The organism is Curtobacterium pomorum, from assembly GCF_044497295.1.
Taxonomy (GTDB): domain Bacteria; phylum Actinomycetota; class Actinomycetes; order Actinomycetales; family Microbacteriaceae; genus Curtobacterium.
This window is the reverse complement of record NZ_CP172409.1, coordinates 1077352-1192694: the sequence shown is the minus strand read 5'-3', so window position 1 is coordinate 1192694 and position 115343 is coordinate 1077352. Positions and strand designations below refer to the sequence as shown.

Here is a 115343-nt window from a genome sequence, read left to right as displayed (position 1 = left end):
CTTGATCCGCAGCGCCGTGCAGTCGACGGGCAACACCACGTCGGCAGCGGTCTGGCGCACGCTCGGCATCCTCGAGTCCGACGAGCCGCTCCGACTGGGTGAGCTCGCGGTCGCCTCGCGCGTGGCGCAGCCCACGATGACCCGGCTCGTCACCGGCATGCTCGCCGACGGCCTGGTCTCGCGCAGCGTCGACCCCGACGACTCCCGCGGGCAGCTCATCGAGGTCACCGACGCGGGCCGCGCACGACTCACCGCCTGGCGCGCCACGCTCACCGACACGGTCGGCCCGCTGTTCGCCGACCTCACCGACGACGACTGGGACGTCCTGCACCACGCGGCCGTCCTGATCGCACAGCGCACGAACACCACCACCCCCGCGACGTCGTCCACCGGGACGGCACCGACCAGAACGGAGACCACCGCGTGAACGCCCACGCACCTGCCGGCCAGTCCGGCTCCATCCTCAAGCAGTCGTCGGCGGTCTGGGCGATCGCGTTCGCCTGCGTCGTCGCGTTCATGGGCATCGGTCTCGTCGACCCGATCCTCCCCGCGATCGCTGCGTCGCTCAAGGCGACCCCGGCGCAGACCGAACTGCTGTTCACGAGCTACCTGGCGGTCACCGGCGTCGCGATGTTCTTCACCAGCTGGGTCTCGAGCCGCATCGGCGCGAAGCGCACCCTGCTCATCGGTCTGGCGCTCATCGTCGTGTTCTCGGTCCTCGCCGCCACGTCGAACAGCGTGTGGAGCATCATCGACTTCCGCGCCGGCTGGGGCCTCGGCAACGCGCTCTTCATCTCCACCGCGCTGGCCACCATCGTCGGTGCGGCATCGGGTGGCACCGCCTCGGCGATCATCCTCTACGAGGCAGCACTCGGTCTCGGCATCGCCGTCGGTCCGCTCGTCGGCGGCCTGCTCGGCTCGGTCAGCTGGCGCGGTCCGTTCTTCGGCGTCACCACCCTGATGGCCGTCGCGTTCATCGCCATCGTCGCCCTGCTGAAGACCGGCAGCCTCGAGAAGCCCACCCCGACGAAGCTCTCGGCACCGTTCCGCGCCCTCGGCCGTCCCGCGCTCGCCGCACTCGCCGCGACCGCGCTGTTCTACAACATCGGCTTCTTCGTCCTGCTCGCCTACACACCCTTCACGCTCGGCTTCGGCGCGCTCGGCATCGGCTTCACGTTCTTCGGGTGGGGGCTCGGTCTCGCGATCACGTCCGTATGGGTCGCGCCGATGCTCACCGCCCGTCTCCGCCGGACGACCGTGCTGAAGATCGCGTTGCCCCTGCTGGCGCTCGACCTGTTCGCCGCGGCCGTCGTCGTGGACTCGCAGGTCGGCCTCATCATCTGCGTCATCGTCGGCGGACTCGTCCTCGGTGTGCTGAACACGGTGCTCACCGAGTGCGTCATGGAGGCCACGGACCTGCCCCGCTCGGTCGCCTCGAGCGCGTACTCGGCCGTCCGCTTCATCGGCGGAGCCATCGCCCCGCCGGTCGCGACCCTGCTCGCCGACGAGTTCGCTCCCTCGGCCGCGTACGTGTTCGCCGGAGCGTCGGTCGCCGTCGCGTTCGTCGTCGTCCTCTGCACCACGAAGGTCCTGCGCCGCGTGGACGACGGTGCGGAGCTGGAGCGCGTCGAGGCCGAGGCCATCGGCGCCGGAGAGATGTCCTAGCCCCGAGCCTCGCCCCGGCGGTCCAGGTCCCGGTCCCGCTCCCGCTCCCAGTCCCGGTCCGGGTCCCGGTTCTCCGCGAACGGGCGAAACACCCGGGTGCCGCGCCACGCGACCGCGCCATTTCGCCCGCTCGCGGTGCGCAGCGGCCGTTCCGCTTGCCCGCCCTGCCGAGCGGGCGAAACACCCGCGTGCCACGCCACGACGACCGCGGCATTTCGCCCGCTCGCGGTGGGCGCACTGGTCGCGACCAGCCTGGAGGCCCGGCGCCCGCCCGGCGGACCGGCTCCGGGCCTCCAGGCAGTCACCGCAACCGCCCCGCGCGCCCTCGGCGCGTCCGGTGTGCGTCCGCGCACCACGCGCTCGTCGAGCGGGCGAAACACCCGGGTCGTCTCGCCACGCAACCGCGGCATTTCGCCCGCTCGCGGTCGCCGTGGGCTGGGTCCGCGCGCCCGCCCTGCCTTCTGGTCCCGCTTCCCCGCGAGCGGGCGAAACGCCCGGGTCGCCGCTCCACGCAAGCCTGGCATTTCGTCCGCTCGCGGTGGGCGCACTGGTCGCGACCAGCCTGGAGGCCCGGCGCCCGCCCGGCGGACCGGCTCCGGGCCTCCAGGCAGTCACCGCAACCGCCCCGCGCGCCCTCGGCGCGTCCGGTGTGCGTCCGCGCACCACGCGCTCGTCGAGCGGGCGGAACGCCCGGGTCGCCCCGCCACACGACCGCGGCATTTCGCCCGCTCGCGCGCTCGACGGACGCCGCTGCGCCGCTGCGCACGGGGCGCACGCGGGCCGGGAATAGGATCGTGCACATGGCAACCGCGAATGACCGCCTCGTCTGGATCGACTGCGAGATGACCGGCCTCGACCTCGAGGTCGACGAACTCGTCGAGGTGGCCGTGGTCATCACCGACTTCGACCTCGAGCCCGTGCACCCCGGCTTCGACATCGTGATCAAGCCCGACCAGTCCGCGCTCGACAACATGAACGAGTTCGTGACGAACATGCACGTCACGTCGGGGCTCATCGAGGAGATCCCGAACGGCGTCAGCCTGGCGGACGCCGAGTACCAGGTGCTCGAGTACATCCTCGAGCACGTCCCGGCGGAGGGCACCGCTCCCCTGGCCGGCAACACCATCGGCACCGACCGGGCGTTCCTGTCCAAGTACATGCCCCGCGTCGACGGCCACCTGCACTACCGGAGCGTCGACGTCTCGAGCATCAAGGAGCTCTGCCGCCGCTGGTTCCCGCGCGTGTACTTCAACTCGCCGGAGAAGCACGGCGGGCACCGCGCGCTCGCGGACATCCTCGAGTCGATCCGCGAGCTCGAGTACTACCGCCGCGCCGGCTTCGTCGCCGAACCCGGCCCGACCACCGAGGACGTCCGCGCCGTCCAGGCCGAGGTCGTCGAGAAGTGGGAACCGCGCCTGGCGCAGCCCGCAGCCGAGTGACGACACGGGTGGTCGGCACCACCCGCAGCATGTACTACTATTGAGTGGTCGCGCCGGTCCGCCGGTGTGTGCATGGTGGATATAGCTCAGTTGGTAGAGCGCCTGGTTGTGGTCTAGGAGGTCGCGGGTTCGAGACCCGTTATTCACCCCAGTCGAGGGAGAGTCCTGTTGCGTGTGACGCAACCGGGACTCTCCCTCAGTGTTTGTCTGGGCGCCTCCGGCGCCGTGCGGTTTCGCCGCGAGTGGTGAGCCACGAGTGGTCAGCGCGGTGTGGGACGATCCCTGCGTGATGGAGATGTCCGCCGACGACTTCGAGCAGCTCGTGACCGATGAACTCGACCTGCTCCCCGACGAGATGGTCGACGGCCTCGACAACGTGGTGTTCGTGGTCGAGGACGAACCGGAGAACGGCGAAGAGCTGTTCGGCGTGTACGACGGCATCGCGGCCACCGAGCGCGGGCAGTACGGCTTCGGCGAGCTGCCCGACCGGATCGTGGTGTTCCGCAAGCAGCACCTGGCCGAGTGCGACACCCTCGAGGAACTCAAGGACGAAGTGCACACCACGCTCGTCCACGAGATCGGGCACTTCTACGGCATCGACGACGAGCGCCTGCACGAACTCGGCTGGGCGTAGCGGGCGCCGCCCCTCAGAACCGCGTCGGCCCCACCTCGTGGTACTTCTCCCACGCACCCACCGGCCCCCGCCCGTGCAGCGCGTACTCGCCCACGAGCCGCTCCTTGTAGACCGCCGGGTTGTGCGACGCCACGACGCGGGCGTTCCGCCAGTGCCGGTCCAGCGCCCGGGTGCGGTCGGCCGCCGAGGCTCCGCCGACCTCGAACAGCTCGGACGCCGACCGCAGCACCCGCGGCCCGATCTCGACCTGTGCCTGGTACACGGCGTTCTCGGCCGCGTCGAGCAGCACGCGGTCCACGCCGACCCCGGGTTCGTTCGTCGCCACCACGGTGTCGAGCAGTCCCGCCGCGGCGGCGACCAGTGACCGGGCGGTGAACGCCCCGCTCGACAGCCGACCGAGGACCGCCAGGACCTGCGGGTCCTCCCCCGGCGTGGCCGCGTTCGCGTGGATGTACGTGCGGGTCCGTGGTCGGACGAACGCCACGGCGTCGTCGGACACCGCCTGCCCGATCCCGGCGAGGACCGCCAGCAGGTACAGCTGGTAGAAGGCCTGGATGTGCGAGAGCGGGGCGTCCCGGTACGCCGACACCACAGCGGGGTCGACCGACACCCCGTCGAACACGGTGGTGCCGGACGCGGTCAGCCGCTGCCCGAAGCCGTCCCAGTCGTCGATGCTCGTCACGCCGAGTGCGGTGGCGTCGACGGCGAACGTCACGCGTTCCCCGTCGCGGTCCGCCGCCAGGTAGATCCAGTCCGCGTAGAGCGTGCCGGTCGAGTAGAACTTCCGACCGTCGAGGCGGAGGGAGTCACCGGCCGGCGTCACCGTCGTCGAGATGTCGGCCAGGGTCGTCCCGGTCCGCTCCGAGGTCGCGTTCCCGATGATCGCTCCGTCGACGATCCGGTCGAGCCACTCGTCGCGCGATTCGGAGTTCGGCCGGAGCAGCACGAGCTCGGTGTACCCGAAGTGTCCCCGCCACAGGTGCGCGATGTTCGAGTCCGCCGCCGCCAGGTCCGCCACCAGGTGCGCGAGTTCGACCAGGGTCGCACCGAACCCGCCGCGGTCCTCCGGCACGCGCAACCGTCCGAACCCCGCGTCGGCCAGCGCGCGGACCTCGGCGTGCGGCAACGGCCGGTCGCCGGGAGCACCGGAGGCGAGCTCGCGCTCGACCGCGCCCTCGCGGATGGTCGCGAACACCGGTGCGAAGCGCGCCCGCAGCGTGGCCAGGCGGTCGGCCGGGAGGCCCGGCGTGTGCCCGTCGGTCGTCGTCGCGTCCGTCATGCGGGCACCTCCACGGCACGGGGTGCGTCGTCCGGGTGGGCAGCGGTCGCGCCGCTCGCGCCACCGGAGAACGCGCCGCGCCACTGCCGGGCGGGGTGCGAGTCCGGCAGCTGCGCGTGCCCGAAGAGCTTCTCGCGCAGGGTGCCCGCGCGGTACTCGGACTGCATCAGGCCACGCTCCTGCAGGGTCGGGGCGATGTGGTCGACGAACTCCTCGTACGAACCGGGCAGCGTCCAGTTGATGACGTTCACCCCGTCGACGCCGACCCGCTGCCAGTCGGCGAGCTCGTCGGCGATCTGCTCCGGCGTGCCGACGACCCGGGCGCGGAGCTTCGCGGACAGGCGTGCGAGGTCGGCGATCGTGGGTTCGCGGTCGCCGGCGGCCTCACGGAGCCACTGCAGGTGCGACTGCCCGGCGTGGGTGCGGACCTCGGACAGCGGGGTGTCCGGATCGAGGGCGTCGCCGGTGTCCGGGTCGAAGCCGAGGTTCGAGTGCACCAGGAAGCCGTCGGCCGCCAGGTACTCGTCGATCTCCGCTTCCTTGGCCTTCGCCTCGGCTTCGGTCGAGCCGGTGACGAACGTCAGGCCGAGGAAGAACGCAATGTCCTCCCGCCGGCGCCCGGCTGCCTGGGCGAGGTCGCGGGTCTCGCGGATGAGCTGCTCGGTGGCGTCGCGGTTCGAGGTCAGGATGAACTGGGCCTCGGCGTTCCGTGCCGCGAAGGCCCGACCGGCGGGTGAGGAGCCGGCCTGGAAGAGCACCGGCGTGCGCTGCGGGCTGGGCGCGCTCAGGTGCGGACCCTGCACGTCGTAGCGGGTGCCGTGGTGGTCGATGCGGTGCACCTTGTCGGGGTCGGCGTAGCCGCGGACCGGGTCCTTCAGCACGGCGCCGTCCTCCCACGAGCCCTCCCAGAGCTTCGCGCAGACCTCGAGGTACTCCTCGGCCCAGACGTAGCGCTCGTCGTGCTCCTCGAGCCGGTCGGCGCCGAAGTTGCGGGCGGCGCTGTCGAGCGCACTCGTGACGACGTTCCAGCCGATGCGGCCCCGCGTGATGTGGTCGAGCGTGGAGACCTTGCGGGCGAAGTCGAACGGGTGCGCCTGGATGACGCTCGACGTGAACGCCAGGCCGAGGTGCTCGGTCGACACGGCGAGCGCGGAGAGCAGCACCGAGGGGTCGTTCGAGGGGATCTGCAGTCCCTCGCGCAGGTTGGTCGAGTAGTCGCCGCGGCCGGGACCGTAGGTACCGACGACGTCGGCGAAGAACACGGCGTCGAACTTGCCGCGCTCGAGGGTCTTGGCCAGGTCGGTCCAGAGCGTCACGTCGTCGAAGTCGGCTTGGCGGGCGTCCGGGTGCCGCCACAGGCCGTGCTGGATGTGCGACGTCGTGTTCATGACGAAGGCCGCGAAGCGCAGCGGACGGTTCGGTGCATCGCTCATGCGTCCCATCGTGGTCGGCGGGCACCGCCCGACGACAGCGACGTGACCTTCCGTTACGCGCGGTGTTCCCCGCGGCCCCGGAGGCGACCATGCTCCTGAGGCATGCCGACCCCGAGTACCGTCACCGCGCCTCCCGGCCGTCCCGCCGCACCGTCGACCACCGCGACCCGCCGTCGCGTCGCCCTGGCCTCGTTCGTCGGCACGACGGTCGAGTACTACGACTTCTACCTGTACGCGACGGCATCCGCCCTGGTGTTCGCGCCGACGTTCTTCCCGTCGGTGACGCCCGCCGTCGGCGTGATCGCGTCGTTCGCGACCTACGGGGTCGGCTTCGTCGCGCGGCCGCTCGGCGGGGTGATCGCCGGACACCTGGGCGACCGCATCGGACGCAAGAAGCTGCTCGTCGCGTCCCTGGTGCTGATGGGCATCGCGTCGACGCTGATCGGTGTCGTGCCGTCGGCAGCGACCATCGGTGTCGGTGCCGTCGTCGCGCTGGTGTTCCTGCGGCTGCTGCAGGGCGTCGCGGCCGGCGCGGAGTGGGGCGGGTCGGCGCTCCTGTCCGTCGAGCACGCGCCCGAGCGGCACCGCGGGCTGTTCGGGGCGTTCACGCAGATGGGGTCGGCGGGCGGGATGCTGCTCGCGACCGGCGTGTTCACCCTGGTGCGCTCGCTGCTCGGCAACGAGGTGTTCCTCGCCTGGGGCTGGCGGCTGCCGTTCCTGTTCTCCGCCGTGATCGTGGCGGTCGGCCTGGTGATCCGGCTCGGCGTGCAGGACGCTCCGGTGTTCCAGGAGCTGCGGGCCTCCGGCGGGGTCGAGCGGTTCCCGGTCTGGCAGGCGATCCGGCACCACCCGCGCGCGATCCTGGTGACGGCCGGACTGCGCCTGGTGCAGCCCGCGCTGTACTCGATCCTGACGACGTACTCGCTGACCTACCTCGCGGCCGTGCGGGGACCGTCCGGCTCCGATGCGGGGTTGCAGGCCGTACTCGTGATCTCGGCGGTGTCGCTCGTGTCGACGCCGTTCTGGGGCTGGCTGTCCGACCGGGTGGGTCGCCGCGTGCTCACGATCTGGTCGGCAGTGGGCATCGCGGTGCTCATCTGGCCGTTCTTCGCGTTCCTCGACGCCGGGCCGCTCGTGCTGCTGCCGCTCGTGGCGCTCATCGGGATGTGCGTGTTCCACGACAGCATCTACGGGCCGCAGGCAGCCTGGTTCGCGGAGCAGTTCCCGACCGGACGGCGGTACTCGGGGATGTCGCTCGGGTACCAGATCGGGTCGATCTTCTCGGTGGGACTGACGCCGCTGCTGGCCGCGGTGTTCGTGGAGCTCGGTGGGGGCTCGCCGTGGATCCTGTGCGGGTACCTCGGGGTGTACGCGGTGCTGACCATCGTGGCGGCGGTGTTCGCGGTGGACCCCGCTGCGCGTGCGCGCGGCGGCGCGGGCGACAGCGCTACGTCCGCAGCACCACGTCGGCCAGGGACGCCGGGTCCTCGGCGACGATGAAGTCCTGCTCCTGCGCCGCCCACCGGTCCCACTCGCGCGCGAAGGTGTCGCCGTCGCGGCCGATCGCCCGGTCCCAGCGGACTGCGTCGTCGGCCTCGAGCCACACCGCCAGCGAGGCGAGCGCCACCGACGCCCGGGACACCGCCCCGCAGCCCTCGATCACGATCGGCAGGTCGGGGTCGACGGCGGTCCACTCCGCAGGACCGCCGGTCGCCCAGTCCCACCGGCGGTAGCCGCTGGGTGCGCCGAGCACGTCACGGACCACGGCGTCGGCCGCCGCGCGGAGTCCGTCCCACCCAGGGTAGACGTCGTCGAGGTGCACGACCTGCGCTCCCAGCAGCCGGGCGAGCTGGTCGCCGAGGGTCGTCTTGCCGGTGCCGGAGCGGCCGTCGACGAGCACCACGACGCGCCCTCCCGACGCCGCCGCGGCGCCGGCAGCGGCTGCGGCGACACCCGCGGCGAGACCGTCGCCACCCGCCGCCTCCGTCGCATCAGACACGCCAGGTCCCCGCTGCCACCGCGACCGCGATCGACACCACGCCGATCCCGACGAGCACCGCGACCATCGCCCACTCCGGCCCCGCGAACCGCGCGACCCGCGCCCACGTCCGTCGTCCGGGAGCCCCGAACCCACGCGACTCCATCGCCACCGCCAACGTCGTCGCCCGTCGCAGTGCCAGGACCAGCAGCGCGAACGCCATCGATGCCCCACGTCGCAGCCGCCCGGTGTCGGCCAGCCCCCGAGCGCGCCGCGCCATCGCGAGCTGCCGCCAGTCGTCCACGAGCAGCGTCATCATCCGGATGGCCGCGAGCGCTCCGAGCACGAACCGCGCGGGCAGTCGCAGCACCTGCGCGAGCCCGTCGGCCAGGTCGGTCGGGTCGACGCGCACGAACAAGGCGACCGCGGGCAGCCCCACCGCGAGCACGCGCAGTGCCGTCGCCAGCGCGAGCGTCAGCGACCCGTCGGTGACGTGGGCGAAGCCGAAGTCGAACCACTCCCGCCCGGAGGGTCGTCCGTACAGCGCGATGCTCACCGCCGTGAGCGGCACGGCCACCAGGACCGGGGACACCCGCAGCAGCAGGGTCCGCACCGGCAGCCGCAGGAGCGGCAGCAGGGCGATCTCGAGGGCGAGGGCGACGGCTGCGGACACGACGTCCAGGCTCAGCACGAGGCACACGCCGAGTGCGAGGACGCCGACGAGTGAGGCGACCGGTTGGACGGCGCGGACGCCGCGGTGGTGGTCGGGCGCGGGGGCGGTCGCGGTCGCGGGCGCGGTCGCGGGCGCGGTCGTTGCGTCTCTTCGGTCTGGAGGCGCGGTTCGGCCCGTCGTCGTCGGCCCCGTCTCCGGGATGGTCGCCGTCGCACCCCCCTGGTCGCGTTCCACGTGCCCTTGGTCGCCCTCCACGCGCCGGGCACCGTCCGCCGCGAGCACGACCTCGTCGGCGTCGAGTGCACGGATCAGGTCGCGGTCGTGCGTGACGGCGACGATGGTGGTGCCGGCGTCGGCGAGCACTCCGAGGTGCCGGACGACGGCGTCCCACGTGGCGCGGTCCTGCCCGGAGGTCGGTTCGTCGAGCACGACGACGGGCGGCCGTGCGGCGACCACCGCCGCGATGGCGAGCCGTCGCTGTTCGCCGCCGGACAGCGTGAAGGGGTTGGCGTCGGCGAGGTGGGCGAGGCCGAACTCGCCGAGGAGCGCGTCCGCCCGGTCCGCGGCGTCCGGTGTGCCGAGCGCTCTGGGGCCGGCCTCGACCTCGTCGCGGACGGAGCGGGCGACGAACTGGTGCTCGGGGTCCTGGAAGACGGTGCCGATGCGGGCGGACAGCTCGCGGCTCGACCAGGTGTGCGGTGCGGGGTCGAGGCCGGCGGCGAGTTCCGTCGTTGCCGAGAGCTCCCCCGCCGCCGGAGGCAGGAGCCCCGCGAGCGTGAGGCCGAGCGTCGACTTGCCGATGCCGTTCGGTCCCGTGACCGCCACGACCTGACCGGCTCGGAGCTCGAGGTCGATCCCGCTGCCCACCCGCTGCCGCTTGCCGCGGGCGGTCCCGAGGTCCCGGGCCTCGAGCAGCGCCGGGCCCGCCCCCGCGCCGGCGCTCACCCCCGCGCCCTCCCCCGCGCCGAGCGGGCGAAATGCCGCGGTGCCCTCGGCGGCCGACCCGGGTATTTCGCCCGCTCGCGCAGCCGCGCGAAGCCGCCCGCGGGCCGCACCACGTCCGGGCTCGGCGCCGGGCACCCACACCCCGGCCGCGGTGAGCGCGGCGCCGTGCCGTGCGAGGACCTCGGCCGGGGCGCCGTCCGCGACGACTCCGCCGCCGGGTGCGAGCAGCACGAGCCGGTCGACCAGGTCGAGCCAGGTGCCGATCCGGTGCTCCACCACGAGCAGGGTCGCCCCGGTCTCGTCGAGCAGCGCCCGGACGGCCTCGTGCACCTGGAGCACGCCGGCCGGGTCGAGGTTCGCGCAGGGTTCGTCGAGCACGAGGGCTCCCGGACGCATCGCGAGCACCCCGGCGAGCGCCAGCCGTTGCCGCTGGCCGCCGGACAGCATCGCAGTGGAACGGTCGAGGGGCAGGTCGAGCCCGACGACCTCGAGGGCCGACCGCACCCGCGCCCAGGTCTCGTCGCGCGGGACGCCGAGGTTCTCACAGCCGAACGCCACGTCGTCACCGATCCGCGACATCACGGTGTGCGCCTCGGGGTCCTGCATGACGAGGCCGACACGCCCGCGGACCGCGCGGGGGTCGGCACCGTCGACCAGGACCGAGCCCTGCGCGGAGGCAGCCGTGTCGTCGGTGGCGTCGGGTTCGTCGGGCAGGACGGCGGCGACCGCTCGGAGCAGCGTCGACTTGCCGGAGCCGGACGGTCCGACGATCGCGACCCGCTCTCCCGGCTCGACGCTCAGGTCGACGCCGCGGACGGCCCACTCGGCGCGTTCGGGGTAGCGCCATCCCCAGTCGCGGAACGCGATGCGTGCGGCGCGGACGCCGACGGCGTCCGGGGACGTCGACGACGGAGCGGACACCGTCACACCAGTTCGCGCGGCCGACGCCGACTGTGTTCGCGACCCGCCGCGAACGAGGACAGCACGCCGGTGCGGGCGAGTGCGCGGACGAGCAACCACGAACCGGCACCCGCGATCACCGCGCCCGAGATGACCGCGCAGACGACGTAGACGATCTTGAACGCGGCGTCGAGGCCGGGGTACCACAGCACGGTGTCGTTGATGCCGAGCGCGAGGCCGGCCGCGGCGCCCGCCAGGACGACGACCGGCAGCCGGTACACGCGGTACAGGAACAGGGCGAGGACGATCTCGGCTCCGAGGCCCTGGACGAGCCCGGCCTCGAGCGTCAGCCAGCCCCACTGGGTGCCGAATAGTGCCTCGACGGACGCGGCGACCATCTCACCGTAGAGTGCGGCGCCGGGCTTGCGGACGACGATGGCGACGAGTGGGCCGGCGAGCAGCCATACGCCGCCGAACAGCGCTTTCGTCCCCGGCAGGACGAGGTCCATGACGGCACTGATGGGCTCGTAGCCGAACTCCCAGAGCCGGAAGACGACGCCGAGTGCCACCGCGAGCACGCTCGCGACGACGATGTCGACGACCCGCCAGCGCAGCGATCGCCGCGGGGCGGTGTGGACGGTAGATGACGTGCCAGAAGACATGGTGCTGGACTCCTCCCTGCGCCGGCATGATCCGGATCAGGTTCGACGGTCGGAGCGCCACTCGCTCCCTCTCAGCCCGGCGGTCCCGGACTCCCGTGTGTGTCCCAGCAGTCTAGACGTGGTCGCGACCACATGACGGGTCGCGACCGCGGATCGGACGGGAGGCCCGTGGCGGGTCCGCCACGGGCCTCCCGTCCGATCGTCGCTACTTCTTCAGGACGCGCACCAGTTTCCGGAGCACGGTGCCGGTCACCCAGACGAGCGGGATGCTGACGGCGACGAGCGAGATGAGGTTCGGCTCGAACTCGAGGTCCTTGCCGGGGCGACGGACGTACGCGCCGACCGGGATCGACGCGCCGCCGCCACCGCCGCCGCCGTTCTCGTCGTCCCCGCCGCCCCCGAAGCCGAACCAGCCGAGGGACACCGGGATGAGGGTCTGGTCTCCGACCTCGACGGGGTCCCCGTAGTTCGTGGAGACGCCGATCGGGCGTACCTTGTCTGCGATCTGCGTGACGATGTTGGCCATGCGCGCGACGCTACTCGTCCGTTCCTCCACAGGGCGGGCCACGCGCGCAGGGGTGCACAGCTGGGGCTTGTCTGCGGACGCGGACGGGCGTCACCGATATGTTGGCGCGACCATCACCTGGAGGACCGTTTGCACACCTGGCCCGGCAACCCGTACCCGCTCGGGGCGACCTACGACGGAAGCGGCACGAACTTCGCGCTCTTCAGCGAGGTCGCCGAGCGCGTCGAACTCTGTCTGTTCGACACCGACGGCAACGAAGAGTGCATCCCCCTCGTCGAGGTCGACGCCTACGTCTGGCACGCCTACCTGCCGAACATCGGCCCCGGGCAGGAGTACGGCTTCCGTGTCCACGGCCCGTACGACCCCGACAACGGTGCACGCTGCAACCCGTCGAAGCTCCTGCTCGACCCCTACGCCAAGGCGACGAGCGGCGAGATCGACTGGGACCAGTCACTCTTCGCGTACACGTTCGGCGACCCGGACTCGACGAACGACGACGACTCTGCGGCGCACATGATGAAGGGCGTCGTGATCAACCCGTTCTTCGACTGGCAGGGCGACCGCGCACCGCGCACGCCCTACGGCGAGACGGTGATCTACGAAGCACACGTCAAGGGCCTCACCGAGACCCACCCCGACGTGCCGGAGGAGCAGCGCGGCACCTACGCCGGCGTCTCCCACCCGGCGGTCATCGAGCACCTGCAGCGACTCGGCATCACGACGCTCGAGCTCATGCCGGTGCACCAGTTCGTGAACGACTCCACCCTGCAGGACAAGGGGCTGTCGAACTACTGGGGCTACAACACCATCGGCTTCTTCGCGCCGCACTCCTCGTACTCGTCCTCGGGCGACCAGGGGCAGCAGGTGCAGGAGTTCAAGACCATGGTGCGGGAACTCCACCGCGCCGGCATCGAGGTCGTGCTCGACGTCGTCTACAACCACACCGCCGAGGGCAACCACCTCGGTCCGACACTGTCGTTCCGGGGCATCGACAACGCGGCGTACTACCGCCTGGTCGATGACGACAAGAAGTTCTACATGGACTACACGGGCACCGGGAACTCGCTCAACGTCGGGCACCCGCACTCGCTGCAGCTCATCCTCGACTCGCTGCGCTACTGGGTGACCGAGATGCACGTCGACGGCTTCCGCTTCGACCTCGCCTCGGCGCTCGCCCGCGAGTTCTACGAGGTCGACCGGCTGTCCGCGTTCTTCGAGCTCGTGCAGCAGGACCCGATCGTGTCGCAGGTCAAGCTCATCGCCGAGCCCTGGGACGTCGGCCCCGGCGGCTACCAGGTCGGCAACTTCCCGCCCCAGTGGTCGGAGTGGAACGGCAAGTACCGCGACACCGTGCGCGACTTCTGGCGCGGTGAGTCGTCCACGCTCGGCGAGTTCGCCTCCCGTATCTCCGGCTCGGCCGACCTGTACGAGCACGACGGCCGCACGCCCAAGGCGAGCATCAACTTCATCACCGCGCACGACGGCTTCACGCTGTACGACCTCGTCGCCTACAACGAGAAGCACAACGAGGCCAACGGCGAGGACAACAACGACGGCGAGAGCCACAACCGGTCCTGGAACTCCGGCGCCGAGGGTCCGACCGACGATGAGGCCGTGAACGCCCTGCGACTGCAGCGACGCCGGAACTTCCTGGCGACGCTGCTCCTCAGCCAGGGCGTGCCGATGATCGCCCACGGTGACGAGCTCGGCCGTTCGCAGTCCGGCAACAACAACGTCTACGCGCAGGACTCCGAGCTCAGCTGGATCGACTGGGAGACCGCGGACGACGACCTCGTCCAGTTCACGGCCGACGTCGTGAAGCTCCGCCACGACCACCCGACGTTCCGCCGCACCCGGTACTTCAACGGGCGCCCGGTGCGCCGCGGCCAGGACGAGCCGCTGCCCGACGTGGTCTGGCTCACCCCCGAGGGCGAGGCCATGTCGCCGGAGGACTGGGACTCCGGCTTCGGCAAGAGCGTCGGCATGTACCTGAACGGCGACGGGATCCGCGGGCGCGACTCCCGCGGTGAGCGTGTCACCGACGTGGCGTTCATCACGTACTTCAACGCCCACGACGACGTCGTGACCTTCACGCTGCCGCCCGAGGAGTACGCACCGGGGTGGACGGTCCGTATCGACACCGCCGAGCCCGGCGCCCGCGACGAGGTCATCGACGCGGGGACGCCGCTCGACGTCCCCGCCCGGTCGATGATCGTCCTCCGCGCCGAGCCGAACCACGAGGTCTCCGCCGCGCCGGTCGAGGTCCAGCACCACGAGGGCGATCCGGAGCTCCGGTCCCCGCAGGACGCCGTCACCCCGGCGAACCCCGCCGGCTCCACCGCGCCGAGCGGTACCGCACGATGAGCGCCGGCGCACCGGGAGCCGGGCGTCGCGTCCCGGTCTCGACGTACCGGCTGCAGGTCTCCGCAGACTTCGACCTGGCCGCAGCACGCGACCTCGTCGACTACGTGCACGACCTCGGCGCCGACTGGCTGTACCTGTCGCCCGTCCTGCAGTCGGAACCCGGCTCGAACCACGGCTACGACGTCGTCGACCACACGCACGTCGACTCCGACCGCGGCGGTGACGAGGCCCTCCGGGTCCTCGCCGAGGCCGCGCACGCCGTCGGCCTCGGCGTGCTGGTCGACGTCGTCCCGAACCACGTCGGGGTCGCCACCCCGGAGATCAACCCGTGGTGGTGGTCCCTGCTCGAACTCGGCCAGGGCTCCCCCGTCGCGTGGGCGTTCGACGTCGACTGGGACGCCGGCGACGGCAAGGTCCGGGTGCCGGTCCTCGACGACCGGCTGCTCGACGCGGTGTCGCTCGACACGTCCGACCCGGAACGCCCGGTGCTGCGGGTCGGTGAGACCGCGTACCCGACCGCGCCCGGTACCGCCCACCCGGGCGACTCGGTCGAGGCCGTGCACGAGCTGCAGCACTACGCGTTCGTGCACTGGAAGCGCGCCGACCACGAGCTCAACTACCGCCGGTTCTTCGCGGTGAACACGCTCGCGGCGATCCGGGTCGAGGAGCCCGAGGTCTTCGCGGCCTCGCACGGTGTCATCGGAGCCTGGTTCCGCGACGGCCTCGTCGACGGCCTGCGCATCGACCACCCAGACGGGCTCTACGACCCCGCCGGGTACCTGCAGGACCTCGCCGAGCTGACCGGCGGCGCGTACACCCTCGTCGAGAAGATCCTCGAGCCCGGCGAGGAACTGCCGAGCTCGTGGCCCGTCGACGGCACCACCGGGTACGACGCCCTGGGCATCTTGGACCGCGTGCTCGTCGACCCCGCGGGCGAACCGACGCTGACGGCCGCGTCCGGAGCGGAACCGGCCGACTGGCAGCAGCTCACGCACGACACCCGCCGCGGCATCGCCGACGGGATCCTCGGCAGCGAGGTCGAGCGGCTCGCCCGCCTCCTCGCTCCGGTCGCCGCCGGGGCGGACGCGATCACGCACGAACGACTCGTGGACGCCCTCGCCGAGGTCGTCGCGTCGTTCGACGTGTACCGCACCTACCTGCCCGAGGGCGCGCACCACCTCATCGCCGCGCTCGAACGCGCCGCCGAGGCCCGCCCGGACCTCGACGACGTCATCGACCGCATCGCCCCGGCGCTCGTCGACCCGGAGAACGCCGCCGCCGTCCGCCTGCAGCAGACGAGCGGCATGGTGATGGCCAAGGGCGTCGAGGACACGGCGTTCTACCGCACGTCCCGCCTGACGTCCCTGAGCGAGGTCGGGAGCGACCCGAGCGTGTTCGCGGTGTCCGTGGCCGACTTCCACCAGGCGCAGCGCGACCGGCTCGGCAGCTGGCCGCACACCATGACGGCGCTCACCACCCACGACACGAAGCGCAGCGAGGACACCCGGGCACGCATCGCAGTCCTGGCCGAGCTCGGCAGCGAGTGGGCTGACACCCTCGACCGGTTGCAGTCCCTCGTCCCGCTCGAGGACCGCGTGTTCGCGGACCTGCTCTGGCAGGCCATCGTCGGTGCCCGGCCAGCGAGTCGCGAGCGGCTGCACGCCTACGCCGAGAAGGCGTCGCGCGAAGCCGGCGACAGCACGACCTGGACCGAGCCGGACACGGCGTTCGAGGAGCGCATGCACGCGCTCGTCGACGCGGCGTTCGACGAGCCCGCGGTGGTGGCCGTGCTCGATGCCCTCGACGAGCGGATCGACGCGGCCGGGTGGGCGAACGGGCTCGCGCAGAAGCTCGTGCAGCTCACGGCGCCCGGCGTCCCCGACGTCTACCAGGGCACCGAGTTCTGGGACCGTTCCCTCGTCGACCCCGACAACCGCCGTGCGGTGGACTACGCCGAACGGCGCCACGTCCTCGCCGAGATCGACGGCCCGGACGACGACGGCCCCGAGGACCTGCCCGCGATCGGGATCGACGGCGCTGCGAAGCTCCTCGTGACCGCGCGTGCGCTCCGTCTCCGCCGCGACCACCCCGAGCTCTTCACGCGGTACCTCGCGCTCGAGGCGACGGGCAGCGCGGCGGACCACGTCGTCGCGTTCGACCGCGGTGGTGCCGTGACGGTCGCCACGCGCCTGCCGATCGGCCTCGAACGGGTCGGCGGCTGGGGCGACACCCTCGTGCACGCCGTCCCCGTCGATCGGGTCGACCTGCTCACCGGCAGGTCGTTCCCGGCCAGCCGGGGCATCGCGCTCGCGGACCTGCTCACCACGTACCCGGTCGCGCTGCTCGTCCCGGCCGCCGCGGTCGGGGAGCCCGGCCACGCCGACACGGTGACCGACGCGTCCGACGCGGAACGGGCCTCCCGGTCGACCGCCGGAACCGCCCCGGCGACCACCGAGTCCGACGCACAAGCCGAGATCGACATCCTGGAGGGTCACGCATGACCGCACCCGACCGCTACGCCGTCTGGGCGCCCGAGCCGGACCGTGTCCGGCTGGTCGTCGACGACGTCGAGTACCCGCTGACCCGGGGCGACGACGACTGGTGGTCGACCGACGCGATCATGCCGGTCGTCGGTGCCCGCTACGGGTTCCGCCTCGGCGACGACGACGCGGTCCGACCCGATCCCCGCAGTCGCTTCCAACCGGACGGCGTGCACGGCACCTCGGCAGTGGTCGACCCGGCGCGCTTCGCGTGGACCGACGAGTCGTGGACCGGACGCCCGGCCCGCGGTGCCGTCATCTACGAGATGCACGTCGGCACGTACACGCCGGAGGGCACCCTCGACGCAGCCGCGCAGAAGCTCGACCACCTGGTCGAGCTCGGAGTCGAGTTCGTCGAACTGCTGCCCGTCAACGGTGTGAACGGCGAGTGGAACTGGGGTTACGACGGCGTCGCGTGGTTCGCGGTGCACGCGCCGTACGGCGGCCCGGACGCGTACGACCGCTTCGTCGACACCGCGCACTCGCTCGGTCTCGGCGTCATCCAGGACGTCGTCTACAACCACCTCGGTCCGAGCGGCAACTACCTGCCGCTGTACGGGCCGTACCTGGTGCAGGGCCTCGCGAACACGTGGGGCGACTCGGTGAACGTGGAGCACCCCGAGGTCCGCCGGTACGTCCTCGACAATGTGCGCATGTGGTTCCGCGACCACCACGTCGACGGGCTCCGGCTCGACGCCGTGCACGCGATCCGCGACACCACCCGACCGCACGTGCTGGCCGAGATGGCCGACGAGACGGACGCGTACGGCGCCTTCGTCGGTCGTCCGCTGTCCCTGATCGCCGAGTCGGACCTCAACGACCCCGTGATGTTCCGCCCGCGTGAAGCCGCCGGGTACGGACTCTCGGGGCAGTGGTCCGACGACTTCCACCACGCCGTGCACGTCGCGCTGACGGGTGAGACGAACGGCTACTACGCCGACTTCGCACCGCTGTCGGCGCTCGCGAAGGTGCTCGACCACGGGTTCTTCCACGACGGCACGTGGTCGTCGTTCCGTGGCCGGCGGCACGGGCAGCCGATCGACCGCGGCACCTCGCCGGCGACGGCCCTGGTCGTCACGAACCAGAACCACGACCAGATCGGCAACCGCGCGGCGGGCGACCGGCTGGCGGCGACGCTCGACGACGAGGGCCTCGTCATCGCGGCGGCGCTGACCCTGCTCGGGCCCTTCACGCCCATGCTGTTCATGGGCGAGGAGTTCGCCGCGACGACACCGTGGCAGTTCTTCACCTCGCACCCGGAGCCCGAGCTGGGCACGGCCACCGCCGAGGGGCGCATCGCCGAGTTCGCCGAGCACGGGTGGGACGAGTCCGCCGTGCCGGACCCGCAGGACCCGACGACGTTCACGAACTCCAAGCTCGACTGGGCCGACGTCAGTTCCGAGCGGGGCGCGGCGATCCTGCGTGCCTACCGGGTGCTGGTCGCCCTGCGGCGCACCGACCAGGCCTTCGTCGACCACCGGTACGAGGCGAACGCCGTGCGGTTCAGTGAGGACCGGCGGTGGCTGGTGCTCACACGCGGGCTGCTCGGGCCCGACGTCGCTCCGGTGCACGTCGTGGTGAACTTCCTCGACGACGCTGCCGAGGTGCCGGTCCCCGGTGCCACCGGCGAGGAGCTCTACCGCTTCGGTGCGGCCGAGGTCGCGACGGACTGCGTGCGGTTCCGTGGGCGGGGCGTGGTGGTGCTGCGCTAGTCGCTGCGCTGTCGTCCGGGCTGCCCACGGGCGTCCGATCCGCGAAAGCGACAGTGTCCCGCGAACGGTTCGCGGGACACTGTCGCTTTCGCGGTACCAACGCCGACGCCGAGCGCCGCTGCCGCGGGTCAGGCGGCGTGGTCGGCGACCGCGTGTGCGTTCTTCCGCACGGACGGCAGCTTCCGGTGGTCCTTGACCAGGGAACGGGTCTCGCGGATGCGGCGGTCGATGCCCCACTTCGTCACGAGGGCCAGGCTCTCGCGCACGATGTTGCCGCTCATCTTCGAGACGCCGAACTCCCGCTCGGTGAACGTGATCGGGGTCTCGACGACGCGCAGACCCGCCTCGAGGGCACGCCAGCACAAGTCGACCTGGAAGCAGTAGCCCTTCGACGCCACACCCGCCAGGTCGATCCGCTCGAACGCCCGCGAGGTGAAGACCCGGAACCCGCCGGTGGCGTCGCGGACCGCGATGCCGAGGGCCAGGCGCGTGTAGAGGTTGCCGCCGCGGGACAGCAGTTCGCGGTACCAGGGCCAGTTCTCCACCTTCCCGCCCTTGATCCAGCGGGACCCGAGCACGAGGTCGTTCGTGTCGGCGAGCTTGAGCATCCACGGCAGGTACTCGGGGTGGTGCGAGCCGTCGGCGTCCATCTCGACGAGCTTGGCGTACCCGTGCTCGAGGCCCCACGCGAAGCCGGACAGGTACGCGCCGCCGAGACCGTCCTTCACCGTGCGGTGCATCACGTGCACCCGGTCGCTCTCGCTCGCGATCGCGTCGGCGATGTCACCGGTGCCGTCGGGCGAGTTGTCGTCGACGACGAGCACGTGGACGCTGTCGTCGGTGGCCGCGAGCGTGCGCTCGACGATGGGACGGACGTTCTCCGCCTCGTCGTAGGTCGGGATGATGACCAGGGTCTCGCTCATGGTGCTCCTCGTGCTCCACATCGAATGTATCGGTCGGTCGTGGGTCAGTCCGACGAGAGGTCTGCGAACACGATCAGATTGTCCGTGTAGTGCCCGGTGGCGGTGTCGAACACGCCGTCGCAGGTGATCAGTCGGAGTTGGGCTGTCGGGGTGGTGCCGTAGACGTCGCTCGTCGGGAACGCCGACTTGGCGGCGCGTTCCGAGCGGTCGACGGTGAAGGTGCGGGTGGTGCCGTCGGACATCGCGACGTGGATCTCGTCACCGGCGACCAGTTCGTCGAGGCGGAAGAACACCGCGGCGCTCGTCGGGCTGTCCACGTGGCCGGCGATCACGGCCGGGCCGACCTCACCGGGGACGATGCCGTCGCTGAACCAGCCCGCACTGTCCCAGTCGACGGGCGGGTCGAGCTCACCGGCGGAGCCGCGGTGCAGGTCCTCGAGGTCCGACTGCACGCCGATCGCGGGGATCGAGACGCTGACGGGGGTCGCCGAGGAACGGGCAGCGGGCGCTGCCGGGTCCTGGAACCCCTCGGTGCCCGAGCCGGACGACCCGGCCCCGGCAGCACCCGACCCGGCAGCAGCCGACGCAGGACTCGACGGCGCCGAGCCGGCACGCCCACCCGACCCGTCGCTGCCGACGGTCGACGCGAGGGCCACACCCGTGACGCCGCCGCCCAGGACGACCGCGGCCAGGACGGCCCCGATCACCACACCACGGCGCCGGACCGCCGGACCGCGCCCGGCGGACCGCCGGCCGGTCACGATGCACCTCCGGCCGTCGTCGCACAGCCGCCGAGCACGTCCGAGGTGAGCATGGTCGCACCGAGGGCGGCCCAGGCGTCCCCGTAGTAGGTCGGCGTGGTGGCCGCCGTGCGGTCGGCCCGCTCCAGGTCGTCGGCAGCCGCACCGGAGGACCCGGCTGCGTGCTCCGCCGCGGCCCTGGCGGTGTACGCCAGCGCGTTCGTGTCCTCGGTCACGGCGGTCCCGCCGAGGTCGAGCTGGGCCGCGAGCTGCGTCGTCCGACGCAGGGTCGGGGCGAGCGAACCGGCGAGGGCGCGGTCGTCGGCGGAGCAGGCCTCCGCGTAGCGGACGGGCGTCCGCATCGCGTCGTAGCCGTAGAGCACGCGCTGGTCCCCGCCGGTCGCGGGCATCGGGTCGACGGTGCCGTCGGCGTGCACCTGCGACCAGTCGCTCGGCAGCTGTGACTCGTCGAGCCCGGCCGTCGTCACCGCTCGGGAACCGCGGTTCAGCGCGGTCCACCGGTCGTCGCCCGTGGCCTTCGCCAGCACCGCGAAGGCTGCCGGCGACGCGTACGAGGCGTTGTAGCGGTAGGGCTCGGAGTCCGCCCACGGCCCGGGCAGCAGGATCGTGCCGAGTTCCGTGGTCGCGGTCTCGTGCTCCAGGATCGCCGACGCGATGCGCGTGCCGGCTGCCGTGTAGCGGTCCTCGCCCCAGGCGTCGCCAGCGAGCACCAGGGCCCGCGCGGCGTCGAGGTCGGCGTCGCTCGCCGGCTGCTCGTCGGCGACACCGTCGTCCGGCGTCCAACGCCAGGCGAGCAGGTCGTCGTCGGTCAGCATGTGCGTCTTCGTCCACTTCCAGATGTCGTCGAACCGGTCGCGGTCGCCGTTCGCGAACGCGATGAGCAGCCCGTAGGCCTGCCCTTCGCTGACGGTGTCGTCGCCCTGGTCGGTGCGGACGACGCGGCCGTCCTGCACGTAGCGGTCCAGGAACTCGGTGCGGAGCTGCTCCGGGGAACGGGCCGCGTCGGGCGCGCTGGTCGAGGTCGGGGTGGCGGCCGAGCCGTTCTCGGCTGCGGTGTCCTGCCCCCACGGCCGCACTGCGATGAGCGCGACGCCGACGGCGACGACCACCGCCGCCGCGGCGGTGACGGGTATCCAGGTCCTGCGGGTCATGCTGGCCTGCCTTTCCGTGGATGGTGACGAAGGATCTAGACGGTGGGCCCACGACGCCGGTTCCGGGCCGACGCGCCAGCGGCGGACCGGCCGTGCCGGTGGGGAGGCCCGGATCACGTGAGCGTGTCGGCGCACGTGATCCGGGCCTCCCGGCCAGGGCGTCAGCGGTACAGCGAGCGGAGCGCTGCGACGGCCGCGTGGACGGCCTCCGTCATCGGGCGGTCGGCGGCTGCGCCGCCGCCACCCGTCTGCACGCCGCCGGTCGGGGTCGCGGCGGTGGCCGCGGCGTCCGTCACCGGCACGACCGTCAGGTCACCCTTGCTGTCGTCGAGGACGAACAGGGTGGAGACGGTGTTGCCGGCGAGGTCGACGCTGGCGGTGCCCTGCTGGCCGCTGCCGGAGACGTCGAGCGTCCACTTGCCGGAGTCGACCGTGGCGTACTGGGTGGCGGTGCCGAACTCCGCGCCCTCGGCGATGGCGGTGCCCTCGGAGGTGCTCACGTCGACCTGCTTCGCCGTGGTGGCGGCCTGGACCAGCCGGAGCTTCGCCTTGCCGTCGCCCGGCTGCTGCAGGTCGTCGGTGAACGCCGTCGTCTTGAGGTCGGTGTTCTTGCCGTAGGCGACGACCGTGCTCGCGTCGCCCTTGTCGACCTGCACGTCGGTGGAGATCACCGGCGTGGAGTCCGGAGCGTCGGAGGCCCGCATCGACAGGACGTAGGTGCCGACCGGGAGTTCCTGGTACTTGCTGACCTGGCCGTAGGTGACGTCGTCGAGTTCGAAGACCGTCTTGCCGCCGGACAGGCTGGACAGCTCGACGTCGACGCTCTTGGTGTCGGGCGAGAGGTGGCCGACGCGGAGCCAGCCCTCGTCGGCCGTGGTGGCGGCGGTGGCGGTCTGGGGTGCTGCGAGTCCGACGGTCGCGGCGACGAGGGTTGCTGCGAGTGCGCCGACGACGACGGTGCGGCGTCGCTGGGTGTGTGCGGTCATGGTCGTGCTCCTTCGGGTCGTGGTGCTGGTCGTGTTCGGTTCCGGGGTGGCGCGGGCGGCGCGGGTGTCGCGAGTGGCCACCCCGCGAGCGGGCGAAATACCGGGGTCCGCGCGCGGCGCACCCGGGTGTTTCGCCCGCTCGGCGAACCGCTGCGCGGCCCGGGCGTCGGCCGCGCGCGTCACGAGGCGCTCGTCGCGGTCGTCGTCGGGTCCGCCGGGGTGTAGGTGACGGTGAGCCGCTCGCCCTCACGCTCGACCGACGCCGGCCGGAACGACTCGGACATCGCGTCGAGGGTCGCGGCCACACGCTCGGCCGAGGCGACGTCACTGGTGTGCAGGACGGCGGTGCGGAACGGCTGGCCGGTCTCGCCCGTGAGCGGCGTGAACCGGTCGACGCGGACGTCCTGGTCGGCGAGCACCTGGCCGAGCGCGATCATCGCCCGCGAGTCGACCTGACCCGCGCGGAACTGCGACTTGGTGCCGTCGTCGGCCCGGAGCGCCGGGTTCGACGCCAGCTCGGTACCCATGGTCTTCCGCAGGTCGCTGGCCCGGGTGATCGCGGTCTGCGCGGCGGTCCGCCCCTCGGCGTGGATGCGTCGGACCTCGACCTGCTGGTCGCCGGAGCCGAAGGTCGCGACGGCCGTCGAGTTCTCGATCGCCTGGCGGACGTCGGACGACGAGTTGCCGCCGGTCCGCATGGAGTCCGTCGTGATGACGTAGTCCGAGTCCTTCCACCCGTTGGGCGACTGGCGCTCCACGGCTCCGTCGGTGTCGAGCTTGTAGTACCAGACCACGTTGTTCCGGGCGAAGCCGTCCTCGACGAGGTCGACCCACATGGCGTCGTCCACCAGCAGTCGGGAGGACTTCGAGACGTTGTCCCCGACCCACTGCTCGGCCTGCTGCATCGGCAGGTCGAGGTTGCCCAGGACGAAGCCGCGCAGCTGTGTTCCCCAGAGCGGCACCGCCACGACGAGTGCGACCGCGGTGGTGACGGCCCAGGTGATGCCGAGACCACGACGGGTCCCGGTGCCGAGGCGGGTACGGGTACGGACCCGACCGGCGATCGACAGGACGGCACGCTCGGCCGTGTACGCGACCAGCAGGGCGGCGAACGGGATGAGCATGATGACGTACGGCACCGGCAGGTACCCGTTCGGGCGGAACATCATCGCGAGCAGGAAGACGAGCATCGCGGCGATCGGACGGACCCGGCGCAGGAAGAGTCCCACGACCGCGGAGGCCGAGCCGAGCACGATGAACACCGGGTCGAGCGCCCACCACTGCGACGCGGCGGCGTTGGCCAGGCTGCCCGGGTCGAACAGCGAACCCGATGCCGAGCGCGAGCCGAGCTGGTAGGTGATGCCCTCGAACAGGCTGACCCGACCGCTGCCCGGCAACAGCTCGCCCTTGACCGCGGCGAGCAGCAGGTACCCGCCGCCGATGATGACGAGGACGGCCCCGGCGACGCTGAGCGTGTACCGGCGGGTGCTCCGGTCGGCACGGCGGACCGCCATCCAGATGAGGAACGGCAGGGCGAGCAGGTACGTCTCCTTGGAGAGCACCGCGATGCCGAGGCACGCAGCTGCTCCGGCGAACCCGGCGAGCTGCTGGCGACGGCTGAGCACGAGGACGAACGCGGCGAGCAGCCACGGCGTCGCGACGTTGTCGATGTAGACCGTGCGGTGGTACTGCAGGGCGAGCGGCGACAGCGCGAAGACGAGGCCGGCTGCGGATGCGGTGATCCGGCCGGCACCGAGGCGGCGGGCCAGGACGAACAGCAGGATGCTCGAGACGGCGGAGAAGAAGACCATCGCCTCGCGGCCGGCCTCGACGGCGAACGGGTAGCGCGCGAACGCCCCGGTCAGACCGGTGTAGCCGGCGATCTGGATCCAGCCGAGCGGCGGGTGGTCGTACCAGTAGGTGTAGTGCGTGATCTCGCCGAGGTGCATGATCGCCCAGGCCTGCGCGGTGTACGTGCCCTCGTCGTCGATCCGCTGCGGGGTGCCGGACATGTTCCAGGCCTGCACGATGACGGTGATCGCGACGACCGGCAGCAGCCAGGTCAGGCTCGCAGCGTGTCGGCGGAACCAGGCGCTGATGCCGGTGTGGTCCCCGGCGACGGCACCGCGGATCGGGATGCCGGTGGTGTTGGTGATGCTGGCGCTCATCGGGTCCCTCCGGTGGTCGTGCCGGCGAGCTCACGCTCGGAAGCGGAGCCAGCGGAGCCAGCGGAACCGGCGGATGCGGAACCGGCGGACGCGGAACCAGCGGCAGAGCCCGCCGCGGCCGACGAACCGTCCGTGACGCCGGCGTTGCTCAGGTCCGACGCGAAGCCGACGACCTCGGCCGGCTGCTCGGCGTTCCGGTGCTGGCCCGTGTGCTCCGTCTTCTCCCAGCCGTTCTGCCCCTTGGCGTGGCGGACGACGGCCCGGACGGCCGCTGCGGCGAGGAAGACCTGGTACGGCACGAGACCGAGCACGAGCTTCACGTAGTCCCGGAAGCGGACCTTCTCCTTGTAGATGCGACCGAACTCGTTGAGGCCCACGACCTCGACGGCCAGCAGCATGAGCGTCGGTGCCACCGGGATGAACGACACCAGGGCGATCGCCGTCGGCACCTTGACGAACAGGATCATCAGGACGCTCAGCGGGATGAGCAGACCGGTGGCCGCCTGGATGAACGGCATGGTCAGCATGTAGCGCGCGAAGAAGCGCTGGCGGAACGAGGGCAGCTTCTTCCACTCCCCCTTGCCGAGCACCTGCAGGAAGCCCTGGTTCCAGCGCGTCCGCTGCTTGAGCAGGGAGGCGAAGGTCGGCGGGGTCTCCTCGCGGGTGACGGCCTCGGGGCTGTAGGCGACGACGACCTTCGCGCCGTCGGCGGACAGGCGGACACCGAGCTCGCAGTCCTCGGCGAGGCAGTGCGCGTCCCAGCCGTTCGACCAGTCGAGGCGTTCCTTCGTCACGAAGACGGTGTTCCCGCCGAGCGGGATGAACTTCGAGCCGGCGTGGAAGTGCAGGCGCGAACGGAACCAGAAGTAGTACTCCAGGACGTTCCGGAGGGACCACCAGCTGGACTTGAAGTTCATCAGCTGCACGCCGCCCTGCACCACGTCGGCGCCGGTCTCCTGGAACCGCGAGTCCACCAGGGTCAGCAGGTGCGGGTAGACCTCGTCCTCGGCGTCGAACACGCCGACGACGTCACCGGTCGCGTACTGGAGCGCCAGGTTCATCGCCTTCGGCTTGTTCTTCGGCAGCGTGTCGTCGACGACCACGCGGATCAGCTCGGGGTGGCGCGCGGCGGCGGCGCGCACGACGGCGTCCGTCTCCGGGTCGTCCTCGCCGACGATCGCGATGATCTCGAAGTCCGGGTGGTCCTGCTTCGCGAGCATGTCGAGCGTCTGGCCCATGACCTCCTGCTCGTGCCGCCCGGGCACCAGCAGGGTGAAGCGGTGCGCGGCCGGGCGCGGGGTCTGGCTGAAGCTCGTCGACTTCAGTGCGTCCCGCGAGCGCCAGGCGTGCAGCATCCACCACAACGTGGTGAGCGCGACGATCGTCAGGAGCACGGAGATGGCGATGAGGGCGGAGTAGCCGATCCACTCGCCCAGCGACCATGCGGCCTGCTGGACGGCGCCGGAGCCTCCGGTCGGGACGTCGGTGGTCCCACGGTTCGGGACGCTCGACGGAGCGGTTCCCTCGTTCGGCTGGAGCAGCGGCCCTGCGGCCGTCAGCAGCGTGGCGGAGATGGTCATGCGGCGAACCCCTTCGTGCGACGAGCATCGGTGGAACGGAAGACGAGGGCTTTGTACGCGGCGAACCGGAAGGCGGTTCCGAGCACGAGGCCGACGCCGTTGCCGGCGACGTTGTCGGCGAGGGTCGAGGTGAACCCGAGGACGTAGTGCGAGACGAACAGGCAGGCCGCGGCGATGCCGAGCCCGATCAGGTTCGTGGCAGCGAAGAGCAGCCCCTCGCGCACGGTCTCGCGGCGGCCGGTCTGGCGCTCGGCGCGGAACGTGATGAAGCGGTTGCCGATCCACGCCACGGCGGTCGACACGACGGCCGACACGATCTTCGCGGCGATGGGACCGTCGGGCATGACGGTGGCGCGCAGCAGGTTGTAGAGCCCCAGGTCGATGACGAAGCAGACGGCACCGATCGTGCCGAACGACGCGAGTTGCCTCGCGGTGGCGAGCAGGCGCCGGACCGTGCCGGGTCGCACGGTCGGCACCGTACCGGTGTCGGGTGACACCAGAACGGGGGTATCAGTTCGGGTCATGCCCCCGATTCGGGGGTAACGGGACTGCGGTTTGGGTGGGGTACGGGCTTACCCAGGCCTCTGCCAGTTCCACGACACGTGCTGTTCACACGGGACACGCAGATGCGTCGTCAGACGCGTTCCGCGGACTGGGACCGGCAGGATCACCGTCCGTCGTGTAGTGGGCTGGGTCCACGACGGACGGGAGGCCCGTGGCGGCGTCGCCACGGGCCTCCCGTCCGATGGTGGGTCGCGTCTCAGGCGGGACGCTGCGCCGGGGACACGGTCTTGGCCGCGTCGCGCTCCGGGAGGTCACCCAGGGCCTCGTCGATGGCTGCGAGCGCGTCGGCGTCGAGCGTGACGCCCGCTGCCTTGACGTTGTCCGTGACCTGCTCCGGACGCGAGGCTCCGACGATGGCGCTGGCGACGTTGTCGTTCTGCAGCGTCCACGCGATCGCGAGCTGCGCGAGGGTGAGGCCGGCCTGGTCGGCGACGGGCTGCAGGCGCTGCACGGCCTCGAGGACCTCGTCGCGCATGAACCGCTTGATCATGTCCGCACCGCCCTTCTCGTCCGTGGCACGCGAGCCCTCGGGCAGCGGCTGACCCGGCTTGTACTTGCCGGTCAGCACGCCCTGCGCGATGGGCGACCACACGATCTGCGACAGGCCGAGCTGCTTCGAGGCGGGGACGACCTCACCCTCGATGACCCGCCACAGCATCGAGTACTGCGGCTGGTTCGAGATGAGCTGGAACCCCAGCTCCTTCGCGAGGGCAGCGCCGGCGCGGATCTGCTCGGCGTTCCACTCGCTGACCCCGATGTAGAGCGCCTTGCCCTGGCGGACGACGTCCGCAAAGGCCTGCATGGTCTCTTCGAGCGGCGTCTCGTGGTCGTACCGGTGCGCCTGGTAGAGGTCGACGTAGTCGGTCTGCAGGCGGGTCAGCGAGCCGTCGATCGACTCGAAGATGTGCTTGCGGGAGAGTCCGACGTCGTTGTGCTGCTTGGGGCCGGTGGGCCAGTACACCTTGGTGAAGACCTCGAGACCCGCACGCCGCTCGCCCTTGAGTGCTTCGCCGAGGACGGTCTCGGCTGCGGTGTTGGCGTACGTGTCCGCGGTGTCGAAGGTGGTGATGCCGGCGTCGAGCGCTGCCCGCACGCACTGGGAGGCGACGTCGTTCTCGACCTGCGAGCCGTGCGTCAGCCAGTTGCCGTAGGTGATCTCGGAGATCTTGAGTCCGGAGTTGCCCAGGTACCTGAATTCCATGGCTCCGACGCTACTGGAGGCCGCCGACACCTGAGGGGCCCCGCGAGTGCCTGCCGGGCGCGGCCGCGCGGTGCGGGGCGGCGAGCGGGGCGGGCGAGGCGTGCGGCGTGCGGCGTGCGGCCATCTCCGCGAGCGGGCGAAATGCCGGGGTGCCCGGCCGCGACACCCTGGCAAACCGCCCGCTCGCGTCATCGCCGATCTGGTGGCCGCCGTACCCTCCTCCAGGGCCGACATCGTGACGCCGCCCTCCCGGTCACGACCGCTCCGCCGACTTTCGGCGGGCAGCGCGGCGGTTCGCGCCGGTGGTCGCCCCCGCGAGCGGGCGAAATGCCGCGGTCGCGAGCAGCAGGACCCTGGTGTTCCGCCCGCTCGGGCAGCGGCGCGACTCCTCCACAAGGGCAACAGCACCGCGGGCCGTCCACACAGGAGGCACGACACACCTCCGCCGCGCCCGCTCGGCTGCACGATGTGGAGATGACCGCCAGACGCCGACTCCCGTTGGCGCTGCGGGACGCCTCGTTCCGCGTCCGTGACGCACTGCACCGAGGGGTGTCCCGCGGCCGCCTCGATGCGCGTGACCTCGTTCGCCCGTTCCACGGCATCCGCTCAGCGGTTCCGCCGCGAACGGTCGACGAACGCGCCCGAGCACTGGCTCCCCGACTACGCCCCGACCAGGTGTTCAGCCACGTCACTGCCGCCGCGATCCTCGGTATCCCGCTCCCCCGCCGGTTCGAGGGCACGCCACGACTCCACGTCACGACGATCGGGGCCGATCAGGCGCTTCGTGTCCGAGGTGCCGTTGGACACCGCGCCCACCACGGCAGAGTCCGTGCGACCCGGAGCCGGGGTGTGCGGCTGACCGCCCCCGCGGACACCTTCGTCGCCCTCGGCACGATGTTGACGCTCGACGAACTGATCATCGCCGGTGACGCCCTCGTCGGGTGGCTCGGATGGGCGACGGCCGACGAACTCGTCCGGGCAGTCAGTCGGCGGCGCGGACTCCGGGGCGTCGTCAAGCTCCGCCGCGCGCTCGCCGAGATCAGGCCCGGCTCACGTTCGCCGGGCGAGACCAGGGCCCGCCTGGCGCTCGTGCGCCGCGGACTCCCGGAGCCCGCCCTGAACCACGACGTGGTCGTGGACGGCAGATGGATCGCATGCGTCGACCTCGCCTACCCCGCTGCTCGGGTGGCGATCGAGTACGAGAGCGATCTGCACCGCACCGATCCGGCCACCTTCCGGAAGGACCTCACCCGTGGCGAGCGCTTGAAGGACGTCGATTGGTGGTTGGTCCGCGCCACCGCGGACGACGTCGGCCGCGGGATCGACCGCTTCGTGCAGCGCGTACGCCGCCTTCTGGACGTCGGGTACCGGGCACCGCACGACCGCCGCCTTGCGACACTTCGGTGAACAATGGTTGACGCTTCAACCAAAAGGGTGCACACTGGCGTAGTATCAGGTTGATGCAGGCGCATGGATCGCGTCGCACCACAGACTCTCGTTCGGAAGAAGGACCACCATGACGCTCACCGCCACGACCATCCCCGGCTACCAGACCGGCACCTGGAAGATCGACCCCACCCACTCCGAGGTCACCTTCTCGGTCCGCCACCTCGCCATCAGCAAGGTCAAGGGCAAGTTCGAGACCTTCGACGCCACCGTCGTCACCGCCGAGAACCCCCTCGAGTCGACCGTCGAGGCGAACATCGACGTCGCGTCGATCAACACCGGCCAGGAGCAGCGCGACCAGCACCTCAAGACGAGCGACTTCTTCCTCACCGAAGAGCACCCGCAGCTCACCTTCCGCTCGACGGGCATCGAGACCAAGGGCGACGACCTGCACATCGCTGGCGACCTGACCCTGCGTGGCGTCACCAAGCCGGTCGTCCTCAAGGCCGAGCTCGGTGGCTTCACGACCGATGGCTACGGCCAGGTCAAGTTCGGCGCCGAGGCGACCACCAAGATCGACCGCACCGAGTTCGGTGTGAACTGGAACGCAGCGCTCGAGGCCGGCGGCTTCACGCTCGGCAACGACGTGACGATCAACCTCGACGTCCAGTTCGTCCTCCAGGCGGCCTGAGTCCCCTCGGCCTCGTTGCCTGACTGAGGGCACCGAACAGCACGACCCGAACCCGAGACACACGCCCCGGCTCCCCACGGAGCCGGGGCGTTCGTCGTCCCCGCCGTGGCTTCGGGCGTGCAGCGAGCACCGTCGCCGTACGCCGCGCCGCGTCCCGCCGGGTCCCACCGCGTCCCACCGCGAACGGGCGAGATACCCGCCTTCGTTCGAGCTCGACCCGGGCATTTCGCCCGCTCGCCCAGCCGTCGCCGGTCAGGACTCCGGTCAGGTGCAGCGCGCACGTCGGGTACAGCGCGCACGTCGGGTACCGGGCGCTCCCCCGCGCGTGAGCGGGCGGAAACGCCCGGTGGGCTCGCGCACGACGCCGGCATTTCGCCCGCTCGGCACCGGGCTCGCGCACGACGCCGGCATTTCGCCCGCGCGGCAGCAGGCGAGCGGGCGACGCCCCGCGCGCACGACGCCCGCGGGCCGGCGGCGGCGTAGCGTTGGGCAGCGGGAACGGTACGCCCCGCACGCGCGGGAATCCGCACCGAGCCCCACGAGTTACCCCAACACGCACCACAACACGCACGCACGCACGCAGCACCGCACGCCAGCCCGACGAACAGGAGCACCACCATGGCCACCGACTGGATCGCGATGCAGGCCCTCGCGGCAGCCGAGTTCGGCCGCCGCGTCGCCGCCGTGACGGACTGGGACGCCGCCACCCCCGACTCCGAGTGGACCACCCGCGACCTCGTCACCCACGTGGTCGACGAGCAGCGCTGGATCCCGAAGCTCCTCACCGGATGCGACTACGCGCAGGCCGAAGCCGACCTCGAGGCCATCGGCGACGACCTCGTGTCCGAGTGGCAGCGCTTCGCGACCGCCGCGACCGACGCCTGGCGGAACGCCCCGCAGGACACCCCCGTGCACCTCAGCACCGACGTCGTCCCGGCTGGCCAGTACCTCACCGAGCAGACCAGCGACATCACGATCCACACGTGGGACCTGGCGCGGGCCACCGGCACGGACGAGTCCCTGCCGGACGAGCTCGTGCAAGCGGTGTGGGAGTACTTCGAGCCGCAGATCGAGGACCTCGCCGCCACCGGCCTCTACGCCGCCCCGGTCGACGTCGACGACGACGCTCCGCTCCAGGTCCGTCTGCTCGCCGTCACAGGCCGCGATGCCAAGGTGAGCGCATGAGCAACGCAGCACCGAGCAACGCAGCACCGGCAGACGCAGCACCGAGCAACGCAGCACCCGCGGAGACCACCCGCCTCGGCGCCTCCGGCCTCGAGATCAGCACCGTGGTCCTCGGCATGATGTCCTACGGCGCCCCCGACCGCGGCTCGCACGCCTGGAGCGTCGGCATCGACGAGGCCCGCCCCTTCGTGCGTCGCGCGTTCGACGCCGGCATCACCACCTTCGACACGGCGAACGTGTACTCCGACGGCTCGAGCGAGGAGATCACCGGCACGCTCCTCAAGGAGCTCGCTCCGCGCGAGGACGTCCAGGTCTTCACGAAGGTCTTCAACCGGATGCGTCCGGGTCGGAACGGCGCCGGGCTGTCCCGCGCCGCGATCATGCACGAGATCGACGCCTCGCTGACCCGGCTCGGCACCGACTACGTCGACCTGTACCAGATCCACCGTTTCGACCCGGTCACGCCGGTCGAGGAGACGATGGAGGCCCTGCACGACGTCGTGAAGGCCGGCAAGGCCCGGTACCTCGGCGCGAGCAGCATGTGGACGTGGCAGTTCGCGCAGATGCAGCACGCGGCCGAGCTGCACGGTTGGACGAAGTTCGTCGCCATGCAGGACCAGTACAACCTGCTCGAGCGCGAGGAGGAGCGCGAGATGCACCCGTTCGCGCACGCGACCGGCGTCGGCGTGATCCCGTGGAGCCCCCTCGCCCGCGGCAAGGTCACCCGCCCGTGGGACGCCGACGGCTCCGGGTCGCGCGCGAGCACCGACGAGTTCGGCAAGACGCTCTACCGGCAGGACGAGGACGCGAACCGCGCGATCGTGGGAGCCGTCGAGTCCATCGCGAGCGACCGCGGCGTGAGCATGGCGCAGATCGCGCTGGCGTGGGTCGCGGGCAAGCCCGCGGTGAGCGCGCCGATCGTCGGTGCGACGAAGGAGCACCACATCGACGACGCGGTCGCGGCCGCCGCGATCACGCTGACCGACGACGAGGTGACGCGACTCGAGTCCGCGTACACGCCCCGGGTGCCGTCCGGTTTCTGACGCCCCCACCAGCCGGACGGGAGGCCCGTGACCAGCTGGTCACGGGCCTCCCGTCCGTCTCCGGTCACGTCCACGACACGTGACACGCCGTCGTGTCAGGCGACGGCGCCGCGCTCGCGCTCGAGGCGCGCGATGCGCACGAGCGCAGCGCGCTCGGTGCCCGTCTGGTTGCCGAGCACGCCGCCGATGCCGTCGAGCACGAGTCCGGTCGCCCGGCCGACGGGCAGTTCGACGGGTCCGATCGCGGGTGCCCGCAGGCCGAGCATCGACCGGTGGCGGGGGTCGAGCGTCGAGACGGCGCCCTGGAACAGGGCCTGGTAGCCGGGTCGCAGCATGAGCGCGAGCGGTGGGTTCTTGATGAACTTCACGACGTCGCGGGTGCGCGCGGTGACGGCGAGCTCGCCGCGGTCGAGGTACCCGTCCATCTGGGCACGGAGCTCCGCCTCGGATTCGGGGGCGTCCTCGACCCGCATGAGCCGGCCGGCGGTCGCCCACTCGCGGACGTACGCGTCGGCACCGCCGGGGATCGGGCCGCCCCAGCGCTGCGCGGCCCGGAGGAACGCGTCGGTGAAGGCGAGGTGCACCCAGCGGGCCAGGTCGGGGTCGTTCGCCGTGTAGTCGCGTGCGATGCCGTGGCCGTCGACGTACTGGCCGCGCACCCGCTCGTGCAGGCGCAGCACCCACTCGCTCGCACCGCGGGCGGTCGCGGTGTCGCCGTGCGAGACCGTGTAGATCCACCGGATGGTGCCGGCGAGTCGGCCGAACGGGTCCTCGCGGTAGCGGGAGTGGTCGGCGACTCCGGCGAGGGCACCCGGGTGCAGCGCCTGGACGAGGAGTGCGCGGACGCCGGCGACGATCGTCTGCTTGCCGCCGTGCACCGCCCACGTCGCGGAACCCGGGCCGAAGAAGCCCGCGTCGGTCCCGTCCTCGAGTTCGTCGATCCACTCCGGCTTGCTCGTCGCCCCACCGGTGAACGTGTCGTTGAGGCGGGAGCGGAAGGCATCGGAGACGGAGGGCATGGCGTCATCGTCCGTCCGTCCCCTGGGAGCGCGCCCGGCTTCGTGCACCCCGATGCCTCCCAGCGGGCGCGGGGGTGGCCCGCCTGACGCTTAGACTTCAAGCATGAGTGAGTCTCAATCCGGCGTGCTGAAGGTCTCATGGCGAGCTGTCAGCATTGGCACAGCGATAGTCGCCCTCGGTGCGATCGTCGTGGCAAGTGTTGTGTCGTCCGTTCGCGATGCCGATGCCCTCTCCGTCATCGCACTGGCACTCGCCATCATTGCATTTGTAATTCAGATCATCACGTTTATCCTCCAGACCTACGCGGCGGCACAGCAGGAACAACGCGCTGAGCAGATCTTCGGCGAGACTCGGGCCACGTTGAGAGCGATAGAAGAGAAGATGGAAGGCACTCGACAGGCGATGAGCAGCCTGAATGGAACTCTGCTTGAAGCCGCGCTCGGCAAAGCGATCCCGGAAGCTCGAGCATCGTCGGATTCTTCGTCGCCCGCAGAAATAAGCCGAATGATCGCGGATCGCGTGACTGACATCATGGAGTCCTCTGAGTCGCAGAAGCGCTCGCGCACGGGGAATGAACCGCCCGCGCCAACAGCGAGCTCGCTTCGACGAGCACCGACCAGTAGGTCACCCCTAAAACAACGTCGTCCTTCGACGCGAAATGTGGAGATGACCGCTCCGATGACAGAGCATGAGCAAGATGAAGCAGGAAAACTGATCGGGAAACTGGACCCGCAGAGCCAACGCGCATTACGCTGGTTGGCCGAGGACGAATTGACGTACGCGGGGAGCGTCGGCGTCGGCCCTGGCGTGAGCGGAATCTCCAAGAACGTTGCGGAAAAGCTATACTCACACGGACTGATAGTGCGAAAACGGGCAACCTGGACTTCTAGCCCGGTTTTCCAATTGACTCCCCTGGGCAAGTCGATTGCTCGCTTCTTCGTCGTTCCCAAGGAGACCTTGTCGAACAAGGAGCTCATAGATGCATTGGAGGTAGCCGAGGCCTGGGACCGCCACGTCGCAGGCCTCCTGAGCAAGGAGGAAGACTTCTCGAGCATCCCAGTTCAAGAATAGGCCTCGCTCAGTCGTACTGACCAGTTGACTTCCTCCCAGCGGGCGCGGGGGTGGCCCGCTAGGTTGGGACGCGTGAGCATCGACACGCCTCGTCCCTGGCTTGCCTCGTACGCCCCGGGGGTCCCGCACGACATCGAGGAACAGCACGATTCCCTGATCGACCTGGTCGAGGAATCGGCACGACGGTTCCCGGGCAAGGTCGCGCTCGAGTTCTTCAAGCGGACCACCAGCTACGCGGACCTGCAGGAGCAGATCCTCCGCGCGGCGAACGGCCTCCGCAAGCTCGGCGTCGGTGCCGGCGACCGGGTGGCGATCGTGCTGCCGAACTGCCCGCAGCACATCGTGGCGTTCTACGCGGTCCTGCGCCTCGGCGCGATCGTGGTCGAGCACAACCCGCTGTACACGCCGCGCGAGCTCCGCCACCAGTTCGAGGACCACGGCGCGAAGGTCGCGATCGCCTGGGACAAGTCCGTCGCGACACTGCAGGACTTCCCGGCCGACGTGAAGGTCGACGCGATCGTGTCGGTCGACCTGACCCGCGCGATGCCCCGCAGCACCCGGCTCGCCCTGGCGCTGCCGGTGGCGAAGGCCCGCGAGTCCCGCGCGAAGCTCACCACCACGGTGCGCGGCACGACGAAGTGGGACGACCTGGTCGGCACCCGCAAGCTGTCGAAGCGGCACCCGCGGCCGTCCACCGACGACATCGCCCTGATCCAGTACACGTCGGGGACGACCGGTACGCCGAAGGGCGCCGTCCTGACGCACCGGAACCTGCTGGCCAACGCCGCGCAGGCCCGCGCCTGGGTGCCGCAGATCCGACGCGGCGACAACGTCGTGTACGCGGTGCTGCCGATGTTCCACGCCTACGGCCTGACGCTGTGCCTGACCTTCGCGATGAGCATGGCCTCGCGGCTCGTGCTGTTCCCGACGTTCGACCCGGCACTCGTGCTCACCGCGATCAAGAAGCACCCGCCGACGTTCCTGCCGGCCGTCCCGCCGATCTACGCGCGGCTGCAGCACGCGGCCGACTCGGCGAAGGTGTCGCTCGAGGGCATCGAGATCGGCATCTCGGGCGCCATGCCGCTGTCGCAGGACATCGTCGAACCGTGGGAAGCGCGGACCGGCGGGTACCTGGTCGAGGGCTACGGGCTGTCCGAGTGCTCCCCCGTGCTGATGGCGAACCCGGTGTCCCCGGAGCGCCGCCTCGGGTCGATCGGTCTGCCGTTGTCCTCCACCGAGGCCCGCGTGGTCGACCCCGACGACGGCACGGTGCTCGGCGTCGACGAGCCAGGCGAACTGCAGGTCCGCGGCCCGCAGGTGTTCCGCGGCTACTGGGGCAAGGCCGAGGCCACCGACGAGGTCTTCACCCCCGACGGCTGGTTCCGCACCGGTGACATCGTGGCGATCGGCGCGGACGGCTACGTCCGGATCGTCGACCGCCTCAAGGAACTCATCATCACGGGTGGCTTCAACGTGTCGCCGTCCGAGGTCGAGGACGCCCTGCTGAAGCACCCCAGCGTCAAGGAGGTCGCGGTCGTCGGCATCACGCAGGGCGGCAACGAGCAGGTCGTGGCCGCCGTCGTGCCGAAGGACCCGTCGTCGTTCGACGCCGCGGCCCTCCGGACGTGGGCGCGCGAGCAGCTGGCGGCGTACAAGGTGCCGCGCCGCGTCGTCGTGGTCGAGGACCTGCCGCGCTCGATGATCGGCAAGGTGCTGCGGCGGAAGGTGCGGGACCAGATCCTCGCCGACGACTGACGCGCGTCGGCGACCGCTGCGACCCGACGCGCGTCGGCGACCGCTGCGACCCGACGCGAGTCAGCGCCCGCGACGCGCCGGCAGTGCCAGCACGGCGAGCCCGGCCACCACGAGCGCGATGCCGAGCCACCCCGTCGCGCCGAGGTGCTCCCCGACGACGAGCGCAGCGAGCACCGCGGCCACCACGGGTTCGAGCAACGACACCAGCGTCGCGACCGAGGCCCCGACCGCCCGCAACCCCACGGCGTACAGCGAGTGGCCGAGGACCGTCGGCACCAGGGCCAGGTACAGGAACACCGGCCAGTTGCCGCCGTCGCCGAGGAACGGTGCCCCGCCGACGACGACGAGCACGACGAGCGGCACGGCGGCGATGCCGAACACGGCGCCGACGAGCCCGCGGCCGTTCGGCAGCCCCGCCGCGACGGCCTCGACGCCGGGGCCGCCCGGCACCGACACCGCCCCGGCCGCCGCGTGCAGTCCCCGCGCGACCGCCCACGAGTACAGCGCGTAGGTGAGCCCGGCGAGCAGCGCACTGGCGATCCCGAGCGCGAGCGCGCCACCGCCACCGTCGTGCTCGGACCGCGCCAGCGTCACGACGACCATGCCGGCCACGCTCACCAGCGTGGCGACGACCCACCTGCGGGTGACGGGCCTCCGGTCCGCTGCCCACTCGACGAGCCCCGCGAACGCGGGTGACGACCCGATGGCGATGGTGGTGCCGAGGGCGACGCCCGCGTCGGCGAGCGCGGCGTAGAACGCCACCGCGTACAGGACGAGCGCGGTCGCGCCGAGCAGAGCCCACCCCCGGGTGCGGCGTTCGACGACGGCACGGACCGTGCCGCGGCCGGCGACGGCGGCGAGCACGAGGCCACCGATCCCGAAGGTGACGGCGCCGAAGACGAAGGCGGGGACGCCCGGGGCGAAGTGCGTCGCGGTGCCCGTGGTCCCCCAGACCACCGCAGCGACGACGACCGCCGCGAGCCCACCGGCGGGCGCCGGGACACGACGGGTGCCCGCGGACGCCGTCACGAGACGTGGATGGAGGGGCGGCGGTGCACGTCCGGCTCGGCTTCGCGCAGGACCTCGCGCGTGACGGGTGCGACGTCGCCGACGCCGGTGAACACGAAGCGCAGGGCGTTCCGGATCGGGCTGCCCTCGTTCCACTCGAAGTAGATGCTCGGGACGACCCCGGCGGTGTCGCGGATCGCGAGCAGTGTCGACGCGATGGTGTTCGGCACGTTGCCGGACCGGACCCGGAGCACACGGTGCCCGTGCACGACGTGCCCCTCGACCAGCAGGTCCTCTTCGAAGTCCGACGAGTCGGCGGGCAGGACCTCGAGGAACATCGTCGGCACGCGCGCCGGGATGCCGGAGTCCCGCCGCTCTTCGCGCCCCTTCGCCCGGTACGCCTCGGCGGTGCCGGCACCTGGCTCGTTCGCGATGATGCACACCGCGCTGAACTGGTCGGCGTCGGCCTCGACGAACTGCCGGGCGGTGGCGTCCAGCTCGATCGACGACGCACGGAGTTCGAACGAGCGGCGCACCCGCGAGACGAGCGACACCACGACGATGGCGATGATGAAGATCGCTGCGATCCGGACGCCGTCCGGCCGCTCGATGACGTTCGCGACCGTCGTGTAGACGAACACGACCGAGATGACGCCGAACGCGATGGTGCGCTTCTTCTGCTGCCTGCGGCGGGCCGAGAGGGTGACCGCGACCGCGGCGCTCGTGATCAGGACGAGCACGCCGGTGGCGTACGCCCCGCCCTGTGCGTCGACGTTCGCCCGGAAGACGATCGTGATCAGGAAGGCGATGAGCGTGAAGATGATGACGAGCGGCCGCGTCGCGCGCGCCCACTGCGGAGCCATGCCGTACCGGGGCAGGAACCGCGGCACCAGGTTGAGCAGGCCGGCCATCGCGCTCGCGCCGGCGAACCACAGGATCGCGACGGTCGAGAAGTCGTAGATCGACCCGAACACCCCGCCGAGGTACTGGTGCGCCAGGAAGGCCAGGGCACGGCCGTTCGCACCGCCGCCCGGCTGGAACTCGTGCTGCGGGATGAGGAACGTCGTGGCGATCGACGAGGTGATCAGGAACGAGCTCATGATGACGGCCGCGACGGTCAGGAGCCGCTTCGTGCCGCGGATCCGCCCCTCGGGCCGAGCACTCGTGTCGTCGGACGCGTCGCCGCGCACCTGCGGCATCACCGCGACGCCGGTCTCGAACCCGGACAGGCCGAGGGCGAGCTTCGGGAACACGACGAGCGCGATGCCGACCATGACGAGGGGGTTGCTGTGCTGCGCCGTGAGCCCGGACCACCAGTCACTGGCGACCATCGGGTGCTCGAACACGTGCCAGAGCGCGACCACCACGACGACGGCGTTGAGCGCGAGGAACACCGCGACGAGGCCGACTGCGATGCCGATCGCCTCCTTGAACCCGCGGAGGAACACCACGCCGAGCAACAGCAGCAGCGCGAGGGTGAGCGGGACGGGGATCTCGGTGAACCAGTGCGGCGTGTACGGGTTCTCGGCGATGTGCGCCGTGGCGTCCGCCGCCGACAGCGTCATCGTGATCATGAAGTCGGTGACGGCGAACCCGAGCAGCACGAGCACCAGGAGCTTGCCGGCCCACCACGGCAGGAGCTTCTCGAGCATCATGATCGATCCGGCGCCGCGGAAGCTGTCGCTCGCGACCCGGCGGTAGACGGGCAGCGCCCCGAACAGCGTGACGAGCACGAGCACGATGGTGGCGATCGGCGACAGCAGGCCGGCGGCGAGCGCCGCGATCGCCGGCTGGTACCCGAGGGTCGAGAAGTAGTCGACACCGGTCAGGCACATGACCCGCCACCACGGGTGGGTCTTCTCGACCTCGACCTGGTGCGGGCCCTGGTGGGACGCCCCCTGGTGGGCGCCCTGCAGCATCCAGCGGCGCAGTCGGGTGCTGCGGTCGAGGGGTGGCTCCGTGGCGTCGCGCTGGGCGGCCCGCTCGGCGTCTGTCGCGGTCACGTGGACGATGCTAAGCCGTCCGGGTGACGCACGCGCGCACCCGGACGGCCCCTGTGGACGACTGCTACTTTGCGCTGATCCTCGTGTACTTGTTGACCGCCCACGGCACGAACACGACGAGCATCACGGCGATCCCGATCAGCACCGTCACGATCGGGTGCTGCATCGTCCAGATGTCCGGCACCGGCGCGGACCCGACGTTGCCGAACAGCTCACGGGCCGCCTGCACGAGCGACGACACCGGGTTCCACTCCGCGAACACCCGCAGCACCAGCGGCAGCGTGTCGCTCGGCACGAAGGCGTTCGAGATGAACGTCAGCGGGAACAGGATCATGAACGAGGCGTTGTTGATGACCTCCGGCGTCTTGACGCTCATGCCGAGCAGCGCCATCACCCAGCTGAACGCGTAGCTGAACAGCAGCAGCAGGGCGATGCCGGCCAGGAACTCGAGCGGCGACGAGTTCACCCGCCACCCGACGGCCAGCCCGGTGAGCATCATGATCGCCATCGAGATCGAGTTGAGCACGAGGTCGGAGTTGGTCCGGCCGACGAGCACCGCGGACGCCGACATCGGCAGCGTGCGGAACCGGTCGATCAGGCCCTCCTTCAGGTCCTGCGCCATCGCCGAACCCGAGAACGTGGCCCCGAACACGACGGTCTGGGCGAAGATCCCGGCCATCAGGAACTGCGTGTAGTCGGTGCCCTCGACCGCGATCGCGCCGCCGTAGACCTGGCTGAACAACAGGACGAACATGATCGGCTGCAGCACCGCGAACACGAGCATGTCCGGCGACCGCTTGAGCTTGATGAGGTTCCGTTTGGTGACGGTCCAGCCGTCCTCGAACCAGATGGCGATCGGTGAGGTGACGACGACGGGCAGTTGCCGACCCGGCGCGATGGTCGTGGCGGTCATCGGGCCGTCTCCTTCTGCTTCGTGGCGGCGGCTTCGTCGGCCTCGTCCTCCGTCGCGGCGTGGCCGGTGAGCCGCAGGAACACGTCGTCCAGGGTCGGTCGCCGCATGCCCGCGTCGTGGAGCTCGATGCCGGCGTCACCGAGGTCGGCGAGCACCCGTTGCAGTGCGGCGGGCCCGGCCTCGACCGCGATGGCGTGGGTGCGGCCGTCGCCCGACACCTCGACGTCGCCGACGCCGTAGCGGCGCAGGACGGTCGTCACGGCGTCGCCGTCGGTCTCGTCCACCAGGGTCACGACGACCCGGTGCCCGCCGACCTGCGCCTTGAGGTGGTCGGCGGTGCCCTCGGCGATGACCCGGCCGTCATCGATCACCGCGATGTCGTCGGCGAGCCGGTCGGCCTCTTCCAGGTACTGGGTGGTGAGCAGGACGGTCGCGCCCTCGGCGACCAGGTTCTCGATGATCCCCCAGAGCGCGAGCCGGCTGCGGGGGTCGAGGCCCGTGGTCGGCTCGTCGAGGAACAGCACGCGCGGGTTCATCACGAGCGCGCCGGCGAGGTCGATGCGTCGTCGCATGCCGCCGGAGAAGCCCTTCACCGGACGGTCCCCGGCTTCGGAGAGGTCGAACACGTCGATCAGCTCCCGAGCGCGCTCGCGGGACGTCTTCCGGCCCAGGTGGTAGAGCCGTCCGATCATCTCGAGGTTCTCGAACCCGGTCAGGTTCTCGTCGACCGCGGCGTACTGCCCGGACACCCCGATCGACCGCCGGGTCGCCTGCGGGTCGGCGATCACGTCGATGCCGTCGATCGACGCCGTGCCGGAGTCGGGCGTGATGAGGGTGGTGAGGACCTTCACGGTCGTGGTCTTGCCCGACCCGTTCGGCCCGAGCAGTGCCTTCACGGTGCCCTGCGGCACCGACAGGTCGAGTCCGGCCAGTGCGTGCACCGGCCCGGACTTCGACTTGTACGTCTTGGTCAGCCCGGAGGCTTCGATGATGGCCATGTCGCTCCTTCGTCGGACACGGTGGGTACCCGGGGCCCGGTGGAGCGACGGACGTCACTCAGACGTCGAAGTCACCACCACCGAAGTCGCTGAAGCCACCGCCGAAGTCGGATCCGCTGTCGCCCCAGCCCGCACTCTCGAACCCGCCGCCGTCGGACGCGCCACCGTCGGACGCACCGGCATCGCCGGATTCAGCACCAGTGTCCTCCGAACCGCCGTCACCCGCAGCGTCAGTACCGCCATCGAACGATCCCGGGTCCGGCAGGAAGGCGCTCATGATCGCCGAACCGATGACGTAGCCGGCCACCGTCCCGAGGATCGAGGCACCGATCATGCTCCCGAACGACGGCCCGCCGCGCTGGCCACCGAAGCGTCCCGCGCCCCCGCCGACACCGCCGAGCGACCGCTCCATGAAGCCCGGCTGGCGGATCTCGGACCGTGTCGCCGACTGCGCGAGCGAACGGGGGTCGTCGCCACGAGGGGCCTCGCCGGGAGGCGCCGTGCGCGTGAACTCGTCGTAGACCATGCGGCGCTGCTCGTCGGTCAGCTTTGCGAACGCCTCGGCGTGCACCTCTTCGATGCGCTCCGGCGGTGCCGTGCGGAGCAGGTAGCGGTACCGCTCCACCGCGCGCTCGTCGTCGGTCGTCGCCCCCTGCTGCTGCTGTGCGGGTGCACCACCCCACTGCGGCACGCCGTACTGCCCGCCCGGCTGCTGCCCGGCCGGCGTCCCCGTCGGAGCGGGCTGGTGGTACGACTGCTGGCCGTACCGGTAGCCCTGCTGCTGCGGCTGCCCCCACTGGTTCTGCTGCGCGTCGTACTGCTGCGCGTCACCGGTGCGGTCGCGGTCCGGACGTCCGAGCAGGCGGTCGAGGAATCCCATGGTCGATGCTCCTTCGGGTGCACGGTCGATCCGGTCGGACCGGCCGTGGACTGCCACCCTATGGAGCGGGGTCGGCCGCTGACTGAGCGCCCGCTCAGAGTCAGCCGAGCGCCGTCCCGTGCCCGAGTCCGCACCGTGCGCACCTGTACAACCCGTGCCGGCTTGCCAGCACCGTGCGCGCCTCCAGCGCCGCACCCAGCGGCCAAAGCCCCACCAGAACGCAGACCCCGCACCGTGCGCACCACCCACCGACCGGGAGGCGCGTGCCGGCCTGACACCGCGCCTCCATTCCGCACCGTGCGCACCTGTACAACCCGTGCCGGCTTGCCAGCACCGTGCGCGCCTCCAGCGCCGCACCCAGCGGCCAAAGCCGCACCAGAACGCAGACCCCGCACCGTGCGCCCGGCCGCGCCCGGCCGCGCCGGCCGCGCCCGCTCACCCCGCGCCGTGCACCGCCGCGCCCGCGGCGAGCGCCGCCGTCCACACCGCGTGCAGCTCGTCCGCCGCTCCGGGGTGCGCCACCAGGAACGGCTCGCCCACGGGCGGGAAGCCCTCGACCGGGCCGGAGCGCGTCAGCACGATCCCGCCGGCCTCGTGCACGAGCAGCACGGCGGCCCCGTGGTCGACCGGGTTGAACGCCGACACGCACCCGCCGATCCCCCGGCCGGCCGCGACCTGCGCGATGGTCAGCGTGCCGGAGCCCTGCACCCGCAGCGTGCACGACCGGTCGGCCAGGGCGTCGAGGAACACCCCGAACCCGGGCCACGGCCGGTGCCCGTCGAGTTCGGTGCCGACGACCGCCCCGGCGAGCGGGCGTGGGGTGTCGTCCAGCCGCAGCGGCCGGTCGCGCAGGGTCGCACCGCGCCCGCGCCGCGCCTCGAGGACCTCGCCCCGCCACGGATCGGCCACGACCCCGACGAGCGGCCGCCCACCGCGGGTCAGGCAGAGCGACATCGACGTCCACGGCACCCCGTTCGCCAGGTTCGTGGTGCCGTCGACGGGGTCCAGGTACCAGCGGTGCCGGTCACCGGGCGCGTCGCCGTACTCCTCGCCGGTGAACCCGTGCGTCGGGAACACCATCCGCACGCGGGAGCGGACGTGCTGCTCGACCAGGCGGTCCACGTCGGTGACGAGGTCGGCGGGGTTCGCCTTGGTCCGCACCTCGCTGACGGGGTGTTCGCGGGTGAACGCGATGACCTCGTGCGCGATGCGGTGCGCCAGGGCCTGGGCGCGCGAGGCGACCTCGGTCTCGGTCGGCTCGCGGTCCCGTTCCGGCCAGCCGTCCCGCTCCGCCGAGGACAGCGCTGCGCCGATCGCGCCGACGTCGTTCGTGGTGATCGAGTCGACGCCGAGCCGTGCCGCCCACAGCGCGGGTTCGGCCTCGTCGACGGTCCAGACGGCGACCCGCAGCCCGAGGGCGTGCGCGACCTCGATCGTCCGCGGCGTGAGGAACGCGATGTCGAGGTTCAGGGTCGACGGGGTCAGGGCCTCGAGGTCGGCCGGGGCGGGCGGGTCGAGCGACTCCCACGCGAGCCACACGTCGGCGTCGGGCAGCACCGAGCGGACCGCGGCCATGGCGGCCGGCGCACCGCACCACGCCACGCTGGTGGACGCGGTGGAACCCGCGACGGTCCGGGCTGCGACCAGGGCGTCCTCGGCGTCGGTCAGGTCGACCAGCAGGACCGAGCGGCAGCCGTCGAGCCGTTCGAGCGCGGCGTCGAGCCGCGGGATCCGGTCGAGCCCGTTGCCGAGCCGAGCGACGTCGCACCAGGCGACGTCGGACACCCGCCGGGCGTCGCCCCACATCCGCCCGAGGGTCTCGTCGTGCAGCAGGACGGCGACGTCGTCGGCCGTGCGACGGACGTCGACCTCGATGACCTCCGCGCCGAGCGCCTCGGCGACCGCGATGGCGGGCAGGGTGTTCTCCCGCCGGACGCGCGGCGCACCGCGGTGGGCGACGAGCCGTGGCGGACGCACGCCGGGCCTCCCGGTCGGGTCGGACGGGACCGACCCGTGACCGGCGGCCGGCGCGGCGGACGCAGGAGCAGACGCTGCTGCCGACGCGGCGGGGACGGCGCGGTCGGTGACCGGCACGGCGCCGCTCATCGGGTGCCCTCGAGCAGTGCACCGTCGCGGTAGACGAGCACCGCGCCGAGCCGGACCCCGGTCTCGGTGCCGACCGCCGGGGGCGCTCCGGTGACGAAGGCGCGGAGCTCGGCACCGTCGGTGGTGAGCACGACCTCGGCGAAGTGGCCGCGCATGAGGACACGGGCGACGGTGGCGCGGACCGGTGCGTCGTCGGTGAGGACGACCTGCTCGGGGCGGATCAGCACCGTGTCGGCCGCGGTCGGGCTGACGGACGTGCCGGCGAGGAACCGACCGGAGACGACGCTCGTCGACCCGATGAACGACGCGACGAACCCGGTGGCGGGGCGGGCGTACAGCTCGGTCGGCGTCGCGATCTGCTCGATGCGTCCGTCGTGCATGACGGCGATCCGGTCGGAGATGCTGAGCGCTTCGTCCTGGTCGTGCGTGACGATCACGGTCGTGATGCCGAGGCGCTGCTGGATGCGCCGGATCTCGTCGCGGACGCTCACGCGGAGCTTGGCGTCGAGGTTGGACAGCGGCTCGTCGAGGAGCAGGACGTCGGGCTCCTGCACGATCGCGCGGGCGAGGGCGACGCGCTGCTGCTCACCGCCCGAGATCGCGGTCGGCTTGGAGCCGGCGTGGTGGCTCAGGCCGACGAGTTCGAGTGCGTCCCGCACCCGGTCCGCCGCCTGCCGCTTCGGGACCCGTCGGGTCCGCAGCGGGAACGCGACGTTCTGCGTCACCGTCATGTGCGGCCACAGCGCGTAGTTCTGGAACACCATCGCGCTCGGTCGGCGCTCGGGTCCGGCCGACGTGACGTCGCGGTCCCCCATCGTCACGACACCGCCGTCGGCGGGCAGGAACCCCGCCACCATGCGGAGCGTCGTCGTCTTGCCGCAGCCGGACGGTCCGAGGAGCGAGACGAGCTCGCCCTTCGCGACGTCGAGGTCGATGCCCGCGACCACGTCGCGTCCGCCGAGTGTCTTGCGCAGCCCGCGGACGGTGAGTCCGCCGGTGCGGCTGCGGTCGGTCCTGCTGTCGTCGACCGGGAGGCCCGGTGCGCGTTCCGCGACGAGCGTTGCATCCGTCATCTGGTCGCCTTTCGTGCTGGTGTGGGTCATCGGGGTCTGTCGCTTCATCGGATCTGGAAGCCGTCCGCGAGGCGGCCGCCCATGATGTGCTTCCGGGCGAGCAGCAGCAGGACCACGGACGGGATGCTCAGCGCGATCGCGAACACCGCCGAGACCTGCCGCGGGGAGTTCAGGACGAGCGAGTACATCGCCGTCGGCATGGTCATGTAGGTCGGAGCGCCGACGAGGTACGTGCCCTGCGCCTCGTCGAAGGACGCCAGGAACGACATCACCATCGCGACGAGGATCCCCGGCCACGCGATCGGGAACGTGACCCGCCAGAACGTGCGCCAGCGGCTCGCCCCCGCGTCACGGGCCGCTTCCTCGAGGGACCGGGGGACGGCCGAGAACGCGGCGGCGGGCAGCCACGTCATGAACACCACACAGCCCAGGACGTGCACGATCAGGATGCCCGTGACCGTGTTCATCAGGTTCAGTGCGGTGAACATCGCCGACATCGTGACGAAGAGGCCCATCTTCGGGAACGCGTTCGTGGCGAACAGCCCGACGAGCACGAGCCGCCGCCCCGGGAACTCGATGCGGCTGATCGCCCAGGCGGCCGGCAGACAGACCACCGCGGCGATGAGGACGGTCAGCGGGGCGAGGACGAGCGAGTTCTGCACCGCGACGGCGAGGCTGCGGTCCTCGAACACCGTGCCCCACCACTGCAGGGTCCAGCCGTCGGGCAGCAGGTTCGGGTAGGTCCACGTCGTGGCGAAGGCCCGGGCGGCCAGCCAGACGAGCGGCCCGAGGACGAAGACGGCCAGCACGATCGCGGTCGCCCAGACGAGGGCGTTGCCGGTCAGACGCTTGATCACTGCTGCTCCTGCTGCTTCTTGTCGAGCTCGCCCGCGTTCGAGCGGACCGTCGAGCGGAGGTAGAAGATGCTCGCGGCCGCCGCGAAGGCGAACACGATGAACGCCATCGCCGTCGACTGCTGCGGACGGTTGTAGGCCTGGAAGTACTTCGAGATGTCGACGCCGAGCATCGTCGGCGCGTTCGGACCGGTGAAGTACGGCACCGTGAACGACCCGAGCACCCCGATCACGGTGAAGGTCGTCGCGATGACGAGCGGGGTCGCCGCCATCGGCAGGAGCACCTGCCAGACCACCCGCCAGGTGCTCGCGCCGGCGTCCTTCGCGGCCTCGACCAGGGCGTCCGGGGTGCCCTGCAGCGCGCCGGCGATCATCAGCACCGCGAACGGCAGGCTCGTCCAGACGCTGCCGAACACCACGGCGACGAGGGTGTAGCCCCACACCGGGACGTCCAGGCCGAACTGCGCCCCGAGGCTGCGGAGGAAGCCCTGCGCATCGGTGAACGTCAGCACCGACCAGCTCGCGATGACCACCGGCACGAAGAGCGGGACCACCGCGAGGACGCTGAGGCTCTTGCCGAGGATCCCACCGCGGAGCCGGAGGACCACCGCCACCGCCACGGCGAGCGCCACGGTCAGGCCGGTGGACAGCGCGGTGACCCCGAGCGTCGCGACGAGGTCACGCAGGAACGTGGCGTTGCCGAGCAGCGTGCCGTACACCGCGAACGAGAACCCGTGAACGGTGTCGCCGCCGATGTCGGCGAGCGCCTGGTTCAGGCCGCCAGTGAACCCGAGGCTGAAGAGGGCGGCGTTCACCACCGGGACGCCGACGAACAGGACCACGACCAGCACGGGCGCCGCGACGAGCGCGAGGCCCTGCCAGCGTCGGCGGCGGGCCAGGCGCTCCTGTGTCGTGCGCTCGCTGGCGGGCTGCGCCGTGCCGTGGGCGGAGGGCGGGACGGGCGGGAGGCCCATGGCGGAGTCGCCACGGGCCTCCCGGTCGGTCGCCGGGCCGTCCTGGACGGTCTGGGTCACTGCGGGACCTTCGCGTCCCACGCGGCGTTCATGTCGGCGGCGAAGTCGCTCTGGAACCCGAGGCGGAGCTGCGACGGGTTCGCGTCGGCGAACTGCTCTGCGACCGACTCCGGCAGGCTGTCGAGCGGGATCACCGGGTAGCCGGAGACGGCGCTCGCGACCAGCTGCTGCCCCTTCGCGCTGAGCACGAAGTCGGCGAGCTGCTCGGCTGCCGCCTTCTTGGCCTTCGGCTCGGTCTTCGGGATGCCGAGGAAGCTCGCGCTGCCGGTGAACGACGGGTCGGTGATCTGGATCGCCTTGACGGTCTTCGGGATCACGCCGGTCTTCTGCGAGGTGATGAACTGGTCGCTCCAGACCGGTGCCATCGCGATCTGGCCGCTGCCGAGCAGCTGCACGACCTGGTCGTTGCCGTTCGGGTAGACGCCCTTCTGGTACGTCGACGGGCCGAGGTCCTTCAGGGCGGCGAAGCCCTTGTCCCACTTCGACTCGAGCGACTTGTCGTACGTCGTCTGCATCGTCGCCTGCTCATCCGCGGTCAGGTATTTCGCGAGCACCGTGGCGACGAACGAGCCACCCGAGCCGCCGGACGACGGGGAGTTGTAGGCGAACTGGCCCGGGTTCGCTTTGATCCAGGCGAGCAGGTCGTCGAGGGTCTTCGGCGGGTCCGTCACCTTCTTCGAGTCGTAGGCGAGCAGGACGCTCGAGGCGCGGTACGGGATCGCGCTGTCGCCACCCTGCTGCTTCGTGGCCTCGGGGACGTCCTTCAGGTTCGGGATCGTGCTGTCGCTGACCGTGCTGAGCAGCCCGGCCTTGCCCGCGGTGGAGACGAACCCGGCGTCGACGAGGTCGTACGCGACGGACTTGCCGGCCTTGACCGCGGTGGCGAGGTTGGCCTGGGTCTGCGCGTCGTGCTCGCCGTGCAGGTCGATGCTCGTGCTGACGTGGATCTTCGGGTGCCCCTTCTCGAAGGCGGGGATGAGCGACTTGTCCCAGAGGTCCTGGACGTTCGTGTCGCCGCTGATGAACACCGTGAGGTTCGTGGTGCCGCCGCTCGTGTCTGCGGCGTTCGAGGCGTTGGCGCTCTGGACGCAGCCGGACAGTGCGACGGTCGCGGCCGCTGCGATGGCGAGGCCGGTGAGGACTCGGGTCTTCACGTCGATGATCTCCCTGTTCCGTGGGGGTGGTGCGGGGTGGGGGTGGGGGCAGCGCGGGAACGTTCCCGCACCGGGGTCGAGTGTGGCGCTGCCGGGTGAACGCCGGGTGCCGCGGGCGTCGCCGTCGGGTGAACTCCGGGGTGCGGGGTCGGGGTCGGGGCTCGCTCTGGTGCGAGGTCGGCGTCGGCGGCGTCGGCGTCACGCCCGCACCGGGCCGACCTCGCCACCTGGTGCGAGGTTGCCCGCTCCGTGCCCACCTACAAGCTCGCACCAAGCGGGCAACACACCCCCGACCGACGAAAGGCGCACGGTGCGAAGTCAGCCGGACCCACGGATGACCTCGCACCGAGCTGACTTCCCTTTCCCGACCGCGCGACTTCGCACCGTACGCCGTGCGCAACGCCGGAACAACGCCGCACGGTGCGATCTCGGGCGGTCTCAGCGCGACATCCGCACGCCAGCCTGACGGAGCTTCGTTCGCAGGGTCCATTCGTTCCGCAGGTCGGACCAGGTCAGCCGGAGCACGATCCGGACCTCGGGGAACGCGCGCAGACGGTCCTCCCGGATCTTCTCGTCGATCAGCGCTTCCTCCGGGGTGCGCCCGCGCAGGTACTCACTGCGCTGGTACTTCACGGCACCGTCGAACTCCACCACCACCCCGGACTCCGGGAACCAGAAGTCCACGACGATGTCGGGCTCGCCCGCCGTCCGGAACCGGTGTTGGAGGACAGGTGGCGGCGTGCCGAACTGGTCGAATCGGGCGCGGGCGTATGACTCCCCCGGTGAGTCCGATGCGGCATCGGCGAAGTCGACGGCCCGCAGTGCTCGCCGCCGGCCCTTCTGCCCTCGCCGCTCGACAGCCGACCGGACCAGGTCCCGCTCGACCGCACGGCGGAGGAGCGAGTCGAGGGCGACGACCGCGTCGCTGAAGGGCAGCGTGAGCGCGAGGTCCGTCGCCAGCCGGTCCAGCCCGCACAGCACCAACCCGTCCGGTGTCGTCACTGCTCTTCGGTTCCGATCGGGGTCGAGGTCCGCATGCACGATGAAGGTCGCGTTCGTGGTCCGCCGGTCGGCGCCGCCCGAGGTCACGTGGATCCGCGTCGGTGGAGGGGTGAGGAGCGGCACGCCGAACACCACGGCCGCGGACACGTGGGACACCAGGTCTCCTGGCCGGATGCGATCGGCGAACGAGCGCACGCGGACGTGGTGCTGCTCGGTGGTTCGGAGTGCTGCCCATCCGGCGGCCTCCGCGTACAGACCGCGTGCGACCCGGGTGAGCTCTCCTGCCGCCGCCCGTCGTCTGATGGCGTCGGACTCGTCCGGCCGTTGCGCTGATGTTCGGTACGTGAGGACTTCGGGGACCGGTGCGAGCTTCAGGTTCATCGACATGTCCCGATGGTCGAGAACCCACCGGACGACCGCAGCTCCGGACTCGAGCCCTGTGGACGGATCACCGCACTCTTGCCATGTGGAGGGATGAGTCCCACCACCGGAGGCTGCGAGACTGTCCGGGTGAACACACGCACCTGGGGTTGGCTCGCAGCGGTCATCGACGTCGTGCTCATCGTCGTCTTCGCACTCATCGGGCGTTCGTCGCACGGTGAAGCCAACACGGCGCTGGCACTCTGGACCACCGCGTACCCGTTCCTGGCGGGCTGGGCGATCGGGTACGTGACGAGCGGAGCCTGGGCCCGGCCGCTGCGCTTCTGGCCGACCGGCGTCGTGGTCTGGATCCTCACGGTCTTCGTCGGTCTGGCGATCCGTGTCGCCACCGGCCAGGGCGACGTCGACGGCAACCCGCTGCCGATCTCGTTCGTCATCGTCGCCACGATCGTGCTCGGGGTGTTCCTGCTCGGCTGGCGCGCGATCGCCCGCGGTGTGCTCCGGTTCACCTCGTCGCGGTCGCGGCAGGACGCTGCAGCGACCGACGCGTGAACGGCAGCCGCGGTTCCCAACCGACCATCCTCGACGTCGCCGCACGTGCGGGAGTCTCGAAGTCGGCGGTGAGCCGGGTCCTCTCGGGCACGGGGCGGTTCTCGGACGAGACCCGTGAGCGCGTCGAACGCGCAGCAGCCGAACTCGGGTACGTCGCGAACGCCATGGCGCGCGGACTCGTCAGCGGTCGGACGCACACCATCGGCATGCTCGTGCGCGACGCCTCGTCGATGGTCTACACCGCCCTGCACGCCGTGATGGAGCGCCGCGCATCCGAGCTCGGTTACCGGGTCGTCACCACGACGGGCGTCGGCCGGGTCGAGGACGAGAAGTCCGCCCTCGCGGCCCTCGTCTCGATGCGCGTCGACGGACTGGTCGTGTGCAGCGGCCTCATGCCGTCCGCCGACATCGCCGAGTTCGCACCACGCATCGCCACCGTCGTCGCCGGTCGGCCCGAGCTGCACCCGGCACTCTCGAGCGTCTACTGCGATGAGGTCGACGGTGGTGCGACCATCGCGAACGCCGTCGCCGACGCCGGCCACAGCACGGTCGTGGTGCTCACCGTCCCGATCGACAACGCGATCACCCAGCACGCGCGATCGTCGGCGATGGTCGAGCGGCTCCGGGCGCGCGGTGTCCGCGTCATCGACATCGACGCGAGCTTCGTGCGGCCACCCGACGACTTGGCCGCCGACCTGGTGGACGCAGTGCAGGAGTCGGACGTGACCGCCGTGATGTGCCCGACGGACCGGCTCATGCTCGACGTGTGCGAGGCGCTCGCCCGCCGCGGTGTCGAGGTACCACGCGACCTCTCCGTCACCGGGTTCGACGGCGTGTACCCCCTGGCGAGCGACTGGATCGGGTTCACGACGCTCCAGCAACCCATCGAGCGCATCGGCCGCGAGGCGATCGACCTGGTCATCGGCCGGATCGACGACCCCGCGCGACCCGTCGAGCACCGCTCACTGCGCGGCACCGTGATCCCCGGCCGCACCCTGCTCCCCCGCTGAGGCCGACCCACCGACCTCGCACGGTGCGAGGAGCCGTGCGAACGGTGCGAGGTTCGGTACTCGGTGCGGCCGGACAACGCTCGCTCCGAGTACGGAACCTCGCACCGAACGCCCGCCGCACCCCGCGCCTCAGAACAAGCCCGAGCGCGGCCCCTCGTCCGGACCGTCGAACCCGCGGAACATGTCCGACACGAGCGCCTCGATCTGCGGCTCCACCAGGCGCTCGACGGCCTCGGCGATGCGCGGCCGGTGGTCGATGAGCGCCAGGCAGACCGCGGTGCCGGTCGAGCGGGCGCACTCGTCGGACAACTCGATCTCGTGCCGGAGCGCGGCCTTGGCCTCGTCGGACAGCGGGTCGCGCGGCGTCTGCTCCCCCGCGCCGGTGCCGGCCAGCTCACCGAGCGTGAACAGGAACGGTGACCCCGGCGACGGCTCCGGGTCCACGTCCAGGCCCTGGAACTCCGGCGACAACCCCTCGGCCGGCTGGTACCCCGCGTGCCGCTTCCGCGCGGCGGCCCGCTCGAGTTCGCGCTGCAGCAGCGGCAGGTTCTTGGCCGTGTACTCGTCGACGGCGTCCTCGACGATGGTCGAGATCCGCCCGATCAGCGCGTGCTGGACGGCATGCGGCACGTCGGGCCCGAACCCCGCGGCCGCGGCGATCGGGGACCCGGTGCACTTCCGGCAGATGCGCGTGCGCGGGCGGGCGGTCCCGATCTGCCAGCGCGGCAGCCAGCGCAGCCACAGGTCGACCGCGCCCCGCACGCGACCGTCGATGCCGTCCATCCCTCAACAGTAGGCCTGGAGGCACGGATCACCCCCGGCACACCGCGCCGGTCGGGCAATCCGCCGGTTCTCAGGCCTTCGGTTCCGTCACGAAGTCGATGAGCTCCTCGACGCGGCCGAGCAGCTGCGGCTCGAGGTCGGCGAAGGTCCGCACCTGCCCGAGGATCCGCTGCCACGCCCGGGCGATGTCGGCCTGCTCGGCGTGCGGCCACCCGAGCGCCTGGCAGATGCCCTTCTTCCACTCGATCGACCGCGGGATCGTCGGCCACGCCTGCAGTCCGACGCGGGCCGGCTTGACCGACTGCCAGACGTCGACGAACGGGTGGCCGACGACGAGCACGTGCGCTCCCCACTTGCCGCGCATCACGGCGTCGGCGAAGCGGGACTCCTTCGACCCGGGCACGAGGTGGTCGACGAGCACGCCGACGCGACGGTCGCGCGTCGGCTGGAACTCGTCGAGGACGTCGGCCAGGTTGTCGACGCCGGAGAGCTCCTCGACGACGACGCCCTCGACGCGCAGGTCGGCTCCCCAGACCTTCTCGACGAGCTCGGCGTCGTGCTTGCCCTCGACCATGATGCGGGAGGGCAGGGCCACCCGAGCTCGCTGCGACTCCACCGCGAACGATCCGGACGCGGTGCGGAGGCGACCGCCGTCGGACGCGTGCTTGACCGCCGGAGCCGCCCCGGGCCTCCTGTCCGGTGGTGCAGCTGCGGCAGACCGGCCGACCGGCGCCTGCGGACGGCCCAGCGTGACGAGCTCGCCCTCGAGCAGGAACTGCCCGGTGAACGGGAACGAGCGGGTGCGGCCCTTCCAGTCCTCGAGCGCGATGTTGCCCGCTTCGAGCCCCACGACGGCACCAGCCCACCCGGAGTCCGGGTCCTCGAGCACCATGTCGCGTTCGAGCGGCACCTGCCGCACCTTCTTCACTCCGCGGGAGCGCCAGTCTCCCGAGAGCACGTCCCCGCCGTACCGGTCGTCGTCCACCCGCACGAGGGTACTGTCGACGTCGGCCCGGACGACGTCGACCGCGCCGACTCCCCACCATCTCGACGGAAGGCCTCCCGTGCGCGCAGCGATCATCCACGCCCCGAACGACATCCGCGTCGAGGAGCGCGACCGCCCCTCGGTCCTGACCCCGAAGGACGTCGTCGTCAAGGTCGTCGCGGCGTGCGTGTGCGGTTCCGACCTCTGGCCCTACCGGGGCGTGACCGAGACGAAGCGGCCACGGCCGATCGGGCACGAACTCGTCGGCGAGGTCGTCGCCGTCGGGGACGAGGTCACCGACCTGCAGGAGGGCGACTTCGTCATCTCCCCCTTCACCATGAACGACGGCACCTGCCAGGCCTGCCGCCACGGCATGACCAGTGGCTGCGACCACCTGTCCGGCTTCGGCGGGAAGGACGCGTACGGCGACCCGGTCGGCGGCGCCCAGGCCGAGTACGTCCGCATCCCGGACGCGTCCGCGACGCTCGTCGCGGTCCCCGGCCCGGTCGACCCCGCACTCGTGCCGTCCCTGCTGACCCTGTCCGACGTCTTCTCCACCGGGCACCACGCCGCGGTGTCGGCAGCGGTCGGCCCCGGCAAGACCGTCGTCGTGGTCGGCGACGGCGCGGTCGGCCTGTCCGCCGTGCTCGCGTCGAAGCGACTGGGCGCCGAGCGCATCATCGCGATGAGCCGGCACGCCGACCGCCAGGCGCTCGCTCGCGAGTTCGGCGCGACGGACATCGTGGCTTCCCGTGGCGAGGAGGGCGTCGCGGCGATCCGCGACCTGCTCAGCGGCGACCTGGCCGACTGCGCGGTCGAGGCCGTCGGCACCGAGGAGAGCATGGACCAGGCGCTGCACTCGGTGCGTGCGGGCGGCAACCTCGGTTTCGTCGGGGTGCCGCACGGCGTGCCGACGATCGGCACCCGGTACCTCTTCGACACGAACATCGCGATCGCGGGCGGGATGGCACCGGCACGGAAGTACATCCCGGAGCTGCTCCCCGACGTCCTGTCGGGCGCGATCGACCCGGGCCGGGTGTTCGACCTCGAACTGCCGCTCGACGAGGCCGCCGAGGCGTACCGGGCGATGGACGAGCGTCGGGCGATCAAGGTGCTGCTGCGGCCGTAGGCGCCGGTCGCCAGCTGGCGTCGGGCGCGCGTCGGGCGCGCGTCGGGCGCGCGTCGGGCGCGCGTCCGACGGGTGGCACGTTTCGCGCAGCAGAACGCGTGTTTCGAATCGGTAAACAAACCTTTCAGTAAAGAAGGTTGTCCGTTACAGTCCTCGACATGACCACTCGAGGACGCACCCCCGGCCAGCCCGGGCTGCTGCGCGTCCTGAACGACCGCGCAGCGCTCGAGCTGCTGCTCGACGACGGCCCGCTCACCCGCAACGAGATCGCGCAGCGGACCGGCCTCAGCAAGCCCACCGCCGCCGAGATCATCCGCCGGCTCGAGTCGGCCGACCTCATCCGCCAGGCCGGCACCGACACCCAGGCCGGACGCCGCGGGCCGAGCGCCGTCGTGTACGAAGCCATCACCGACCGCGACCTCGGGGTCGCCGTCGACGTCCAGCTCGTCGACGTCCGGTCGACCGTGGTGGACGCCGCTGGTCGCACCTTCCCGGTCGCCACGCACCGGATGTCCGAGGCCGAGGTGCGCTCCCCCGGCGCCGACATCGTCGCCGCCGCGATCTCCCGCGCAGCCGCCGCGGCCGGTGTGGACCCCGAGCTCGTCACCGCCGTCGCGGTGGGCGTGCAGGCGAGTGTCGACCACGCCACCGACACCCTGATCTTCACGGACGGCCTGCCCGGCTGGCCCCGCGAGCAGGTGAGCGCGACCCTGTCCGCCGACCTCGGGGTCCACGTGGTCGTCGAGAACGACGCCAACCTCGCCGCCATCGCCGAACGCAACATGGGGGCCGGTCGGGCTCCCGGGTCGTTCGCGCTCTTCTGGATGGCCGAGGGCCTCGGCATGGCCCTCGACCTGCACGGCCACCTGCACACCGGCGCTTCCGGTGCCGCGGGTGAGATCGGCTACCTCAGCGTGCCCGCCGACGCACGCTCCATCGACCCGACGGCCACGATCGTCGCGGACCTCATCTCCGAGCCCGCGATCATCGCCCTGGCCGCCGAGCACGGGATCACGGCACCGGACGGCACCGCAGCCGACTGGCGCCAGGTGCTCCCGCAGCTGCCCGGCCTGCCCGAGCAGCACCCCTTCACCGTCGCCCTCGGCGAGCGCGTCGGGCACAACGTGCTCCCCGCTCTCGCCGTGGCCGATCCCGAGACGGTCGTGCTGCACGGCCCGACCGGGATCGCCGGTGGGCCCGCCCTGGCCGCCGCCGTGACCGCCTGGCTCCGGACCCGTTCACGCTGGTCCACCGCCGTGGTCGCGCCCGGCGTCCCCGACACCCCCGTCCTGCACGGTGCGCGACACGTCCTGATCGACGTCGTCCGCACCGCGCTCGCGGACCGACTCGAGCGCATCAGTGACGATGCCCCGACGCCGGACCCCGCCGAGCGCCCCTGAGCCGTTCCACCCGCACCACTCGAGGCACCATCACCCAGCCCTGTCACAGGGCTCTTCGTCGCGCCCGGAATCCTCGGCGCGCCGGAGCGAGACCAGAGAGCGAGTACCGCATTGTCCCTCCCCGAACCGAACGTCCCGCGCCGCCGGGCGTTCCGCCGCATCGCCACCGCCACGGCCGTCGCCGCCGTCGGCGCCCTCGTCGTCGCCGGCTGCAGCTCCGGCAGCAGCGCCGACTCGATCGAGAAGAGCGCCCCGAAGGAACTCAAGGGCACCGTGTCCCTGTGGCACTTCTTCACCGGCCGTGAAGCCGGCGTGGTGAAGACCGCCGTCGAGGGCTTCGAGAAGGCCAACCCCGACGTCACCGTCGACATCCACGCCGGCCAGGACGACGAGAAGCTGCAGAAGGCGATCTCGTCCGGCCAGAACATCGACGTGGGCCTGTCGTACTCGACCGCCATCGTGGGCAGCTTCTGCTCCTCCGGTGCCTTCCGTGACCTCTCGCCCTACATCAAGCGTGACAAGGTCGACCTGTCGGACATCCCGAAGGCCGTGCAGTCGTACACGCAGTACAAGGGCACCCGGTGCACGCTGCCTGCCCTCGCCGACGTCAGTGCGCTCATGTACAACAAGCCGCTGCTCGAGCAGGCCGGGATCGACTCCCCGCCGAAGACGCTGGACGAGCTCAAGACCGACGCGCTGAAGCTGACGACGTACAACGCCGACGGCTCGATCAAGCAGCTCGGCTTCAACCCGCTCATCGACTTCTACGAGAACTCGCCCGAGCACTGGGCGCCGATGGTCGACGGCTCGTGGTTGGACGAGGACGGCAACAGCGTGATCGGCACGTCCGATGCGTGGAAGCAGCTCATCACCTGGCAGAAGGGCTTCGTCGACGAGATCGGCTACGACAAGCTCAAGGCCTTCACGTCCGGCCTCGGGCAGGAGTTCGCCGCGGACAACGCGTTCCAGACCGGGCAGGTTGCGATGCAGATCGACGGCGAGTACCGCACGGCGTTCATCAAGGACCAGAAGCCGGACCTGGACTACGGCACGTCCCCGACCCCGGTGATGGACGGCCTCGGCAACTACGGCTCGACGTACATCGCGGGCAACGTCGCAGGCATCGCGAAGGGGTCCAAGAACCCCGAGCTGTCGTGGGCGCTCCTGAAGTACCTGTCCACCAACACCGACGCGCAGGTCACGATGGGCAACGGTCTGAAGAACATCCCGACCCTCACCTCGGCGCTGGAGTCCCCCGACCTCGAGGTCGACGAGAACTACAAGACCTTCGTCGACGTCGCGGGCAACGCGGACACCATGACCTCGCCCGGCACCGCCGACGGCGCCGCCTACATCGGCACCTTCACGAAGTTCTGGCAGGCGTACCAGCAGAAGGGCGGCGACCTCGACGCCAAGCTCGAGAAGCTCGACTCGGACATCGACAACGCCAACCAGCTGGCTGGTCCGTGATGAGCGTCACCACCAAGACGACCGGCCGGGAGGCGCGGCTCGCCCGCGCCGCCCGGCCCACGGGCTCGACGGGGTCCGGTCCGGTGCCCCCGACGGCTCCGCGACGTCGGCCCCGCTCCGCCGAGTCCCGACGCCGACTCGTCGCCCTGACGATGCTCGCGCCGGCCCTGGCGGGCCTGGTGATCTTCTTCGCCTACCCACTCGTCGCGTCGATCTTCTACTCGTTCACGCGCTACAACCAACTGCAGGAGCCCGAGTTCGTCGGGCTGCTGAACTACAAGTTCCTGTTCACGCAGGACCCGCAGATCGGCCCCGCGGTCGTGAACACGCTGTGGTTCGTCGTCATCCTGGTACCGGTCCGGATCGTGTGCGGACTCCTGGTCGCCGGGCTGCTCAGCCGGGCCAAGACGGCCACCGGCTTCTGGCGGACGCTGTTCTACCTGCCCGCCCTCGTCCCGCCGGTCGCGAGCGTCGTGGCGTTCGTGTTCCTGTTCAACCCGGGCACCGGGCCGGTGAACCAGATCCTGCGGGTCTTCGGCATCGACGGCCCGCTCTGGTTCAACGACCCGGCGTGGTCGAAGCCGTCGCTCGTGATCCTGGGCGTCTGGGTGATGGGCGACATCATGATCATCTTCCTGGCGTCCCTGCTCGACGTGCCGCGCGACCTGTACGAGGCCGCGTCGCTCGACGGTGCGAACGGCGTCCAGCAGGTCCGGCACATCACGCTCCCGACGATCGCCCCGGTGATCGGCTTCGCCGCCGTGACGGGGGTGATCGCGGCCCTGCAGTACTTCACCGAGGCCGCGGTGGCGTCCGGGGTCGCGTCCGGCAAGGCGACGATCGGTGGCGGGACCGCCGCCCAGCTCGGCTACCCGGGCACGTCGCTGCTCACGTACACCGAGCTGCTCTACCAGCACGGGTTCGCGAACTTCCAGTTCGGCTACGCGTCCGCCATGGCCGTGGTCCTGTTCGTGATCACCGCGGTGGTACTCGTCTTCACGATGCGCCGCATCTCCGTCTTCCGTCCCGAGGAGTCCTGATGACCGCCGTCTCCCAGTCCCCGCTCGCCCGGGCGCCACGGGGTCCAGCTCCCCGCACCGGCAGGCCGCGTGGTCGCACCCTGGTGTGGATCGCCGAGCACGCTGCCCTGGTGGCCCTCGGCGTGCTGACCATCGCCCCGATCGTGTTCGTGGTCCTGACCTCGCTGATGTCGAGCAACCAGGCACTCACGGCGTCGATCGTTCCCCGGCCGCTCGACTTCTCGAACTACGCGCGGGTGTTCACCGAACTGCCGCTCACGCAGTGGTTCGGCAACTCGTCGATGTACGCCGTCCTCGCCACCGCGTTCATGCTCGTCAGCTCGGTACCGGCGGCGTACGCGCTCGCCCAGATCAAGTTCAGGGGCGCGAACCTCATCTTCACGGTGATCATCGTCGCGATGCTCCTGCCCCCGCAGGTCACCGCGGTGCCGGTCTACGTGATGTGGTCGCACCTGCACCTGACCGGCACCCTGTGGCCGCTCATCCTGCCGAACCTGCTCGGCGACGCGTTCAGCATCTTCCTGCTCCGCCAGTTCTTCATGACCATCCCGAAGGAGTACGGCGACGCCGCCCGCATGGACGGCTGCAGCGAGTGGGGCGTGCTCTGGCGCGTGGTCGTCCCGATGGCCCGCCCGGGCATCGCGTCGGCGGCGATCTTCATGTTCTTCCACTCGTGGAACGACTACTACGGCCCGCTCCTGTACGCGTCCGAGAACCAGGCCGCCTGGCCGGTGGCGTACGGGCTCGCCACGTTCCGCGGACAGCACGGCACCGACTGGTCGATGACGATGGCGATGACCGTCGTCGTCATGGTCCCCGTCGTCATCATCTTCTTCTTCGCACAGAAGGCATTCGTCGAGGGCATCGCGCTCACCGGCGTGAAGGGATAGCAGCTCCAGTGAAACTCACAGTCGTCGGTGGCGGATCCACCTACACCCCCGAACTCGTGGACGGCTTCGCCCGGCTCCGCGACCAGCTCCCCATCGACGAGCTCTGGCTCGTCGACCCCGACCCGGTGCGCCGCGAACTCGTCGGCGGCGTCGCCAGGCGGATGTTCGCGCACGCCGGGCACCCCGGCACGATCCACGTCACCGACGACGTCGTCGCCGGTGTCACCGACGCCGACGCGGTCATGTTCCAGCTCCGCATCGGCGGACAGGCTGCACGGCAACAGGACGAGACGTGGCCGCACGAAGCCTGCTGCATCGGGCAGGAGACCACCGGTCCCGGCGGCTTCGCGAAGGCGCTCCGCACCGTGCCCGTGGTGCTGGAGTACGCCGAACTCGTCCGCAAGCACGCCAAGCCGGACGCCTGGATCGTCGACTTCACGAACCCCGTCGGCATCGTCACCCGCGCCCTGCTCGAAGCCGGGCACCGCGCCGTCGGCCTGTGCAACGTCGCGATCGGGTTCCAGCGACGCTTCGCGAAGGAGTTCGGCGTCGCCCCCGACCACGTGCGACTCGACCACGTCGGCCTGAACCACCTGACGTGGGAGCGCGGCGTCCACGTCACGGGCGCGGACGGCGTCGAACGCGACGTGATGGCGGACCTGCTCGCCGAGTCGGACGGCGCCCTCGACCGGACGGCGGACAGCGTGCACATGCACCCGGACCTCCTGCGCCTGCAGCACGCGATCCCCTCGTACTACCTGCGGTACTTCTACAGCCACGACATCGTGCTGCAGGAGCAGCTGCACGAACCCACCCGCGCCGAGGCCGTCATGGAGACCGAGCGTGCCCTGCTCGCGAAGTACGCCGACGAGTCCGTCGTGACGAAGCCCGCCGAACTCGAGCAGCGCGGTGGCGCCTACTACTCCGAGGCGGCGATCGACGTGCTGTCCTCGATCCTCGGCGACCGCGGCGACGTACAGGTGCTCAACGTGCGCAACGACGGCACGTTCCCGTTCCTGCCGGACGACCACGTCATCGAGGTGCCGTCCCGCGTCACCCGCCAGGCCATCACGCCGCTTCCGGTCTCCCCACTCGCCCCGGACATGGTCGGTCTCGTGTCGCACGTCGCCGGGTACGAGCGCCTCGCGCTCGACGCCGCGGTGCACGGCGGCCGCGACCGGGTGCTCCGCGCGATGTGGGCGCACCCGCTCGTGGGGCAGGTCGACAAGGCGGAGGAGCTCACCGACCTGCTCCTGGCCGCGAACGCGGAACACATCCCGTGGGCGCGATCGGAGCAGGTGACGTGGGCGGGTTGAGCCGTACCGGCGAGGCGGGCCCGGCGCGAGCCTCCCGTCCGCCCGCTCCGGTCCCACCGGACGCGACCGACGTCGTGCTCGCCGTCGACGGTGGCGGGAGCAAGACGGACGTCGTCGCGATCGCGCTCGACGGGACGATCGTCGGGCACGCGCGCGGTCCGGGCTCGAACCCGCAGACCCGCGGGTGGGACCTCGCCGGGCCGATCCTCGACGACGTCCGTGCACGGGTGGTGGGTGAGCTGGGCGTCCGGCGCATCCGCACGACACACGTGTACCTGGCCGGACTCGACCTGCACGACGAGCTCGTCGCGGCGACCGCGGCCCTCGCGCACTGGGCCGAGGACGGCGGCGAGCCGCACGTCCTGGACAACGACCTGTTCGCACTGCTGCGGGCCGGCACCCTGTCCCCCGACGCGGCGGCCGTGGTGTGCGGCACCGGGATCAACGCCCTCGCGGTGCGGGCCGACGGCACGACCGCACGGTTCCCGGCCATCGGCGACGTCTCCGGTGACTGGGGCGGTGGTGCGTGGCTCGGCAACCGGGCGCTCTGGCACGCGGCGCGGGCCGACGACGGTCGCGGTCCGGCGACGGCGCTGGTCGACGCGGTGCCGGCGGCGGTCGGCCTCCGCAGCGTCCGCGAGGTCACCGAGGCCATCCACTTCGGACGCCTCGACCAGCGCGTGTTCAACCGGCTCTGCCCGGTGCTGTTCGAGGTGGCCGGAGCCGGCGACGTCGTGGCCCGGAGCGTCGTGGAGCGTCAGGCGGAGGAGATCGTCCTGCTCGCCGCGGTCGCACTCGAGCGGTTGGGTCTCGGCGGTTCGGCGGCCGAGCCGGTGCCCGTCGTGCTCGGCGGTGGGGTGCTCGCTGCTCGCCACCCGTTGCTCGTGGACGGTGTCGTCGACGGGCTCGCTGCCCGGGTCCCCGGAGCGGTGCCGACCTGGGTCACCGATCCCCCGGTGCTCGGTGCGGGCTTGGCGGCGCTGGAGTCGGTCGGTGCCGACGACGCCGCGCTCGAGCGGTACCGCGTCGCCGTGCGCTCCCGCGCGTTCGCGAGCACGACCGCGCTGATCCACTGACGCGCTGCGACCGGCCGGAGTGCTGCGACCGGCCGGGGCGCTGCGACCGGCCGGGGCGCTGCGCGGTCCCCTCGCGAAAGCGACAGTCTGCCGCCGAACATTCGCGGCAGACTGTCGCTCTCGCGGCACAGACCGCGCGCCCGCGCGCGCCCGCCCGCGCGCGGCACCGCCCTACGCGCGCGCCAGCATCCCGAGCGTGTCGACCACGCGGTTCGAGAAGCCCCACTCGTTGTCGTACCAGGCGACGACCTTCACGTGCCGGCCCCCGTCGACGCGGGTGAGCAGCGAGTCGAAGATGCTCGACTCCGGACGCCCGGTGATGTCCGTCGACACGAGCGGGTCCGCCGTGAACGCCAGGACGCCGGCGAGCGGACCGGAAGCCGCGGCGCGGTAGGCCTCGTTCACCTCGTCCACGGTCACGTCCCGCGAGACGACGGTGTTCAGCTCGACGATCGACCCGACGGGTACCGGCACGCGGATGGCGTCACCGGACAGCTTGCCCTCCAGGCGGGGCAGCACCAGCCCGATGGCCTTGGCCGCCCCGGTCGTCGTCGGCACGATGTTCACACCGGCAGCGCGGGCCCGACGCAGGTCGCGGTGCGGCCCGTCCTGCAGGTTCTGCTCCTGCGTGTACGCGTGCACGGTGGTCATGAACCCGTGCTCGATCCCCGCCAGGTCGTCGAGCACCGATGCCAGGGGTGCGAGCGCGTTGGTCGTGCACGACGCGTTCGAGATCACCGTGTGCACGGCCGGGTCGAACGTGTCCGAGTTCACGCCGTACGCGATGGTGGCGTCCGCTCCGGTGGCCGGCGCACTGATCAGGACCCGTCTGGCGCCGGCGGTCAGGTGGCCGGCTGCCGCGTCGCGTGCGGTGAAGCGTCCGGTGGACTCGAGGACGACCTCGACGCCGAGTTCGGCCCAGGGCAGGTCCGCCGGCGAGGTCGATGCGAGCACGCGGACGCCGCGGCCGTCGATGACGAGCGTGTCGCCGTCGACCTCGACGGTGCCGTCGAACGGCCCGAGGGCGGAGTCGTAGCGGAACAGGTGCGCGAGCGTGTCGGGGGCGGTCAGGTCGTTCACGGCGACGACCTCGAGGTCGTCACCGCCCCGTGCGAGCAGGGCGCGGAGCGTGTTGCGGCCGATGCGGCCGAAGCCGTTGATGGCGATGCGGGTCATGTGGAGTTCCTTTCGTTCCGTGGTCCATGCTCACGGGCCGGGAGGCACGGCTCCAGTGGCAGGGACGCCAGCGTCCGAAAGGATGTCGCCACCACCGCCGCGACGGCGCGGTCAGTCCTGGAACGTCCGTCGGTACTCGGTGGGCGAGGTCCCGAGGATCCGCCGGAAGTGCGTCCGCAGGTTCGCGTCGGAGCCGAGGCCCGCTCGCTCGGCCACCTGGTCGACGCCGAGGTCCGACTGCTCCAGGAGCTCGCGCGCGAGGTCGACGCGCGCCCGCAGCACCCACTGCATCGGCGTGTACCCGGTGTCCTCCACGAACCGGCGTGAGAACGTCCGGGTCGACACCGTGGCGTTCCGCGCGAGCGCCTCGAGCGTGAGCGGCTCGGTGAGGTGCCGGAGCGCCCACTCCCGGGTGTCGGCGAACACGTCGCCGAGCGGTTCGGGAACGCTCCGCGGCACGTACTGTGCCTGGCCGCCGCTGCGGTACGGGGCGCTGACGAGCCGTCGGGCGACGTGGTTCGACAGCGCCACACCGTGGTCCTGTCGGACGATGTGCAGGCACAGGTCGATCCCGCTCGCGGCGCCGGCACTCGTCAGCACCGAGCCCGCGTCGACGAACAGCACGTCCTCGTCGACGTCCACCTCGGGGTACCGCTCACGGAGCACCCGCGTGTAGTGCCAGTGCGTCGTCGCCCGGCGGCCGTCGAGCAGCCCGGCTGACGCGAGCGCGAACGCCCCCGTGGAGATCGCCGCGATGCGGACGCCGCGCTCGTGGGCCCGCGCGAGTGCCCCGACGACGTCGGCCGGCGGCGCCGAGTCCGACGGGCGGCGGTAGCCGGGCACGAAGACGGTCTCGGCCCAGTCCAGTGCCTCCAGCCCGTGGTCGACCGCGTAGGCCAAGCCGTCGCCGCCGGTGATCCGACCGACCCGGGGGCCGCACACCCGCACCTCGTAGGGCATGCGCGGCCGGTTCGAGAACACCTGCGCTGGGATCCCGACGTCGAGCGGTTTCGCGCCGTCGAGCACGAGGACCGCGACGCGGTGCAGCGGTGTCGAGGGCATGCTCCGACGCTAGCCGAGGTCCGGAGCGCTGAACGCCCCGGCTCACTGCGATGACAGCCCTACTCAGAAGCGTTCCGCATGTGGTGAGCCCACCCCACGAACTTAGTCCTGGACGATCCCCCAGCGTCGTCCCAATACGAGTGAGATAACCGCTAGGCCACTCGTATCAGCTATTCGAATACCCCATTCATGAACCAATAATTATGCCGGTTGAAGAGGCACAAACATTCACGCCCTTGGCATCCAGTAAGTCGCCGCATACAGACGAAAAACGCACTGAGCCAACAAAAGGACTTGATAAAGAGTTAGCCCCATGGCAGTCGCGTTGATCACCACCTGAAGAACCAACCAATGTTCAGGAATAAGAGCAGCGAATAACGCAACACCCGTTGCGACGATTCCGACCAGAACTGTGAAGAAGAGTTGGGTCGTTAACCTGTAGACATGCCAACGCTCATCCGCAAGTTTGAATTGCGGGTCGTTTTTCAAATCAATTGCCCGGGGCCAGAAAAACATCGCCATAGTAATCCCCAGCGCGGTAAATATCGCATTAGCAGCAAGTACCGCAGTCGTCGCGTCAAAGTCCGCACCAGCAAGCCAGCTACCGATTCCAAATGCGCCGGAAATTGCTAGCCACACAATTTGCACCCACTGCAGTCCGGCCCGCGCCACAACTGGCGGAGCTTCAGACCAGAATTGCTCTCGGACGATCTGCCAAACAGAAACACCGTTCATCGATCGACAATCATGGCAGCAATTTCAATACCTCAGCCGGGAGATTGACACCGACGGGCAGCCGCCCGGAAACGTCAGAGAGGAACTCCGCGCAGGAAACTCCGAACTCATGGTCCGTGGGCCGGTAAGAGCGGGGCACGCCCGGGCCGGACTTGCCAACAGGATAAATCAAGGTCGGCGCCCCCTCGTCGGCTTGGAGACCAAAAGAGCGTTGACGCCCAGACGGATTTCGGAAAGCAACCTTCGCTTTCCAACCATCACCGATAACGCTTTGAGTAGTCGCGCCACTGTTGGCCACTAGCGGCGCCCCGGAGAGAAAACCATAGACATCTTCTCGCTTAGGGCCATTCGCGTCAATGATGCGATTCAACGAAAGACCGCGCGGCTTCACTGTGACACGCACGTCAGCTCGAAGCCCATTTACGTCGATCGCTTGGGTCGATCCACCACGATGGGGCGCATCGAAACGTATCTCCTGCACTAGGACTTGCTGTGCCCAGGCGCGCACTGCCGCCCAATCCGCGACCGGATCAACCTTGACCGTGAGGCCCGCGTACGCCGCCCGAAGCGCGTTTTGCAGCAAACTTTGCATTGACGAATATGCGGAGGCATTTCCCGCACGCTCGCTGAGCCAGTAAGCCTCGTGGGCGCCGGCTGGATAGGCAAAGATGCCGCGTATCAGGGTCTCATTGGCTTCATCGGCGCCGTAACTAACGCGAGTACCGGATTTTTGATGAAGCGTGCCCACGTAACCCGAACGTGCCGTGCCGAATTCGACGAAGGTGAAATCATTGTAGACATAAAGACGCGTGACGCGAATGAACTTCGAGTCGTCATCCGGATCTACGTAAAGTTGGTCACCCTTCAGTTGGGTCAATTTCGCATCGAGGACCGAACGAACGGTACCACCCGCGCCGTCTACGTCGTCAATTTTACAGCGTTCCCCACCGCGGGCATTACGCGGGTTAAGAACAAACGCATAAGGCGTCATCGAGTATTGTGCCAAGGGACCCTCCGAGTGAACATCTGTCACCATAGCGGTAGTGGGTCTTTAGGACTGCGCCGACACGAGCAACGGTCGCATATAACGTGCGCTAGCGCCTCAGGCGTCCCGGATGGCGAGCACCCGGTGCGGCGCGGCCTGTTCCGCCCGCCACCCGGTCGGCAGCGCGTCCCGGAGCTCGGGCAGTGTGAACGACCGCCGGATCGAGCGCAATCCGTCGACGCGCACGAACGTCCCGGCTGCGACGAGCGCCGATCCGATCGCGTACAACCGGTAGGCCTCGGTGGAACGGCGGATGTCCGAGTGCAGGCTCCGGCTGCCCGCCAGTGACTCCGAGTCGGCGAGGAACCCGTGGCGCTCCTCGTCGCCGAGGTGGTGCAGCACGTGGTTCGACACGACGACGTCGAACCGCTCCCCCGCGGCCACGAGCTCCTGGCTGGACTGCTGCCGGAACGTGACGCCGCGCGGAGTGGAGCGCTGCGCGGCGTCGATCGCACGGGCGTCCGGGTCGGCACCGACGACCTCGACCTCGAACCCGTCCGCCGCTGCCCACCGCACGAGTGCCCGTGCGAGGTCACCGCCGCCGCATCCGAGGTCGAGGATCCGCCCGCGACCGCTCGCCGGCAGCGCTGGAGCGACGTGCGTCCGCCACGCCGCACGCCAGCCGCTGACGAGGGCGTTGACGAGTGCGAAGCGACGGAACGTGCGCGCCAGGGCGCGCGGGTCGCAGTCGGGGTCGTCCATGAGTTCGGTCAGGTCGAGCGCACGGGTGCGCAGGTCAACGGCCTGGAGGCGCGCGCCGGCTCCGTCCCGCTCGCTCACGCCGCTCCCGTGGTCGCGACCGGCACCCGCTGCGGTTCGACCGCGGGCGAGGCCTCGGTCCGCACGGCGGTCAGGCGCGCCGCCTCGACGGTGAGCCCGGGGCCGAACGCGAGGGCGACGACGTCGCGGCCGTCCTCGAGGCCGGCGTCGACGGCGTCCCGCAGCACGAAGAGCACGGTCGCGCTGGACATGTTCCCGTGTTCGCGGAGCACGCGACGGCTCGACGCCATGGCCGCGTCCGGCAGCCCGAGGGCCTCCTGCGTCCGGTCGAGGATGGCGCGTCCACCGGGGTGGACCGCCCACACCGGGACGTCCGCGGGCGTGCCCACGTGCTCGAGCAGCGGTGCGACGGCGCCGGGGACGTGTGCGCCGACGAGTTTCGGGACCGCGGTGGACAGCACCATCTCGAACCCCTCGTCGCCGATGTTCCACGCCATCTCCGACGCCCCTTCCGGGACGACCGCCGTCGCGAAGCCCTCGAGCCGGAGCCCGGCGCCGTCGGACGCCACCACGGCAGCAGCGGCTCCGTCACCGAAGACGCTGTTCGCGACGATCTGGTCCGGGTCGTCCGATGCCCGGACGTGCAGCGTGCAGAGCTCGGCGCAGACGACGAGGACCACCGCGTCCGGATCGGCCTCGGCGAACGCGGCGGCGATCCGCAGCGCCGGGAAGGCAGCGCAACACCCCATGAACCCGATGTGGTGGCGGAAGACCCCGGCCGGGAGTCCGAGATGCTCGACGACGTCGATGTCAGGGCCCGGCTGCGTGAACCCGGTGCAGGAGACCGTCACGAGGTGCGTGATGCGTTCCGGTGCCACGCCCGCGCGCTCGACGGCGTCGCGGGCAGCGGCGACGAACAGCGGCGGCGCGAGTTCGCGGTACCGGTCGTTGCGAGTCCCGGTCGTCGGGGACCGCAGGGTGCCGTCGTCGTCCCGGAAGGCACCACCTGCGCGCGACGAGTCCAGCTCGTCGAGGACGGTGTGCCGGTGGTCCACGGCCGAGGCGTCGAACGCCGCCGGCACGAGTCGGCTGCCGAGCCGGCCGAGGCCTGGCTGCGAGGAGAAGAGGTCGCGCACGCGGCGCTGGTCGAGCGTCGTCGCGGGGACGGCGGTACCGATGGCGCGGATCGTTGCGGTCACGACCCATCTTGTCACCGGATCGCTGACGCGTCCCCAGGATCGACGGGAGGCACGAGGCGGAGCCGCCCCGTGCCTCCCGTCAGGACGACCGCGACTACGACTGCTGCGCGCGCTCCAGCACGAGCTCGCGAACGCGGGCGGCGTCCGCCTGGCCCTTCATGGCCTTCATGACGGCACCGATGATGGCGCCGGCGGCCTGGACCTTGCCGTCCTTGATCTTCGCGAGCACGTCCGGCTGGCCGGCGAGTGCCTCGTCGACCGCGGCGGTCAGCGCCGAGTCGTCGGACACGACCTTGAGCCCGCGGGCCTCGACGACCTGGGCCGGCGAACCCTCGCCGGCGATGACGCCCTCGAGTACCTGGCGGGCCAGGCGGTCGGTCAGGTCACCGGACTCGACGAGCGCGATGACCTCGGCGACGTGCTGCGGCGACACGAGGTCACCGGGCTCGGCGTCCTGCGCGTTCGCGACACGGCTGATCTCACCGGTCCACCACTTGCGGGCGGCCTGCGGCGCGGCTCCGGCGGCGACGGTGCCCTCGACCTGGTCGAGCAGCCCGCCGTTCACGACGTCCTGGAACTCCAGGTCGGCGAAGCCCCACTCGCCCTTGAGACGACGGCGGCGAGCCACCGGTGCCTCGGGCAGGGACGCGCGGAGTTCCTCGACGACCGCGGGGTCCGGCACGACCGGCAGCAGGTCGGGCTCGGGGAAGTAGCGGTAGTCGTCGGCGTCCGACTTCGGACGGCCGGCCGACGTGCGGCCGGTGTCCTCGTGCCAGTGGCGGGTCTCCTGCGTGATGGTGCCGCCGTCGGCCAGGATCGCGGCCTGGCGCTGGATCTCGTAGCGGATCGCACGCTCGACGGCACGGAACGAGTTGACGTTCTTCGTCTCGGTGCGGGTGCCGAGCTTCTCCTGGCCGCGGGGGCGCAGCGAGATGTTGGCGTCGCAGCGCAGGTTGCCGCGTTCCATGCGGGCCTCGGAGACCCCGAGTGCCCGGACGAGGTCGCGGATGACCTGCACGTACGCGGCACCGAGCTCGGGAGCGCGGTGCTCGGCGCCGAAGATCGGCTTCGTGACGATCTCGACCAGGGGCACCCCGGCGCGGTTGTAGTCGACGAGGGAGTACTCGGCGCCCTGGATGCGCCCGGTGGCACCGCCGACGTGCGTCAGCTTGCCGGCGTCCTCTTCCATGTGGGCGCGCTCGATCGGCACGTTGAAGATCGTGCCGTCCGCCAGTTCGACCTCGACCTCGCCCTCGAACGCGATGGGCTCGTCGAACTGCGAGACCTGGTAGTTCTTGGGGTTGTCCGGGTAGAAGTAGTTCTTCCGGGCGAACCGCGACGACTCGGCGATCGAGCAGCCGAGCGCGAGCCCGAGCTGGATCGAGTACCGCACGGCCTGCGCGTTCACGACCGGCAGCGACCCGGGCAGCCCGAGGTCGACCGGCGTCACGTTCGTGTTCGGCTCGCCACCGAAGAAGTTCGGTGCGTCCGAGAACATCTTGGTCTTCGTCGCGAGCTCGACGTGCACCTCGAAGCCGAGCACCGGCTCGTAGCGCTCCAGTGCCTCGTCGAAGTCCATGAGCGCGTCCTTCTGCGCCATCAGATCACACCTTCCTGCGCAGCCGACTGCTGACTCTGGTCGAGGTCCGGGATCCGGTCGATGAGCGGGGCACCCCACTGCTGCTCGAGCAGACGCTCGAGCGCCGCACCGTAGCGGTACAGGCGGGCGTCCTCGCGCTGCGGGGCCATGAGCTGCACGCCGACGGGCAGGCCGTCCTCGGGCGCCAGGCCGTTCGGGATGCTCATGCCGGGCACGCCCGCCAGGTTCGCCGGGATCGTGGTGAGGTCGTTGAGGTACATCGCGAGCGGGTCGTCGATGCGCTCACCGATCGGGAACGCGGTCGTCGGGGCCGACGGGCTGATGAGCAGGTCGACCTGTTCGAAGGCGGCCTGGAAGTCCCGCTGCACGAGGGTGCGGACCTTCTGCGCCGAGCCGTAGTACGCGTCGTAGTACCCGGCGCTCAGGGCGTAGGTGCCGAGGATGATGCGACGCTTCACCTCGGGCCCGAACCCGGCTTCGCGCGTGGCGGCCATGACGTCCTCGACGGTGGCACCGTTCTCGGGCGTGACCCGGAGGCCGAAGCGCACCGAGTCGAACTTCGCCAGGTTCGACGAGGCCTCGGCCGGCAGGATCAGGTAGTAGGCGCTGATCGCGTAGGCGAAGGACGGGGCGTCGATCTCGACGACGACCGCACCGGCCGACTCGAGCAGGGCGACGGTCTCCTGGAAGCGCTGGGTGACCCCGGCCTGGAAGCCGTCGCCACCGGCGAGCTCCTTGACCACGCCGACGCGCAGGCCGCGCAGCGTGTCGGCCTGCAGTCCTTCGCGAGCGGCGGCGGCCATCGACGGCCAGGCGTCGGGGATCGAGGTGGAGTCGCGCGGGTCGTGCCCGCCGATGACGTCGTGCAGGAGCGCGGCGTCGAGGACGGTGCGCGCGACCGGGCCGATCTGGTCGAGGCTGGACGCCAGGGCGATCGCGCCGTAGCGGCTCACCCCGCCGTAGGTCGGCTTCACGCCGACGGTGCCGGTGACGGCGCCCGGCTGGCGGATCGAGCCGCCCGTGTCGGAACCGAGCGCGATGGGTGCCTCGTGCGCAGCGACGGCAGCGGCCGAGCCACCGCCGGAGCCGCCGGGGATGCGATCGAGGTCCCACGGGTTGTGGGTCGGACCGTACGCCGAGAACTCGGTGGTCGAGCCCATCGCGAACTCGTCCATGTTGGTCTTGCCGAGCGGCACGAGGCCGGCGGCACGGAGCTTGGCGACCGGGGTGGCGTCGTACGGCGGCACCCAGCCCTCGAGGATCTTCGAGCCCGAGGTCGTCGGCATGTCCTGCGTGCACAGGACGTCCTTGATCGCGATCGGGACACCGGCGAGGGGCCCGAGGTCGTCGCCGGCCGAACGGCGCGAGTCGATCGACTTCGCGACCGCGATGGCGTTCTGGTTGACGTGCAGGAAAGCGTGCACGTCGCCGTCGACCGCGGCGATGCGGTCGAGGTGGGCCTGCGTGGCCTCGACGCTCGAGACGTCGCGTGCCACGAGGGCGTCGGCGAGCGCTGCGGCGCTCATGCGCGTGATGTCGGTCACTGTTCTTCTCCCAGGATCGCGGTCACTCGGAACCGTTCGCCGTCGGAGTCGGGCGCCCCGGAGAGCGCCTGCTCCTGTGTCAGCGTCTGGCCGACGACGTCGGGTCGGGTGACGTTGCCGAGCGGCACGGGGTGGCTCGTCAGCGGGACGTCGTCGGTCGCGACCTCGGCGACCTTGGCGACGCTCTCGACGATGTGCGACAGCTCCCCGGTCAGCTTCTCGATCTCGTCGGGCGTGAGTGCGATACGCGCGAGGTTCGCCAGGTGCGCGACCTGCTCGCTCGTGATGTCAGGCATGGTGCTCCGTCGATCGGTTCGTGGGATGTCCGACAGTCTATTGGCCCGAGCAGTCACTTCCCGTTCTGGTCGCCCGCTGCCGGAGCCGCCGTGGCGGCGGGAGCCGCCGGTGCTGCCGGAGTGGAAGGAGCAGTCGGCTGCGTCGGCGTGGTCGGCGTCGTCTGGTCACCCTGTGAGTCCCCCTGTCCAGACGAGGATCCCGAGGACGACTGCGAGGACTGCGACTGCGACGAGTGGCTGGCCTGCCCGATCATCGCCTGGCTCGGAGCGGGCAGAGCGTCCCCACCGACCGTCTGGTCCAGGTACGCCATCATCGACTTCCCGACGCCGAACTTCGCGCTGTACCCGGTGGTCCCCTGCAGGAACGGCCAGTTCGCCAGGCTCACGTTCCCCTGCACGTTGCCGATCCAGGTGGCGTTCGTGTACTTCGTCGACGACGCCACGAGCCAGTTCTGCACGTCGCCGTCGGTCGTGCCGGTCTTCGCGAACTTCGGCACGCTGTCACCCGGGTTCGCGCTGGCGGCGGTACCCGAGCCCGACAGCACACCCTGCAGCGCGTAGTCCACGGTGCCGGCGACGTCCGCCGAGACGCCCTGCGTGCAGGACGACGGCGTCGGGGTGATCTTGGTGCCGTCCGACTCGGTGACCGAGTCGATGGCGGTCGGCGTGCAGACGACACCGCCGTTCGCGAAGCCCGCGTACGCCTCGGCGAGGTCGATCGGCGACAGCTCGTTGACGCCGAGGATCGACGAGGGGGTCTGCCCGAGGGCGCCGCCGTCGGCGCGGTGGATCCCCATCGACTGGGCGAGCTGCGCGATCTTGCAGAGGTCGAGCTGCTTGCCCATCGCGCCGAAGGCGGTGTTGATCGACTCGACGGTGGCGGCCTGCACGGTCATCGACGCCGGCACGGACTCGGCGTTCGCGACGGGCCACGTCCCGCCACTGACGTTCTGGCAGGAGTTGGTGAACTCCGAGTTCTGGAAGGTGTGCTCGGTGGTCGACACCGATTCGGACAGGGTGTGGCCGGTCGCGAGCCACTCGGCCAGGGTGAACACCTTGTAGGTGGACCCCGTCTGGAACCCACCGGAGTTGCCGTACCCGGAGTCCGCGCTGTAGTTCACCGCGGTCGACCCCGCTGCGGCGTTGTCCCCCTGCGTGTACGACGTGTTCTGCACCATCGACATGATGCGTCCGGTGCCGGGCTCGACGGTGACGTTCGAGCCGCCGACGTCGACGCCGGCCATCGTGGACGGCACGTAGGTCGACAGCGCGGTCTGCGCCTGGCTCTGCAGGTCGAGGTCGAGCGAGGTGTGGATCTGCAGGCCCTTGGTGTCGAGGGTCGCGATGCGTGCCGCGGCGGTCTTGCCGAACGCCGGGTCCTGCAGCACCTGGTCGCGGACGTAGTCGCAGAAGTAGCCGGCGTCCGCGTTCGTCGCCGCCGTCGAGCAGCCGTTCGCGGTCTCGGTGATCCTCGGCGTGACCGGCGTCGCGATCGCCTTCGTCATCGCCGCCTTCGTGATCGACCCGTGCGCCTGCATCCGGCGGAGCACGTAGTCGCGGCGCTCCTTCGTCAGCGCGTACCCGTTGGCCGAGCCGTTGTCCTTGTCGCTCGGTACGTCGATGCGCAGGTTCGACGGGTTGTTGAGGATCGCCACGAGCGTCGCCGACTGCACGAGCGACAGGTCCTTCGCGTGCACCCCGAAGTAGTACTCGGCACCGGCCTCGGCGCCGTAGACCCGACCGCCCAGCCCGACGATGTTCAGGTACCCGGTCAGGATGTCGTCCTTCGAGTACTTCTTGTTGACGGCGATCGCGTACCGCATCTCCTGCAGCTTCCGCTGCGGGGTGACGCCGGCAGCGTCCTGGTAGCAGGCCTCCACCTTCTTCGCCGTGGCGGCCTGGTCCTTGCCGGTGAGTTCCTCGCACTGCTGCACGAGGACGTTCTTGACGTACTGCTGGGTGATGCTCGACCCGCCCTGGACGTCGCCGCCGACGACGGTCGCGGCGACGCCGCGCAGCGTGCCGAGGACGTCGATGCCGCCCTCGTCGTAGTACCGGGGGTCCTCGGTGTCGATCGCGGCCTGCTTGAGCGTGTCCGCCATCTGGTCGGCCGTGACGTTCGTCCGGTTCTCGGCGTAGAACGACGCGATCTTGACCTGCTTGCCGCCCTTCGTCGCGTACACCGACGACACCTGCTGCGGCGTCTGCACGTCGAGGTAGCTCGGCAGGTCCTCGAAGAACGCGACCGCTCCGGAGGTGCTCTCACCCGCGACGGCGACCGCCGGTGTCACCGCGACGGCGACCAGCATGCCGGCGAGCACGGACATCACCACGAACATCAGGAGAGCACCAGGCCATCGCACCACACGCATGCCCCGAACCGTAGGGAGGCGGGCTGTACTGGTTCTGCCGTGGAACCGACTGAGGCTGCGCCGTCGCTCAGGTTGCCGCTCAGGCACCACCCGACGCGGGTCGCGATCCGCGCGCGGTCGCGGATCCGACCGGGAGGCCCGGCGCACGCCCGGCACGTCGGCCACCGGTCACGATCCGGTCACGCCCGGAGCCGCACCGCGTCAGTCGCGCGGCTGCAGGTCCTGTGGACGGACCAGGTACATGTCGATCGACGCCCCGACGACGCCGTCGCCACCGGTGCTGCCACGTCGGACCTGCTCGCGGACGAGGTCGCCGCGGCCGACGCCGATCAGGGCGACGTCGTGCAGCGACGCGGTCCCGGGCTTGAGGTAGTCGTTGTGCCCGACCGGACGGCGGAACAGGTCGCCGGCGGCCAGCGCGTCGGCCCCGCCGGCCAGGTCCATCACGGTGGCGCCGAAGGACGCACCGCCGGGATCCGTGCCGTAGTACCCGGACCCCGCGATCGGGTCGCTGTGCGCGACGCCGACGAACACCTCGTCCGAGGCGACGGCCAGCTCCGCCGACGACCGGACGTCGCTGCCCGGCGACCCGAGGACGGTGAGGGTGTCGGCACTCATCCGTCCGGAGGCGAGCGCCATGAGCGCCATGGTCGACCCGTAGGAGTGCGCCACGATGTTCAGCCGGGGCTGGTCGCCGTCGCGGATCTGCCGCAGACCGTCGACGGTGCGCTCGAGTCGCTGTGCTCCGGTGTCGGCGAGGCTGAGCGACATGATGTTCGACAGGTCGGGCGTGCGGTAGCCCATCCACGCCACGACGGCGACGCCGGACCCGTCACCGGAGCCACCGGCTGCCAGCGGTGCGAGGGTCGCCTGCTCGCTCGCCAGGTCGTTGGCGGTGTTCGTGAAGTCGGCCATCTGCCCCGTCACGGTGAAGAACATCCCGGGCACGATGAGGGTGACGTCCGCCGCCGTGTCGAGGTCGCCGATGCTGATCGCCGCTCGTCCCGCTGCCCGGGTGTCGAGCGTGACGAGGAACCGCTGCGGGTCACCGGGCTCGCGCCGCAGCGAGTCCCGTACCTGTCCGAGCATCGCGGCGTGGGCGGCACTCGTGTCGTGGTCGGCGAGGCCGCTGGCCAGGGTCGACCGGTTCGCCCGGTCGCGCACGGCGTAGGGCACGCCCTCGAGGTTGCCGACGATCGACGGCGCGTGCGCCAGGAGCGTGTCCTGTTCGCCGGCGTCGAGCCCCGCCCACCACTGCGCGACGACGGCCGCGGCGGGCGGGTCGTCCTGTGCGGTCGCCACCACGCGTCGGTCGTCCGCGGCACGGCGCAGGTCACCGGCGCCGAGGGTGCGGAGGTCGTCGAGGAAGGCACGTCCGTGCGCGGTCGCGACCGCGTCGACGTCGATCTGTCCCCCGGTCATGACCGGCTGGGGCACCGAGTCGCGTTCGGAGACCAGCGCGACCGTCACGGTGGCCGTGGTGGCGTCGGACGGAGGCGCGACGGGGGCCTCGATCACTCCGAGCGAGTGCATCGAGGCGGTGAGCAGAGCCGCGGCGATGAGCAGCAATCGGGTCTCCCCCTGGAAGGCCGTCCCGCCGTCCCCCTGCAGACGACGGGTGATGCTCTGTCGAGTGTAAGGAGAAAGCCCGAGGATCGGTCATGCGCGTTGCAACTTGTCCCCCGAACTGGGTGCGTCGGACGGCGCGCCGCGGCGTGCGGACACGTCGCCGGCGTGCTCGCGGTCGGGCTCAGCCCTCGGCCGTGGTCTCCTCGGGTTCGGGGAGCGCGCTCGGGCCCTGGGTCACGAGCAGGTGGAACTGCTCGGCGTCGATGATCCGGAGGCCCAGCTGCTCGGCCTTCGTGAGCTTCGAACCGGCCCCGGGGCCCGCGGCCACGAAGTCGGTCTTCTTGCTCACGCTCGACGCCGCCTTGCCCCCGGCGGTGATGATCGCCTCCAGCGCACCTTCTCGTGTGTACCCCTCGAGCGATCCGGTGGCCACGACCGTGACACCGCTCAGGACACCGCCCTCGACCGCAGCACCGCCGGGGCCGGGGTGGTCCGGCGTGGTGAACTGCACGCCCGCCGCCGTCCAACGGTCGATGATCTCGCGGTGCCAGTCGACCTCGAACCACGCGAGCAGGGCGTCGGCGATGATCCCGCCGACACCGTCGACCGCGGCGAGCTCCTCGCGCGAGGCGGCGCGGATCCGGTCGAGGGAACCGAAGTGGTTCGCGAGCGCCCGCGCCGCGACCGGTCCGACGTGGCGGATGCTCAGCCCGACCATGATGCGCCAGAGCGGTTTCGTCTTGGCCGCGTCGATGTTCGCGAGCATCTCGAACGCGTTCTTGGACGGGTAGCGGCTCGGCTCGCCGGTGTAGTCGGCACCGCGGGCGTCGGCGTCGAACGGCGGGTCGGTCTTCTTGCGCGCCCGGCTGAACGGGGTCACGCGCTTCGGTGCGCCGGCGTCGTCGACCTTCTCCATGCCGGTCTCGGCGTCGCGCACGATCACCTCGATCGGGACGATGTCCTGCATCGTCAGGTCGAACAGCCCGGCCTCGGTCACGAGCGGCGGGGTCTCCGGGTGCAGCGGCTGCGTGAGCGCTGCGGCAGCGACCTCGCCGAGGCCCTCGATGTCGAGCGAGCCGCGCGAGGCGATGTGCTCCACACGGCCGCGGACCTGCGCCGGGCAGCTCTTCGCGTTCGGGCAGCGGAGGTCGATGTCGCCTTCCTTCGCGGGGGCGAGCTCGGTGCCGCACTCCGGGCAGTGCGTCGGCATCACGAACTCGCGCTCGGTGCCGTCGCGCAGGTCGACGACCGGTCCGAGGACCTCGGGGATGACGTCGCCGGCCTTCCGCAGCACGACGGTGTCGCCGATCAGGACGCCCTTCGCCTTGACGACCTGCTGGTTGTGCAGGGTGGCCTGGCGCACGACCGAGCCGGCCACCTCGGCCGGGGCCATCACGGCGAACGGCGTCGCACGACCGGTGCGGCCGACGCTCACCACGATGTCGGTGAGCGTCGTGTGGACCTCTTCCGGCGGGTACTTGTACGCGATCGCCCACCGGGGCGCCCGCGACGTCGAGCCGAGTTCCTCGTGCAGGGCGAGGTCGTCGACCTTGATGACGACGCCGTCGATCTGGTGCTCGACCGAGGCACGGCGGTCACCCGTCGAGCGGACGAAGGCGTTCACCTCGTCGATGGTGTCGAAGACCCGGTAGTGGCTGCTCGTCGGCAGCCCCCACGTCTCGAGCAGCTCGTACACCTCGGACTGCGAGCGGACGTCGGTCTCCTGCTCGAGTTCGCGCACGGGCCACGCGCCGATGCCGTGCACGAGCATCCGCAACCGCCGGAGCCGGTCGACCATGAGCGCGCGCTTCGCCTCGGACTTGCCCTCTTCCTTCTGGCGGAGGGACCCGGCGGCGGCGTTGCGCGGGTTGGCGAAGACCCGCTCCCCCGCCTCGCGCTGGTTCGCGTTGAGCTCGTCGAACTCGGCGACCGGGAAGAAGATCTCACCGCGGACCTCGACCAGGGGCGGGTGGCCGGTGCCGGACAGGCGGTCCGGGATCGTGCCCATCGTCCGGACGTTGCCGGTGACGTCCTCGCCGACCACGCCGTCGCCGCGGGTGGCCGCCGACACCAGCCGGCCGTGCTCGTAGCGCAGGTTGATGGCGAGGCCGTCGATCTTCAGCTCGGTCAGGAAGCGGACGCGCTCGGCACCGGCGTCGCGCTGCACCTTGACGGCCCACTCGGTGAGCTCGTCCGGGCTGAACACGTTGTCGAGCGAGAGCATGCGCTCGGCGTGCTCGACAGGCGCGAACTGCGTGGTCTGCGCCTGGCCGCCGACGGTCTGGGTCGGGCTGTCCTCGGTCAGGAGCTCCGGGAAGCGCTGCTCGATCGCGTCGAGCCGCCGGACCAGCACGTCGTAGTCGGCGTCGGCTTCGGGCGAACCGTTCTCGCCCTGGTAGTAGGCCTGTCGCAGCTCGTTGATCCGTGCCCGCAGCCGGTCGACCTCGCGCCCGGCCTGGGCGGCGTCGAGCCCGTCGGGGTCGATGGTCTCGAACGTGGCGTCGGTCTCGCTCATGCCATCAGTTCTACCGCCTGCCACCGACGCGGCGTGCAGCGAGCCCGCTGCCCGGGAGCGGCGGGGTCAGGCGCCGACGGGGACGGCGCTGACGGTGCTGTCGATCGTGCACTGTCCGAGCACCCGCGTGCCGACGTAGACCACGGCCGTCTGCCCGGGAGCGACCCCGTGCAGCGGCTCGTCGACGTCGATCACGAGCACGTCGTCCTGCACCCGCGCGGTCGCGGGCACCGGGTCGGCGTGCGCGCGGATCTGCACGTCGCAGGCGAACGGCGTCGCCGGGTCGGCCGGGGCCGTCCCTGCCCAGGTGAAGCGCGAGCCCGACATCGACGTGACGGCGAGGGCTTCCTTCGGGCCGACCACGACGGTGTTGTCCTTCGGGCGGATCTCGAGTACGAAGCGCGGCTTGCCGTCCGGCGCCGGGCGACCGAGGGCCAGGCCCCGTCGCTGACCGACGGTGTAGCCGGTCGCGCCCTCGTGCGAGCCGACGACCGTGCCGTCACGCTCGACGACCTCGCCGGGCGCGGTGCCGACGCGGTCCGCCAGCCAGCCGCGGGTGTCGCCGTCCGGGATGAAGCAGATGTCGTACGAGTCCGGCTTCTGCGCGACCGTCAGGCCACGCTCGGCGGCCTCGGCCCGGACCTCGTCCTTCGACGGGGTCGCCCCGAGCGGGAACATCGCGTGCTGCAGCTGCTCGGCGGTCAGGACCCCGAGCACGTAGGACTGGTCCTTCGCCCACGCGGCCGACCGGTGCAGTTCGCGCGAGCCGTCCGGTCCGGTGACGATCGAGGCGTAGTGCCCGGTCGCGACGGCGTCGAAGCCCAGTGCCAGGGCCTTCTCGAGCAGGGCGGCGAACTTGATGCGCTCGTTGCACCGCATGCAGGGGTTCGGGGTGCGGCCGGCCTGGTACTCGGCGACGAAGTCGTCGACGACGTCCTCCTTGAACCGGGCCGAGAAGTCCCACACGTAGTACGGGATGCCGAGGGCCGCAGCGGCGCGCTGGGCGTCCATCGAGTCCTCGATCGTGCAGCACCCGCGGCTGCCGGTGCGGAGCGTGCCCGGCATCCGGCTCAACGCCAGGTGCACCCCGACCACGTCGTGCCCGGCGTCGACCGCCCGGGCAGCAGCCACCGCCGAGTCGACCCCACCGCTCATCGCCGCCAGAACACGCATGCCTCCAGGGTAACCCGCCGACGAAGCGGTACCGCTGGCGTACCGTTGTCGTGCGATGGCCACGACGGGGAACGACTCATTCGACTTCCGGTCCGTCCTGTTGTCCGGGTTCCTGCCGGCGGCACTCTTCGCGATCGGCGAGGGCGCGATCATCCCGATCATCCCGATCGCCGCCGACTCCCTCGGCGCGACCCTGGCGTTCGCGGGCTTCGTCGCGTCCCTCATCCTGGTCGGCGAGCTCATCGGCGACGTGCCGTCCGGCATCGTCGTCGCCCGGATCGGCGAGCGGAACGCCATGATCGGCGCCGCCCTGGTGTCGGTCGGCGGACTCGTCGTCTGCACGACCGCGGCGAACGCGTGGGTGCTGGCGCTCGGGGTGTTCCTGGTCGGTGTCTCGACCGCGGTGTTCGCACTGGCCCGGCACGCCTACATGACCACGGCGATCCCCGTCCGCATCCGCGCTCGGGCGCTCTCGAGCCTGGGCGGGGTGTTCCGCTTCGGGTACTTCGTCGGGCCGTTCCTCGCCGCCGGCGTGATCCACCTGACCGGCACCACCGCCAGCGCCTTCTGGATCCACGTCGTGTGCTGCCTGGCGGCGGCGACCGTGCTCCTGGTGCTGCGCGACCCGGCGACGGGCGCACGCGGTCTGCGGATGCCGCCACGGGCCTCCCGGTCGGGGTCCGACGCGACCGGCGTGACGGAGCCGTCCACCGACACCGGAGCGGTCTTCGTCGAGAAGGAGGCGCATGGGCTCTTCCGCACCATCCGCGCGAACGGCGCCGTCCTGCTGCGGCTCGGCAGCGGCGCCGCGCTCATCGGCGCCATGCGTGCCGGACGCCAGGTGATCCTGCCGCTCTGGGCGGTGAGCGTCGGGCTCGACGACTCGACGGCGGCACTGGTCATCGGCATCGCCGGCGCCGTCGACTTCGCGCTGTTCTACACGAGCGGCCAGATCATGGACCGCTGGGGCCGCTTGGCGAGTGCGCTCCCCTGCATGCTCGGGCTGAGCATCAGCTACTTCCTGCTCGCCTGGAGCGGGCACCTCGACGCCCGCGTCGGCTGGTTCGTCGGCATCGCGATGGGCATGTCGCTCGCGAACGGCGTGGGCTCCGGCATCCTGATGACGCTCGGCGCGGACCTCGCCCCACGCGACGACCCGGCGCCCTTCCTCGGAGCCTGGCGGTTCACCGGCGACTTCGGGTCGGCCGCGGCACCGCTCGTGATCTCTGGGGTGACGGCCGTCGCGACGATCGCCGTGGCCAGCGGCGTGATGGGCGTGCTCGGCCTGATCGGCGCCGGCGTGCTGCTGCGCTACGTCCCCCGGTACCTGCCGCGGCAGCTGCGCTGACGCGCGCTGCACGGGGCGCGGCCGACGCACCGTGCGCGTTCCGCGACTCCGTGCGAGGTTCCCCGCTTCGCGCGCCTACTGCGGTGCACGGAGCGGGGAACCCCGCCCCCGGTGACGACCGGCGCACCGTGCGAACGCACCGACGTCCGTCGAGCAGGGACCGATCGGTAGACTGCCGCTGCTCGCGGGAGTGGTGGAATCGGTAGACACGCAGGATTTAGGTTCCTGTGCCCCAGGCGTGAGGGTTCGAGTCCCTCCTTCCGCACGGACCGTTGCGTGCTCGCGCATCTCATACCGCCGAGGGACGTCCGCGACATCGGCGAACGGTACCCTCGTCGTGCGGGTGACCCTCCCGTCACCGCATCTGCACGACCGGAAGAGACATGCACTCCGTCGCACTCGCCCTGATCCCATGGCTGGATCCGCAGTACATCCTCGACCACTTCGGGGCCGTCGCCGTGCTCGTCGTGTGTGCGATCGTCTTCGCCGAGACCGGTCTGCTGATCGGCTTCATCTTCCCGGGCGACAGCCTGCTCGTCATCACCGGTCTGTTCGCGTTCGACCGCGGCGGCGAGATCGGCGGCATCCCGATCTGGGTCGCGGCACTGATGATCGGTGCCGCGGCGTTCCTCGGCGGGGAGCTCGGCTACTTCATCGGCAAGAAGGCCGGTCCGCCGATCTTCGAGCGCAAGGAGAGCGGACTGTTCTCCAAGGCCAACGTCGAGCGGACCAACGCGTTCTTCCACCGGTTCGGCCCGCTCGCGGTGATCCTGGCGCGCTTCGTGCCGGTCGTCCGCACCTTCGCCCCGATCGCCGCCGGCGTCGGCCGCATGGACTACAAGAAGTACTCGCTCTACAACGCGATCGGCGCCGTCGTCTGGGGTGTCGGCGTGACGTTCCTCGGGTACTTCATCGGGCACATCCCGTTCGTCGCCCACATCGTGCGCGAGTACATCGACATCATCCTGCTCGCCGCCGTCCTGGTGACCGTCGTGCCGATGGCGCTGACCTACATCCGGAACGCCCGCAAGGCGAAGAAGCACGAGCACCAGGCCGAGTCGCCCGCCGTCGACCCGCAGCTGTAACGGTCCGAACACGACAGGCCCACACCGTTCGGTGTGGGCCTGTCGTCGTCACAGGTGGGCGGTTCAGCGCCCGAAGTGCTCCCGCACGATCGGCGCGATGCCGCGGAACGCCTTGCTGCGGTGCGAGAGCGCGTTCTTCTCCTCGCGGGTGAGCTCGGCCGACGAGCGGTCGGCGTCGTCCGGCCGGAACACCGGGTCGTAGCCGTGTCCGCCGTCGCCGACGGGCGCGGTCAGCACCTCGCCGTTCCACACCGCCTCGACGACGTGCTCGAACCCGTCGGGCGTCACGAACGCGGCAGCGCACACGAAGGCGGCGGTGCGCTCCACGACGCCTTCGAGGTTCTGCAGCAGCAGCGCGATGTTGTCGGCGTCCGACCGGGTGCCCGCGTAGCGCGCCGAGTGGATGCCCGGGGCGCCGTCGAGCGCGTCGACCGCGATGCCGGAGTCGTCGGCGAGCGCCGGCAGCCCGGTGTGTGCGACCGCCGCACGGGCCTTGATCAGGGCGTTCGCGGCGTAGGTGTCGCCGTCCTCGACCGGTTCGGGGCCGTCGTAGCCGACGAGCTCGACGCCCTCGCCCAGCGCCGACCCGAGGATCTCGCGCAGCTCGACGACCTTGCCCTGGTTGTGGGTGGCCAGCACCACCTCGCGGGACGTCACGCCAGGCCCAGGGCCGAACGCTGGATCGCCGCGAGCGACTGGTTGCCGGCCAGGCCCAGGTCGAGCAGGACGTTCAGCTCGTCGCGGTCGAACGGCGCGTGCTCGGCGGTGCCCTGCACCTCGATGAACTTGCCCGACCCGGTCGTGACGATGTTCATGTCGGTGTCGGCCGCGGAGTCCTCGGTGTACGCCAGGTCGAGCATCGGCTCGCCCGTGACGATGCCGACCGAGATCGCCTGCACGCTGTCGGTGAGCGGGGTGGCCTTCTTCGCGATGAAGCCCTTGCCGCGGCCCCACTCGATCGCGTCGACCATCGCCACGTAGGCGCCGGTGATCGACGCCGTGCGGGTGCCCCCGTCGGCCTGCAGCACGTCGCAGTCGATGACCAGGGTGTTCTCACCGAGGGCCTTCGTGTCGACCACGGCGCGGAGCGAACGTCCGATCAGCCGGGAGATCTCGTGGGTGCGTCCGCCGACCTTGCCCTTGATCGACTCGCGCTGCATGCGCTCGTTCGTCGAGCGCGGCAGCATCGAGTACTCGGCGGTGACCCAGCCGGTGCCCTTGCCGGCGAGCCAGCGGGGCACGCCGTTCGTGAACGAGGCGGTGCAGAGCACCTTGGTGTTGCCGAACGAGATGAGCGCGCTGCCCTCGGCCTGCGTGCTCCAGCCCCGCTCGATGGTGACGGGGCGGTGTTCCTCGGCCTGGCGGCCGTCGATGCGGGTGGTCATGGTGTCCTTTCGGTCCGGCCGGGAGGCGCGGTGCGGTTCGACGGAGCGGGCGGCGGCGAGCGGCTGGTCGCCGCTCAGGCCCGCCCACGGGGCAGCGTGATGGCGCCGGTCTCGAGGTGGCCGACGCGGACGATCTCGGGGCCGAGGAACCGGCGGGCGAGCCGCAGGAACCCGTCCTCGTCGTCGCCGGTCGACTCGAACGAGTACGTCGGAGCGGTCGTGGTGGTGCGTTCGAGGCCGTGCTCGACGAGCCGGCGGTAGACGTCGCTCGCGGTCTCCTCGGCACTCGACACCAGGGTGACGTCCGGGCCCATCACGTACTGGATGGCCGCGGACATCAGCGGGTAGTGGGTGCAGCCGAGCACGAGCGTGTCGACGTCGGCGGTGCGGATCGGGTCGAGGTACCCGGCGGCGACCTCGCGCAGTTCCGGTGACGAGGTGTCCCCCGCCTCGACGAACTCGACGAATCGCGGGCACGCCGCCAGGGCGAGGGTGACGTCCGAGGCCACCGCGAAGGCGTCCTCGTAGGCGCGCGACGCGATGGTGCCGACCGTGCCGATGACGCCGATGCGCCCGGTCCTGGTCTGCTTCACGGCGGCGCGGGCGGCGGGCTGGATGACCTCGATCACCGGGATGCCGTACGCCTGCTCGTACCGTTCGCGGGCGTCGCGGAGCACGGCGGACGACGCCGTGTTGCAGGCGATGACGAGGGCCTTGACGCCCTGTTCGACCAGGTCGTCCATGACCTCGAGCGCGTAGCGGCGGACGTCGGCGATGGGCTTCGGGCCGTACGGCGAGTGCAGGGTGTCGCCGACGTACCGGATGCTCTCGCGCGGCAGCTGGTCGATGATCGCGCGGGCCACCGTGAGCCCGCCGACCCCGCTGTCGAAGACTCCGATCGGTGCATCCGTCACGGTGACCAGCGTACCGACGCTCGCTGCGGACGTCGGGACCGGCCACCTGCGCGCCGTGGGCTGCGCGCCCGAGCCCATCCGGGCCTCCCCACCGGCACGCCACTAGTGTCGACAAGGTGACCAGCGCACTCCTGACGGACCAGTACGAACTCACCATGGTCGACGCGGCCCTGAAGGACGGGACCGCCCACCGGCGCTGCGTCTTCGAGGTGTTCGCCCGGCGGCTGCCCGACGGCCGCCGGTACGGCGTGGCCGCCGGCCTCGGGCGGTTCCTGACCGCCCTCGGCGACTTCCGCTTCGGCGACGACGAGATCGGGTTCCTGCGCGACCGCGGGGTCATCGACGCGGGCACCGCGTCGTTCCTCGCCGACTACCGCTTCACCGGCGACGTCCGGGCGTACCGCGAGGGCGAGGTGTACTTCCCGAACTCCCCCATCCTGCAGATCGAGGGCACGTTCGCCGAGGCCGTCGTGCTCGAGACGCTCGCCCTGTCGGTGTTCAACGCCGACTCCGCCATCGCCTCGGCGGCCGCCCGCATGGTCTCCGCCGCCGACGGCCGCCCGCTCGCCGAGATGGGTTCGCGCCGCACCGGCGAGTGGAACGCCGTCGCCGCCGCGCGGGCCGCCTACATCGCCGGCTTCGGCGCGACGAGCAACCTCGAGGCCGGCCGCACCTGGGGCATCCCGACGATGGGCACGGCCGCGCACGCGTTCACCCTGCTGCACGACTCCGAGGAAGCGGCGTTCCGTTCGCAGCTCGACGCCCTCGGCAACGGCACGACCCTGCTCGTCGACACGTACGACATCGAGCAGGCCGTCGAGACCGCCGTCCGGCTGACCGACGGCAAGCTCGGCGGTGTCCGGATCGACAGCGGCGACCTGCCGTCCGTCGTCGCGGCGGTCCGGGCGCAGCTCGACCGCCTCGGCGCGACGGGCACGAAGATCACCGTCACGAACGACCTGGACGAGTACACGATCGCCGCGCTCCGGGCCGCCCCGGTCGACTCGTACGGCGTCGGCACCTCGGTCGTCTCCGGCTCCGGACACCCTGCCGCCGGCATGGTCTTCAAGCTCGTGGCGCACCAGTCCACCGACGGTGACGACTGGGTCGCCGTGGCGAAGAAGTCGGCTGACAAGGCCTCGATCGGCGGGCGGAAGGAAGCCGGGCGTCGCCTGCGCAACGGTGTCGCCACGGCCGAGGTCGTGCTGACCGCCGGGCAGGTCGGCCCCGACGAGCGCCCTCTGCTCGTGCCCGTCGTCACCGGCGGCGAGGTGGACCCGGCGTTCCTCGGGGTGCAGGGCGTCGAAGCCGCTCGGGCACACCACGAGCGTGCCAAGGCCGAGCTGCCCGCGGACGCCGCGCGCATCGGTCGCGGCGACCCCGCGATCCCGACCCTGGTGATCTGAGCGGGCTGCGGCTGCGCTGCGCATCGCTTGGTGAGCAGAAATGGTCGGGTCCCCGAAGGCGACCCGACCATTTCTGCTCACGATGCGCGGGCTGCGTCTACTCGGCCTTCATCTTCTCGTAGATGGCCTTGCAGTCGGGGCAGACCGGGAACTTCTCCGGGTCGCGGCCCGGGATCCACTTCTTGCCGCACAGTGCCTTGACCGGCTTGCCGGACATCGCCGACTGCAGGATCTTGTCCTTCTTGACGTAGTGCGAGAACCGCTCGTGGTCGCCGGGTTCGATCGCTTCGTCTTCGAGGAGCTTCTCGAGCTCCCGGTCCATCACGTCGAGGCCGCCGCCTGGTTCCGTCATGCTCATGGGTCCAGGGTACGACGGTCTGCGCGCGGGCGCGCTGCGCTCCCTGCGCGTGCTCCGGAACGCTAGTTGCGCTGCGCCGCCGCCAGCAGGTCCGGTCCGCGTCGGTCGAACAGCCGACCACCCGCGACGATCCCGGTGACGAGCACGACCACGCCGACCCCGATGCCGACGGAGAGCGTCAGCATCGACCACGGCTCGGCGCCGCGGACGAAGGCGAGCACCGCGAGCCACGCGGCCGGAACGGTGCAGAGCACGATGCCGATCACCATCAGCGACTGCGCGACCGTCGCCGTCACCCCGGCGGCCTGCGGCTGCTGGAACGGGTGGTCCCCCGGCCGCACGGTCGGGTAGGGCAGCAGGACGGACACGACGCTCGACAGCCCGAGTCCGGACAGCAGCGCGCTGGCGCTCACACCGATCAGGAGCGGGAACGCCGTCCAGTCGGCGAACAACCAGGCGGACAGCGCCGAGCCGGCCACGATCGCCGGCGCACCGACGACGAGCACCGGGACGACGCGGCCCAGGCGGTCGCTCCACCCGGGAGCCCCGGAGGCGACGTGCAGCCACACCGCGGTGTTGTCGTACGAGACGTCGTTGTGCGGCAGGAACCCGGCGATCAGCGCCATCAGCGGCAACGGCACGAGCGCCGTCCAGTGCCACGGCACGCCGGCGACCCCGAGCGGGATGACGACGAGCGGGACGAACAGGATGATCAGGTACGAGGTGCGGTACCGCGGGTCGCGGACCCAGTAGGTCAGGGCGCGGGCGGCGACGGCGGCGACCGGGGTCGACCCGAGCCGGTCGAACCAGCCGAGCCCCTGGTACCGCCGGGTCCGGGTGCGACCGTCGACGGTGTCGAGCGCGCGACCGACGAGCGACCACCACGCCCAGGTCAGCAGGGCGACGACGGCGATCGCGACGAGCAGCTTGAGGAACCCGGTCCCGACGTGGCCGCTGGCGACCTCGGCGGGCACGGCCCAGGCGGCGCCCCACGGCGTCCACCCGGCGACGTCCGCGACGCGCTGCATCTCGGCGCCCTCGGGGTCGAGCCAGTCGACGCGGAGCAGCAGCGACACCGTCGGGATCGCGAGCACGATGATGACGAGCGCGACGAGCCAACCGGCGTCACGGGACCGGTGCGGACCGATCAGCCGCGAGCCGACGGTGCAGCACACGCGGACCAGGAGCGCGCAGGTGGCGATCGCCAGCAGCCCGCCGACGACCGCGAGCACCCCGGTACCGGCGTCCCGCGTCCAGACCACGGACTGTGCGACCGCCACGACGACGACCCCGATGACGGGGATGCCGATCAGCCCGGCGACGACGAGGCCGACCGCGAGCGTGCGTCGGCCGATGCCGAACACCGCGAAGCGCCGCGGGTCGAGCTGGTCGCTCCGGCCGACCACGAGCGGGACGACGGTGAACGCGAACGCGATGAGCGTGCCGACCGGCACGGTGACCGCTCGGGCCGTGTCGGGGTCCGCCGACCGCAGTGCGACCGTCTGCGTCGCGACGAAGACGGCGGCGAGGAGTCCGACGAGACTGCCGAGCACGACGAACACGGACCGGCGGGCGCTGCCGCGGACCTCGCCCGCGAGCAGGTCGGCCCTCAGCCGGAGAAGCTGTGCAACCATTCCATGCTCTCTGCCACGACGCGGCCGCCCGCGAGTTCGACGAACTTGTCCTCGAGGCTCTTGCGGCCGCGCACCTGGGCCATCGTGCCCGAGGCGAGCACCTTGCCGCCGACGATGATGGCGACGGAGTCGCACGTGCGCTGGACGAGCTCCATGGAGTGGCTGGAGAGCACGACGGTGCCGCCACCGCGCGTGTACCGGCGCAGGATGTCGGTGATGGTCGCGGCGCTCACGGGGTCGACCGACTCGAACGGTTCGTCGAGCACGAGGACCCGCGGCGAGTGGATGAGGGTGGCGGCGAGGGCGATCTTCTTCGCCATGCCCACCGAGTAGTCGGCGACCTGGCGGCCGAGTGCCTCGCCGAGCCCGAACGCCTCGGCCAGGTCGGTGCTGCGCTCGCGCGCGGTGGCACCGTCGAGGCCGCGCAGGGTGGCCGAGTAGTAGAGCAGCTGCGCGCCGGTGAGTCGGTCGAACAGCCGCAGGCGGTCCGGCAGCACGCCGAGGCTCCGCTTGGCGGCCGTGGGGTCGGCCCAGACGTCGTGGTCGAGGACGGTGACGGAACCGGCGTCGGGACGCAGCAGTCCGGTGATCATCGACAGGGTGGTCGTCTTGCCGGCGCCGTTGGGGCCGACCACGCCGAAGATCGAGCCCTGACGGATCTCGAGGTCGACCTCGTCGACGGCGAGCGTCTGCCCGTACCGCTTGACGAGGCCGTTCGCGGCGAGCACGACGGGCTGCTGCTTCTGCGGGGCCTTCGGGGCAGTGGCCCGGGGGGCGCGCTTCTTGGCGGCGGGGCCGGTCGCGGCGCCCGCCTCCGCTGCGCCCGTCTCCGGTGCGCCCGTCTCCGGCGCGTCCGCCTCGTGCGCGGCGGTCGCCGGTGCGTCCCCGGTCGCGTTCGTCGCGGACGTCGCGTCGCTCGCGGTCGGACCGGGAGGCACGGTGCCGGTCGCGCCGTCGGCCTTCGCCGGTCGCTTGGTGCGCTGCTTCGTGGTGCGCGCCGTGGCGGGTCGGGCGCCGGTGGTGGTCGTCGGGGCCGCTGCCGCGGCACGCGCCGCCGGACCGGGTGCGGCAGCCGACTCCGGCTCGGTGGTCGTGGGGTCGGTGGTCGTGGTGTCGGTGGCCGTGCTGTCGTCGGTCATCTCGTCATCAACGGAGGCGTCGCGCGCATCCGGTTCCCCCATGTCGTCGTCGTCGGCGTCGTCCCCCGCCGCGGCGTCACGCTCGTCGGCGTCGCTCGCTTCGGTCATCCAGGCAGCGTCGGTCGTGGCGTACACGTCCTCGTTGTCTGCTCCGGCGGCCATCGCCCAACCGTACCAACGCTCTCCGGACAGCGGGGAACCGCCTGCTCCAGTGTCACGAAATGAGTACGAAGCGCCGCTGACCTACCCCTTGAGCGGGTGTTTCCGTATCATTCACCAGGGCACGAAGGAGTGTTCACCACTTGGAAACCTGCTCCGGCGGGCTCTCCGACACCGCACAGCGGCAGGCCCGACGGGTCCGCGGCGTCTGGTTCTCGGCGAACTCGGACGTTCCGCGAGCAGACTCGACGAGGCCCGCCCGTGCCCCAGGGCGCGCGGGCGGACACCAGAAGGGACCAGCATGACCACGCAGATCGTGATCCTCGCAGCGGGGATGGGGAGCCGTCTCGGCCGCAGCCTGCCGAAGCCGCTCACGGAGCTCAGTGACGGCCGCACCATCATGCAGCAGCAGTTCGACAACATCCGCGCCGCGTTCGGTTCGAGCGCCCGCGTGACGATCGTCGTCGGCTACAAGTCGGAGCACATCGTCGAGGCCTTCCCCGACGCGTCCTTCGTCTACAACGAGTCCTACGACTCCACCAACACCTCGAAGAGCCTGCTCCGCGCCCTCAAGGCGACCGGCAAGAGCGGTGTCCTCTGGATGAACGGCGACGTGGTCTTCGACCCGATGGCGCTCGTCCGTGCGGCCGACATGATCGACGAGGACCACTCGTTCGTCAGCGTCAACACCGACAAGGTCTCCGACGAAGAGGTCAAGTACACCGTCGACGCCGAGGGCTTCATCCACAAGCTCTCCAAGCAGGTCGTCGGTGGGCTCGGCGAAGCCGTCGGCATCAACTACGTCTCGGCGAACGACAAGCAGGCGCTCATCCGCCAGCTCGGGCGCGTCGACGACCAGGAGTACTTCGAGGGCGGCATCGAGGCTGCCATCGCCGAGGACGGGCTACGCTGGTCCCCGATCGACATCTCCGACCTGTACGCGGTCGAGATCGACTTCGCCGAGGACCTCGAGCGCGCGAACAACCTGTTCGCCTGAACCTCCGTCAGGACCCCTTCGGCGGTTCCGCCCGAAGGGAAACCGTGACCACAGCGAGCGCGCCGACCGTGCCCGCGGCTGCCGCACCAGCGGCGACCCGGAGCGCCGGTCGGCGCTATCGTCATGCCCTCTGGTTGCTGACCGTCCGCGACCTGCGGGTCCGGTACTCGACCTCGGCGCTCGGCTACGTCTGGTCGATCCTCGACCCGCTCGTCATGTCGGCGATCTACTGGTTCGTCTTCACCCAGGTGTTCCACCGCGGTTCCGTCGGCGAAGACCCGTACATCGTCTTCCTGCTCACCGCACTGCTGCCGTGGATGTGGTTCACGGGCGGCGTCTCGGACTCCACGCGGGCGTTCATCAAGGAGTCGAAGCTCATCCGCTCGACGACGATCCCCCGCACCATCTGGGTCGCGCGGATCGACGCGTCGAAGGGCATCGAGTTCCTGCTGAGCCTGCCGGTGCTGGCCGCGTTCGCGATCGCGACCGGTGCGCACCTGCACTGGCAGGTCGTCTTCTTCCCGTTGGCGATCGTGCTGCAGTGTGCGCTCGTGTACGGCCTCGGCCTGATCGTCGCCCCGCTCGTCGTCTTCTTCCGCGACCTCGAGCGCGCGACCAAGCTCGTCCTGCGGTTCCTGTTCTACGCATCGCCGATCATCTACGGCACGAACGCGCTGCCCGACGCCCTGCGCCCCATCGCCGCGGTCAACCCGCTCACCGGCATCTTCGGGATGTACCGGGCGGCGTTCTTCCCGAGCCAGCTCGACTGGTTCGAGGTCGGCGCATCGGTGGTCATCACGGGCATCGTCCTGGTGATCGGCTTCGCGGTCTTCCGCCGGAGCGAGCACCGCGTGCTGAAGGAGCTGTGATGACCGCCACCGACCAGACCCGACGCACCGAGACCGTCGCCCCGGTGATCTCCGTGCGCGACGCCGGCATCTGCTTCAAGCGCAACCGGCGGGCGAGCCGCAACTTCAAGGACCTCTTCGCCGGACGAGGACGCCGCAAGCGCGCCGACGAGTTCTGGGCCCTCCGCAACGTGTCGTTCGACGTCCGCCCCGGAGAGGCGATCGGCGTCGTCGGTCGGAACGGTCAGGGCAAGTCCACGCTCCTGAAGCTCGTGGCCCAGGTGATGCTGCCGGACGAGGGACGGGTCGACGTCGGCGCCGGTGTCGCACCGCTCATCGAGATCACCGGCGGCTTCGTCGGCGACCTGTCCGTCCGCGACAACGTCTACCTCACCGCCGGCCTGCACGGCATGTCGCGTGCCGAGATCCGCGCCGCCTTCGACGAGATCATCGCGTTCGCCGAGATCGCGGACTTCGTCGACACCCCGTACAAGCACCTGTCGAGCGGCATGAAGGTGCGCATCGCCTTCGCGGTCATCTCGCGGCTCGACGAACCCGTCATCCTGGTGGACGAGGTCCTCGCCGTCGGCGACAAGGCCTTCCGCGAGAAGTGCTACAAGCGGATCGAGGAGCTCCTGGCCGGCGGCCGGACGCTGTTCTTCGTGTCCCACAGCGACAAGGACCTGCGCCGCTTCTGCGACCGCGGCCTGTACCTCGACAAGGGCCGGCTGCAGCTCGACGGCACCATCGAGGAAGCCCTGGCGCAGTACTCGGCCGACTACGGCGTCTGAACGGCTGGGGCACTCCCCCTCCACAACCCGGGCACCACGCTCCCCCTCCACAGCGACGGGGCCCGCGCGCCACACCAGGGCCCCACCGTCGGACCCTCCCCCTACCGTTCCACCCATGCACCACCCAGCACCCGCGTACGCCGTCCCGTTCACCATCGACCGCTCGCAGGCCCCGCGCCGCTACGACCTCGTCAACACCGGGGACGAACCGGTCGACGGACTCACCCTCACGCACCTGGGCACCGGCTACAGCCCACCACTGGCGGTCCGCCGGCTCGAGCCCGGTCGACACCTGTCCGTCGCCGTCTTCGGCGCCGATCCGCAGGACACCGGCGTCGTCATCGTCCGCTGGCGTCGCCCGGACCGGTCCGAGTACCTCTGGCGGATGTCACTCGTCGGCCCCGGCCTGCACCCGTGACCACGTCGAGACGGGGGTCAGCGCTCTCCGCGCTCGGCGGCGACGGTGCGCCAGCGCTCGAGCAACCACTCGACGGCGGCGTGGAACCGGGCCGTCGCGGCGCCGGGCGTGGTGTCGCCGAAGTACTGCGCCACCCAGTGCTGCAGCTTGGCGAGCTCGGCGGCGTCGCCCACGGCTGCGTCGATCCGTGCGAGCACCGACGACGCATCGGCCGCGGTCAGCCAGTTCGCGTCGCTCAGGTACCCGCGCTCGTCGACGTCGGCCTCCGGCGACACCGGCCGGGTCACGATGAGCGGCTTGCCGACCGCCAGTCGGTCGTAGATCATCGCGCTGATGTCGGTGATCGCCACGTCGGCGTCCGCCAGCTGCCAGCCGAGTTCCCCGCCGGTGTCGTGGACGTGGTGGGCGGACGGGTCGGCTGCGTTCGCCGCCGTGATCGCCGCGACGATCCGCTCGTGCGCGGCGCGGTAGGTCGGCTCGAGCACGCCGCTCCGCGGGTGGGGTCGGTACACCAGGCGGTGCCGGGGCGATGCGAGCACCTGCTCGACGATGGTGGTGCCGTGGGACGCGATCGACCCGTAGGCCGCGGCGCCCCGGTCGCCCTCCCACGTCGGCGCGTACAGCACGACGGTGCGGTCGTCGTCGGGGTACGGGGCAGCGCCGGCGAAGTGGTCGGCCTGGGGTCGACCGATCGCGATGGTCCTGGCGTCGAGGTCGTAGTCCCACAGGGCCTCGGCGAGCCGACCGCGCGCGGCGTCACCCGCGATCAACGCGTAGTCGTAGGCCTTGAACTGGTTCGTCGTCATGTACATCTTGTCGCTCTCGCCGTGGTTGACGAAGACGTGCCACATGCGCCCGTACCGCATCATCTGGAAGTTGCGGGCGTTCTGGTTGACGTACAGCACCACCTTCGGCGCCTGCGTCTCGACGAAGTGCTCCAGGTCGACGACCTGGCGGGCGTACACGGCGGGGACGGGCGACTCGTCGATCAGCGTCGTCATCGTGCCGGGGCTGCGCGCGATGATCGCGACCGGGTGGGTCTTCGCCAGTTCGGCCAGCGGTGCGTACCACTGGCGCACCTGGTACATGTTCACGGGGCCGTCGGCGAAGTACACCGCGATCTCGATCGTGCCGGGTGCCGGCACCGCGACCGAGGGCAGACGACGCGCGAGTTCGCGGCGGCTCCGGCGCGAGGCGAGCAGCCGCTGGGCCAGGCGCACGGCGGTCCGCAGGTCACTGGTGATCGGCATGCTCTGTCTCCCGTTCTGCGGTGGCGGTGGCGGTGTGGGTCGGGGTGGTCAGACGACCGGCGGGCGGCCGGCGATGGTCATCCGTGCGACCGTCAGCCAGCTCATCGGCCGCGTCGGTCCGCAGTCGGTGGTCCAGCCCTCACGGATCCCGGCGAACCACGTCGCCAGGCGTCGCGGGTGCCGCCACCAGCGTGCGACCTGGATCGCGGCCCACGAGCCGACGTACAGCGGCCGGAGCGGCGCCGGCAGGTTCCGTCGGGCCAACCAGACGCGGTTGCGGGCGTTCAGGCGGTAGTACTCGGTGTGCCGCGCCGGGTCGATGGCCGGGTGGTGGGCGACCAGGTCGCCCGCGTACCAGGCACGTCGACCGGCGTCCCACACCCGCCACGCGAGCTCGATGCCCTCGTGGGCGTAGAAGTACTCGGCTCCCCAGCCACCGACGACCCGGTAGACGTCCATCGGCAGCACCACGGCGCCCTCCCACACCGAGAACACCGGCGACGAGTGGTCCGGCTCACCCTTGCGGATGCGCGGGACCCAGCGACGTGGGTTCGCAGCGCCGGTCGGGTCGACCACGCGTGGCTGGAGCAGTCCGAGCGAGGGGTCGCGCTCGAACCGGGCGACGGCGTCCTGCAGGAACGTCACCGACGGGATCGAGGCGTCGTCGTCCAGGAAGAACACGTAGTCCCCGTCGACGACCTCCGCGCCGGCGTTCCGTCCGGCCGGGATCCCGAGGTTCTCCGGCAGCGCCAGCGTCCGGACCCCGTCCGGCAGACCGGTCGGCTCCCAGCCGTTGCCGACGCAGACCACGTCGAGCTCGACGCCCTGCTGCGCGAGCACGCTGTCGAGCCCGCGGCGGAGGTCCTCCGGCCGGGTGCCCTGCGACAGGCTCACGACGGCGACGCGCGGCCGCGCACGGTGCGGGACCGCGTGGCGACGCACCGTCCCCGGCGTCACCGGGTCTGCGGTCTCCGCGTCGTCGGTCATGCCTTGACCCGCTTCGACGCGATGATCGCCAGGAAGTGCCCGACGGTCGCCAGCACGGCGAGGGGCAGCAGCGCGCCGACCAGGATCCGGCTGGCGAGCGTGTCGCCGATCGCCAGTCCGATGAGCGCGAACAGGAACGCCAGCATGCTCAGCTCGACCGAGTGGTACAGGCGGTGGAACGGCAGGAACCGGGCCAGGCGGCGCAGCGAGGCGAGCTTCCGGCCGGACGGCGCGGTCGAGGCGTCGCGTCGGTCGACGAGCTTGTCGAGCCCCGCGTTCGCGCGGGCGACGTGCACCATGTCGTTGAGTGCCTTGTTCAGCACGATGACCAGACCGAGGGCGCAACCGATCGTCGTCCACATCCAGTCGGCGCCGTGGATCGGCCAGGTGGCGGCACGGATGCCCAGCGCGACCGGGATCAGCCCCTCGGTCGTGTAGTGCCCGACCTTGTCCAGGAACACCCCGGCGGGCGACCGGGTGCCACGCCACCGTGCGACCTCGCCATCGCAGCAGTCTACGAGCATCTGCAGCTGCCCGAGCACCAGGGCGAGCGCTGCGCCCCAGATGCCCGGGATGAGCAGGGCCGCGGCGATGCTCCACCCGACCAGGATCATCAGACCGGTCACCTGGTTCGCGCTGACGCGGGTCTTCAGCAGCACCCAGGTCAGGTACGGCGAGACGTCGCGCAGGTACAGCGACGCCGTCCAGTGCTCGGCGTTGGCGCGGGCACGGACCTCGTCCGGCTGGGCGACGGCCCGCAGCTCGGCGATCGACGTCGGGCGTGCGGATCCGCGGCCGGGGGTGGCGTGGTCGGTCATGGGTGTCACCGTCCGGTGTGGGTGGTCAACTCGGAGGTGCGGGTGAGGAACCCGATGATGAAACCGAGCCCCCAACCCACGTGGATGCAGGGCAGCACCACGAGCAACCAGAGGAAGGTCGCCGCCCCGGACCGACGCGCGACGGCGACCGACCCGACGATGACGAAGAGCAGGTACACGGCGGGCACGGCGAACCCGAGCAGTGCCCAGGCGACCGGGCTGCCGAGGGCCGCACCGATGATGCCGACGATGCCGGCGAGGATCCCGACGGCCATCGCGGCGACCATCGCCGGTGGCACGAAGTACCGCAGGCCGTTGTTCGCGGGGAACCGGCGGGCGAGCTCCCCGCGCCACAACCCGGTCGCGACGAACTGCCGCACCAGGCGCTTCAGGCTCGGTCGCGGGCGGTAGGTGACGACCAGCTCGGGGGTGAACCAGACGGTGCCGCCGGTCTGGCGCAGGCGTCGGTTGAGCTCCCAGTCCTGACCACGCTTGATGCCCTCGTCGAACAGGCCGACCTCGAACAGGCGGTCGCGTCGGAAGACGCCGAGGTACGCCGTCTCGGCGGGGCCAGCGGTCCCGCCGACGTGGTGCGGGGTCCCGCCGAGCCCGACGCGGCTGCCGTACGCCAGCGCGACGGCCCGCTCGAACGGGCTGCGGCCCTCGGCGCGCATGATGCCGCCGACGTTGTCCGCGCCGGACTCGAGCAGGGTGCGGACGGCGATGCGCGTGTAGTCCGGGGGCAGGACCGAGTGTGCGTCGACACGGACCACGACGGGGTGCACCGACGCCCGGATCGCGACGTTCAGACCCGCCGGTGTGGACCCGACCGGGTTGTCGATCGCCCGGATGCGCGGATCGGCCGCGCTCATCTCGGCAACGAGCTCGTTCGTGCCGTCGATCGAGGGGCCGAGCGCGAGGATGACCTCGAACACGCCGGAGTAGTCCTGGTCGAGCAGGCTGGCGACCGCAGCGCGGACCTCGGTGACCTCGTTGAGCACGGGCATCACGTACGAGACGCCCGGCAGGGGCTGTCCGTCTGTCTGCATGCGTACCTCGGGGTGCTGGCTGGGTGCACGGGACGCACCGGGGCGGTGCCGCCCCGCAGAGCGACCATGAGCCTATCAAGACCCGAACCCGGAACCTGCGGTGCGCCCGCGACGCGGCCCGCAGACGGACGGGAGGCCCGGCGCACGTCGTGCACCGGGCCTCCCGTCCTGTCCGTGGTGGCGTCAGCCCTTGCTGTCGTACGTGCCCAGGGTCACGTCCGCCTCGTGGGACTGGCCGTTCCGGATGTAGCTGATCGTCGTCGACGCGCCGCCCGCGAAGTAGCGGACCTGCGCCGTCAGGTCGGTCGCGTCGGAGACGGTCGCCGAACCGATCTTCGTGACGACGTCGCCCTTCTGCAGACCGGCCTTCGCGGCCGCCCCGCCGGACGAGACCGACTTGATGAGGGCACCCATCTGGGTCGCGCTCGCGTCCTCGGATGCATCGCCCACGGTCGCGCCGAGCAGACCGTGCGTGGCCGAGCCCTTGTCCTTGATCTCGTTCGCGACGCGCTCCACCAGGTTCGACGGGATCGAGAAGCCCACGCCGATGCTGCCGGCCGCCGAGTCCGACGACGACGAGCTGCCGGCCGACGCGATCGCGACGTTGATGCCGATCAGCTTGCCCTTCGCGTCGAGCAGCGCACCACCGGAGTTGCCGGGGTTGATCGACGCGTCGGTCTGGATGACCGGCAGCGAGACCGTCGTGTTCGCGGACGAGCTGCTGCCGTTGTCGCCGTTGCCCCAGAAGTCGAAGGGACCGCTGCCGCCGTTGCCGCCCTCGTTGGAGTCGCCACCCTCGCTGGGAGCGCTCGACGTGACCTGGATGCTGCGGTTCAGGGTCGAGACGATGCCGTCCGTGACCGTGTTCGACAGGCCCAGGGGCGCACCGATCGCGACCGCGGTGTCACCGACGTTGAGCTTCGACGAGTCGGCGAACTCCATCGGCTTGAGGTCGGTCGCGTCGATCTTGATGACGGCGAGGTCGACCGTCGGGTCGGTGCCGATGAGCTTGCCCGCGTAGATCTTGCCGTTCGAGGTCGTCACCGTGATGCGGCCGTTCGAGCTGTCGCCGTCGAGCGTCACCACGTGGGTGTTCGTGACGATGTAGCCGTCCTTGCTCATCACGACGCCCGAGCCGGTCCCGGCCTCGCTGCTGGCCGACACGTTGATCGTCACGACCGACGGTGTCGCCTGTGCCGCGACCGCGGTGACGACGGTCGCGGAGTCGTAGTCGTTCACCGTCAGGTTGCCGCCCTGCGACGATCCGGGCGACGAGGTGACCGTGCCACCCTGCGACGACCCGGCGAGCCAGCCGGCACCGCCGCCGACCAGACCTGCGACGACCAGACCTGCGACGATCGGCAGGACGAGCTTGCTGCGGCCCGAGCGGGTGCCGGCGGCGGTCGAGGCCGCGCCGGAGGCGCCGTCGTCGAAGTAGTGGCCGTTGCGCTGGTTCGCGCCGTCGACGTCGCCGAAGGCGCTCGTGGCGGACTGCGGCGCCTGCGCCGATGCGGTCGCGTACTCCGACGAGGACGCGGGGGCCGCGGCGGAAGCCGGCTGGGCGTACTCGCCGTACCGGGGCTGACCCGCGGTCGGCTGCTGGCCGTACTGCGGCTGCTGGTTCTGGCCGTACGGGGACTGCTGGTTCTGGCCGTACGCGGACTGCTGGTTTTGGCCGTACGCGGACTGCTGGTTCTGGCCGTACGCGGACTGCTGGCCGTACTGGCTCTGCTGGTTCTGACCGTACTGCGGCTGCTGGCCGTACTGCGACTGCTGGCCGTACGGGCTCGTCTGGTCGGCCGCAGGCTGCTGCCCGTACTGGGACGCCTGCCCGTACGGCGAGGTCTGCTGTCCGTAGCCGGTCTGCTGCTGGCCGGGGCCGGGCTGCTGGTCACCGGAGAGCGTCGGGTACGGAGCCGTGTAGCGGTCCGTGGGGTGGTCGGTCGCCGACGGGATCACATCGGTGTGGTCGGCGCCCGTGGCGTCGTCGGACGGAGCCGCGTGCTGCGCGGCGGCGTCGGACCGCTCGGCGTCGTTGAACTGCTCGGAGTCGTTCGGCACCGACGTGTTCCCCTTCGTGGCCGCTGCGGCGGCGTCCTCGCTGGCGGCAGGCGATGCCGCATCGTCCGGACGGCGTTCGTCGCCCTGCCCGTTGGGCGTGGTGTCGGTCATGCTGGACGTGCTCCTTTCAAGCTCGTGCAGTCTGTCGCAACCACCTGAGCGGTGCTTCTGGCGACGCTGGAAGCATCCTCTGCCGATCTTATGCGTGGGCTGTGGGTCCGTCCCCGGATCGCCGTCGGACGGCCAGCTAGGTTGGGGTCCGTTCAGCGCGACACGTCGTCGCCGTCACCGGAGGGAACCACATGCGGCAGGCAGGACCCTGGTTGCGAGCAGCCGAGGGAGCGATGCTCCTGGGACCGGACGGCATCCCCGCGCCCACCGTCTTCGCCGAGATGAGCGCTCTCGCCGCGAGCACCGGAGCGATCAACCTCGGGCAGGGCTTCCCGGACCAGGACGGCCCCGCCGAGGTGCTCGAGGCCGCGGTCCGCGCCATCCGGGACGGCGTCAACCAGTACCCGCCCGGACGCGGGACGGCCGACCTCCGCACCGCCGTGGCCGAGCACCAGCAGCGGTGGTACGGCCTCGACGTCGATCCCGACCGCCAGGTCCTGGTCACCGCCGGCGCCACCGAGGCCCTCGCGGCGACGCTCCTCGCCCTGGTCGAACCGGGCGACGAGGTCATCACGTTCGAACCGTTCTACGACGCCTACGGCGCGCTCGTCCGGCTCGCCGGCGGCACCCACGTCACGGTGCCCCTCACGGCCCCCGACTTCCTGCCGGACGAGGACACCCTGCGGGCCGCGTTCACCGACCGCACCCGCGTCGTCCTCGTCAACACGCCGCACAACCCGACCGGCAGGGTCCTGCCCGACGAGGTCCTGCGCACGATCGTGGAACTCGCGACCCGGTACGACGCCGTGATCGTCACCGACGAGGTCTACGAGCACCTGACGTTCACCGTCCCGCACACGCCCATCGCCACCCTGCCCGGAGCCGCCGAGCGGACGGTGTCGATCTCGAGCGCCGGCAAGACCTTCAGCACGACCGGGTGGAAGATCGGGTGGCTGACCGCTCCCCCGACGCTCGTCGACGCGATCACGACGGTGAAGCAGTACCTGACCTTCGTCAACGGGGCGCCGTTCCAGCCGGCCGTCGCCGTGGGACTGCGGTTGCCCGACGCCGTCTTCGCCGGGATCGCCGCCGAACTCGCCGCCAAGCACGAACTGCTCGCCTCGGGGCTCCGGTCAGCGGGCTTCGACGTGATGCGCCCGGACGGCGGGTACTTCGTGATCGCCGACACCGCGCCGCTCGGGTATGACGACGCGCGGGCCTTCTGTCTCGAGCTGCCCGCACTCGCCGGGGTCGTCGGCGTGCCGGTGTCGGCGTTCGTCCGACCGGACCACGCCGCGGGCTACCGGTCGCTCGTGCGGTTCGCGTTCTGCAAGCGGCGCTCGGTCCTCGAGGACGCCGCCGAACGCCTGGCACGCCTCCACGCGCCGTCCTGAGCCCGATCCCGCCACCGGCGCAGCCGCGACCACGCACCGGACGGGACGCGCGCGTCAGCGGCGAGCCGCGCCTCCGGGCAGGGCGCGCAGCGCGACGTCGTACCGCCGGAGGCCCAATGACGGGTTCACGCGCCGGACGGCGTCGGTGACCGCTGTGTCGACGGTCGCGACGAGCCTGCCGGGCGTGGACCCGGCGGCGGCGACCGCGACGCCGGAGGGGTCGAGCACCACCGAGGCGCCGATGCCGATCGGCGGCGTCTGGCCGACGCCGACGACCCAGACGGTGTTCTCGATCGCCCGCGCCGTGAGCAGCGTCCGCCAGTGGTGTTCCTTGCCCGGGCCGCGCACCCACTCGGCCGGCAGCACGACGACGTCGGCCGCACCGTGCTCCGGTGCGGCCAGCCGCCGGGTGACCTCGGGGAAGCGCAGGTCGTAACAGGTCTCGAGTCCGATCCGGACGCCCTCGAGCTCGAAGACCGGCAGCTGCTCCGGATCGCCGGACTCGATGCGGTCGGACTCCCGCGAACCGAAGGCGTCGTAGAGGTGCACCTTCCGGTACGTCGCCGCGAGCTCGCCGGTGGGGAGCACCGCCACCAGGGTGTTGCGGAAGCGCGTGGGCCCCGCCGTGGTCGCCGCGTCCGTCGTCGCTGCTTCCGTCGTCTCGGCGATCCCGACGACCAGGGCGACACCGGTGTCGCGGGCGATGTCCTGCAGCCCGGACACGAAGGGGCCGTCGAGCGGTTGCGCTGCGGCGACGAACCGGTCGTCGATCTCGGCCGTGAAGTACGACGAGTACTCCGGCGTGACGAGCAGCGCCGCTCCCCGCGCGGCGGCGTCGACGGCCGCGGCCCGGACGGTCTCGAGGTTCGCGGCGCTGTCGTCCGCGGGAGCGAACTGCGCGGCGGCGATCGTGAGGGTGCCCATCCGCCGAGCGTACCGGCGCGCCGCGGCGCACCGCGGCGCGCTCCCGCGTGCACGAGTCCGGGAACGAGGAAAGCCCCGGTCCTTTCGGACCGGGGCTTTCGTGTGACGCTTGGTTGCGGGGGCAGGATTTGAACCTACGACCTCTGGGTTATGAGCCCAGCGAGCTACCGAACTGCTCCACCCCGCGGCACGTTGAATAGCCTACACACGGTCGTGGCGGGGCACAAATCGTGTGCCCCGCCACGGCGTGTCAGCTGCCGTCTTCGGCTGCGGTCGCGGCCTCGATCGCCTCTTGCAGGCGCTTGTCGGCCTCGGCCGCGGCGACCAGGTCGTTGTCGGCGTAGGCCTGCTGGCGGTCCTGCAGGGCGTCGTTCGCGTCGGACAGCGCCTGCTGCAGCGCGTCGTTGCCCGTGGCACCCGAGCCGCTCGTACCGCCCGTCGAACCGGACCCCGTGTCGGAGCCGGAGCCGGAGCCGGACGAACCCGAATCCGAATCCGACGAACCGGAGCCACTCCCCGAGCCGCTGGCATCGGAATCGCCGGCAGCAGCACCGGAGTCACCGCCGAACAGCGAGTTGAGCGCCTCGTCGAGAGTGTCCTCGAACGCGATCTTGTCGCCGAACGCGACCAGCACCTTCTGCAGCAGCGGGTACGAGCCGCTCGACGTCGACTGGACGTACACGGGCTGCACGTACAGGAAGCCGCCGCCGACCGGCAGCGTGAGCAGGTTGCCCTGCTTCACCGTCGAGTTGCCGCGCTTCAGGATGTTCAGCTCCTGCGACACCGTGGTGTCCGAGTTGAACAGGTTCTGCACCTGCGCCGGGCCCGGGATGTTGTCGGTCTTCGGCATCGTCAACAACGTGAGCTTGCCGTAGCCCGACGCCTTCTTGCCCTTGCCCGCACCTCCCGCGTCGGAGTCGGCCGCCAGGTACCCCGTCAGGACGTTGCGGTTGTTCGCGCCGGCGGACTGCTGCGGGATGTAGGTCGTGTACAGGTTGTACGCGGTCTCCTGCCCCGGCACCTTCATCGTCAGGTAGTACGGGTCCTGCAGGTTCGCCTTGCTCGCGGTCGTCGTCGTCTGCGCGCCCAGGGCGTTCGTGGTCGTCGACGTGTCCGCCGCGCTCGCGTCGCTGTCCGTCCCACCGGTCGTGGTGGGCTCCTGCGGCGTGTTCCACGCGTCGTCACCCGAGTAGAACGAGTTCGCGTTCGTCACGTGGTACGTGCCGAGGATCGACCGCTGCACCTTGAAGAGGTCCGTCGGGTACCGGACGTGGTCCAGCAGCTCGGCGCTCATGCTCGACACCGACTTGACCGACGTCGGGAAGATCTTCTCCCAGGTCTTCAGCACCGGGTCCTTGGTGTCCCACGCGTAGAGGGTCACCTTGCCCGTGTAGGCGTCGACCGTGGCCTTCACCGAGTTGCGGATGTAGTTCACCTGGTCGGTGCGGTACGCCGAGGACTCCGAACCGGCGATGCTGTCCGACAGGCTCTGGCTCTGCGAGTACGGGTAGGCGTCGCTCGTCGTGTAGCCGTCCACGACCCACTGGATGCGGTGGTCGACGATCGCCGGGTAGGCGTCGCTGTCGACCGTCAGGTACGGAGCCACCTTCTGCACACGCGTGATCGGGTCGCGGTCGTAGAGGATCTGGGAGTCCTTGTTGACGGCGTCCGACAGCAGGACCTGCTCCGACTGGAACTTCGCCGCGTAGACGAGTCGGTTGAAGAAGTTGCCCACACTCGGTCCGCCGTCGCCGGAGTACGTCGTGGTGGCGTTCCCGCCGTTGTCGTCGTCGGACCCGGAGGGGTAGTCGAGCTCGACGTCCTTCGAGCCCTTCGGGGCGCCGACGATCGAGTACGCCGGCGAGGTCTCACCGAAGTACACGCGCTGCTGGAAGTCCCCCAGCGCACCGTTCGACGGGATGCCCGACTCGAGGAACACCGGCTTGCCGTCGCTCGCACGCTGGTTGCCGAAGGCCGCGGTCACGCCGTAGCCGTGGGTGTACACGAACGCCCGGTTGTACTGGGTGTTCGCGGCCGAGCTCAGCCCGTCGAGGTCGATGTCGCGCACCGCGATGACGGTGTCCTCGGTCTCGCCCTTGACGTCGTAGCGGTCGACGTCGAGCTCGTCCGGGAACTGGTAGTACTGCCGGTACTGCTGCAGCTGGCTGAAGGTGTCGGAGACGATCTTCGGGTCGATGAGGCGGATGTTCGCCGTCGTCTGGGCGTCCTGCGCGAGGGCGCCGGAGCTGGCCTCGGTCGTGGCGTCGTAGTTCTGTTCCTTGACGTCGGAGACACCGTAGGCGTCACGCGTGGCCTTGATGTTCCGCTCGATGTACGCGGACTCGTACGTGCGCTCCGAGGGCTTGACCTGCAGGCGCTGGACGATCCAGGGGTAGATGCCCCCGATGACGATCGCGGCGACGAGCAGCAGCCCGGTCCCGACGATCGAGATGCGCCAGCGGCCGATGACCGCCGTGACGATGAACAGGATCGCGACGATCGCCGCGATGCCCGCCATGATCTCGCGACCCGGGATGACCGCGTTCACCTCGGTGTACTGGGCGCCGGTGATGAGCGAGTTCGACTTCGTGAGCGCCGCGTACTGGTCGAGCCAGAGGCTCACGGCCTGCAGCGCGATGTAGAGGGCTGCGGTGACGGCGAGCTGGATGCGCGCGGCACGCGAGATGCGGACCTCACGTCCCCCGAAGCGCAGCGCGCCGTACAGGTAGCAGGCAGCGAGCGCGGCGAGGCCGGCGATCAGCACCACGGCCGACGAGTACGCCACGATCGAGCGCCAGAACGGCAGCTCGAAGACGTAGAAGCCGATGTCGAGGCCGAACTGCGGGTCCGTCTTGCCGAACGGCGTCCGGTTGAAGTACTCGAGCACCATGCTCCAGCGCCCCGAGGTCGACAACCCGGCGAAGATGCCGAGCACCACCGGGATGCCGATCATGACGGCGCGACGCAGCGGCTCGATGACCTGCTGGTACCGGTCCAGCTGCGAGTTGAGCTTCGCGTAGACCGGGCGGTACCGGAAGGCCAGCCCGATGCTCAGGAAGACCGGCACCGCCATGCCCAGGAAGCCCGCCAGGAACATCAGGGTCCCTGCGATCCACCGCGTCGTGAGGACCTGCTGGAACCCGAGCTGCGCGAACCACGCGTAGTCCGTGTACAGGCTGGCGAAGATGAAGAAGCCGATCACCAGTGCGGCCAGCACGATGATCGTGACCACGATCGGGACCCGCGGCGAACGCCGCCCCGAGGTGGACGAGGTTGTCGTCACTTGATGTGCTCCAGACGTGTCGGACCGGCGGGCCCGGCTCGCGGCGGGCCGTCAGTGCACTGATCCTATTGGACCGGGCGGAGTGTGAAACTGTGCGAGGACTCAGGAAACCGGTCAGGAACCGCAGCGGGCGAGCTTCGCGGTGCTCTTCCCGTCGGCGATGGTCTGCAGGTCGGTGACGGCCTGGTCGAGCGTCGACACCTTGTAGACGTCGAGCCCGTCCGGCACGTGCCCGACGACCTCGTCGCAGTTGTCGGCCGGGGCGAGGAACACCGTCGCGCCCGCCTCCCGTGCCCCGTAGAGCTTCTGCCGGATGCCGCCGATGGCCCCGACCTCGCCGTCTGCGGTGATCGTGCCCGTGCCCGCGACGTGCTTGCCGCCGTTGAGCTTGCCGGGCGTGATCTCGTCGATGATCCCGAGCGCGAACATCATGCCGGCCGAGGGGCCGCCGACGTCCTGCAGCGTGATCGAGACGTCGAACGGGAAGTCGTACTTCTCGGTGACGCCGACGCCCAGGAGCGCGGTGCCCTGCTCGTCGCGCGGGGTCACCCGGACGTCCTTCGTCGCACCGTCGCGCTCGATGGTGACGGTCGCCGGGGTCGACGTGCCGTGCTTCGCGACGAGTTCGCGCAGCGAGGTGGCGTCGGCGTTCGTCGTGAGCGAGGTGCCGTCGAAGGCCGTGATGACGTCGCCCTTCTCGATCGGACCGTCGGCAGCCGAGCCGGGCTGCACGGTGCCGACCTCGAGTTCGGTCGGCAGGTCGTTCCCCTGCTGGATCAGCGCCGCGGCCACGGCGGACTGCTGCGACGCCTGCATGTCGGCGGAGTCCTGCTGGTTGACCTGCTCGGTCGTGGTGCCGGTCGGGTAGATCGCCTCGACCGGGATCACGGCCTCGGACTTCGTGAAGATCGCGCGGACGACGCTGGTCCACGACGGACGGTTCGTCGCGTCGCCCTGGATGCCGACCGTCAACATGTCGAGCGCCCCGGCGGTGGGGTAGGTCTCGTGCCCGGAGACCTGGATCAGCTTGACGTCCTTCGCGTCCTTGCCCGTCCCCTGCTTCTGCGTCCCGATGGTGTTGTAGACCGGTCCGGGGACCTCGATCAGGTACGGACTCGGCAGCACGCTCGCGAGGATGCCCAGCACCACTGCCCCGATCACGAACGCCCACCCGACGGTCCTGGCACGCGAACGACGACGGGGCGCGGGGGCGAAGAGGGTCACGCGGGGTCCTTCCAGGGGCGGTCGCCGGGCCTGGCGGCGGGGCGGTCGTCCTCGCCGTACGGCGGGACTGTTCGCCCTCGGCGCAGCGGTTCGGGCGTTCCCACGGGGGCATCCCAGGTGCGGCCCCGTGAGCAGCGATTAGCGTAGTCGGCATGCCTGATGAACCACAGCCGGGGCCGGACGACGACTTCCAGGAGATGCTGCGCAAGCTGCTCTCGGGCGAGGGCCAGATCGACCCGTCGCAGCTCGCCGGGGCGGCTGGCCTGCCGAACGACCCGGCCTTCGTCGCGAACCTCATGAGCCAGCTGCAGCGTGCCGCGCAGTCCGGCGGGGACGGCATCGACTTCTCCGCGACCGCCGAGCGCGCGACCGCGATCGCCCGCGAGGGCGGCCACGCCGTCGACCCGGTGGCCTCGCAGGCGGCCGACCAGGCGTTCCAGGTCGCGGCGCTCTGGCTGGACGAGGTCACGACGGTCGCCGAGCTCACCGCCACCCCGAGCCTCTACACGCGTGAGCAGTGGGCGAAGGCGACGGTGCCGGTGTGGACCCAGATCGCCGAGCCCGTGGCGTTCAGCATCGCCGACGCACTGACCGAGGCCATCGACCAGCGGGCTCCTGAGGAGCTCAAGGCGATGCTCGGCGACGTCTCGAAGGCGATGCGCGGCGTCGGCGGTGCGCTGTTCGCCATCCAGCTGGGCCAGGTCGTCGGCCAGCTGTCGAAGGAGGTCGTCTCCGGCGGCGACGTCGGCGTGCCCCTGCTGGACGAGCAGGTCGCTGCACTCCTGCCGCAGAACGTGGCGGAGTTCGCCGAGGGACTCGACGTCTCCGAGGACGAGGTCCGCATCTACCTGGCGGTCCGCGAACTCGCCCACGCGCGGCTCTTCCGCTCCGCGCGGTGGCTGCGTCTGCACATCATCTCGTCGATCACGGACTACGCGCGGGGCATCCACATCCCGTTCGACCGCGTCGAGGAGCTCGCGGCGGACATCGACCCGACCAACCAGGAGCAGCTGCGGGACGCGCTCGCCTCCGGTGCGCTCATCCCGCCGAGGACGCCCGAGCAGGACGCCGCGCTGGCACGACTCGAGACCATGCTCGCCCTCGTCGAGGGCTGGGTCGACACGGTGACCGCCGCCGCCACCGTCCGGCTGCCGAAGAGCGGCGCCATCGCCGAGATGGTCCGCCGTCGCCGGGCGGCCGGCGGGCCCGCCGAGTCGGCCTTCGCGACGCTCGTCGGCCTCGAACTGCGCCCCCGCCGTCTGCGCGAGGCCGCCGCGATGTGGCAGCGGGTCACGGACGAGCTCGGCGCCGAGCAGCGTGATGCCCTCTGGTCGCACTTCGACCTGGTGCCCACGTCCGACGACGTCGACGCACCGGACGCCCTGGTCGCCCGGCTGCGGAACCCCGCGCAGACGGAAGAGGACGACGCGTTCGACAAGGCGCTCGAGGACCTGCTCAACGACGCCACCGGTCCCCGCCCGCACGAGGACGAGTCCGGTCGGATCGACGACGGCGCCCCGGGCACCGACGACAGCGGGACGGGCACCGACGAGACCGGCACCGACGAGACCGGCACCGACGGGGACCGCCCCGGCGACCAGCCCCGCTGACGCCGCCACAGACGAGTTCTCCACAGATCCACCTCATGACCCCACACCTGCCCCCGACTCGGGCAGCGTGGGGTCATGGGCATCCGCATCGATCCGACACTCGAGTTCGTCTGGCGCGACCCGGCCACGGTGCAGCTCGGGGTCGATCCGCCCCGTGCCGTCGTCGCCGTCCCGACGACGGGCGAAGAGCGGTTCCTCAGCGCCCTCCGGCGTGAGACGGGGCGCGAGGCCCTGAGCGGCCTCGCCGTCACGTCGGGCTGCCCACCGGACGTCGCCGCGCGGGTGCTCGGTGCGGCGTCCCCCGCGGTGATCGACGTCCTGCCCGAACCGCTCGAACGGATCGAGGTGCACGGGTCCGGCGGGCTCGCGGACACGATCGCGGCCCACTTGTCCGGTGAGGGCGTGACCGTCGTCCGGACGTCGTCCCCGCGGGGCGGCCCGGTCGTCCTGCCGGAGCACGAGCCCCGGCTCGCCGTGGTGGTCGCCGACCACGTCGTCGACCCGGCGCTCCGCGCCGCCTGGACCCGCAGGGGCGTGCCGCACCTGGCGGTCGTGGTGGGCGACGGACGCATCCGCCTCGGGCCGTTCGTCGTGCCGGGGGCCGGCCCGTGCCTCCAGTGCGCGGAGTTCGCTCGCGTGGACGACGACCCGGCGTGGCCGGCGATCGCGTCGCAGCTGTGGGGACGACCGCCGTCGCCCCTGTCACCCTGGCGGACCGCCGCGGTGGCCGCTGCCACGACCCGACTGCTCGTGCAGCGCCTGCCCCTGCGGACGCAACGCGCCGATCCTGACCAGGTGGTCTTCGACCGCGACGACCTGGCCGTCAGCCGGTGGTCGGTGCCGCTCCATCCGCGGTGCGCGTGCCGAGCGCTGCCAGGAACCGACTCGGAGCACGGGCTCCCCCACGTGTGGAGCCCTGTCGCGACCACGTGATGGTCACGGTTCGCCGGGCACGGGTGAGTCCGACGTAGAACAGGCGTCGTTCCTCGTCGACCTCGGTGTCGGTGGTGGCGTGGGAGATCGGCAGGAGCCCCTCGGCGGCGCCGGCGATCACGACGTTGGGCCACTCCAGGCCCTTCGACGAGTGCAGGGTCGCCAGGGTGACGGCGTCGACCTCGGGCTCGTGGTGGGTCGCCGCACGGTCCACCAGGTCCTGGGTGAACTGCTGCATGGTCGTGCCGGCGGGGGCGTCCTCGGCCAGGCCCATGATCGCCTGCAGGGCTTCCCACTGGTCACGGACGGCGCCCGTGCCCTCGGGCGCGGTCGGCGTCCACCCGCTGACCTGCAGCACGAGACGGACACGGCGGGTCAGTTCGTCGTCGGTCTGCCGGATCGCTTCACCGCGCATGTGGTGCACCGCGAGCTTCACCTCGGGGCGGTTGAAGAAGCGCGTGCCACCCTGCACGCGGTAGGGGATGCCGTTGCGGCCCAGCGCGGACTCGAGCGCCGCGGACTGCGCGCCGACGCGGAACAGCACCGCGCAGTCGCCGTACTTCGCCCCCGCGGCGACGAGTTCCGCGATCCGCCGGGCGATGGTCTGCGCCTCGTCGCCGTCGTGCACACACGGCACCACGACGGGGTCGGGTCCGGGTTCCTGCGTCTGGGCGACCAGGTCGAGGGCGCCGGGCTGTCCGCGCATCAGCGCGTTGGCGGCGTGCACGACCTCGCGGGTGGAGCGGTAGTTCCGTTCGAGTCGCAGGACCGAGCCGCGCGGGAACTCCGAGCCGAACCCGAGCAGGTAGTCGCTCGAGGCACCGGCGAACGAGTAGATCGTCTGGCTGGCGTCACCGACGACGCACAGGTCGTCGCGGCCGCCGAGCCAGGCGCGCAGCAGGTCGTGCTGCACGGGCGAGACGTCCTGGTACTCGTCGACGACGAAGAACCGGTACTGCTGCCGCACGTACGACGCCACCCGCGGCTCCGACTCCACCATGCCGAGGGTGGCGAGCAGGACGTCCTCGAAGTCGAGCTGTCGGCGGTCGTCCTTGAGGCGTTCGTACGCCTTCATCAGGTCGATCACCCGGCGCGGCGAGGTGTCACGCGGCATGACGCGTTCGGCGGCGGCTGCCTCGTACTCCTCGAGCGAGAGCATCTGCACCTTGCGCCACTCGACCTCGGCGGCCAGGTCGCGCAGCACCGGTGTGTCGACCGACATGCCGACGGTGTCGGCGGCGTGCGCGATCATCCGCCCCTTGGACTCGACGATCTTCGGAGCGTGCCCGCCGACGGTGTCCGGCCAGAAGTAGCTGAGCTGCGCCATCGCCGCGGCGTGGAAGGTGCGGGCCTGCACCGTCCCGGCGCCGAGCGAGCGGAGCCGCGACCGCAGCTCACCGGCGGCGCGGGTGGTGAACGTCAGCGCGAGGACGTGGTTCGGCGCGTAGGTGCCGGTCGCGACCCCGTAGGCGATGCGGTGGGTGATCGCCCGGGTCTTGCCGGTGCCGGCTCCCGCCAGCACCGCGACGGGGCCGAGCAGGGTCCGGGCGACGGTGCGCTGCTCCGCGTCGAGGGCGGCGAGCAGTTCATCGGGTGACGGCGGACGGACCTCGGCGGGAACACCCGGACCGGCCGAACCGGACGGACCGGCGGAACCGGCCGGACCGGCGGAACCGGCCGAACCGGCCGAACCGGCGCCAGCCGACACCGGCCCACGACCAGCGTTGCTCACGGCAGGTCCAGGGGCCCGCCGTACCACTCCTCGATGATGGCGCGGGCGATCGACGTCCGGCCGGGCAGCAGCAAGGTGTCCCCCGCGCGCTCCCGGATGTCCTCGCGCGAGAACCAGCGCACGTCGAGGATCTCGACGCCGTCGGGCCGCGCCGTCGACGGGTCGCCGTCCACCGCGCGGGCGCGGAAGCCGACCATCAGCGACGCGGGGAACGGCCACGGCTGCGAGCCGAGGTACTCGGGCTCCTCGACGTGCACGCCGGACTCCTCGAAGACCTCGCGGCGGACGGCGTCCTCGAGCGACTCACCCGGTTCGACGAACCCGGCGAGCAGCGAGTAGCGGTTCGCGTCCCACGCGGCGTTCGAGCCGAGCAGGATGCGGTCGTCGGCGTCGACGACCCCGACGATGATGGCGGCGTCGGTGCGCGGGAAGTGCTCGTGCCCCTCGGGGTCGCGGCGGACCCAGCCGCCGGTCACGACGTCGGTCGCCGACCCGGTGCGGGGCGAGAAGCCGTGGACGGCGTGCCAGTTCGCCATCGCCACCGCCTCGACGGCCAGGCCCTGGTCGCGCGGGGACAGCTCGGTGCCGAACATGCGCAGGCTCTCCCACGCGTCGTCGGACGGCTCGATGGCCACCGCGGTGCCGTCGTCGACGAGGGCGGCGACGAAGCGGGTGCCGGCGGGAGCGTCGGCAGCATCGGCGACCGCGCGGCCGAGGTACAGGGTCACGGTTCCGGCCGGGACCTCGGACGCGGTGACGAAGCGCAGGGTGCCGTCGGCGTTCCGGAGCATCTCGGACCCGTGCACCGGCAGGTACCGGGTCGCGGGGTCCTCACGCAGGACCCTGTCGAGGTCCGGCGTCGAGCGGAACTCGGCGTCGCGGTCGAGTTCGTTGCGGGACAGCGGGAGCCGGGAGGCGAACTCGACGGTCACGGCAGAGGGCTCCTCGGTTCAGGTGCAGGGACAGCCTGCGGGCATGGCGTGCTGGGAAGGCTTCGGGAACAGCGTGGCGTGCACCGGTGCAGGCGCCGCGCACCTACCCTGAGGGGCATGGCGGGATCCCAGTTCACTCTAGCCGCGTTGGCGACGACGGCCGTGCCCGGTCTCCTCGTCACGGGCACGCGCACGCTCGGCTCGGCCGCGGCCGGCGACTACGAGTCGGCTCTCCTCCGCGACGCCGACGGCGTCGAGACGGTCATCCGACGTCCCCGGAACCAGCGGGCGGAAGCCCGGCAGTCGGCCGACCTCGTCGCGATCCGTGCGCTGAGCGCCGGGATCCGCACGCGCCTCCCGTTCGGGGTCGCCGAGTACCGCGGACAGGCGCCGATCGGATCGACCCGCGCCATCGTCACGACCCGCCTGCCGGGCGCGCACCCGACGCTCGCGTCGCTCGCCGAGCGGCCGGAGCTCGCCACCAGTGTCGGCCGCGCCGTCGCCGCGATCCACCAGCTGCCCACGAGCTTCGTCTCCGACGCCGGCCTGCCGTCGCTCACCCCGTTCGAGGTGCTGCGTTCCGCCGTGTCCGTGATGGACCGCGCCGTCGCCACCAAGCTCGTGCCCGCCGCGCTGGTCGAACGGTGGGAGGGCGCCGCGCGCGACCAGCAGCTGTGGCAGTTCACCCCCACCGTCGTGCACGGCTCGATCGGCACCGGCGTCCTGCTCGTCGACGGCGATGCCGTCAGCGGCATCCTCGACTGGGGAGAGCTCCGGCTGGGCGACCCGGCGAAGGACCTCGCCTGGGTGCTCGCCGGCCGACGCGACGCCTTCGACACCGTCCTGAGCGCCTACGAGGCGAACGGCGGTGGACGCGACCGCCAGCTCGCCCAGCGAGCTCGTGTGCACCACGAACTCGAGACGGCGCACTGGCTGCTGCACGGCGTGCAGGCGAAGAGCACCGAGGTCGTCGACGACGCCGTCGCGATGATGCACCGACTGGTGGACGCGGTGCACGCGCCGAGCGCGGAGCCGCTGCAGTCGGTGTCCCCCGAGACGATGGAGATCGGCGAGGTCGAGCAGCTGCTGTCGTCGACCGAACGCCGCCACGGCTGACGCCGCCCGCCCGCAGAGCGGTCCACGCCGGTCGCGTGGGTCGCGGTGCACGCAACCGTCTGGAGGCCCGGTGCCGATCCGGCGGATCCGCTCCGGGCCTCCGGTGCGTCGCCGGACGGGCGCGGGGCGCTCCGCCGAGCGGTCGCGTCCGCCGGTCAGCTGATCGCGGCCGTCCAGGCCCGCTCGAGTCCGGCGCGGTCCAGCAGCTCGGTCGGACGCACCTCGAGGTCGTCCGCGACGAAGTAGAACACCGCGTCGACCTGGTCGAGCGGCCGTCCGGTGAACTCGGCGTACGCCACCCGGTACAGGGCGAGCTGCAGGGTCCGGCGGGCCAGGTCGTCGGCACCGGACGGCGCCTTGCCCGTCTTCCAGTCCACGACCTCGGCCCGCCCGTCGATCTCGTAGACGGCGTCGAGCTTGCAGACGACGCTGTGCCCCAGGAACGGGATGTGGATCTCCCGCTCGACCTCCACCGGCGTGCGACCGGCCCACCGGGAGCGCGCGAAGGTCGCCTGGAAGTCGGCCAGCCGTCGGGCGTCGTCGTCCGTGACCACGGCGTCGGGCGAGGCGTCCACCAGGTCGTCGGCGTCGAGGTCGAGCTCGTCGCCCCACACGTCGAGGGTCTCGAGCGACCCGCCCGTCCGGGCGCGTTGCTCGACCCACTGGTGGAACAGCGTGCCGAGCCGTGTCGCGCGGTACGGACGCTCCGGCATCGGCCGACGCAGGCGCTCGGCCACCTTGTCCGGCTCGGTCAGGTAGTCCTTGAAGCCGGAGGCCGGCACACGGTGCGGGACCACGACCGCGTGCTTCGCGTTCCGGGTCGCGCGTCGTTCGGCGAGCAGCAGGTCGATGTCGGCGGCGTACCGGCCGGAGGCGCCGGGGTTGGCGTTCCGCACCCGCTCGGCCGCCGCGAGCACCCGGGGCGCCCGCTGGCCGAACGGCACGTGCGGCCAGAGCTGCGTCGCACCGTCCTCGCCGAGGGGGTTCTCGTCGTGCACGGTGGTCTCCGGGATGGCGGTGTCGTCGACGACCCCGGCCTCGACCAGGTCGTGCAGGTACCGGCTCGGCTCCGTGGGGCGCACGCCGCCGGCCCAGAACGAGCCGGACACGAGCAGGTCGTGGCGGGCACGCGTCAGCGCGACGTACGTGAGTCGGCGTTCCTCGTCCTCGTTGCGGGCCTTCACCTGCTCCTTGAAGGCGTCGATCGCGGTCGTGACGTCCTTCTGGGTCTCCTGCCCGCGCCACGCCAGGTTCGGCAGCTCGGCGCCGTCCCCCCGGAACTCGTACGGCAGACGGCCGAAGCCGAGCCACCCGGATGAACCTTCCTGCGGCCGTGCGGGCAGCCCGCCCTCGACCATGCGCGGCACCGCGACGGCGTCCCACTCGAGGCCCTTCGATCCGTGGATCGTCAGGATCTGGACCGTGCCCGCTTCGGGTTCCTCGGAGCGCGGGCCCATGTCGTCACGACGGGCCGCGGCGTCGATCCACCCCAGGAAGGACCCGAGGTCGGCGCGGTCGTCGGTGGACACGAACCCGGCGAGTTCGTCGATGAAGGCGTCGAGGTACGCCCCGCTGCCCTGCTCGTGCGCCGCGACCTCGATGTCGAGCCGCATCTCCTGCACCACGAGTGTCACGAAGTCGACCAGGTCGCTGCCGGCCCGCGAGCGCAGCATCGCGAGCTGCGCGCCGAGCGACCGCATCCGGCTGCGACCGGCGGGCGTGATGCCCTCGAGCGCACCGTGGTCGTCCGGCGCCGTCGCCACGAAGTCCAGGGCGTCGACGATCGAGCCGTGCTCCCCCGCAGCGACCGAGGCGCGGAAGGCCGCCGTCAGTTCGTCGTCGAGGCGCTGCTGGGTGTGGTCGCGCTGGAACAGCCAGCGCGCGAGGTGGTGCAGGGCGACGACGTCCGCCGCGCCCACCCGCCACCGGGCGCCCGCGAGCAACCGGATGAGGTCGTTGCCGGCGGCCGGGTCGTGCAGCACCCGCAGGCAGGCGACGAGGTCCACGATCTCGGGGCGCTGCAGCAGGCCGCCGGTCCCGAGCACGTGGAAGGGTACCGCGCGCGCACCGAGTGCAGCGGTGAACGACGCCAGGTCCTTGCGGGCACGGAGCAGCAGGGCCATCGACCCGGTCGGGTTCCGCTTCCGGTGCTCCTGGAACCACGCGGCGACCTCGTCGGCCTCTTCCGGCAGGGTCTCCGGGAACACCGCACGGACCGTCCCGGTGTCGGCGCCGGGTCGCGGTGACAGGCGCTCGACGTCGACCTCGGACGCTTCGGACAGCGGCGCCACGATCGCGTTCGCCCCCGCGAGGACGTCGACGGGGTTCCGCCAGCTCGTCGACAGCGCGAACGTGACGGGCCGCGCCGCGTCCGGCTCGGTCCCCCCGAAGTCGCGTGGGAAGCGGGCGAGGTTCGCGGCGCTCGCACCGCGGAACCCGTAGATCGACTGGTGCGGATCGCCCACTGCCATCACCGAGTGCCCGCGGAACAGCCGGGCGAGGAACCGGGTCTGCACCACCGAGGTGTCCTGGTACTCGTCGAGCAGCACGACGCCGAACCGCTGCCGCAGGTCCGTGACCACGCGCGGCGCGGACTCGGCCGCGGCGAGCGCCAGCGCGATCTGGTCGGAGAACTCGACGAAGCCCCGGTCGACCTTCTGCCGCCGGAACTCCGCGACCAGGTCGGCGAGGGGTTCCAGTGCACCGATCGCGGCGACGGCGTCGGTGATCGCCTTGTACGGCTTGCCCCGGTTGCCGGGCAACTCGAGCAGGTCGGAGAACTCGACGGCGAAACGACGGAGGTCCTCGGGTTCGACGAGGTGCTCGGACGTCGCACCGGCGAGCGCCACCACGGCCGCGGTGAGGGTGTCGACGTCGCGGTCGAGTCCGGCCAGCCGGTCGTCACGCGCGGCCACCACGACGCGGCGGGCCAGCTGCCAGGCGGAGGGCTCGGTCAGGACCTGGGACTCGCCGTCGCGGCCGACGAGCAGGGCGTTCTCGCGGAAGACGGCGTTCGCGAACGCGTTGTAGGTCGACACCGTCGGCGCTTCGAAGGCGTCGCCCGGGGTGATCAGGCCGACGTCCTCGAGCGCACGGATGCGGTCGTTGATGCGGACCGAGAGCTCGCCGGCGGCCTTGCGGGTGAACGTCAGGCCGAGGACCTCGTCGGGGCGGACGAGGCCGTTCGCCAGGAGCCAGACCACGCGCGACGCCATCGTCTCGGTCTTGCCGCTGCCGGCGCCGGCGACGACCAGGGCGGGGGCGAGCGGGGACTCGATGACGGCGCGCTGCTGCGCGGTCGGGCGGGGACGGCCGAGGGCGTCGGCGATGGCGTCGGCGCCGTGCCGGATCGCGGGCGCGAGAGTCCCTGCCGTGTCGGTCACGTCGGTCGTGTCGGTCGTGTCGGTCGTGTCGGTCACCAGGTCACCTCCGCGACCACGTGGATGCGGCACTCGACGCCGGTCCGGGCCTTCTCGCAGTGGTCGTCCACGTTCGCCAGGAACGTGCGCCCGGCCATGCCGCGCGCGACCCCGTGCAGGCGCTCCCGGTAGGCGTCGCGCGCCTCGGCGTCGAATGCGTGCTGGGTCCGCTCCGAGTAGGCGTGCCCACCGCGCGGGTTCTGCACGAACACCAGTCGGGCGTCCGTCATCACCGAGCCGGCCGGCACCCCCTCGACCGCGCCGTCCTCGACCGCCAGTTGGTAGGCGCCGAGCTGCGGGTGCTCCGGCATGTCGCTCTTCTCGCTCGGCATCGACCGGCCGGTCTTCAGGTCCACCACGCTGACGCGGCCCTCGGGGTCGACCTCGATGCGGTCGATGCTGCCGCGCATCCGGGCGGGGCCGGTGACCAGGGCGAACGAGGTCTCGGCGCCGAGCAGTCGGCGGCCGGCCCCGGCGAAGGTCCGCAGGTAGTCGCTGAGTCCCTCGATCATCCGCCGGGTGCGCGCGCGTTCACGGTCGGCGACCCACGGCGACTCGAAGGTCAGTTCGTCCCACCGGGCCTCGACCCGCTCCCACAGCGACTCGACGTCGATCTCGGTCGCGTGCTCCATGGCCTCGTGCACGATCGTGCCGATCCCCATGGCCGGGCTCGGTGCGCCGCCGCCGAAGGTCTGCACGAACCAGTGCACGGGGCACTCCTCGAACGTGCCGATGCGCGACGGCGAGACGGACACGGTCGGCGCGACGGGTTCGCCGCCCTCGACCTCGGGGGCCGGATCGGCGTCGAGGTCGACCAGGGGCTCGTCGGTGGTCGGTTCGGCGAGGCCGTACCAGTCGTCCGGTGCGGCGCCGGGGACCTCGGCCTCGGCGAGGCGGGCCAGTGCCGAGGCGGCCTCGTGGTCGCCGGACAGCACCACCCGTCGGCGCAGTGAGCCGGCCAGCCCCCGCAGGGACAGTGGGTGCACGGTCGGCTGCCGGTCCGGCGGCACCGGCACCAGCCGGACGAACGGCGACGGGGACTCGTCGTCGTTGGCGACGGTGCCGATCACGACCTGTGTGGTGGCGCGGGAGACGGCACGGGCGAACAGGCGGAGTTCGTCGGCGACGACCGCAGCCCGATCGTCGATCGGCGAGCGCTCGACGCCCGATGCCGCGCGGACCAGCCCGTCGGGGTCGAGCAGGCTGCCGCGCACCCGGGTGTTCGGCCACACGCCGTCCTGCAGGCCGAGCACCACGACGACGTCGCACTCGAGGCCGATCGTCGCCGAGGGGGTGAGCACCCGGACGCGACCGGCCGTGCGGTCGGGGCCGATGGAGTCCTCGGGCAGGTCGGCGCCGAGCAGGTCGTCGACGAACACCCGGGCCGGAGCGTCCGGGGTGCGTTCGACGAACCGCTTGGCGGCGGTGAACAGGCCGACGACGGCGTCGAGGTGCCGGTCCGCCTCGCCCGCTCCGACCCCGCCGGCCGCGGACTGCCCACCCCACGACTTCGCGAGGCCGCTGCGCTCCCAGAGCCCCCAGAGGATCTCCTCGATGCTCGACCCGGCCTCGGCGTCGGCGTGCGCCTGCACCAGGCTGCGCGCGAGTCGGGTCGCCCGCCTGGCGAAGCCGGCGTCGAGGGTGGCCAGACGTTCCGGGGCGCCGAGCGCGTCGATCAGGAGCTCGTCGGCGGTGCGGGTGCCGTCCCCGGCGAGTTCCT

General features: G+C 71.3%; 93 protein-coding genes, 3 tRNA genes and 1 riboswitch (2 of these 97 only partly in view). Of the genes, 36 read left to right on the top strand and 60 right to left on the bottom strand.

Going from position 1 to position 115343, the window contains the following annotated elements; all coding sequences use genetic code 11:
• The 5 genes from ACGH48_RS05705 to ACGH48_RS05685 form a co-directional block, all read left to right on the top strand.
• Positions 1-427, top strand: partial view of a MarR family winged helix-turn-helix transcriptional regulator gene (locus ACGH48_RS05705; RefSeq protein WP_396290564.1) — the 3' portion only. Its footprint begins 53 nt before the window's first position; only the last 427 of its 480 coding nucleotides appear in the window; the start codon falls outside the window, past its left edge; its stop codon occupies positions 425-427.
• A complete protein-coding gene (locus ACGH48_RS05700; protein ID WP_396290563.1) occupies positions 424-1665 on the top strand; it encodes an MFS transporter in 1242 nt (413 codons plus the stop codon). The genes ACGH48_RS05705 and ACGH48_RS05700 overlap by 4 nt, the downstream gene beginning before the upstream one ends.
• 800 nt (positions 1666-2465) lie before the next feature.
• Positions 2466-3104 (top strand): oligoribonuclease, encoded by a 639-nt coding sequence (orn, locus tag ACGH48_RS05695; RefSeq protein ID WP_123313419.1) that lies wholly within the window; start codon positions 2466-2468, stop codon positions 3102-3104.
• A 75-nt stretch (positions 3105-3179) separates the two neighbouring features.
• Positions 3180-3255 (top strand) — tRNA-His (locus ACGH48_RS05690).
• A 138-nt stretch (positions 3256-3393) separates the two neighbouring features.
• A complete protein-coding gene (locus ACGH48_RS05685) occupies positions 3394-3738 on the top strand; it encodes a metallopeptidase family protein (RefSeq protein WP_262140114.1) in 345 nt (114 codons plus the stop codon).
• A gap of 13 nt (positions 3739-3751) precedes the next feature.
• Here the strand turns inward: ACGH48_RS05685 and ACGH48_RS05680 are convergent, their stop codons facing one another.
• Together ACGH48_RS05680 and ACGH48_RS05675 are read right to left on the bottom strand one after the other, a co-directional pair.
• The gene (locus ACGH48_RS05680) at positions 3752-5017 is read right to left on the bottom strand and encodes an acyl-CoA dehydrogenase family protein (RefSeq protein ID WP_396290562.1); all 1266 of its coding nucleotides are present in this window, start codon (positions 5015-5017) and stop codon (positions 3752-3754) included.
• Complete coding sequence (locus ACGH48_RS05675; protein WP_396290561.1) at positions 5014-6450, bottom strand: LLM class flavin-dependent oxidoreductase; 1437 nt, start codon at positions 6448-6450, stop codon at positions 5014-5016. The genes ACGH48_RS05680 and ACGH48_RS05675 overlap by 4 nt, the downstream gene beginning before the upstream one ends.
• Positions 6451-6552: 102 nt before the next feature.
• On the opposite strand from ACGH48_RS05675, the gene ACGH48_RS05670 reads away from it, so the two are divergent.
• Positions 6553-7950 (top strand): MFS transporter, encoded by a 1398-nt coding sequence (locus ACGH48_RS05670; protein WP_396290560.1) that lies wholly within the window; start codon positions 6553-6555, stop codon positions 7948-7950.
• Here ACGH48_RS05670 and ACGH48_RS05665 read toward each other — a convergent pair.
• The 4 genes from ACGH48_RS05665 to ACGH48_RS05650 all read right to left on the bottom strand — a co-directional run bounded on the left by ACGH48_RS05665 (position 7898) and on the right by ACGH48_RS05650 (position 12134).
• Entirely contained in the window at positions 7898-8449 is a 552-nt protein-coding gene (locus ACGH48_RS05665) for an ATP-binding protein (protein WP_396290559.1), read from the bottom strand. The two genes, ACGH48_RS05670 and ACGH48_RS05665, sit on opposite strands and share 53 nt — an antisense overlap.
• Positions 8442-10967, bottom strand: a complete 2526-nt coding sequence (locus ACGH48_RS05660; protein ID WP_396290558.1) for an ATP-binding cassette domain-containing protein — start codon at positions 10965-10967, stop codon at positions 8442-8444. Before ACGH48_RS05660 ends, ACGH48_RS05665 begins: the two co-directional genes overlap by 8 nt.
• Before the next feature lie 2 nt (positions 10968-10969).
• Entirely contained in the window at positions 10970-11608 is a 639-nt protein-coding gene (locus tag ACGH48_RS05655; protein ID WP_123313414.1) for an ECF transporter S component, read from the bottom strand.
• A riboswitch (TPP riboswitch) is annotated at positions 11604-11715 on the bottom strand. (Overlaps the previous gene by 5 nt.)
• A gap of 98 nt (positions 11716-11813) precedes the next feature.
• Positions 11814-12134 carry a hypothetical protein gene (locus tag ACGH48_RS05650; protein WP_222660132.1) on the bottom strand — a complete coding sequence of 107 codons (321 nt, stop codon included), beginning with the start codon at positions 12132-12134 and terminating at the stop codon, positions 11814-11816.
• A gap of 129 nt (positions 12135-12263) precedes the next feature.
• Here ACGH48_RS05650 and glgX point away from each other — a divergent pair, with 129 nt between their 5' ends.
• The 3 genes from glgX to treZ are packed head-to-tail and all read left to right on the top strand — an operon-like array spanning position 12264 to position 18750.
• On the top strand, positions 12264-14498 hold the full coding sequence (gene glgX / locus ACGH48_RS05645; RefSeq protein ID WP_396290557.1) for a glycogen debranching protein GlgX: 2235 nt from the start codon (positions 12264-12266) through the stop codon (positions 14496-14498).
• Positions 14495-16999, top strand: coding sequence for a malto-oligosyltrehalose synthase (treY, locus tag ACGH48_RS05640; RefSeq protein ID WP_396290555.1), 2505 nt, complete (start codon positions 14495-14497; stop codon positions 16997-16999). The genes glgX and treY overlap by 4 nt, the downstream gene beginning before the upstream one ends.
• The gene (gene treZ, locus ACGH48_RS05635; protein WP_123313410.1) at positions 16996-18750 is read left to right on the top strand and encodes a malto-oligosyltrehalose trehalohydrolase; all 1755 of its coding nucleotides are present in this window, start codon (positions 16996-16998) and stop codon (positions 18748-18750) included. The genes treY and treZ overlap by 4 nt, the downstream gene beginning before the upstream one ends.
• 128 nt (positions 18751-18878) lie before the next feature.
• Here the strand turns inward: treZ and ACGH48_RS05630 are convergent, their stop codons facing one another.
• From ACGH48_RS05630 to ACGH48_RS05595, 8 genes are all read right to left on the bottom strand, one after another.
• The gene (locus ACGH48_RS05630; protein ID WP_396290552.1) at positions 18879-19673 is read right to left on the bottom strand and encodes a polyprenol monophosphomannose synthase; all 795 of its coding nucleotides are present in this window, start codon (positions 19671-19673) and stop codon (positions 18879-18881) included.
• Between the two features lie 44 nt (positions 19674-19717).
• The gene (locus ACGH48_RS05625; RefSeq protein ID WP_396290550.1) at positions 19718-20434 is read right to left on the bottom strand and encodes a class F sortase; all 717 of its coding nucleotides are present in this window, start codon (positions 20432-20434) and stop codon (positions 19718-19720) included.
• A complete protein-coding gene (locus ACGH48_RS05620; protein WP_396290548.1) occupies positions 20431-21585 on the bottom strand; it encodes a glycosyl hydrolase family 8 in 1155 nt (384 codons plus the stop codon). The genes ACGH48_RS05625 and ACGH48_RS05620 overlap by 4 nt, the downstream gene beginning before the upstream one ends.
• Positions 21586-21746: 161 nt before the next feature.
• Positions 21747-22571 carry a DUF4397 domain-containing protein gene (locus tag ACGH48_RS05615; RefSeq protein WP_396290546.1) on the bottom strand — a complete coding sequence of 275 codons (825 nt, stop codon included), beginning with the start codon at positions 22569-22571 and terminating at the stop codon, positions 21747-21749.
• A 179-nt stretch (positions 22572-22750) separates the two neighbouring features.
• Positions 22751-24739 carry an ArnT family glycosyltransferase gene (locus tag ACGH48_RS05610; protein WP_396290544.1) on the bottom strand — a complete coding sequence of 663 codons (1989 nt, stop codon included), beginning with the start codon at positions 24737-24739 and terminating at the stop codon, positions 22751-22753.
• Positions 24736-26319, bottom strand: a complete 1584-nt coding sequence (locus ACGH48_RS05605) for a glycosyltransferase (RefSeq protein WP_396290542.1) — start codon at positions 26317-26319, stop codon at positions 24736-24738. The genes ACGH48_RS05610 and ACGH48_RS05605 overlap by 4 nt, the downstream gene beginning before the upstream one ends.
• Positions 26316-26786 carry a GtrA family protein gene (locus ACGH48_RS05600; protein WP_260233104.1) on the bottom strand — a complete coding sequence of 157 codons (471 nt, stop codon included), beginning with the start codon at positions 26784-26786 and terminating at the stop codon, positions 26316-26318. The genes ACGH48_RS05605 and ACGH48_RS05600 overlap by 4 nt, the downstream gene beginning before the upstream one ends.
• A 293-nt stretch (positions 26787-27079) precedes the next feature.
• Complete coding sequence (locus tag ACGH48_RS05595; RefSeq protein ID WP_123313404.1) at positions 27080-28084, bottom strand: aldo/keto reductase family protein; 1005 nt, start codon at positions 28082-28084, stop codon at positions 27080-27082.
• Between the two features lie 849 nt (positions 28085-28933).
• Between ACGH48_RS05595 and ACGH48_RS05590 the strand changes: the two genes are divergently transcribed.
• The 4 genes from ACGH48_RS05590 (at position 28934) to ACGH48_RS05575 (ending at position 32389) form a co-directional block, all read left to right on the top strand.
• Positions 28934-29491, top strand: a complete 558-nt coding sequence (locus tag ACGH48_RS05590; protein WP_396290540.1) for a hypothetical protein — start codon at positions 28934-28936, stop codon at positions 29489-29491.
• A 109-nt stretch (positions 29492-29600) separates the two neighbouring features.
• Positions 29601-30161, top strand: a complete 561-nt coding sequence (locus ACGH48_RS05585) for a YceI family protein (protein ID WP_123313402.1) — start codon at positions 29601-29603, stop codon at positions 30159-30161.
• Between the two features lie 618 nt (positions 30162-30779).
• Positions 30780-31346: a TIGR03086 family metal-binding protein gene (locus tag ACGH48_RS05580; RefSeq protein ID WP_396290537.1), complete on the top strand. Its 567-nt coding sequence runs from the start codon at positions 30780-30782 to the stop codon at positions 31344-31346.
• A gap of 116 nt (positions 31347-31462) precedes the next feature.
• On the top strand, positions 31463-32389 hold the full coding sequence (locus ACGH48_RS05575; protein WP_340196445.1) for an aldo/keto reductase: 927 nt from the start codon (positions 31463-31465) through the stop codon (positions 32387-32389).
• Between the two features lie 95 nt (positions 32390-32484).
• On the opposite strand, the gene ACGH48_RS05570 is transcribed toward ACGH48_RS05575, so the two are convergent.
• Positions 32485-33408: an oxygenase MpaB family protein gene (locus ACGH48_RS05570; protein WP_123313399.1), complete on the bottom strand. Its 924-nt coding sequence runs from the start codon at positions 33406-33408 to the stop codon at positions 32485-32487.
• 103 nt (positions 33409-33511) lie between these two features.
• Between ACGH48_RS05570 and ACGH48_RS05565 the strand changes: the two genes are divergently transcribed.
• Positions 33512-34480, top strand: coding sequence for a hypothetical protein (locus ACGH48_RS05565; RefSeq protein ID WP_396290535.1), 969 nt, complete (start codon positions 33512-33514; stop codon positions 34478-34480).
• Positions 34481-34552: 72 nt separating this feature from the next.
• On the top strand, positions 34553-36235 hold the full coding sequence (locus tag ACGH48_RS05560; RefSeq protein ID WP_396290533.1) for a long-chain-fatty-acid--CoA ligase: 1683 nt from the start codon (positions 34553-34555) through the stop codon (positions 36233-36235).
• Positions 36236-36295: 60 nt separating this feature from the next.
• Here ACGH48_RS05560 and ACGH48_RS05555 read toward each other — a convergent pair whose 3' ends face one another.
• From ACGH48_RS05555 to ACGH48_RS05505, 11 genes are all read right to left on the bottom strand, one after another.
• The gene (locus ACGH48_RS05555; protein WP_396290531.1) at positions 36296-37264 is read right to left on the bottom strand and encodes a DMT family transporter; all 969 of its coding nucleotides are present in this window, start codon (positions 37262-37264) and stop codon (positions 36296-36298) included.
• Positions 37261-39162: an amino acid transporter gene (locus tag ACGH48_RS05550; RefSeq protein WP_260233123.1), complete on the bottom strand. Its 1902-nt coding sequence runs from the start codon at positions 39160-39162 to the stop codon at positions 37261-37263. Before ACGH48_RS05550 ends, ACGH48_RS05555 begins: the two co-directional genes overlap by 4 nt.
• 148 nt (positions 39163-39310) lie before the next feature.
• Positions 39311-40159 carry an ABC transporter permease gene (locus tag ACGH48_RS05545; protein WP_123313395.1) on the bottom strand — a complete coding sequence of 283 codons (849 nt, stop codon included), beginning with the start codon at positions 40157-40159 and terminating at the stop codon, positions 39311-39313.
• The gene (locus ACGH48_RS05540; RefSeq protein WP_396290529.1) at positions 40156-41157 is read right to left on the bottom strand and encodes an ATP-binding cassette domain-containing protein; all 1002 of its coding nucleotides are present in this window, start codon (positions 41155-41157) and stop codon (positions 40156-40158) included. Before ACGH48_RS05540 ends, ACGH48_RS05545 begins: the two co-directional genes overlap by 4 nt.
• 58 nt (positions 41158-41215) lie before the next feature.
• Positions 41216-42037: a hypothetical protein gene (locus ACGH48_RS05535; RefSeq protein ID WP_396290527.1), complete on the bottom strand. Its 822-nt coding sequence runs from the start codon at positions 42035-42037 to the stop codon at positions 41216-41218.
• Between the two features lie 435 nt (positions 42038-42472).
• Positions 42473-44143: an inositol monophosphatase family protein gene (locus ACGH48_RS05530; RefSeq protein ID WP_396290525.1), complete on the bottom strand. Its 1671-nt coding sequence runs from the start codon at positions 44141-44143 to the stop codon at positions 42473-42475.
• On the bottom strand, positions 44140-45216 hold the full coding sequence (locus tag ACGH48_RS05525; RefSeq protein WP_396290523.1) for an ABC transporter ATP-binding protein: 1077 nt from the start codon (positions 45214-45216) through the stop codon (positions 44140-44142). The genes ACGH48_RS05530 and ACGH48_RS05525 overlap by 4 nt, the downstream gene beginning before the upstream one ends.
• Positions 45217-45260: 44 nt before the next feature.
• Entirely contained in the window at positions 45261-46073 is an 813-nt protein-coding gene (locus tag ACGH48_RS05520) for an ABC transporter permease (protein WP_396290521.1), read from the bottom strand.
• Positions 46070-47104: an ABC transporter permease gene (locus tag ACGH48_RS05515; RefSeq protein ID WP_396290519.1), complete on the bottom strand. Its 1035-nt coding sequence runs from the start codon at positions 47102-47104 to the stop codon at positions 46070-46072. The genes ACGH48_RS05520 and ACGH48_RS05515 overlap by 4 nt, the downstream gene beginning before the upstream one ends.
• Positions 47101-48258, bottom strand: coding sequence for an extracellular solute-binding protein (locus ACGH48_RS05510; RefSeq protein ID WP_396290517.1), 1158 nt, complete (start codon positions 48256-48258; stop codon positions 47101-47103). The genes ACGH48_RS05515 and ACGH48_RS05510 overlap by 4 nt, the downstream gene beginning before the upstream one ends.
• A 438-nt stretch (positions 48259-48696) precedes the next feature.
• Complete coding sequence (locus ACGH48_RS05505; RefSeq protein ID WP_396290515.1) at positions 48697-49647, bottom strand: hypothetical protein; 951 nt, start codon at positions 49645-49647, stop codon at positions 48697-48699.
• Between the two features lie 123 nt (positions 49648-49770).
• On the opposite strand from ACGH48_RS05505, the gene ACGH48_RS05500 reads away from it, so the two are divergent.
• Positions 49771-50193, top strand: a complete 423-nt coding sequence (locus tag ACGH48_RS05500; RefSeq protein ID WP_260233101.1) for a DUF3054 domain-containing protein — start codon at positions 49771-49773, stop codon at positions 50191-50193.
• A complete protein-coding gene (locus tag ACGH48_RS05495) occupies positions 50190-51203 on the top strand; it encodes a LacI family DNA-binding transcriptional regulator (RefSeq protein ID WP_396290513.1) in 1014 nt (337 codons plus the stop codon). Before ACGH48_RS05500 ends, ACGH48_RS05495 begins: the two co-directional genes overlap by 4 nt.
• A 129-nt stretch (positions 51204-51332) precedes the next feature.
• On the opposite strand, the gene ACGH48_RS05490 is transcribed toward ACGH48_RS05495, so the two are convergent.
• Both ACGH48_RS05490 and ACGH48_RS05485 read right to left on the bottom strand, forming a co-directional pair.
• Positions 51333-51986, bottom strand: a complete 654-nt coding sequence (locus ACGH48_RS05490) for a spermidine/putrescine ABC transporter substrate-binding protein (protein WP_396290511.1) — start codon at positions 51984-51986, stop codon at positions 51333-51335.
• A 70-nt stretch (positions 51987-52056) separates the two neighbouring features.
• The gene (locus ACGH48_RS05485) at positions 52057-52971 is read right to left on the bottom strand and encodes a DUF3097 domain-containing protein (protein ID WP_340197404.1); all 915 of its coding nucleotides are present in this window, start codon (positions 52969-52971) and stop codon (positions 52057-52059) included.
• Positions 52972-53050: 79 nt separating this feature from the next.
• Here ACGH48_RS05485 and ACGH48_RS05480 point away from each other — a divergent pair, with 79 nt between their 5' ends.
• The 7 genes from ACGH48_RS05480 to ACGH48_RS05450 all read left to right on the top strand — a co-directional run bounded on the left by ACGH48_RS05480 (position 53051) and on the right by ACGH48_RS05450 (position 61292).
• Complete coding sequence (locus ACGH48_RS05480; RefSeq protein ID WP_396290509.1) at positions 53051-54100, top strand: alcohol dehydrogenase catalytic domain-containing protein; 1050 nt, start codon at positions 53051-53053, stop codon at positions 54098-54100.
• Positions 54101-54258: 158 nt separating this feature from the next.
• Positions 54259-55500, top strand: coding sequence for an ROK family transcriptional regulator (locus ACGH48_RS05475; protein WP_123313382.1), 1242 nt, complete (start codon positions 54259-54261; stop codon positions 55498-55500).
• 111 nt (positions 55501-55611) lie between these two features.
• Positions 55612-56970: an extracellular solute-binding protein gene (locus ACGH48_RS05470; protein ID WP_396290507.1), complete on the top strand. Its 1359-nt coding sequence runs from the start codon at positions 55612-55614 to the stop codon at positions 56968-56970.
• Complete coding sequence (locus tag ACGH48_RS05465) at positions 56970-58010, top strand: carbohydrate ABC transporter permease (RefSeq protein ID WP_396290505.1); 1041 nt, start codon at positions 56970-56972, stop codon at positions 58008-58010. The genes ACGH48_RS05470 and ACGH48_RS05465 overlap by 1 nt, the downstream gene beginning before the upstream one ends.
• Entirely contained in the window at positions 58010-58900 is an 891-nt protein-coding gene (locus ACGH48_RS05460) for a carbohydrate ABC transporter permease (RefSeq protein ID WP_123313381.1), read from the top strand. Before ACGH48_RS05465 ends, ACGH48_RS05460 begins: the two co-directional genes overlap by 1 nt.
• A gap of 8 nt (positions 58901-58908) precedes the next feature.
• A complete protein-coding gene (locus ACGH48_RS05455) occupies positions 58909-60216 on the top strand; it encodes a 6-phospho-beta-glucosidase (RefSeq protein ID WP_396290503.1) in 1308 nt (435 codons plus the stop codon).
• On the top strand, positions 60213-61292 hold the full coding sequence (locus ACGH48_RS05450) for an N-acetylglucosamine kinase (RefSeq protein ID WP_396290501.1): 1080 nt from the start codon (positions 60213-60215) through the stop codon (positions 61290-61292). Before ACGH48_RS05455 ends, ACGH48_RS05450 begins: the two co-directional genes overlap by 4 nt.
• Positions 61293-61463: 171 nt before the next feature.
• Here the strand turns inward: ACGH48_RS05450 and gap are convergent, their stop codons facing one another.
• The 13 genes from gap to mnmA form a co-directional block, all read right to left on the bottom strand.
• Complete coding sequence (gene gap / locus ACGH48_RS05445) at positions 61464-62468, bottom strand: type I glyceraldehyde-3-phosphate dehydrogenase (protein WP_396290499.1); 1005 nt, start codon at positions 62466-62468, stop codon at positions 61464-61466.
• Between the two features lie 111 nt (positions 62469-62579).
• Entirely contained in the window at positions 62580-63530 is a 951-nt protein-coding gene (locus ACGH48_RS05440) for a GlxA family transcriptional regulator (RefSeq protein WP_396290497.1), read from the bottom strand.
• Between the two features lie 228 nt (positions 63531-63758).
• A complete protein-coding gene (locus ACGH48_RS05435) occupies positions 63759-64265 on the bottom strand; it encodes a hypothetical protein (RefSeq protein ID WP_396290495.1) in 507 nt (168 codons plus the stop codon).
• A 10-nt stretch (positions 64266-64275) separates the two neighbouring features.
• Positions 64276-65271 carry a hypothetical protein gene (locus tag ACGH48_RS05430; RefSeq protein ID WP_396290493.1) on the bottom strand — a complete coding sequence of 332 codons (996 nt, stop codon included), beginning with the start codon at positions 65269-65271 and terminating at the stop codon, positions 64276-64278.
• A 96-nt stretch (positions 65272-65367) separates the two neighbouring features.
• Positions 65368-66090 carry a methyltransferase domain-containing protein gene (locus ACGH48_RS05425; RefSeq protein ID WP_396290491.1) on the bottom strand — a complete coding sequence of 241 codons (723 nt, stop codon included), beginning with the start codon at positions 66088-66090 and terminating at the stop codon, positions 65368-65370.
• On the bottom strand, positions 66087-67229 hold the full coding sequence (locus ACGH48_RS05420; RefSeq protein WP_396290489.1) for a type III polyketide synthase: 1143 nt from the start codon (positions 67227-67229) through the stop codon (positions 66087-66089). The genes ACGH48_RS05425 and ACGH48_RS05420 overlap by 4 nt, the downstream gene beginning before the upstream one ends.
• Before the next feature lie 94 nt (positions 67230-67323).
• Positions 67324-68829: an Asp-tRNA(Asn)/Glu-tRNA(Gln) amidotransferase subunit GatB gene (gatB, locus tag ACGH48_RS05415; protein WP_396290487.1), complete on the bottom strand. Its 1506-nt coding sequence runs from the start codon at positions 68827-68829 to the stop codon at positions 67324-67326.
• Positions 68829-70373, bottom strand: coding sequence for an Asp-tRNA(Asn)/Glu-tRNA(Gln) amidotransferase subunit GatA (gatA, locus tag ACGH48_RS05410; protein WP_340197394.1), 1545 nt, complete (start codon positions 70371-70373; stop codon positions 68829-68831). The genes gatB and gatA overlap by 1 nt, the downstream gene beginning before the upstream one ends.
• A complete protein-coding gene (gene gatC, locus ACGH48_RS05405; protein ID WP_111085021.1) occupies positions 70370-70669 on the bottom strand; it encodes an Asp-tRNA(Asn)/Glu-tRNA(Gln) amidotransferase subunit GatC in 300 nt (99 codons plus the stop codon). The genes gatA and gatC overlap by 4 nt, the downstream gene beginning before the upstream one ends.
• Positions 70670-70722: 53 nt before the next feature.
• Entirely contained in the window at positions 70723-73041 is a 2319-nt protein-coding gene (locus tag ACGH48_RS05400; protein WP_396290484.1) for a transglycosylase domain-containing protein, read from the bottom strand.
• A gap of 201 nt (positions 73042-73242) precedes the next feature.
• The gene (locus tag ACGH48_RS05395; RefSeq protein WP_396290482.1) at positions 73243-74610 is read right to left on the bottom strand and encodes an alpha/beta hydrolase; all 1368 of its coding nucleotides are present in this window, start codon (positions 74608-74610) and stop codon (positions 73243-73245) included.
• A gap of 181 nt (positions 74611-74791) precedes the next feature.
• The gene (gene ligA, locus ACGH48_RS05390; RefSeq protein WP_123313371.1) at positions 74792-77125 is read right to left on the bottom strand and encodes an NAD-dependent DNA ligase LigA; all 2334 of its coding nucleotides are present in this window, start codon (positions 77123-77125) and stop codon (positions 74792-74794) included.
• A gap of 66 nt (positions 77126-77191) precedes the next feature.
• Positions 77192-78298, bottom strand: coding sequence for a tRNA 2-thiouridine(34) synthase MnmA (mnmA, locus tag ACGH48_RS05385; protein ID WP_123313370.1), 1107 nt, complete (start codon positions 78296-78298; stop codon positions 77192-77194).
• 55 nt (positions 78299-78353) lie between these two features.
• Between mnmA and ACGH48_RS05380 the strand changes: the two genes are divergently transcribed.
• The 3 genes from ACGH48_RS05380 (at position 78354) to ACGH48_RS05370 (ending at position 80731) form a co-directional block, all read left to right on the top strand.
• Positions 78354-79646 carry an MFS transporter gene (locus ACGH48_RS05380; RefSeq protein ID WP_340197389.1) on the top strand — a complete coding sequence of 431 codons (1293 nt, stop codon included), beginning with the start codon at positions 78354-78356 and terminating at the stop codon, positions 79644-79646.
• Positions 79647-79830: 184 nt separating this feature from the next.
• A tRNA-Leu gene (locus ACGH48_RS05375) sits at positions 79831-79911 on the top strand.
• Between the two features lie 118 nt (positions 79912-80029).
• Positions 80030-80731: a DedA family protein gene (locus ACGH48_RS05370; RefSeq protein ID WP_123313368.1), complete on the top strand. Its 702-nt coding sequence runs from the start codon at positions 80030-80032 to the stop codon at positions 80729-80731.
• Between the two features lie 63 nt (positions 80732-80794).
• Here the strand turns inward: ACGH48_RS05370 and rdgB are convergent, their stop codons facing one another.
• The 3 genes from rdgB to murI all read right to left on the bottom strand — a co-directional run bounded on the left by rdgB (position 80795) and on the right by murI (position 83030).
• The gene (rdgB, locus tag ACGH48_RS05365; protein WP_396290478.1) at positions 80795-81388 is read right to left on the bottom strand and encodes an RdgB/HAM1 family non-canonical purine NTP pyrophosphatase; all 594 of its coding nucleotides are present in this window, start codon (positions 81386-81388) and stop codon (positions 80795-80797) included.
• Positions 81385-82116 carry a ribonuclease PH gene (gene rph, locus ACGH48_RS05360; protein WP_123313366.1) on the bottom strand — a complete coding sequence of 244 codons (732 nt, stop codon included), beginning with the start codon at positions 82114-82116 and terminating at the stop codon, positions 81385-81387. The genes rdgB and rph overlap by 4 nt, the downstream gene beginning before the upstream one ends.
• A gap of 74 nt (positions 82117-82190) precedes the next feature.
• The gene (murI, locus tag ACGH48_RS05355) at positions 82191-83030 is read right to left on the bottom strand and encodes a glutamate racemase (RefSeq protein ID WP_396290475.1); all 840 of its coding nucleotides are present in this window, start codon (positions 83028-83030) and stop codon (positions 82191-82193) included.
• A gap of 155 nt (positions 83031-83185) precedes the next feature.
• Between murI and ACGH48_RS05350 the strand changes: the two genes are divergently transcribed.
• Positions 83186-84436, top strand: a complete 1251-nt coding sequence (locus tag ACGH48_RS05350) for a nicotinate phosphoribosyltransferase (protein WP_396291102.1) — start codon at positions 83186-83188, stop codon at positions 84434-84436.
• A 97-nt stretch (positions 84437-84533) separates the two neighbouring features.
• On the opposite strand, the gene ACGH48_RS05345 is transcribed toward ACGH48_RS05350, so the two are convergent.
• From ACGH48_RS05345 to ACGH48_RS05335, 3 genes are all read right to left on the bottom strand, one after another.
• On the bottom strand, positions 84534-84794 hold the full coding sequence (locus tag ACGH48_RS05345) for a DUF3039 domain-containing protein (protein ID WP_123313364.1): 261 nt from the start codon (positions 84792-84794) through the stop codon (positions 84534-84536).
• Between the two features lie 62 nt (positions 84795-84856).
• Entirely contained in the window at positions 84857-86428 is a 1572-nt protein-coding gene (locus tag ACGH48_RS05340; RefSeq protein ID WP_396290472.1) for an ABC transporter permease, read from the bottom strand.
• Positions 86404-87729: an ABC transporter ATP-binding protein gene (locus ACGH48_RS05335; protein ID WP_396290470.1), complete on the bottom strand. Its 1326-nt coding sequence runs from the start codon at positions 87727-87729 to the stop codon at positions 86404-86406. The genes ACGH48_RS05340 and ACGH48_RS05335 overlap by 25 nt, the downstream gene beginning before the upstream one ends.
• A gap of 298 nt (positions 87730-88027) precedes the next feature.
• Between ACGH48_RS05335 and ACGH48_RS05330 the strand changes: the two genes are divergently transcribed.
• The 4 genes from ACGH48_RS05330 to ACGH48_RS05315 all read left to right on the top strand — a co-directional run bounded on the left by ACGH48_RS05330 (position 88028) and on the right by ACGH48_RS05315 (position 90780).
• Positions 88028-88723: an NTP transferase domain-containing protein gene (locus ACGH48_RS05330; protein WP_111085011.1), complete on the top strand. Its 696-nt coding sequence runs from the start codon at positions 88028-88030 to the stop codon at positions 88721-88723.
• Positions 88724-88767: 44 nt separating this feature from the next.
• Entirely contained in the window at positions 88768-89592 is an 825-nt protein-coding gene (locus ACGH48_RS05325) for an ABC transporter permease (protein ID WP_396290468.1), read from the top strand.
• The gene (locus ACGH48_RS05320) at positions 89592-90362 is read left to right on the top strand and encodes an ABC transporter ATP-binding protein (protein WP_123313362.1); all 771 of its coding nucleotides are present in this window, start codon (positions 89592-89594) and stop codon (positions 90360-90362) included. The genes ACGH48_RS05325 and ACGH48_RS05320 overlap by 1 nt, the downstream gene beginning before the upstream one ends.
• A 115-nt stretch (positions 90363-90477) precedes the next feature.
• Positions 90478-90780 (top strand): hypothetical protein, encoded by a 303-nt coding sequence (locus ACGH48_RS05315; protein ID WP_123313361.1) that lies wholly within the window; start codon positions 90478-90480, stop codon positions 90778-90780.
• Positions 90781-90797: 17 nt separating this feature from the next.
• Here ACGH48_RS05315 and ACGH48_RS05310 read toward each other — a convergent pair whose 3' ends face one another.
• From ACGH48_RS05310 to ACGH48_RS05290, 5 genes are all read right to left on the bottom strand, one after another.
• Complete coding sequence (locus ACGH48_RS05310; RefSeq protein ID WP_396290465.1) at positions 90798-92030, bottom strand: CDP-glycerol glycerophosphotransferase family protein; 1233 nt, start codon at positions 92028-92030, stop codon at positions 90798-90800.
• Between the two features lie 48 nt (positions 92031-92078).
• Positions 92079-93017, bottom strand: a complete 939-nt coding sequence (locus ACGH48_RS05305; protein ID WP_396290463.1) for a glycosyltransferase family 2 protein — start codon at positions 93015-93017, stop codon at positions 92079-92081.
• Positions 93014-93835, bottom strand: a complete 822-nt coding sequence (locus ACGH48_RS05300) for a CDP-alcohol phosphatidyltransferase family protein (RefSeq protein ID WP_123313359.1) — start codon at positions 93833-93835, stop codon at positions 93014-93016. The genes ACGH48_RS05305 and ACGH48_RS05300 overlap by 4 nt, the downstream gene beginning before the upstream one ends.
• A gap of 5 nt (positions 93836-93840) precedes the next feature.
• Positions 93841-94884 (bottom strand): glycosyltransferase family 2 protein, encoded by a 1044-nt coding sequence (locus ACGH48_RS05295; RefSeq protein WP_396290460.1) that lies wholly within the window; start codon positions 94882-94884, stop codon positions 93841-93843.
• A 183-nt stretch (positions 94885-95067) separates the two neighbouring features.
• A complete protein-coding gene (locus ACGH48_RS05290) occupies positions 95068-97056 on the bottom strand; it encodes a S1C family serine protease (protein ID WP_396290458.1) in 1989 nt (662 codons plus the stop codon).
• 191 nt (positions 97057-97247) lie between these two features.
• Here ACGH48_RS05290 and ACGH48_RS05285 point away from each other — a divergent pair, with 191 nt between their 5' ends.
• Complete coding sequence (locus tag ACGH48_RS05285) at positions 97248-98450, top strand: aminotransferase class I/II-fold pyridoxal phosphate-dependent enzyme (RefSeq protein ID WP_396290456.1); 1203 nt, start codon at positions 97248-97250, stop codon at positions 98448-98450.
• Between the two features lie 54 nt (positions 98451-98504).
• Here ACGH48_RS05285 and ACGH48_RS05280 read toward each other — a convergent pair whose 3' ends face one another.
• The 4 genes from ACGH48_RS05280 to ACGH48_RS05265 all read right to left on the bottom strand — a co-directional run bounded on the left by ACGH48_RS05280 (position 98505) and on the right by ACGH48_RS05265 (position 103881).
• Positions 98505-99374, bottom strand: a complete 870-nt coding sequence (locus ACGH48_RS05280) for a carbon-nitrogen hydrolase family protein (protein ID WP_396290454.1) — start codon at positions 99372-99374, stop codon at positions 98505-98507.
• Between the two features lie 110 nt (positions 99375-99484).
• Positions 99485-99561 (bottom strand) — tRNA-Met (locus ACGH48_RS05275).
• 63 nt (positions 99562-99624) lie between these two features.
• A complete protein-coding gene (locus ACGH48_RS05270; protein WP_396290452.1) occupies positions 99625-102606 on the bottom strand; it encodes a UPF0182 family protein in 2982 nt (993 codons plus the stop codon).
• 165 nt (positions 102607-102771) lie between these two features.
• The gene (locus tag ACGH48_RS05265; protein WP_340197376.1) at positions 102772-103881 is read right to left on the bottom strand and encodes a S16 family serine protease; all 1110 of its coding nucleotides are present in this window, start codon (positions 103879-103881) and stop codon (positions 102772-102774) included.
• Positions 103882-104033: 152 nt separating this feature from the next.
• Here ACGH48_RS05265 and ACGH48_RS05260 point away from each other — a divergent pair, with 152 nt between their 5' ends.
• Both ACGH48_RS05260 and ACGH48_RS05255 read left to right on the top strand, forming a co-directional pair.
• Entirely contained in the window at positions 104034-105491 is a 1458-nt protein-coding gene (locus tag ACGH48_RS05260) for a zinc-dependent metalloprotease (protein ID WP_396290450.1), read from the top strand.
• Positions 105492-105566: 75 nt separating this feature from the next.
• On the top strand, positions 105567-106424 hold the full coding sequence (locus tag ACGH48_RS05255; RefSeq protein ID WP_396290448.1) for a hypothetical protein: 858 nt from the start codon (positions 105567-105569) through the stop codon (positions 106422-106424).
• Here the strand turns inward: ACGH48_RS05255 and ACGH48_RS05250 are convergent.
• Positions 106315-108156 carry an ATP-dependent helicase gene (locus tag ACGH48_RS05250; protein WP_396290446.1) on the bottom strand — a complete coding sequence of 614 codons (1842 nt, stop codon included), beginning with the start codon at positions 108154-108156 and terminating at the stop codon, positions 106315-106317. The two genes, ACGH48_RS05255 and ACGH48_RS05250, sit on opposite strands and share 110 nt — an antisense overlap.
• Entirely contained in the window at positions 108153-109088 is a 936-nt protein-coding gene (nudC, locus tag ACGH48_RS05245) for an NAD(+) diphosphatase (protein ID WP_396290444.1), read from the bottom strand. Before nudC ends, ACGH48_RS05250 begins: the two co-directional genes overlap by 4 nt.
• 117 nt (positions 109089-109205) lie before the next feature.
• Between nudC and ACGH48_RS05240 the strand changes: the two genes are divergently transcribed.
• Positions 109206-110204, top strand: coding sequence for a phosphotransferase (locus ACGH48_RS05240; protein WP_123313351.1), 999 nt, complete (start codon positions 109206-109208; stop codon positions 110202-110204).
• 155 nt (positions 110205-110359) lie between these two features.
• On the opposite strand, the gene ACGH48_RS05235 is transcribed toward ACGH48_RS05240, so the two are convergent.
• Entirely contained in the window at positions 110360-113623 is a 3264-nt protein-coding gene (locus tag ACGH48_RS05235; protein ID WP_396290442.1) for a UvrD-helicase domain-containing protein, read from the bottom strand.
• A protein-coding gene (locus ACGH48_RS05230) for a PD-(D/E)XK nuclease family protein (RefSeq protein ID WP_396290440.1) crosses the window boundary here: on the bottom strand, positions 113620-115343 show its 3' portion. Its footprint extends 1432 nt past the window's final position; 1724 of the gene's 3156 nt are visible here — the last part of the coding sequence; the start codon falls outside the window, past its right edge; the stop codon is at positions 113620-113622. The genes ACGH48_RS05235 and ACGH48_RS05230 overlap by 4 nt, the downstream gene beginning before the upstream one ends.

Excerpts from the sequence above, each read along its gene's own strand:
- ACGH48_RS05300 (WP_123313359.1), bottom strand. The coding sequence starts at position 93,835 with ATGACCGACCACGCCACCCCCGGCCGCGGATCCGCACGCCCGACGTCG.
- ACGH48_RS05670 (WP_396290560.1), top strand. The coding sequence starts at position 6,553 with ATGCCGACCCCGAGTACCGTCACCGCGCCTCCCGGCCGTCCCGCCGCA.
- gatB (WP_396290487.1), bottom strand. The coding sequence starts at position 68,829 with ATGGCGCAGAAGGACGCGCTCATGGACTTCGACGAGGCACTGGAGCGC.
- ACGH48_RS05525 (WP_396290523.1), bottom strand. The coding sequence starts at position 45,216 with ATGACGGATGCAACGCTCGTCGCGGAACGCGCACCGGGCCTCCCGGTC.
- ACGH48_RS05620 (WP_396290548.1), bottom strand. The coding sequence starts at position 21,585 with ATGACCCGCAGGACCTGGATACCCGTCACCGCCGCGGCGGCGGTGGTC.
- ACGH48_RS05570 (WP_123313399.1), bottom strand. The coding sequence starts at position 33,408 with ATGCCCTCCGTCTCCGATGCCTTCCGCTCCCGCCTCAACGACACGTTC.
- treY (WP_396290555.1), top strand. The coding sequence starts at position 14,495 with ATGAGCGCCGGCGCACCGGGAGCCGGGCGTCGCGTCCCGGTCTCGACG.
- ACGH48_RS05650 (WP_222660132.1), bottom strand. The coding sequence starts at position 12,134 with ATGGCCAACATCGTCACGCAGATCGCAGACAAGGTACGCCCGATCGGC.
- orn (WP_123313419.1), top strand. The coding sequence starts at position 2,466 with ATGGCAACCGCGAATGACCGCCTCGTCTGGATCGACTGCGAGATGACC.
- ACGH48_RS05260 (WP_396290450.1), top strand. The coding sequence starts at position 104,034 with ATGCCTGATGAACCACAGCCGGGGCCGGACGACGACTTCCAGGAGATG.
- ACGH48_RS05575 (WP_340196445.1), top strand. The coding sequence starts at position 31,463 with ATGATGTCCTACGGCGCCCCCGACCGCGGCTCGCACGCCTGGAGCGTC.
- ACGH48_RS05460 (WP_123313381.1), top strand. The coding sequence starts at position 58,010 with ATGACCGCCGTCTCCCAGTCCCCGCTCGCCCGGGCGCCACGGGGTCCA.
- ACGH48_RS05285 (WP_396290456.1), top strand. The coding sequence starts at position 97,248 with ATGCGGCAGGCAGGACCCTGGTTGCGAGCAGCCGAGGGAGCGATGCTC.
- gatC (WP_111085021.1), bottom strand. The coding sequence starts at position 70,669 with ATGCCTGACATCACGAGCGAGCAGGTCGCGCACCTGGCGAACCTCGCG.
- ACGH48_RS05290 (WP_396290458.1), bottom strand. The coding sequence starts at position 97,056 with ATGACCGACACCACGCCCAACGGGCAGGGCGACGAACGCCGTCCGGAC.
- ACGH48_RS05345 (WP_123313364.1), bottom strand. The coding sequence starts at position 84,794 with ATGAGCATGACGGAACCAGGCGGCGGCCTCGACGTGATGGACCGGGAG.
- ACGH48_RS05440 (WP_396290497.1), bottom strand. The coding sequence starts at position 63,530 with ATGCCCTCGACACCGCTGCACCGCGTCGCGGTCCTCGTGCTCGACGGC.
- ACGH48_RS05240 (WP_123313351.1), top strand. The coding sequence starts at position 109,206 with ATGGCGGGATCCCAGTTCACTCTAGCCGCGTTGGCGACGACGGCCGTG.
- ACGH48_RS05335 (WP_396290470.1), bottom strand. The coding sequence starts at position 87,729 with ATGGCCGCCGGAGCAGACAACGAGGACGTGTACGCCACGACCGACGCT.
- ACGH48_RS05475 (WP_123313382.1), top strand. The coding sequence starts at position 54,259 with ATGACCACTCGAGGACGCACCCCCGGCCAGCCCGGGCTGCTGCGCGTC.
- ACGH48_RS05655 (WP_123313414.1), bottom strand. The coding sequence starts at position 11,608 with ATGTCTTCTGGCACGTCATCTACCGTCCACACCGCCCCGCGGCGATCG.
- ACGH48_RS05680 (WP_396290562.1), bottom strand. The coding sequence starts at position 5,017 with ATGACGGACGCGACGACGACCGACGGGCACACGCCGGGCCTCCCGGCC.
- ACGH48_RS05535 (WP_396290527.1), bottom strand. The coding sequence starts at position 42,037 with ATGGGATTCCTCGACCGCCTGCTCGGACGTCCGGACCGCGACCGCACC.
- ACGH48_RS05280 (WP_396290454.1), bottom strand. The coding sequence starts at position 99,374 with ATGGGCACCCTCACGATCGCCGCCGCGCAGTTCGCTCCCGCGGACGAC.
- rph (WP_123313366.1), bottom strand. The coding sequence starts at position 82,116 with ATGACCACCCGCATCGACGGCCGCCAGGCCGAGGAACACCGCCCCGTC.
- treZ (WP_123313410.1), top strand. The coding sequence starts at position 16,996 with ATGACCGCACCCGACCGCTACGCCGTCTGGGCGCCCGAGCCGGACCGT.
- ACGH48_RS05435 (WP_396290495.1), bottom strand. The coding sequence starts at position 64,265 with ATGAACGGTGTTTCTGTTTGGCAGATCGTCCGAGAGCAATTCTGGTCT.
- ligA (WP_123313371.1), bottom strand. The coding sequence starts at position 77,125 with ATGAGCGAGACCGACGCCACGTTCGAGACCATCGACCCCGACGGGCTC.
- ACGH48_RS05550 (WP_260233123.1), bottom strand. The coding sequence starts at position 39,162 with ATGCTGCAGGGCGCCCACCAGGGGGCGTCCCACCAGGGCCCGCACCAG.
- gap (WP_396290499.1), bottom strand. The coding sequence starts at position 62,468 with ATGACCCGCATCGCCATCAACGGCTTCGGCCGCATCGGCCGCAACACG.
- ACGH48_RS05545 (WP_123313395.1), bottom strand. The coding sequence starts at position 40,159 with ATGACCGCCACGACCATCGCGCCGGGTCGGCAACTGCCCGTCGTCGTC.
- ACGH48_RS05490 (WP_396290511.1), bottom strand. The coding sequence starts at position 51,986 with ATGGACGGCATCGACGGTCGCGTGCGGGGCGCGGTCGACCTGTGGCTG.
- ACGH48_RS05380 (WP_340197389.1), top strand. The coding sequence starts at position 78,354 with ATGGCCACGACGGGGAACGACTCATTCGACTTCCGGTCCGTCCTGTTG.
- ACGH48_RS05610 (WP_396290544.1), bottom strand. The coding sequence starts at position 24,739 with ATGAGCGCCAGCATCACCAACACCACCGGCATCCCGATCCGCGGTGCC.
- ACGH48_RS05350 (WP_396291102.1), top strand. The coding sequence starts at position 83,186 with ATGGTCGACGCGGCCCTGAAGGACGGGACCGCCCACCGGCGCTGCGTC.
- ACGH48_RS05585 (WP_123313402.1), top strand. The coding sequence starts at position 29,601 with ATGACGCTCACCGCCACGACCATCCCCGGCTACCAGACCGGCACCTGG.
- ACGH48_RS05595 (WP_123313404.1), bottom strand. The coding sequence starts at position 28,084 with ATGGAATTCAGGTACCTGGGCAACTCCGGACTCAAGATCTCCGAGATC.
- ACGH48_RS05540 (WP_396290529.1), bottom strand. The coding sequence starts at position 41,157 with ATGGCCATCATCGAAGCCTCCGGGCTGACCAAGACGTACAAGTCGAAG.
- ACGH48_RS05675 (WP_396290561.1), bottom strand. The coding sequence starts at position 6,450 with ATGAGCGATGCACCGAACCGTCCGCTGCGCTTCGCGGCCTTCGTCATG.
- ACGH48_RS05565 (WP_396290535.1), top strand. The coding sequence starts at position 33,512 with ATGAGTGAGTCTCAATCCGGCGTGCTGAAGGTCTCATGGCGAGCTGTC.
- ACGH48_RS05400 (WP_396290484.1), bottom strand. The coding sequence starts at position 73,041 with ATGCGTGTGGTGCGATGGCCTGGTGCTCTCCTGATGTTCGTGGTGATG.
- ACGH48_RS05320 (WP_123313362.1), top strand. The coding sequence starts at position 89,592 with ATGACCGCCACCGACCAGACCCGACGCACCGAGACCGTCGCCCCGGTG.
- mnmA (WP_123313370.1), bottom strand. The coding sequence starts at position 78,298 with ATGCGTGTTCTGGCGGCGATGAGCGGTGGGGTCGACTCGGCGGTGGCT.
- ACGH48_RS05530 (WP_396290525.1), bottom strand. The coding sequence starts at position 44,143 with ATGAGCGGCGCCGTGCCGGTCACCGACCGCGCCGTCCCCGCCGCGTCG.
- ACGH48_RS05615 (WP_396290546.1), bottom strand. The coding sequence starts at position 22,571 with ATGACCGCACACACCCAGCGACGCCGCACCGTCGTCGTCGGCGCACTC.
- ACGH48_RS05370 (WP_123313368.1), top strand. The coding sequence starts at position 80,030 with ATGCACTCCGTCGCACTCGCCCTGATCCCATGGCTGGATCCGCAGTAC.
- ACGH48_RS05330 (WP_111085011.1), top strand. The coding sequence starts at position 88,028 with ATGACCACGCAGATCGTGATCCTCGCAGCGGGGATGGGGAGCCGTCTC.
- ACGH48_RS05295 (WP_396290460.1), bottom strand. The coding sequence starts at position 94,884 with ATGCAGACAGACGGACAGCCCCTGCCGGGCGTCTCGTACGTGATGCCC.
- ACGH48_RS05630 (WP_396290552.1), bottom strand. The coding sequence starts at position 19,673 with ATGAGCGAGACCCTGGTCATCATCCCGACCTACGACGAGGCGGAGAAC.
- ACGH48_RS05465 (WP_396290505.1), top strand. The coding sequence starts at position 56,970 with ATGAGCGTCACCACCAAGACGACCGGCCGGGAGGCGCGGCTCGCCCGC.
- ACGH48_RS05505 (WP_396290515.1), bottom strand. The coding sequence starts at position 49,647 with ATGTCGATGAACCTGAAGCTCGCACCGGTCCCCGAAGTCCTCACGTAC.
- ACGH48_RS05580 (WP_396290537.1), top strand. The coding sequence starts at position 30,780 with ATGGCCACCGACTGGATCGCGATGCAGGCCCTCGCGGCAGCCGAGTTC.
- ACGH48_RS05310 (WP_396290465.1), bottom strand. The coding sequence starts at position 92,030 with ATGCCGATCACCAGTGACCTGCGGACCGCCGTGCGCCTGGCCCAGCGG.
- ACGH48_RS05685 (WP_262140114.1), top strand. The coding sequence starts at position 3,394 with ATGGAGATGTCCGCCGACGACTTCGAGCAGCTCGTGACCGATGAACTC.
- ACGH48_RS05340 (WP_396290472.1), bottom strand. The coding sequence starts at position 86,428 with ATGGTTGCACAGCTTCTCCGGCTGAGGGCCGACCTGCTCGCGGGCGAG.
- ACGH48_RS05605 (WP_396290542.1), bottom strand. The coding sequence starts at position 26,319 with ATGACCATCTCCGCCACGCTGCTGACGGCCGCAGGGCCGCTGCTCCAG.
- ACGH48_RS05305 (WP_396290463.1), bottom strand. The coding sequence starts at position 93,017 with ATGACCGACGACGCGGAGACCGCAGACCCGGTGACGCCGGGGACGGTG.
- ACGH48_RS05315 (WP_123313361.1), top strand. The coding sequence starts at position 90,478 with ATGCACCACCCAGCACCCGCGTACGCCGTCCCGTTCACCATCGACCGC.
- ACGH48_RS05255 (WP_396290448.1), top strand. The coding sequence starts at position 105,567 with ATGGGCATCCGCATCGATCCGACACTCGAGTTCGTCTGGCGCGACCCG.